The following is an 85,336-nucleotide window of genomic DNA, read 5'->3' as shown; positions in this document are numbered from 1 at the left end:
GTTACAATCCCAATTTGAATGCAGACTTTCTAAAGCAATTTGTATTGCGGCTTTATGGGAAAATAAAGTCAATGTAAATAGGATGTGAATGTAGTTGAACAATCCCCCAACTTTTCAACCTGATCCCCCATAAAGTGCAGTAAAACCAGGTATGCCTAAAAAGCAAAAATCCTGCAAATCATTGATTTTGCAGGACTTCTATCTTTAAGTTTATCTCAGTTAACTGAGCCGAGCGGAGAGAGAGGGATTCGAACCCCCGGACCTGTTACAGTCAACAGTTTTCAAGACTGCCGCAATCGACCGCTCTGCCATCTCTCCGGGGCAAATGTAGGTGTAGGTTTTAAACTGACAAAAAAATCAGAAAAATTTAGTTAGACTTTTTTTTCAGCGTAACGATTACTATTTCAATATTTTGTAGTAATATCCGCGCCCCTTTTTCACCTATTCCTACCCTATTTTGTAGTACTGCAGCTGTTCAATGCCCAGCTGCACAACCAAAACTGATAATTCCATTACCTTCAAGCCCATGCAACACTTTTACCTCATCTCCGGCGGACCCGGTTCCGGCAAAACGGCCCTCCTCAATGCCCTGGCAAAACAGGGTATCCATGGTATGCCCGAAGCCGGCCGCGCCATCATCCAGGACCAGGTGGCCATCGGCGGCACCGCCCTGCCCTGGCTCGATAAATCCGCATTTGCCGAACTGATGCTGAGCTGGGAAATGCGATCCTACCGCGAAGCACAGCAGGCACAGGGCCCTGTGTTGTTCGACAGAGGCATCCCCGATGTAATGGGCTACCTGCAGCTTAGTCAATTACCAGTGCCTGCACACGTTGAAAAAGCAGCGCTGGACTTCCGGTATAACCAACAGGTTTTCCTGGCACCACCATGGCCCGGGATCTATACAAATGATAAGGAACGTAAGCAATCCGAAGCAGAGGCAATAGCTACTTATGACATGATGGTGAATGTATATTCGAAATTGGGGTATGAGATCAACCTGCTCCCCCTTACAACGGTAGATGAACGGGTAAAATTTGTACGCAGGCGCATTTTGTGACAGCCATATGGAAAAACAAAGCCTCCGCATCTTTATCAGAATTGCCAAATATGAAAACCCTTTCCCTGCGACTGATAATCCCGCTCACCATCATCTCATTCGTCTTCATTACCAAATGGTGGTACGCCTTACCCGAAGATGCACCCGCAACCATGTACAAAGGCTTTCCACTAATATATTCCGGGCCCGCCTGGCACACATCCCTCGCCTATCAATTCTTTGTGGTTGAATTTATAATTGATCTGCTCACTTATTTTCTATGCTGGTTTATTTTAATCTATTCCATCAATCGCTTTTGGTTCACTATAAAGCCGGTCCGGTGGACAACCATCTCATTATGGTCTTTAACTTTATTGATCATTGCTTACTACGCCATAATAGCCGGCCTGTTCAATCATGCCTACGACTTTAAAAGACCTTATCCCATCAAAATTATAGCAACCGGTTATGAGTTTTTCTGGCAACATACACAACGCTCCCAATAAAAAGGCCGGGTGATCAGCCCGGCCTTATATTTTAACGTACATCGATTAAGGTTATACTATGCTTCTATAGTAACTTCCTGACCCAAAAAACGGTGTGCCAGGTCCTTCATCATGCTTACATAACTTACCTTTGCTTCTTCATTCCTGTTTTCACGAATGAGATCCAGGCAATTGCTGATGCCATTATGATAGATGTCGTACCAAATGGCTTCCTGGTCTGCCCGGGTCTGAATTTCAGCTACCAATGGCCGTGACAGGTAATAATACATTTCATACAATGCCTGTCCATTCTCCTGTGCTACCAGCCAGTTGTCGCGGAAAGCTCTTAGCTCATTCAACTTATCTTCAGCATCTTTAACAAATCTTTCTGCTGCAATAGAAGCTATACAATCGCTGCCAGTAGTGGTAACGCCAGGGCCGTTTGGATCAATATCGCAGGGCGGGCTGCACTGGCCATATTCCAAAAACATATTCAAGCTTTTATTATCTCCATCCACCACTTCCAGTACACATTGGAATTGGCGGCAGGCAGCACGCATTTCAGGATTGTAACCAAAATGGAAAACGAGTCCTCCGCATTGGTCTACTTCCAATAACTTTTTAAGCTTATTGATACCCCAGAAATAACCTCTGGGCAACTTCGTTAACGGGATCTCTTCTTTTACTTTTTTAAAATCGCTCACATGATTTCCCAACAGTTGCATAAACTGATCGAACCTTATTCTTTCTCCATTTTCGCATATGTATCCCTTTGAAGGAATGACAGGTATGCCGCCTGATTCGCCATTCGTTAAATTGCGTGCAGGCACCAGAATGATCCTGCGGGTTGATGGATCATTGGCATCATTTAATCCATAAGCAAAGAGGATCCCTGACAGGTCAGATACTCCTTCTATGGTGTTTAACAAATGCTCACGGCTTAAAAATACAGAAGGGGTTTGATTGGGATACCGTTGAGCGAAATTTGTAGTGAGCTGTTGATATTCCTGAGCAGAAATAGGCGCTCCGATTTGTGAAGCGGACTTTTGTTTGGGATGAGACATGTTATAAGGTTTTCAGAAATGAAGAAAATAAAATGCTGGACTACTGCAGTAGGTACTTAACTGAAGTTAACTGTTTAAACGAAATAACCAAGCTAAATTTGATAAACGTGTCGATTCAGCCAATATCCGCGTTGTTTTGGGAAATAAGTGTGTAAACTTAGCTTACTAATTACCGGTATTGGGTATATTAGTAGGCCAAAACCTCACATATGAAAAAATTATTACTGATTGCAACCTGCGCTCTTTGGGTGTCATCACTGGAAGCCCAACAAAAAACGATTGCTGAACGATTGGGCTATCCGAAAAACACCAAACTACTGATCCTTCACGCCGATGATGTTGGCGTATCACACTCCGTAAACCTGGCCACTACTACGGCTATGGAAAAAGGTTGTATCAATTCTGCCAGCATTATGGTTCCCTGTCCCTGGTTTACAGAGATAGCTTCATACGTACGGGAACACCCCGGTATGGATTTTGGCTTACACATTACGCTTACAAGCGAATGGAGTAATTATAAATGGGGACCGGTAACGCCATCAACCAAGGCGCCTACCCTCATCAACAAAGAAGGGTTTCTATATTCATCAGTCGACAGTGTAAAACAATTCGCAGCCTCCACCCAGGTAGAAGAAGAAATACGCAACCAGGTTAGAAGAGCCATACAATTCGGCATTGACCCCACTCATTTGGATGCCCATATGTTTGCCGTTGTAAGAAAGCCCGATTTTATAAAAGCTTATATCAAGGTGGGACGGGAATATAAAATACCTGTGTTCCTTGCGCGCGAAATGGAAAGAGAACTGAATGTCAAACTCGAAAGCCTGATCTCAAAAAATGAGGTCATAGCAGATTCTATAGTCACCATTTTACCCGACATGATGGCTTCAAACCCGGCCGCTTATTATGCTCAAACCTTACGCAGTTTGCCGGTTGGCCTTACGTATTTTATCATTCACACCGCCTACGACAACGAAGAAATGAAATCCGTTACAAAAGGATTCACCGATTGGGGTTCGGCCTGGCGGCAAACAGAATTCGATTTTTTCTCAAGTGGGGAATGCGCCAGATTGCTGAAGGAAAACAATATCCAGATAATAACCTGGCGGGAGATCAGGGATAAGCTTTACCGGTAAAGATGAGTGATGAGCTTTCCACGAAATAAATTTTGAGCTTCCTACGAAAGGAAATTAGAAATTTTATGCGCAGCTTTGTGTTGTCAATCGCAGCAGAGCATTATGAAAAAAGCGCAGTCGACCACAACCAGTATTCCCGGCGTTCTTTATACTCACTTTGGATCAAAAAAAGTGGTAGGCGAACAGTTTATCAGTGAACATGGATTGTGTCAGATCATTTCAGGTAAATTACACGTGGCAGACGGCGGACAAACAAAAGTGTTTGTCCCCGGCGATCTGCTGTTTTATCGAAAGAACTTTTTAGCCAAGTTCATAAAACTAAACGACGGGCTTTTTCCATTCAGGTCCATCACAGTTGTGTTCGACAGGGCTACCCTTGCCCAATTCAGCCGGCAATACAACCAGGGATTTGAAGAACCATTTCCCGACAAGGATGCGGTATTAAAGCTGAACAGCAGCCTGCTGCTGGAGAATTATTTTCAAACGCTGCTGCCTTATTTCGAAACACCATTGCCCGAACACCTGGTTAACCTGAAACGTCAGGAAGCATTGATGCTGTTGCTGCAAATAAACCCGGCTTTCAAAAACATCCTGTTCGATCTTGACCAGCCGGGGAAAATAGACCTGGAAGCATTTATGCAACAAAACTTTAGTTTCAATATAGAAATGAAAAGATTTGCGTATCTCTCAGGTAGAAGCCTTGCTACTTTTAAACGCGATTTTGAAAAGATCTTTCATACCACCCCCAATCGCTGGTTACAGGAGCGGCGGTTGCAGGAAGCGCATTATCTCATTAAGGAAAAGAAAAAAAGACCTACAGAGGTGTACCATGAAGTGGGCTTTGAAACCCTCGCCCACTTTTCCTTTGCATTCAAACAATTCTATGGAGTAAATCCATCGAAAGTATCGGCCGCTAAAAAATAACACGTAAACATATGAACAAAACAATGCTCATTACCGGAGCCTCCTCCGGTATAGGGAAAGCTACGTCCCTGTATTTCGCCCAACAAGGCTGGAATGTAATTGCCACCATGCGTAATCCGGAAAAGGAAAAGGACCTCGTTAAAGAGCCTAACATTTTTGTTACGCGGCTTGAGGTTACCGAACCGGCTTCTATTCAAACCGCTGTTCAACAAGGCATCGAAAAATTCGGGCAAATAGACGTGCTGATCAATAATGCGGGTTATGGACAGCAAGGGCTCTTTGAAGCCGTGTCGCCTGAGAAGATCCAGGAACAATTTGAGGTGAATGTATTTGGGCTAATGCATGTAACCCGGGCCATATTGCCCCATTTCAGAAGTAACAAAGGCGGTGTAGTATTGAATGTATCCTCCGGCGCCGGTCTGTTAACCACGCCCCTGCTTTCTATTTATTCTGCCTCCAAGTATGCCGTGGAAGGCTTTACCGAATCGCTGGCCTATGAACTGGAATCGCAGAACATTAAAGTAAAACTGGTAGAGCCCGGTTACATTGCTACACCTTTCAATGAAAAAACGATTACGTCATTTGCGTATGATCCGTCATTGAGCGACTACCAGGCTTTTAGTGAAGAACTGGCCGCCTTTTTCAAAAATTTTGAAGGTTCCAATACATTCACGGCCAATGACGTGGCCCGGCTGATCTATAACGCAGTAACGGATAATACCCATCGTTTGCGCTATCTGGCGGGTCCTGATATTGAACAATTGGTGAATGCACGCATCGGTAAAACCGACCAGGAGTACCAGCATTTCCTGCGAGGCATCTTCAGACCGAATTCGTTTAAAAATTAACGGCAAACAACCTGTTTGTACCATTTCAGCATCCTGACGAATCGGGATGCTTTTTGTGTTAGTATACAAACCCTTATCAATATCTATAGTGCCAGTCCCTTGGAGTAGTTGCAGGAATAGCACTGTAGGCCTTTTTCAAACCACCCAGATCAATACGGATCTCATCCAGCACAACACCCGGGTCTATTGCATATATTTTCAGCGTGTGCCTGCCTTTGTTCAGGCGTGGGAAGGAAATGGTGCGTTCGGCGCGGTTACGTAAAACATTCTCTTTCCATTCTTCACTTCTTCCCACTGTTTTAAAATCAACTATGTTAACCGGCCCCTCATCGACAGAAACACCATACCGCATACTGAAATTATTATTGACTGGCTGGGTAGGTATTGTATAAACCGTAATTTTGGGCGCTGCGGAAGTATAGGTATCAAACCTATAGGAAACCCAGGTAGCATTCTTTTTTATGGAGTCCTTATTTAATGAGTAATTTGACGCCTGCTTATCTGGTAAACGAACAAATTCTATTGCCCCACCGGTATAACCAAAATCAGTCATCATACGCGTCCCATAAGTAGCCCATTCAGCGCCTTGTTGATTTATGGGATGAATACAAACAAAACCATTATTCTCAACATACTCGCCATATGATACATCTTCCCTGTCAAACGGCCTGTGGCAACGCACTTTCACTTCCATTTGTTTACCGCCGCCTGTAAACAGGACCTTACCGGTCAATTCTTTTCTTTTACCCACTTTATCCCAGTCAACGTCTACCCAAATACGCAGCTGGTTCTTCCCCCATTCCCTGTTCAGCGACCCCAATTTCCTGGAAAGCCTGATCCAGTTATCAGAAGCAGTAGCCTTCCATTCAACGGGTTTGTCGTCATTCAAAAAAACATCTATAAAATACCGCTGTTTGTTTATGTTATCAAAAGCGGGCAACGAGGTCCCATTTCCCGGTATCAACGAAGAGTCTTTTGTAACAAATCCCTCCGGCGCTATACTCCAGCCGGCCGATCTGTCAATAGTGAACGCGGGCATTTCCTGTTCCTGGTAAACAGGCAGGTCACGCGGTTTCATCGACATCATGTTTTTCCATTTACCACCCGACAAAACATTATTATAGTATTCCGTTTCTTTCACTATGCTATCATAGGCAGCCTTTGACTGTGCAGCATAATCAAAAGTACTTAACCGGTTTTGTCTGGCATACCAGATGGCTTTATCGCGGTACAGGAATTTCTTATTCATCCAGGCGGCGCATACTACCGGGTAATATACCAATTGATAAAACGCTGCCTTTTCGCTTGAATCTACTTTCAACCAAAGTCCTCTTGCCTTTTTTACCAATGAATCGTACTTATCGATCCGTTGTTGCGCTTCATCGCCATAATAGAAATGATTGTACTGGGTGGAGGTAGTTTGTGTAGTAGGCTCTGTACGGCTCCAGCCCATGAACTCGGGTCTTCTTTCAAACGCCAGTTGATAATATTGACGCATTACAAAGTCAGCGTTAAATGAATTCCTTACCCGCCCGTATCTATACCAGGTTCCTGGCACTATAGGATTCTCAGACGGCGGATCATTAGCCAATTTTAAAAAGAGTTCTATATTATATTCGAGTGGCTTAATATCACCCACATTCAATACCCATAACCGGGTGGCGCCTTCCTTCCTGGCCTTATCCAGTTCTTCATACATCAATCCGGGATGTGTTGAAGGCAGCCAGAGATAGTCATGCGGCCGGCCCCAATAAGAAGCGTGGTAATAAACGCCGGAACCGCCGGAACGCTTTTGTTCTTCCGCATTACTCAGCCGCTGGATATACCCATAATTATCATCAGGCCAAACGAGGGTTATATCCTCAGGAATTTTCAATCCATTGTCATAAATATCCAGCACTTCTTTATAGGCTGTAAATGCCTGCGGAATGGAATCAGCTGGTTTGCCACGGTATTTCTCCAGCAATCCCCGCTGATCTTTTATGATCTGCTCCAGTAAAGGCACCGCTTCTTTGGCGCTCTTTACACCTTCCATACCACTATCGTGCACGCCACGCATTCCCATGGTATAAATGGCATCGATGGCTGTCGATTCCTTTACCCGGCGTTCCCAATATTGATACACTTTTTCTTTATTGGTGAGATAATTAAAGGGGCCCATTGTTTTTTCATCCCATTCGCCTACATTGTTTCGCAACATAGGTTCAGCATGGGAAGAACCAATCACAATACCATAATCCTCCCCTGCCTTTTTATTTCCCGGATAGCTAAAAAAGGCTTTAGTACCGGGGTGCATGGCTGGCCAGATAAGATTCGCTTTTAAACGCAGCAGCAATTCAAATACCTTGGCATAAGTCTTCGGACCTATATCCCCGGTTTCAGGTTCAAATGTTTTGGCAGCCCAGGGCCGCAATCCCCAATCTTCATCATTGATAAATATGCCTCGGTATTTTACGTTAGGTGGCCGGGAAATTTTAGGAGATAATTCAATCGTCAATTCCCCTCTACATTTTACGGGAACATCGGCCCACCAGTACCAGGGAGATACCCCCAATAATTCTGAAATGGAAAATACGCCAAAAGCAGTACCACGTGCATCACTACCGGCAATCACCAATGCTTTTAAAACGTTGCTTTGGGGATTATCAATTACCATTGTTCCATAACACTCCCACCGTCCCTGCAGACTATCCAATTCAGTACGATGGCCAACAAACTGCCGTATGAGAGGGGAAGCAATATTCCCAATTACAATTACATTACCTGTTGCATTCGCAATATCCGTGATAACGGGCGGCTGGTTGCCGGTCGCCATTTTTATATCATTCGCCAGTAAATGAGCTGCAATAGAATCCAGCTTTGGACCGGCCGCACTGTACAAGATTTGTAACCCCTTATTCTTATCGGTAAACGGGAATGACTGCGCCCGGGAAATGCGGGGTAATAGCAGCAGCAAATACAGGAATATTTTGAGGGTACCGTTCATATGCCAATTATTGCAATGAAATTACTCCTCTTCAATAACAAACCAGCCTGTACAATCCCGTTTTTTATCTGTTTTATCTATCGGCGGCATCCTATACCTGATTTGGCTCGTAATTGCTGGCAATGCAAAACCTGACAATCAAACTGCCAGCAGCCATTCAACAACCCGGTTTCCGCGCGTTGGACGGGCTCAGGGCCGTATCGATAGGGATCGTAATAATGGCACACGTGCTCACGCCTTTTCTTGGCAATAGCTACCTGGGACTTATTGGGGTATACATCTTTTTCGTGATCAGCGGCTTTTTAATAACCACTTTGTTGCTAAAAGAGCGGGTAAAATATGGCAGTATCAGTTTGAAGGGATTTTATATTCGAAGATGTTTGCGCATACTGCCTGTGGCTTACGGCTTCCTACTTGTTTTGCTTTGCTTGAACGCCCTGTTCAAACTGGAAATTCCCGGCAGCTCATTTTTAAACTGCCTGTTGTTTATAAAAAACTTACCTATCCTGCCCAATCGCGACTGGTACACCGGTCACTACTGGAGCCTGGGCGTTGAGGAACAATTTTATTTACTGTTTCCCTTCTTATTGGTATCACTATCGCTGCGCAATTACAAAAGATTAATTGTGTGTTTGATTATCCTTATTCCTTTGTTGTCCATTATAAATTCCCGAAAACTGGATACCGGTTATTTACAGGTACCCGGTTTCATTCATTGGGCAATAACCTGGGTGGTTAATTTATTTGGGGGTGGAACCGTACTGATCCTTACCGGCTCTCTTTTCTCCATTTTGTTATTAACCGAAAACAGGTTCATCACCCATATTTGCAACAAGGCGCCTGCATTCAGCTCGCTGTTATTATTTACCATTGGAAGTATGTTGTTATATCCAACACTTCCCACGCAAATACGCATATTCTCTGTTCCCGTCTTTGGGTTTATAATTGCCTTTGTGATAGTTCTCAATCTGAAAGAACGGGCTATGTTCGGTCGCTTGCTTGAGTTTGAGTGGATGAAAAAACTGGGCATCCTTTCTTACAGCCTGTACATCTGGCAACAGCTGTTCACCTATAAACAACCCTGGCACAATGCCGGCACCAATGTTTGGCTGCTGCTGTTAAACCTTACCGCATTGTTGATAGTTTCCTTTTTGTCGTATTCCTTATATGAGAAGAAATTCCTGAACTTCAAGAAGCGTTTTAAAAGGGTGTAGGCATTACAATGTTCGAATGTATGCCACCATTTTAGCTCGTGTCCGCTCATCGGGTAAAGATCCCTCCCCTGCTTTCATGTTCTCGGCCATGTGTTTGGCATTGGAAGAGGCAGGGATCACACAGGTTACAGCCGGATGACCGACAACATACTTCAACAGGTATGCGCCCCAGCTATGAACATCCAGCTCTGCGGCAGCCCAGGCCGGCAATGGATTGCCTTTAAAACGATCAATTAAACGTCCTTGTCCCAGAGGCCGGTTGATGAGCGTCGCTACGCCCAGTTCAGCTGCTACGGATAGCAACCGTTCTTCCGCAACCCGTTCGATGATGGAATAATTGAACTGTACAAAATCAACAACCCCGGTACGCATCACGGTCTCCAGTTCAGCATAATGCTGTTGCGTATAATGCGTAATGCCTATATACCTGATCTTGCCTGCGGCTTTCCATTCCTGCAGCACCGGCAGGTGTGTTCTCCAGGCAAGCAGGTTATGCACCTGCATCAGATCGATGACCTTCCGGTGCATCAGATCAAACGATTCGTCCATTTGCCTGATGCCTGGCTTCAATCCGCTTGTCCAAACCTTGGTAGCATAAAACAACTCATTCGCATAAGGCGCTTTGCTGGTAAGCGAGCCCACTATCCTTTCTGCATTTCCATACATGGGTGAACTGTCGAGCAGACGCCCACCACCTTTGTAAAAGGTGTTCAATACAGGCGTTAATTGCTCAGTTGCTGCCTGTTCATTTGTATCGAAGGTATTATAGGTACCCATACCAATTACCGGAAGCGACTCACCGGAGGATGGGATAGTTCTTTTAATCATAGCCGACTATTTACACGGCTCAATTTAGTGCATTTATTCCTCCTTCAGCCAGGCCACTTTTTGAACGCTTGCATGTTGCGCTGCTATGATGTCTCCATACAATTCCGGACGCCTGGCGTTCTTATATCTGGTGCCACCGGCTTGCGTTAATTTTTGCGGGGTCAGGGTTGCAATAGCAATGTCATTGCCCAACTGGCGGCACTCTGCCACCACATCTCCAAACGGATCGATGATCATGGAACAGCCATTCTTCAACTGGTCATCATCCATACCTATAGGGTTCGAAAACACTGCGTATACACCATTGTCGTAAGCGCGTGCCGGCAACCATTTCATTAACCAGCTGCGGCCTTTCAGGCCATCAAATTCTGCCCGCAGCGTGGTTGGGTCTTCTTCCCGTTTCTTCCATAATTCCGGATCAACAAAACCCGCACCTGGCCGGGGTGATGGCGTGCACATGGTAACATGCGGCATAAAAATAATATCCGCCCCCAGCAAAGTGGTGGCCCGTACGTTTTCAATGATGTTATTATCGTAACAGATCAGGATGCCGCATTTCCAACCCAACAGATCAAACACCACATATTCATTACCGGGCACCAGGTGTGGATTGATAAACGGATGCAATTTCCGGTACTTCGCCACCAGTCCGTTTTGATCAACACAGACATATGCTTTGTGCAAGGTCCCTTCCGCTGTTTTTTCAAACAACCCGGCCAGGATAATAATGTCCAGCTCCCGGGCTATGGCTATTAAGGCCTGCACACTTGCCCCATCGGGAATCAGTTCTGCAATGGCGGTAAGTTGTTCTTTATCCAGATGGCGGGCAAACGAATAACCGGTAATGGAACATTCATGAAAAGCGATCACGTCGGCGCCCTGCGTTTTTGCCCGGGCAGCCAGTTGGCGAATAACACTTAGGTTATACGTTTTATCATTGTTACGGTTCTCAAATTGTGCGGTAGCAATCTTTATTGGTTTCATGTATTGCAAGTTAACAAAAAGCATTTCCCCACTTATTGAGATTATTTAATAAATTTAACTGAGCTGCTACCAGGTATGATATAAGTATAATTCAACATACTTTCAAACCAACCAATATGATACCTGCTTATTTACAACCTGCCAGCATTACTACCGCACGTCTTTTCTATGGACTGGGCACAGTGGGCCTCGGCATTCAGCATTTCATCTATTCCGCCTTTCGCCCGGTAATTCTTCCTGCCTGGCCCCAATGGATGCAAACACCTGTATTCGCTTACCTGACAGGCGCAGCCATGATCGCAGCCGGTGTGTTGATCTTACTGGACCGAAACACAAAAACCATTTCCTTGTTGCTGGGCGGCTTTTTATTGTTTTGCTTCCTTTTTATCCAATTACCCTTTACGCTGTTTATTCAACCTAACTCCCCCGCTCACCTGGGTTTGTGGACCGACCCACTCAAAGAACTGGCCCTCTCCGGCGGCGCCTTTGTGATGGCTGGAATAGCGGGCGGGACCACCGGGCTTGCGACGCTTGCAAAGCTGATCCCACTGGGCAAATACTTCTTTGCTACAACCTTACTGTTATTTGGCATCGACCATTTCTTATATACTGAATTTGTCGCTTCGCTGGTACCAGCCTGGGTGCCCGATCATACTTTTTGGGCCAATCTGGCCGGTGTTGCGTTAATAGGTACAGGCACCGCCATTTTTCTAAAGATCAAAAGAAGAAAGATAGTTCTGCTGGCAAGCGCCATGCTTTTTCTTTGGCTTATATTATTGCACATTCCCCGTGCCATCGCAGACCCCAATGGCGCCAAAGGCAATGAAATAACCAGTGTATTTGAAGCGCTCGCATTCAGCGGCATTGCGCTAGGCATTGCGGTTATGAAAAAGCAGGTAATGAACAATTCCATGATTACCATAACAAGCTCCAAAGCGGTAGTTATTAATTAAGCCCGGCAATCTGATCTACCCATCTCTTGCTTATCTGTTCTAATTTTCACATTGCCCGGAATCATACCTTTGCTCCATGAGCAATGGAAACTCTTTTATTATAAAAAAAGCAACTACCTCCACTGATTTCGAAAACGGAAAACAATTATTTCGTCAATACATCAAATCCCTTTCTTTTGAATTGAACTTTCAGGATGTTGACCGGGAACTGGAAGAAATTCATGTGGAATACAACCTGCCCACCGGTGTATTGCTACTGGCCTATGATGGCGAAAAAGCGATTGCCTGTGCCGGTGTTAGAAAGATAGACAGCGAGATCTCCGAATTGAAAAGAATGTTTGTTGACCCCACTTATCGCGGCCACCAGCTGGGTCAAAAGATATTACAACAATCACTCGATGAAGCGAAGCATTTAGGCTATCGTGCTATCCGCCTCGATACGATTCCTGAAATGCAGTCGGCTATCAAACTATATACCGCTGCAGGGTTCTACCCTATTGAACCTTACCGGTTCAACCCCATGCCCGGCGCTATCTTTATGGAAAAAGTATTGTAAAAAAAGGCCCCGGCGATATTCACCGGGGCCTTTTATATTAGTTCATTAAACTATTTACCTAAGAAACCATTATACTCAGCATCCGTTGCACAATCCCACCAAACCGGCATGCTCCAGATATTTGGATCTGTTGCGTGTGGATTTACGGCCAGTGCATTGTTTAAGTTATAATTCAATTCAAGCGTTGTAGGTAAAGCCCAGCGGCGTGACCAATACCTGGGATTTGATGGGTCGCCTCCCGTATATTGAGCGGCGCCAGCATATAACGGCCCACGCTTGTACCCGGGATATACTACACCATAGGGCCCTACGTTACCGGCACTATAATTAAACCGGCGCATATCGTTATAGTTTTCAATACTGCAACCCATGGCAACATATTTTTGCAGCATGATGTCCGACATGGTCAAATCACCTGCACCTGCCACCGCTGTACTATTCATATACGCAGTAATGTCACTTGCATCCATAGGCGCCATATCCGGATTGGTAGTCGCAAACCCCGCTGCTTTCCATGAGGTGAGTTTCGCCTGCATCATATCCAGATGCGCCTGTATAGCCGCTTTATAAGCCGTATAAGCATTGGCAACATCTCCTTTTCTCATTAACACTTCCGCCTTAATAAAAAGCATTTCATGATAGGTCAGGATCTCCTGGTCGCTAACCGGACGAACCTGGTAAGAGCCGGTAGACGCGACCACGCCGGCAGTAAATGCAGCTTGGTTAGGATACCAGCTAACATTGGTTTCACCCTGAGTAGGTATACCTGAGGTAGCCAATGCGCTGCTGCGCATATTCACATAAACAGTATCGCCGGCATATAGATAGTTAGTACTATTTATATACAGAGACCCCGCCTTATAGGTAACTGTTACAGTATCTGCAACGACCGAATAAGTACGCCCCGCCGTAACCTGCGCAGCAACAAAATTCGCTTTGTCTGTAGCATTGGAAATAGTATATTTTACGTTTGTGTTCGTAGCGGCATAAGCGGCCGGCAAAATTGAAGCAGGACCGCCTTTTACTAATCGGGTCGCCGATTCATAAGAATCAACACCTATCGAACGAAGCCAGGTATAATTGATTGCTTTGCCACTGCCATCTAATTGTGCACCAGCCATGGTAGCAGGTACAATTTTTGTCATGCGGGGATCGGCTATACCGGCGCCACGCATATTCGTCAGCAGGTCACAATAATATTTGGTAAGGCGGTTAGCACTGCCAAAAGCCGCATAATCAAAGTTGCCGTTTGTTACAACGGGGTCTGTTATTAAATAATCGAGTACCGTACTGTTGTTTAAACCAGTGAGCACTACGTTGTCGGCAATGCTTTGCGGCCCTTTCGACAAACAATATAATATGGAGTCAGCATTATACAGATCTGATTTTTTTGACAGCTTCAGCATATAGCGGGCTTTCAATCCCCAGCATAATTTTATCCATTTGTTTACATCCCCGCCATTCCACATGTCCCCGCTACTCAGTTTGGGCGCTGTGGCATCCTGCGTTCTGCTGAACAGATCGATGGCTTCATTCAATTTTTCCATACAGCCATAGTAAATGGTTTTGCCATCATCAAATGTAGGACTTGGTGTTTCGGTCAATGCCTGGGTATAGGGCATTTCACCATAGAGATCCAGCATTTGCATAAAGCCCAGTGCATGAAATACATCAGCCGCAGCCATATAATGCCAGGCATTCTTTTTCTGGGCTGAATTATACAGGTCGTTCAGATTGGCAGCCACTTCTATAAACCAGGTTTGATACGGCGTGATGTTAACGGAAGTACCAGGGGCCGTCCACGTGGTGCTGAATGAATTGACGTTACCCGTAGCAGTAGAGGTAGTGCTATAATAAACGCCGGTTATGCAGGACGTACGAAAATTGGTAACACCTGCCGAGTAACAATAAAATTTCTGAATCCACGGTAACCTGTTTTGCTCTGCGGCGGTTGCGTTGCTTGGATTACTAGGGTCCGTATTTACATCCAGCCATTTTTTACAGGAGGTTACACCCAATACAAGCAGGCTACCTAATATGATATATTTAAGACTTCTCATAGTTTGCTTTTTAGTCATTTTGGTTAAAACGTCATATTAACTCCGAAAGTGAAACTGGCTACTGCGGGCACGCCCAGGTAATCGATACCTGTTGAACCCGAACCGCCTGTTCCACCTGCTGCGCTTACTTCAGGATCCATTCCTTTGTAGTTGGTCCAGGTATGTAAGTTGTAACCTATGGCCGTTGCCGAAATTTCTTTGAAGATCTTTTTATTCTTTAACAAGCTGGTGAAGTCGTAGCTCAATGACAAGGAACGGAGTTTCACCCAGTTTACCGAAGTGATAAAATTCGTGGAATTTTGCGCATAGCTACCCACTCCAGGGTCTGTACTTGTCCAGTACCGTTGTATCATAGCCTTGCCGGAATAGGTAGTGCCACCAATGACATATGTTTTATCTGCTTCGTAGGTTTGCTCATAATCAGCTCCTGTTACACTGTTGACGCCGCTTACAGTTACCGATTGACGATCATTCAACAGGGTCCTTTTACTTAACCCGTTCAACACCATTGCATATTCTGTTCCATTAAATATATCGCCACCCTTGCGGATGTCGAACAGCACGGACAGGCTAAGATGTTTGTACCGGAGCGTATTATTAAAGCCTGCAAGAAAACTCGGTTCCCGGTTACCTACAATTGGGTTATTGGTGTTCAATTTATATAATCCGGTAGTAGGGTCTACCAGGTAGCGACCATTGGGGATCTCCTTTTTGTCTGCATCCGTCTCACGTAAAAGAGTAGTACCGGTCATTCCCAGGAAATACCCGCCGTTTGGAATAGACGCCGCTTTTACTGTTCCGAATTGAGCGTCTGTAGGATAGAAATAGGATACACCTTGCAGGAAGGTTCCCAGTCTGCCTTTGTTATAAGAGAAATTCAGCATTACATCCCAACCGAAATCCTTTTGGGCAATGGCTTTACCTGTAAGCGATATTTCCATTCCCTTGTTAATTACAGAACCGGAGTTGATAGACTTCAAGATATACCCGCTGGCATTGGATAACCGGGGCTGGGCAATCTGGTTCGATGTCTGGCTGTGATAATAGGTATAATCCAAACCAATACGATTATTCAGGAATCGCAGCTCACCGCCAATTTCCCAGGAATCCTGAATTTCAGGTAATAAAAAAGGATTGCCACTGGTGTATTGATTACCCACTCCGATAAATGAACCGTAAGTGATCGGATTGTTCAAATAAGTAAGTGTAGAATAGGGATTGGCGTCTTTACCAACCCGCGCCCAGCTGGCCCGCACCTTACCAAAAGAAAGATAAGGAATGTTAGGTACTACCTGGGTAAACACAAAAGAACCGCTGATAGAAGGATAGAAATAAGACCTGTTTTCTACAGGCAGTGTCGATGACCAGTCGTTACGTCCGGTGGCTGTCAGAAAAACAATGTCTTTATAAGAAACACCTATTTCGCCATAAGCGCCTACCAACCGTCTTTTGATCACTGCATCTTTAAAGAATTGATTGATGGGTGCTATATTGGTAAAGCTGATGTTGCCGGCAGAAACAAAGTTGTATCCCCAATGGTTCTGGCTTGAAATATCTGTATTTTCTGAAGTGGTCCCCAACATCAGGTGCGTATCGAAACCTTTAAATGTTTTATGCCAGTTACTCATTAAAGTAGTGGTGGTATAGGCATACCCAAGCAGATTTTTGCTCAGCCGGCCATTCTGATACAAGGGCATCACGGCAGAACCCGGAGCGGTATAAGTATAATCATTCGTATTGTACTGGTCGTACCCCAAACGTGCTATCACATCCCACCAGTTGGCAATTTTATAACTGGCGTTGATGCCTCCCGTAATACGTTTTGTTTGTGAGGTCAGTTTATCTTTGTTGACGATCCAGTACGGGTTGTCTACATCGTCTTTCAGCTCTATCGGTCCGGCAAATTTGCGGTATTGCGTTCCATCGATGTTTTGATATCTTGTCATATCAAACACCTGGGGCCAGGCATAGATAGCACCCATGGTGCCATTACCACCGCCACTGTACAAGCCGGCAGTAGTTAAGGTTCTGTCGGTATTGGCAACGGAATACGCAACATTGGCGCTCAGCGTAAGTCTCCCATATTTCTGATCGCCATTGAAACGAAAGGTAGTTTTATCGTACCCGGTGTTAGGAAGGATACCGGTTTGATTAAAGTTGGAACCCGATAAATAAAAAGAACCGTTCTTGGAACCGCCTGATACGTTTACGTTGTTATCGTAAGTGATCCCGTGTTGAAAGAAATTACCGATATTATCATAGAGCGTATCTGTTGGTGCAACGGGCAGTCCCCAGTTGCTATAGGTAATATTGTTAAGCACCCCGTTATTGGCATACGCACCGTTTGCAAATTGCGTTTGTGCTTCAGGCAATTTATTCGCCCAACTGGTGATCACTTTACTGGCCACATTCACTTTCACCGTGCCTTCCGCTCCTTTCTTGGTAGTAATGATGATAACACCATCAGCAGCCCGTGACCCATACAGGGCTGCCGCTGCAGCGCCTTTCAGCACCGACAGGCTTTCGATATCTTCGGGATTTATATCCATTACCCGGTTCGAATAAGTAGTATTACTGCGGGTGGCGCCATCCGTACCTGAATTACCGGTAACCGCGGTAGAGTTATCATATATTACGCCATCGACCACAAACAACGGCTGGTTTTGCCTGCCATCTGAAGTAGAGTTACCACCGCGAATGGTGATAGAGGCGCCGGCGCCGGCTGCGCCGCTGAACTGGGTAATGTTTACACCTGGTACCTTACCTACCAGCGAGTTCACCACGTTGGTATTTTTATTTTTCATCAACTCCCCGGCATTCAGTTCGGTAACCGAATACCCTAATGCCTTTCGCTCTTTTTTAATACCCATTGCGGTAACCACCACATCCTGCATCTGGCCATTATCGCCCAGTGTGAGGCGAACCTGCATATTGGCAGCCGCTTTCATTCTTTGTTTGGAAAAGCTCACATGGCTGAATTCCAGCAGAGCGCCTTCTTTTGCAGCAATGGTGAATTTGCCCTGGATATCTGTAACAGTGGCGCGGTCGGTACCAACCAGCGTAACCGTTACTCCGGCCAGCGGGGCACCATCTTCTGAAAGCACCGTTCCGCTAAGGGGTCCGCCCTGGGCCATCAGGGTGTTTGTGATCATGTTAAGCACGGCAAACATGGTCACACTAAAAAGCTTCCATTTTCTCATACTATTACATTTTGGTTTTTTTACTGCCCATAGCAGCCTGGTGAATTTTCTCATACAGTTTTTTTGGGTCAATGAATCTGTGCGTGAAATAGGGATAGGCTTTTTTTAGTTCAATCGTTACATTGAAGTTGTTCAGTTACCATTGTTTTCATAAGTCCTGATAGGTAAGCGCCCTGTGATGCCGGGCAGGCGCTTATAATACCTGAATACCCAGGTCGATATACGGCCTCAATCTGGGATCGTCGGGTGGAAGCTCTGTGATAAGCACATCGATCTGCTGCACGTCACAGATATGGATAGGTTGTAGTGTATTGATCTTTTCCGATATGGTTAAACAAACGGTTTTCCGGGCCGACTGGATCATGGCCTTTTTTAATTGCACCACTTCCCAATCATTGTCGGTAGTGCCATGTTTCAGATCGATGGCATTGATGCCTAAAAAGCACAGGTCGGCATTGATCTGTTTTATCTTGGAAATGGCTTCGGCGCCAATGGTGATCTTGGAGTTTTTTGAAATGCGGTCACCGATCATTATTACATCGATGTTGGGATGTTGCATGTATTCCAGTATGGCCGGAATGCTGCCCGACATAAATGTTGCCTTTAACTGGCGCGGCAGCGCACGGGCCAGTTCAATAATAGTAGTGCCACCACTGGTGAGCACAAACATGTCGTTCTGTATAAGGGCCGCCGCTTTGTGGGCAATGATCTTTTTATGGTCTTGTGAATAAACGTTGTCGGCCGGGTAATGTACTTCGTTGAATGAGTGGCTGAGGGCGCCGCCATGAACTTTAATGATCTTTCCTTCCTCCGCCAGTTCCTGCAGGTCTCTGCGGATGGTGTCTTCCGAAACCCTGATCTCCTGGCTCAACAAAGACGATAACACCTTATTATGCAGGTGCACCTGGTGCAATATATATGCCTGACGCTCTTTTTTAAGCATAGACTGTTAGTAGTGGTTGTATTGCAATATAACCTTATTTAACGCAAAAAGGAGCATAATAACAAGCCAATAACGCATTTTATGCGGTTTTTAATCTGCAATGACACCCGCCTTGCAGGTTTCTGCAGCATCATATCCTTACAAGCAGTCAATTCATCCACCTCTATGCAGAAAGGTGAAAAGATTTTTAGTCCAACCTGTCCAATTGGGTTTGAACCGGTCATTATTACTGTATAGAAACAATTAATAATAACGATAAAATCACCTCAAATGAAACAGGTAGTTAACATTTACGAAAATGGACAACGCGGACTGAAAGCTTTAAACACCCTGGGTGCTTATTGCCACAAATCATCGGTAGAACTGTCGCTGCAGAATTTAATTTACTATCGGGTATCGCAGCTCAATGGCTGTGCCTTTTGCCTCGATATGCACTCCAAAGACCTGCTGGCACAGGGCGAAAACGTGCAAAGATTGCTGGTGCTGGATGCCTGGAGAGAAACTACTTTTTACACTGAACGCGAACGCGCTGCATTAGCCTGGGCCGAAGCACTCACCAAACTCAATGGCCATATAGACGAGGCAGTACACAATGAAACGTTACAACATTTTACTGAAGAAGAAATGATCGACCTCACCCTGGCTATCATCGCTATTAATGGTTACAACCGGGTAAACGTCGCTTTCATGCAACCAGCTGTTGTTGGAACCTACACACCGGGACAGTTTGCATCTCTATAATATAAAATCTTAACTTTCCCCACCAGCGGGACTAAAAACAAACAGTATGAAAGAATTCATGTTAATTTTCCGTCAGCCCAGTTATGACTTCAGCAATGTAACACCTACCGAAATGCAGGCCCTCGCCAAAAAATGGCAGGACTGGGTAGGCGGTATCGCCGCACAGGGTAAATTAGGTACTACCGGTATTCGCCTCGAAACAGATGGTAAGGTATTGAGAAAAGGCGGTGTGGTAACCGATGGTCCTTTTGTAGAGATCAGGGAACGCCTGGGTAGCTTTTGCATCATAAAAACAGAAAACATCGATGAGGCAGTTACACTGGCCCATGGTTGTCCGGCTTTGGATTACGACGGCAGTGTGGAAGTAAGAGCGGTATTTCAATAGAAAATAGCCAGTTGAAGGTTTAAAGTTGAAAGTTCAGGGCAAACCCGCGGCGTTCTTTCAACTTTAAACTTTGAACTTTCAACTTTAAACTTTACCTATGAAAGAACACGAATCATTAAAACAACTCTTCCAGCAGGAGTTCGCCAAAATGGTGGCGGTTATCAGTAAGCAGTTTGGACTGGAGCATATTGAAATGGCCGAAGACATCGTGAGTGAAACCTTTCTGGCGGCATCGGAAAGCTGGGGTATTAAAGGGCTGCCACCCAATCCTGCAGCCTGGCTGTATGCCGTAGCCAAACAAAAAACGCTGTATCATTTCAGGCGGCACAAGATCTATGAACAAAAAGTGATCCCTGAAATAAAAGCCCAACAACCCCTGAACGAAGAACCTGATGCCATCAACTTCTCCCAACAAAATATAAAAGACAGCCAGCTGCAAATGCTGTTTGCCATTTGTAATCCTGCTATTGCGAGTGAAGCACAGATAGGTCTGGCACTGCGCATCCTTTGCGGTTTTGGCATCGATGAAATTTCCGAAGCCTTTTTAACCAATAAAGAAACCATCAACAAACGGTTGTTCCGTGCCAAAGAAAAACTGCGGAACGAAAATATTCAGCTGATCGCCATCGACAATACCCTGCCCGAGACGGAACTCGAAAACCGGCTCGACAATGTGTTGTTAATTATTTATCTGTTGTTCAGCGAAGGCTATTATTCTCAAACAGAGAACACCATCCTGCGCAAGGATTTTTGTATTGAAGCCATGCGTTTGGGAGTTATGCTAACGGAATACGAACGCACCAACAGCCCCAAAACAAATGCCCTGCTGGCCCTGATGTGTTTTCATGCTTCCCGCTTCAACGCCCGGGTAGACCACAATGACGCACAGGTATTGTACGAACAACAAGACACAGCTTTGTGGGACACCGCACTCATCAACCAGGGCATTCATTTTTTGAACAATGCCGCTACCGGTAATAATGTATGCTCCTACCACCTGGAAGCAGGCATCGCTTACTGGCATTGTATCAAAGAAGACACTACCGAAAAATGGGAGAACATCCTGCAGTTGTACGATCAATTGTTGCTGATCAATTATTCACCCGTAGTGGCCCTGAACAGGATCTTTGCGTTGTACAAGGCCAAAGGAAGAACAATTGCTTTAGCAGAAGCAGCCAAACTGCCCAGCAATAACAGTCATTTTTATTTTCTGCTGATGGGTGAATTGTACAATGGTTTCGATAACCAACAGGCTTTATTGAATTATGAACAGGCACAGGTGCTGGCCAAAACACAACGCGAAAAACAAGGTATTCAGGAAACGATCGATAACCTGAAGGGAAAAAAATAACTGTGTAATTTCCCCTGGCTGTTTGTAATTTTACGCTGATGAAATTACACGTTCTGGTTCTGTGCCCTGTTATTGTAGCTGTATTATCCGGTTCTATGATCTCACCTAAACAGGTGGCCACTACACAGGCTGCTTTGTATAAAGATTCCATTCAACACACTTCGTTGTTTTCCCTCGATGACGTGGAAAGAATAAAAGAATTCTTTCTTACCAATACCGCCCTGCCTGAACAACCTAAAGATTCCGGCTGGCGCCCGGGCTTCCGGCATAAATGCATAAATACTGTACGGGCGGGCCTGGATTACCTGATCTTTGGCGAGTCTTCCATTCCTGATAGTTTGTATAGCCGCCATGGGGTTTTAAATGGTCACGACAACGACATTACTGATCTCGCCAAACGGCTACACGATGGTCATTACATCCGCAGTTACGATACGGTTCGCTTTTTATCATTACGTAAAGATGAATGGGTACCTATTACCAAGGCCGATCCTGTTTCGCGGGGCCTCCCCCCCATGGCATTAGAGAAAAGTTTATGGAATACTTTATTACGGCGGATTGGCAAAGAACGGGGCTTCAGTGTATTCCTGCTATCGGTATGCGATGGCTATCATGCTGCCTTGTTGACCCTCGATCACCGCAACCCGGCTGCAATAAAAGTCTACTGGGCCGATCAAACCCACCGCCATCCTTTGCGTTATTTTGTAAACAATAAACTGGAAGAAGTGCCTGGCAAATATGGTTGGGAAGTAATGCAGGCAAACGGTCCGGCAAAACATTCGGCCGGTTTGGCCCGGGGACTGGATGAATACATGCTGTTAGCCAACCAGCAGTTCTGGTGCGATTGTGGACGCCCCAATCAAAAACCAGGAGATTGTTGTTCTGGCAATTGTTTTCCTTCCATCCAGATCTGGAGAATACAAAAAGTACAAAGTTTATAGTTGAAAGTTCAAAGTTGAAAGTTGGAAGTCCTCTTTTCAAGCCATCGAACCATGTACACCCTAAAACTTTAAACTTTGAACTTTAAACTTTCAACTTATAACTTTAAACTTAGAACTTCTTAACCTAAAAGATCAGCAAGGATATGAGCATGATTCTGTTCTTCGTCCTTAGCAGCATATAATAAGGTTACCTGCTTGTGTTCTTTCACTAATGCTTTCAGGTCTTTCAGCGCGGGATTCTCTTTCAATTCAGCGAGGTATTTCTTTTTAAATTCAACAAAGGTCCCTTCACCGGCATGGAACCATTTTCGCAATTCGGTAGAAGGCGCCACTTCTTTGAGCCAGGTATCTATATCAGCCTTTTCTTTTTTAATACCCCGCGGCCATAGCCGGTCAACCAGAATGCGATAACCATCTTTCGATGCTATCGGCTCGTATATTCTTTTAACAACGATACTCATGGTGTACAACTTTTATACAACGTGAATGTAGCGATTTCCAGGGAAGCTGCAAGTGAGTGGTCAGTTGTCAGTAGTGAGTAGTGAGTAGTGAGTGGTGAGTGGGCTCGCAATTATTCAGCAATCAAAATAATAGCGAGCTCATCTCTGCCTTCTGCCCTCTGCCTTCTGCCCTTCTCACCCCCTCATTTTCCCCGGCGGCACGCCAAACTTTTTACGAAACGCACTATTGAAGTGTTGTACTGAAGAATAACCCAGTCTGTCGGCCACGTCTTTGATGGGTACATTGGCCACCAGCAGGTCGCGTGCCTGGGTTAGTTTATAATCGGTGAGGTAACCAAATACGGTATTATCAAAAAGGGCTTTGAATCCCTGTTTCAATTTAAACTCATTGATCCCTGCTATGCGGGCCAGCTCGCTTAATGAAGGCGGTTGGGCGGCATGTTGTAACAGGTAATCTTTTGCAAAGTGAATGCTATCGGTATCATGTCCGGGTTTCAGGATCAATGAAGGTGTTTGGGGAGCGCGCGCGGCATCTTCATACATCTGGGCCTGTAAGGTGAGTAATTCAATACATTTCGATTGCAGGAATAACAATTTCAATCCACCGCTCACTTTTACATTCATGATGTCCTGCAGGCACTGGTGCATAGCAAATGAAATGGGCATGTTTTCGCGGCTCAGTTCCTGTTCTTTTCCATTGGCTACTTTTTCAGCAAACTCCATTAAGGAAGGGCTACTGTCTTTTGCCAGCTCTAAGAAAAAGCGGGTGGTAAAATGCACTTCCAGGAATTTATATTTATCGAGCTTGCCGCCGTACTGACCGGTGCCGGAAAATACGGGCGTATAATGCATATTGTGCTCGTTGGCTTTGAAATGATGTTCTTTTCCTGATAGCAGGTTCTTCATGCTGCCATCACCCGCTAATGTAAAATGCATTTCAACCAGGTCCATTTCACCGGTTATCTCCCAGTTCAGGCGTTTGGTTTCATACAGCATCATATCACCATACACTATATAGATACCCGAGAAAGCCATTTGCACCATTTCTGCATCACCAAAAGGAAAGCTGTAGATCTCTCTTCGCTCTGTAACCAGGGGCTGTTCTACTATTTTATTCGAAAACACATCGCCCACTTTATACTGGCGACCATTTTCGTCATATACATTGACACCCATAAAATCCGTTTGATGTAAATATTTATCCGTATTGTATAAAAACGTGCAGTTAACCCCTTTTTAATTTTGTAAAGGTAAATTATCTGTTTCGTAAACAAAACATATACAATGTTTCACCTATCTAATTACCACGGCAGTGAACAGGCCGACGAAGCCATGAACGTCGAACTGCCTGCAGCCAGTGAACAGGATTTGTCGCACGTGATAACGGCAAACCGGGTATACAATTATCAAACAACCCATCATTTCTTTGTGGGTGATGAATCAACTGTTGAATTATTCAATGCATTCAAAGGGATCGCTTTGCAAAACGATCATGAATATTTTGGTATACTGGAATTGCATCCCGAATATGAAGCAGTACTAAGTATGTTAAAGCTGTTGATCGACAGTGTGCCTGAATTACCCGAATCGCCCGGTTACAATGCCATTCAATGGATGGAAGATATGCATCCCAATTGCTGGATGGCCTGGAAGAATGCCACCTTTTATTTATCCGGTGGAGCAACATTGATTTCGCGGTTCCAACAATACCTGGTACAGAAGCAGGTAAGCCTGGAACAGATCATCGTCATCAATTAATAACAGAAAACGCAATTAACCTATGATCGATGCGGTAATTACCATACAACATTAATCACATAGCTAATCTCATTCTAATATTTCTCTAATCACACAGAAGGAAATGTCAACTGTACGTTAAAATCGCGTATGTATACTATTGTCACCTATCAGGATAAGCACTAACTTCATCGCGCACAATAATACTATTATCCTTGTACCTTCTATGAGCACCTTGACACTAACCGACGACCGTTCGAACAAACGCGTTCAACGCATTACCGTGTACCCAAACCTGGTTACACAAAAGAAATTCTGGCTACAATTGTACAATGTAGAACAATGTGTTTTTACCGTACAGCTGTACTCGCTTGCAGGACAACAGGTATTTAAACACTTTTTGTACCATGCCGATTTTTATTCAAACCACACTATTTTGTTGCCGAATCACCTGCCCCGCGGCATATACAAAGTAGCAGTGCGTTATGGTGATAATCACCACGTACAGCCGATAGTTATAGATTAGCCCCTTCTTCTTTTTGCTCTACCTCGTTCGCCATAGCCCTGGCGTAGGCGAAGCCCCCTACTTTAAGCACAAACACCTATTAGACTGCCAATACAAGCATTAGTTTTGCACATCCAGACCGTAGGATAGCAATACCTGGTATTGCCATGCGTTTACGTAAAGTAAATCCTATAACCATGGCCTCGTATCCGAACCTGAAGATCTTTATTGTAGATGATGATCTGTTTTGCCTGAACCTGTATCAGCAATTCCTGCTTAACCTCGGTTATATCAATATCACGGCCTTTACTGCCGGCGATGATTGCCTGCAACAGATAAAGGAACAACCCGCCCTTGTGTTTATGGATTATAACATGGAAGGCATGAACGGTATAGAGTTATTGAAAAAGATCAAAGGATTCGACTCACACATCATGGTATACATTATTTCCGGACAGGAGATCGGCCTGGTAGCCAAAGAATCCCTGCAGTATGGTGCGCTTGACTACGTATTAAAATCGTCGCTGAGCCCCGAAAAAATGAATGCGATCATGAAAAGGGTTGAACAGTATTATACACCCCACCGCTCAAAAGAAGGAAAGAGATCGTTCTTCGAAAAAGTGAAGTCAGGTCTGGGCATGTAAACAGCTCGCTTACTAACCAACACTATATGCATTTTTAAAATAGGGCGCTCCATAAGGATCGCCCTATTCGTTTTTTGAATTGTACGAAGTAAGAAATAGGAAACCCGCGAACTTCACACCTCTTACATGTTGAAATTTATCGCGAGGCTTACGGCTGAATTGGGTTTTCATCTCTGCCCTCTGCCTTCTGCCCTCTGCCCTCTGCCTTCTGCCCTCTGCCCTCTGCCCTTCCCACCTACTTCCGTGAAATAACCACCTTACTACCTACGATCTCATACCTGATACCACCTGAAGAAGCAAGCCAACTCAAAAAGTGGCTGATGGGTTTATTGCGATCAAGGGCGCCGGTGAAGCGGAGACCGGCCAGGGTGGGATCTTTTATTTGTATTTCTATTTCGAGCCATCTTTTGGCGATAACAGCTAAGTGTTCCAGTTTTTCATTGGTGAAAAAGTAAACGCCCTGCATCCAGCCCAGCATTAGTGACTCGTCATACTTTTCTTTACGTAATGGACTGTTGCGGTCCTCCACAACTACACCCTCACCAGGTAACAAAACAATACGTTCGCCTAAACCATTTTGAACCGATACAGAGCCGGTCACCAGCGATATGTACGTAGATTCTTTATTATAAGATTTGATATTGAATTCTGTCCCCAATGCCGTTACGGTAAGGCCGTTCACCTGTACGGTAAAGGGTTGGCTGGCGTGCGCTACTTTAAAATAAGCTTCCCCGGCTATTGTTACGTTGCGTTGAGGCTGGGTAAATAGTAAAGGAAATTGCAAAGAAGAGATGGAATTCATCCACACCTTAGTACCATCAGATAGGTGAAAAGTATATTGTTTACCGGCGGGTACCATTACGGTATTGAGGGCGCTGGGGTCGATATTAGCCTTGCGTACATCCTGCATCCAGCTGGCTAAAGAATCTTGAACAGAGGTATGCATCACCTCTCCATTTGCCAGTTTTACCAGTATTCCGGGAGCCGGTGCTATTTTATTACGATTGTGATTTATCAACAAAAACAGCGAAACAATAACAATGCCTGCTACCGCAGCGGCAATACCATACCACCACCAATGTGTATGCCTGTTGAAATCATCCTCCTCACCAATTTGGCCCGTCAGTTTATCTATTATGAGTTGCTCGACGTCATTCATATCAATATAATTGTTCATAGCAAGTATGCTAATAAAACATCAGGGGGTGTCAAATATATTAAGACAATAAAATATACAAAACAGGTAACAAACGGTAAAATAATAATAGTCGCGCAGACTTTCCCGAAGTTTTGCAAATGCCCTGCGCAGCTGCGTTTTAACGGTATTTTCGGTTACACCGGCAATAAAGGCTGCCCCTGGTACTTTTTACCCTCCATGCAAACCAGCTCAAAGATACGTTTGCATTGTTCAGGTAATTGCGCAATAACGCTTTGCACCATTTGAGCGGTTTCCTGAATTTCATGTGGGTATTTTCAAAGTTGTAAGTTAAAAGTTTAAAGGAAGTTAGTTTATCCTTAAACATAAAACTTTAAACTTTAGACCTTGAACAAAAAACAGCAATAAAATATATAAAGAGGGGGATTGAAAATAGATTGGACGTAATTAATTGCGCGCGTAATATCCGGATGGCGCTTATCCGGCGTTGAGCTACCACTACCGCTGAAAGCCCTGATTCCTCCATTGCTTCCTGGATGGACAGGCGATCATAAAAAAGCAACCGGAAAACAATCTGTTCCTGAGCCGGCAGCACCAGCAACTGTTCGTGCATTTGGAGCAACACGGCTTCCCGGGCTACCGGTTCATCGAAACGGGCGGTGGCTATCAATGCCTGATTGAACCAGGCAGCATCTCCACCGGGATCTTTTTCTTTATCGGCCCTGATATAGGACAAACAGATGTTCCGTACCGTTATATACAGGAAGGCTTTTATGTCGGGGAGGGTGCTGAACCGGTCGCGCATGCCGAACAAACGGATAAAAGTTTCCTGCACAATATGATGCGCTTCTTCTTTATTTATTATTAACTGACTGGCAAAATCGAGTAACGGTGCATAATGTTCCTCGTACAATTCTTTTACCATGATGTAGTGACCTCGCTGAAATTCAGTGATAACATCTCGGTTCCGTGCTGACAGGGTCATGGGCATAATTTTCTGGAATGGGAAAATATCTGAACTGGAAATTTCGGGATGGCTGGGATTGATGGGATAAGGAAAATCTGAACTGGAAAATTTCGGGATGTTTGGGATTATTGGGATAAGTAAATATAGTTAATTGGGCAATTCCCCAGGGCAATCTTTTATAAATTTCGTAAATTTCTTTATTAACATTGCCCTCTGCCCTTCCATCACCTGGCTCAATAGTTGATTTATTGACCACAAACATTAAATACTTATGTACACCGGTTTAATTAAAGCTCCAGAAGAAGGAATTGTTCACCTGTTTTATTACTGTTGTATGAAGGATGGGAAATTTGATGAACCTGAACTAAACAACATTTCCGACAAACTCGTTTCCATTGATCTGCAGAAAAAACTCAATTTCAAGGATGAAATGCGCAAGTTCAAATCGTACCAAAACAGCATTACCGATGAAGACGTATATCTCCAATACCTGATCAGCATCATTAAATCGAATAACAATTTGGCGCTGCTTTCCTGGTGTATAGAATTGTGTGCTGCCGATGGGGAGATCAACGAAGAAGAGAAACTGCTGCTTGTACGCATTGGCAACATGCTGAACATTGGCGATACTGAACAGGATTTAATTCAAAGACTGATGGCCCAACGAAGAAATGTATTATTAGAGAAAGAATTTTAAACGTCCGGGTGGTAAGCCCCTTGTAGGGGGAGGAGATAAAAAAACAAAGCCGGATGCCTACCCAGGCACCCGGCGTGCTACCACATCTCTATTCTTCCATGCGTTATTTTTGAATTGAATTCAGTCAGCATTTTGTTTTTATTCAACATCTGCAACATCTCAATTTCCCGGCAATTTGTTAATAGCATTAACAAAATTATGCCAGTGCATTATAGCTTCATATTGCGTGTGTAACAGTATGATATGTAGTTAATTTTCCACGATTTCACTACCACCCTACCCCATAATCTTCACCATGATTGCTTGAACCGCCCCACATACTTCCATGCCTGCTATCGAAGTAAATGGCATTCACTGGTCCGCTTGTACGATCTTCATACATCAGCTTATAACCCATCTTCATCAGCTCGCGGCGGATCCAGTCGGGCGTGTTACTGTTCACCAGTAATGAACCGGGTTTAGGTTTACGGTCCTCCCCTCCTAATGACAGGTACAATTGATTGGTGTTGACATTGGGCGCTTCTACTGCTTCCTGCACGGTCATACCAAACTCGGTTACATTTAAAAAGAACTGCAGCAGATTCTGGTCCTGTGTATCGCCGCCCTGCACCGCAAAAGATAAAAATGGTTTTCCATCTTTCATGGCCAGTGTGGGGGTAAGCGTTACCCGGGGGTGTTTTCCCGGTTCCACCACATTAAAAGGATCCAGTACCGAATCGAGCACAAAACTTTGCATCCGCTGGCTCATGCCCACTCCGGTTTTGCCGGCAATACAGGCAGGCAGCCAGCCCCCGCTGGGGGTAACCGAAACTACCCACCCTGCTGAGTCAGCCGCTTCTACCGAAGTAGTACCCAACCATAATTTCTCCATATACTTTTCGTCGGGCGGTGTATACACCAGAGGTTTATTACTGCTCCATTGTTGTAAGAAATTTGCGAAAGGATTTGTTTGTCCTTCAAACGGATAAGGATCACCGGGCAGGGCTGGTGACAAATTTTTAGTGGGGTTGATCAATTTAGCGCGCTCCTTTGCGTACTCTTTCGACAACAACCCTTTCATGGGTTCTTCCGGCGCAAAGTAAGGATCGCCATAATAAAAATCGCGATCGGCAAAAGCCAGCTGCATGGCCTGCGTTACGGTATGAATATAGCGGGCAGAGTTATACCCCATGCTTTTCAAATCGAAATTCTCCAGGATGTTCAGCATCTGCAACATCGCCGGACCTTGCGTCCACTGTTGTAATTTATATACATCCACACCTTTATAATTAACACTCATGGGTTCTTCAATTCGCACTTTCCATTTGGCCAGGTCGGCCTCGGTAATCAGGCCACCCTGTTCCTGACAACCCCGTACAAATTCTTTGGCAATATCACCGGTGTAGAACCGGGCGTAGGCCGCATAGATCGCGTCTTTTCGGTTCTTTCCTTTTTTCAAAGCCTGCTGTTCAGCTTCCACCATTTTGCGGAGTGTCTCCAACAGATCGTTTTGTTTGAAGATCTCACCGGCTTCAGGCGCTTCCCGTTCCTGGCCAGCATGTGGTAAGAAAACAGCTTTTGAGTAAGGCCATTGTTTTATCCGTTCCTTTCCGCGTTCCATACTATTGGCGGTTTGCGCTTCAATGGGGTAACCGGCGGCCATTTGCATGGCAGGGGTCAATACGTCTTTCAGACTCATGGTGCCGTATTCAGCCAGCATGGTGCAAATACCACCGGGCGTACCAGGCGTTACCGCTGCCAGCGGACCATACTCAGGCACATACTTCATACCTTTGCCTTTGAAGAACTCCGGCGTAGCACCGGTAGGCGCCACACCCAGCGCATTGATGCCGATGACTTTACCCGTATGCGGGTTATAGATCAGGGCCTGGGTTTCGCCGCCCCAGCTCAACACATCCCACATGGTGCAGGTAGCCGCGATCATGGCGCAGGCTGCATCCACGGCATTGCCACCTTTTTGAAAAATAGCAGCACCAGCCGTTGCCGCCAGCGGTTTGCCGGTAATTGCCAGCCAGTTTTTTGCGTGTAAGGGTGGTTTTTGGGTTTGCTGTGCCTGCAAAGACAGCAATTGAAAAAGGGAAAAGGAGAGAATCAGGAATTTTCTCATGTGTTGTTAGTTTTGATTTACTAAAGATAAGACGTTGTTGTTGAATGATTCCGGTTGCCGTACCTCCCGGAATGTGACCACTTATAATTACACTTTCGTCTACTTCCCTCCCTGTCAGCACCCTGTTTTTGCCCTTCCGGAACCAGTTCAGATTCATGTCATTATAATAGATATTCCATAGATATTCCACTGATATCCCGAAGATGACTCACAGATATCCCGCCTCTATATAGAGGCGGGATATCTGCAGTATATCGCTGCGTTATTATTAGTGCAAACCTTTGATGAAAGTATAGTTAACCTATAGTTTGCCTGTGTTGAGCCCGAATAAGTAGTGACAATGAACCGAACAGTGTAGAAGCATTTCTACACCCTTATATAACCATGCCCCTGCGGTCAATTGATAATTATCAATTTAGAAAAGAAGTGCCCAATTTCCCGATGGTATAAGATTTCATTTATCATGAGGTATGAAGTACATCCTCTATTTATTTCTTGTTACCCTATTGTTTGCCAGTTGTGGAAACGGTGCTGAAAACAAAAATGGAGAAAGCGAAAGTGAAACCGGCCCCAATGCCCTGAAGAACATTTCCAGGCGGGACCTGAGCATTACAAAAGCCAACTCTTATTCAGATCTGTTTCTGGACAGTGCCGCCCTGGATGATTTCATCGCCCGGCACCATCTGACCGATACCCTGGCCAACCGGATGATCAGCTTTTACAATGCCCGCAATTATCAATACGCCTGGTTCACCAGCGAAGGGTTTACTGAAGAAGCACAAGGCTTCTGGAACCTGTTCGATCACTACCTCACCTACTCAGGCGATACCACATTGGCCAACAAAAGCCTTGAAAAACAAATGAATCGGTTGCTGGCTGATAGTTTTACTGTAAGCGCCGACAACAAAGGCCTGCGACAAACCGAATTACAACTTACCCATAGCCTACTCAAATATGCTTCCAAAAATTTTGAGAAAGGATATGTAAAGCGGAAAGAGCTGGAACGGCTCGTGCCCTTTAAAAAAGCCGATCCCCTGCAACTGGCCGATTCCCTGCTTTCTAAAAAACATAAAAACAATAAGTATTTCGAAGACATCAATACCAATTACAAATCACTAAAAATGCAGCTGCAGAAATATGTGGAGCTGAATAAAAGAGGCACCCTGCCCACCATTCCTGCAGAAGCGAAGGCTTTGAAGAAAGGCAAATCCTCGCTGCACGTTCCCCTGATAAAACAATACCTGCAAATGACCGGCGACCTGGCTGGCAATGATACGTCCAACGTATTTAACGACACCCTGGCCGAAGGCATAACGCACATCCAGGAGCGATTCGGGATGAAGGGCACCGGCACGCTGAACAAGGACCTGATCACCGAAATGAACGTGCCCCTGCGCAACCGCATCGAGCAGATCCTGATCAACATGGGCCGCATGCGCTGGATGCCATCCCAACCCAATGGCACCCTCCTTATCATCAACATCCCTGAGTTCATTTTACACTTATTTGAAAATGGTAAAAAGGAATTCGATATGAATGTAGTGGTAGGCAAGGATGGACACAGTACCACCCAGTTTACCGGCACGCTTAACCAGGTGGTATTTGCGCCCTACTGGAATATTCCTCCCCGGATTGTAACCAATGAGATCTTACCTGAGATAGAAAAAAATAAAAATTACCTGGAAGAGAACGAAATGGAAGACCAGGGCGATAAGGACGGCGATGGCATTCCTGATATTCGTCAGCTGCCTGGAGATAAAAACGCATTGGGTAAGGTGAAGTTCCTGTTTCCCAACAGCTTTGATATTTATCTGCACGATACACCGGCCAAGAGTTTATTCAACCAGTCGAAACGCGCATTCAGTCATGGCTGCATTCGCCTGGCCGATGCCCAAAAGATGGCCGGGTACCTGTTACGCAATGATCCTGACTGGGATGCCACCAAAATAGCAGATGCCATGAATGCCAAAGAACAGAAAGTGGTGAAGCTGAAAGACAAAGCCGAAGTGTTCATCACCTACTACACAGCCTGGGTAGATGATGCCGGCCGTTTGAACTTCAGGGAAGATGTGTACGGGCATGACAAGAAAGTGAAAAGTATGCTATTTCAGTAAGCGGATTTGGGAGTGGTAATGCTGTAAGCTCTAAGCGGTAAGCGGTAAGCGGTAAGCTGTAAGCGGTAAGCCAAATACAAAAAGCCGAAAGAGGTAGCCGCTACACTATAAGCGGTGGAATGTTCAGCTTTAGTTGTTCTAATTTTCGGCAGTAAGTACTTTACTTATGCACTGACAAATAATACAACTTACTAACTGGTGCCCTAAACCGTTTTATTACAATTGAGTATTAAAGTATACAGAAAAAAGAATGACATGTTGACAATTAAAAAATAATAGGACAGCGTAAAATGCAGACGGGCAGCGGCGTGTAGCCGATAAAAAATAAATTAATTAGTGTTTTTTTATAATTGTAGCATGAGAATTGCTCATAACTTTGTGTTTCACTTGTTACATACTTTGGACTATGCGAATTGAAGTAAAGAAAAATATCCACTTCACCAAGTTGGTGAAAGTGAATGGACGGTTGAAGGAATTTAACTTCAGGAAATTGGGCGGATCCAATGAAGGATTATTTACTGTGGATGTAAGCGATGACAGAGGTAACCGTATCCTGTTTCGCATGCAAAAGGAACAAGACAGTTGGAAGATACTGCCACAGACTCTGCCAAATTGGGTGATGGATAAGGAGACTACCTTTCATGATCTGATAGAGGAAGAGTTGCGGAGTATATAACCCGCACCTGGTTTTCTGCTTCCCCCCAAAGCCTGGTCCCGCATAAGCCGGGAGCATCAGGCAAGTTATGTTAGCTAATTTTTTAGTTGATCGTTTTTAGTTGTTATAAACTTTGTTGGTTTATAACCGGGAATTTATTGTCGTAACCTGCCTGATATTCGTAACAGGCAGGTTATTAAGTTTATAGGTTATTAGGTGTAGGTTATTGGGTTATTGGGTTATTGGGTTATTGGGTTATTGGGTTGATGTTTAAAGTTTTGAGTTCATGTTCTTAGTTCTTAGTTCTCAGTTTTTAGTTTTTGATTGAGACTCTGCCCTCTGCCCTCTGCCTTCTGCCCTCTGCCTTCTGCCTTCTGCCCTCTGCCCTCTGCCCTCTGCCCTCTGCCCTTTGCTTCTGCCTTTTCCCATTTACCTAATGTGTGTCCACTTTTCCACACTTCTTTTTACTAAATCATTGATGATCAATAGCACGTGGTCGAGGCATCACTTTTAAATGGATATAGGAAACATTTAACTATGAAACCGGCAAATACCCAAAGCAGCAGTAGTAGTGGTAATGAAATTTACAGCAATTCGGAACACATTGCGCTGATCACCTTTGTGATCTTTTTGATCACCGCTTTTGTGGCTTCCTGTATCTATGTTGGTATCGATGGTTTCTTAAGCAAATAAATGATTACAGTTTTACCCAATTTTCGCAGTGCACGTAGTACAGAAAGCCCCGACGGTACCGCCGGGGCTTCTTCATGTTGGTAAGCCGAAGGGTAGTATCAATACATTAACAACAATGTTTATTGTAAACAATACAATTAAACATTTGGGCGTAGCAAACCGGGTGGCCGACTCTCTACCGGCTACTACGCCCGAGGTAAGGAGTATGGATTAAACAAAAGACTTTATGCGATATTCATTCATATCGACATGGCTAAACAACAACTGCTTTTCTTTCTAAAGGGGAATATTCAAACAAGGCGTGACTACAGAAGATGCTATTCCGGGGATAGCTCTTCCTTAAAGAAGATTGTTCTTCAGATACAATAGATCTGCTACAGAATAATAATAAAGAACGGATGAATAATGGTACATAAGGTATAACATCCGCTACAATCAGAAAGGTTGCCTCACCAATCTTCTTCATAGGTAACAATTAGTCGACCACTGTATAACAAAAATGCTGCCACTTGTTATTTAGTAGCCAAACAACTATGCGGGATGATGAAGTTTTTGGTTGAACTAGTAGAATTACGATTAACTTTAAACTTTAAACTATCAACTTTCAACTTTAAACCATCAATTTAACCACGTCTACTGCAGATTGTAAAGCGGCCTCTACTGTGCCTCCATTAATACCGTCGTATAAACCTTCGCCTGCGAAGTACAAAGTATCCTGAACTGGTTTATTCAATAAGGCACGCGCATCGTTTGTAAACAACTTATTATAACTATAAGCGCCTACACTGGCCGGATTGTTTTGCCATTTGGCTATATGCGAAGCGGTTACCAATGATCGTATTTCATCAACTGGCATGCGGAAGATATTCGCCAGTGATTGCAGTGCATCCTGCAGTACCCTGTCGTTGTCTGCGGCTGTATAACGGGTGGCTTTGGGTCCGCCCAGCCAGCCGGTGAGGATGGCATCGGTGTCGGGTAAGTGTGTCCACCAGGTGGGGATGGCTTCTTCGCTTAAGATAAAACCGATATCCTGACTATACCGTAACCAGAAGCGTTCTGAAAACTGAATGATCACTTTTACCACCGACCCGAATCCTACTTGCTGCCAGGCTTCTTTTTGCGCGTTGATCGCCGGTTCAAATGAAAGTGCGTTGCTGTGTTGCGGCGCGGCCTGCAATACGCCCAATGGCAACGTGATGAGTGCCTTTTGTGCGGTGAACACGCGCCCGTCGGCAGTGATGGCTTCTACCTGGTGCGATTGCCAGCGAATGGTTTTTACCGGGCTTGAAAGCTGCACGTTACAGCCATCTGCTATACTTGCCTGTCGCAGGTATTCCATCACCTGGGTATATCCGCCGGGGATCCGGTATTGCTCTTCCTCTTCATGGCTCCATTCTTCCTGCAATCCCATTACACTTACCTCACTGGGTTCGGCCACATCGAACCCTTCGGCAAATCGTTGCGCCGATTGCCGCAACAATTCATATTTATCATCGCCGAAGTATTGTTGCAGAAAATCGGTCAGGGTCATGTCGGTTTTCAGGCTGGCCATACGGTCCATCAATTCATCCCAACCGGCAATAAACTCCTCCTGGATTGACCATTCGCCATTTTTTACCCGTATCATATCTCCGCCTACGGGCTGGTGGGGAATTCTTGCTTCTTTCAACAGCTCCATAGTCAGCGGTAGTTTGCCATGCATAAACTCCGCCCCTTCTTCAATGGGTTTTAAAAAACCGGGCGGCTGAATGGTATGGATCCGTCCGCCGATGCGATCATTTGCTTCCAGCACCGTTACCGCAAAACCGGCTGCCGATAATTTACGGGCAGCCATGAGGCCGGTAGCGCCGGCGCCAATTATTATAATAGACTCTTGCATAAAATTAGGTTTTTGTGATTTTAAGCCGCCTTCACCCCTGCTTCGCTTACAAAAGTAAATATGTTAAAGCTACTATGTATTAAACTATTTTAAAATCAACAGGGGTGCGGCTTTTCACATAACAGATCAGGATGGTTTTGCAATATTCTACAACTAACTTCCTACACTATCCGTACGCTCCCAGATCAACACAACGATTGCCAGCAACCCAACCAGTTGGAAATGTTCGTCCCGATGCTTTCTAACTAAAACTCAGCCATATGAAGTTCGCATTTACCTATCCTGCGAGCAAGGGATTACTACACCCTTTTCGCTACAACCTTTCCACAACAACCAACAGTTGTTTACTTTTCATTTTCTTATTGTTGTTCCTTGTTCCGGTGCGGTCAACAGCACAAAAACAAATGGAACGTTTGAACCGCGGTGTGGTAGCCGTTCGCACCAGTACCAGCCAGGTATATATTGGCTGGCGATTATTCGGCAATGATCCTTCCGGTATCGGGTTCAATGTATACCGCAACACTACCCTGTTGAACACCACCCCCATCACCAATTCTACGAATTACGTAGATAACATTTCTTCCAACAGTGCCTACACGGTACGTCCCGTGATCAATGGGGTTGAACAGACTGCCTCAGAAGCCGCCAGTGTATGGTCCCAAAATTATTTGAACATTCCGCTTCAGATCCCGGCCGGTGGTACCACTCCCGACGGTGTGGCGTACACGTACAGCGCCAATGACTGCAGCGTTGGTGATCTCGACGGGGATGGCGATTACGAATTTATTGTAAAATGGGACCCTTCCAATTCGAAGGACAATTCCCAATCGGGCTACACCGGCAATGTGTACATCGACGCCTATCAAACAAATGGTACCCGCCTATGGCGTATTAATCTGGGTAGAAATATTCGTGCCGGTGCGCACTATACCCAATTTCTGGTGTACGATTTTGATGGCGATGGCAAAGCGGAAATGGCCTGTAAAACTGCCGACGCCACCGTGGATGGTGTGGGCACTACCATCGGCAGCGCCAGCGCCGACTACCGCAACTCCAGCGGTTATGTATTGGACGGACCAGAATACCTGACCGTTTTCAATGGACAAACCGGCGCCGCCATGGCCACCACCAATTATTTGCCGGCACGTGGTACGGTATCGAGCTGGGGCGATTCGTATGGCAACCGTGTTGACCGTTTTATTGCTGCCGTTGCCTACCTCGACGGTGCAAGACCCAGCATGGTATTCGGCCGCGGATATTATACCCGGCTTACCCGGGTAGCATGGGACTGGCGCAACGGCCAGCTTACCCAGCGCTGGAACTTCGATAGCAACAACTCCGGCAACAGTGCGTATGCGGGTCAGGGTAACCACCAGATGACAGTTGGCGATGCCGATGGCGACGGGAAAGATGAAGTATTCAATGGTTCCAGTGCTGTTAACGACAATGGCACCGGCTTTTGGGCCAATGCCATGGGTCATGGTGATGCCCTGCACATGAGTGATATGAACCCCGACCGCGCAGGTCTGGAAATATGGCAGTGTTATGAAACCCCGGCCAGTAATGGCCAGGTAGGCGCCGCCCTTGTTGATGCCCGTACCGGCGCCCGCATCTTCACTGTGGCAGAAGCTTCTGCCGATGTAGGCCGGGCCATGGCTGCAGACATCGATCCCCGTTATAAAGGTTATGAAATGTGGGCCGCCCGTGGCAACCTGTACAGCTGCACCGGCACCAGCATTACCACCAGCAAACCGTCTATCAACTTTGCTGTTTGGTGGGATGCCGATCTGCAACGTGAACTGCTCGATAACATCACGATCAGCAAATGGAATTACAGTACCAGCAGTACCAGCACCCTGTTAACCGCCAGTGGTTGCGCCAGCAACAACGGCACCAAGGCCACGCCCTGTTTATCGGGCGATATCCTGGGCGACTGGCGCGAAGAAGTGATCTTAAGAACTTCCGACAACAGCGCCTTACGCATCTTCACTACTACCACTACTGCGTCAAACCGTATTTACACCCTGATGCACGATCCGCAATACCGGGTTGCCATTGCCTGGCAGAATTCGGCGTACAATCAACCACCACATCCGGGTTTTTATTTGGGTGGTGACATGAGCGCACCGCCTGTGCCCAATATCTATTTCCCCGGTAGCAGCAGCGGCGGTTCAACCGTAACCATTCAGGAAAGCACGACTGGTTTTTGCAGTGTGGATGGCACCATCGATAACAACAATGCCGGGTTTACCGGCGCTGGTTTCTGCAATACCAATAACGCAACCGGCAGCGGTGTCAACTGGCGGATTTCCGTACCAACCGCCGGCACCTATACTATTTCGTGGCGGTACTCCAATGGTGGCGGCAGCGACCGGCCCGCCAGCTTGCTCGTTAATGGCAGTACTGCAGCTTCGGCCATCAGCTTCCCTGCTACTGCCGACTTTACCACCTGGACAACCTCGCAGGCCAATGTTAGTCTGAATGCCGGCACCAGCGATCTCCGATTGCAGGCCACCGGCAGCGGCGGACTGGCCAACATCGACAATATCAATATACAGGGTCCTTCTTCGGTAACAGGCGTAAGCTGCGCCGCAGCTGTTACTACCCTGTTCACCCCCAATACCGACCGGTTGAATACCATCAGTATTTCGCCCAACCCCAGCAATCATGTATTTAATATAACCGCCCCCGGCGATTTTAAATATTTCATTTTTGATCAACTGGGACGGCTGGTTGAAAAAGGAACCGGGCTTAATAAAACAACCATTGGACAAAGACTGATACAGGGAACGTATACGGTGCAGATTGATCAGGGAGGCGGGAGGAAAGTGATTAAAGTTGTGAAAAGGCAATAAGTTTAAAGTTGAAAGTTTAAAGTTCAAGGTTGAAAGTTGGAGAATCCTGCATTTGGATTCTAAGTTTAAGTTATTGGGTTTTTAGGTTATTGAGTTCAGAGTTCCGGGTTCAAGGTTAGCCGGAACTAAAAAAGCAACAGGCGATGCTAATTGATATTAGCATCGCCTGTTGCTTTTTAGCTGTAAACCATAAGCAGTAAACTGCAAGCCAATACACCCCTGTGCTGCAACGCCCGGAACCAAGGTCCCGGAACTCAATAATTAACTAATCCAATAACTTTTACTTAGAACCTAAACGCAACGACTTTAAACTTAAAACCTTCAACTTTAAACTTTCAACTTTAAACATTTAACCCAATAACCCAATAACCCAATAACTTAATAACTGCCTATTAATTTATATATTAGCACCACTAACAAACCATGGTAACATTTACCACCACATTATTACAATTTGCCGAGCAGGGTGAAAAAACGGGCTGGACTTATATTGAAATTCCGGCCGATATCGGGGAGCAATTAAAGCCCGGTAACAAGAAAGCGTTTCGCGTTAAAGGTAAATTAGACAGTTTTTCCATAAAAGGGATAGCCATTATGCCCATGGGCGGCGGCCGGTTTATATTGGCTGTAAATGCCGAGATGCGAAAAGGTATTGGAAAACGTAAAGGTGCGATGGTAAAAGTACAGTTACAGGAAGATAAAACAGAAAAACCAACCGATGCCGATCTGCTGGCCTGTTTACAGGACGATCCGGATGCAAAAACCGGATGGGATAAATTAACCAAAGGCCATCAACGCTACTTCAGCACCTGGATCGAAAGCGCCAAAACCGAAGCTACCAAAACAAAACGGCTAACCATGTCCATGAAAGCGCTGGCGAAAGGCTGGGGCTATTCAGAAATGATCAGGGCGGCCAAGGCGGAAAAGGACGGGCTGTAAACCCCGCGCAGTAATATCTTCCATGGTTATTCCCTCAAAACGAAGGTACTAAGCGTTTAAGCAAGCCAAATTATTGTAACATATTTCAAAAAGGATATACTGCCGTTTAAAATTCTGCGTTATATCTTTATGCCGGAATAAGTACTATTTCGGCGGCTTTTGTATGTAAACTATTATTAATAAACCGATCTTTTTATAATAAAAAAAATCTTTTACCGGTATTTAAATTAGTTAATTTACTAATTTGCCGCTGCATACTAATACCCTATGATGAATATAATTCTACTTACTTTCATTTGTACAATAACCATATCCTATGTACCGGGTGGACTGTTACATGGTATAGTTAGACAATGGAAGCCGGAAAACCACACAGCCAGCCTGTTACGTACTCCGAGTAGCATTCATCTCCATGCAGTATTTAATTATTCTCTCTTTACAGCAAATAAGTCGGTATTATATAAGCAGTGTGCGTAACGTACAGTGAGTGAGCAAACCTGATTACCGGTTTAACCATTTAATAATAACAGACAAACAACCAAAGTTCTTTTACAATACACTTTTAAATAACAGATTCGTCTGTTATATTAGCGAATTAGTAGATACAATATATAGTCATAAAACAAAAGTTGTAACAACTGTTCAAAGTGAAAAATGGTCCATGATTTGCCCTGTCCCGCATAAACCGGGACGCCCCTAAACCAAGGTATTGTCAACATTAAAAAATAAGTGAGTTCAATTATTTTTATCAATCAATTTTAAAAACCGTTCTATGATAAGTAAGTGTTCCCTAACCACACTTCTGCTCATCATCTCCGCAGTCAGCTTTGGTCAAAACAAAGTCGATGTTGAAGGAGTATGGAAAACCCAGGACCAAAAGGACAGCCTGTTAGTAAGCGTAAGCGGACAAAGTAATCCCGCGGTATTTGTTTATTTTCCAAACAAATCGAAGTTCCTGCCATTCACCGTTAATGGAAGTGAATTGGTACACTTTGAGCCCGATGCATCAAAAATGACATTGAGCTATGATGGTAAAACCATCACCGATGGTGCTAAAAAGTATTCAAGAGTAACTTCAGCTTCGCCTGTAAACAGCAAAACTGTAGCAGCAAACGCTGATGATTTCTTCGACTTCAGCACCAGCAATTATTATGCAGGTATCAATTTCTATTTGTCATCACACCCAGGCCTGCCATTCACGCCTAACCCTGCTTTCATTGCCAAAAAGAAAGTGAAAGAAATCAAAATTGAAAAATATTTCCTGCGGGCCAGCGGAAGCGGTGAGCCTTCAGGTCAAAAAGAATACGACCTGGTATATAATTTCAATGCTACCGGTCAAATCACCACTGTACAGGTAATTCCTGCAGGTGTTGGTCAGGAAACCGATACCTGGACTTACTCATACAATGGCGACAAACTGCAAAAGATCAGCTCTCCCGGCCGTGTTTTGCAATTCGATAACGACAACTGGGAAGTAGATAACCGTCAACAGAAGAAGATTCCGTTTATTTTCCCAATGTGGCAATACAACGGTGGCTCAAGACCAGTTACTGCTACCCTGCCTTACATGACTGGCGCACCTTTGAATGAATATTCTTACAATGGTGCCAATCAGCTGGAAAAGATCTGTTCGAAAGATGTTAGTGAACCGAACATCCTGCAACACTGCACCAAGATTGATTATGACAAAAACGGTTCGCCGATAAAAATAACAGAGATCAAGATCAGTAAATAAGTGCCAAACCACTTACTATCATATAGAAAATGTCCCGATTCATCGGGACATTTTTCTTTTAGTACATACCGCTCCCACTGCATTTCCAACACACAATACATTACACAAAAAGTCTGCGTAATTACAGGTAATTATTTAACGAAAACACCACAACATTTTAGATTTTCCACATGTTGTGTATAAGTAACTTTACGAAAATGCTACTCTAAATAATTATATTTGGAATAGTTGAAATAAGAAGGATATCAGGACACTATCCTGTATTTGTGAAACCTAAATTGATGCAGCTTGACAGAAACAATCATTAGCCTTGAAACTGTAAACCCTATTGAGTTTTTTGGTGTAAACAACCAAAAACTGGATATTCTCAAGAAAAAATTCCCGCTTCTTAAAATTCTTTCAAGAGGAACCCAAATCAAATTAAGTGGCTCACCTGAGCAAGTGGAAAGCGCAAAGGAAAAAATTGACCTCATTGTTCAATACCTGGAGCGTAACGGCCACATGAGCGAGAACTATTTTGAGCAGATCCTGGGCGGCGACGATGCCGAAACCGTTGACAATTTTATTGACCGCAATCCCAACGACATACTTGTTTTTGGCCCCAATGGAAAAACCGTACGGGCCCGCACCATAAACCAGAAAAGACTCGTACAGGTGGCTGAAAAAAATGACATTGTATTTGCCATCGGTCCTGCCGGTACCGGTAAAACCTATACCGCTGTAGCCCTGGCCGTTCGGGCATTGAAAAACAAAATGGTTAAAAAGATCATTCTTACCCGCCCTGCGGTAGAAGCCGGTGAAAGCCTTGGTTTCTTACCGGGCGATCTGAAAGAAAAGATCGATCCGTATCTGCGTCCCCTGTATGACGCGCTCGACGATATGATACCCGCCGATAAACTGGGATATTATATGAGCACCCGCGTTATTGAAATTGCGCCCCTGGCCTATATGCGGGGCCGTACGCTCGATAATGCCTTTATCATTCTGGATGAGGCACAAAACTCAACCGATCTGCAGCTGAAGATGTTCCTGACACGTATTGGCGCCAATGCCAAAGCCATTATTACCGGCGATTTAACGCAGATTGACCTGCCGAAAAATCAACGCAGTGGTTTGGAGAAAGCCGCCCGCATTCTGCGGAACATCGATGGCATTGCACACATTGAGCTGGATGAAGAAGACGTAGTGCGTCATCGCCTCGTAAAAGCCATTATCAGGGCCTACGACAAGGACCACAAGGAAACCGACGTTCACCCCGATCAGCGCCCACGCGAGCACTGGCGCGACCGGAAGGAGCGTTCCTCCGACAGATCAGAAGAAAGTAAGTAAGTTGTTCTGAACTTAACAAGTAAGTTGTTCTGAAATAAGAAAAGGAAGTATGGAGTCAGGCTGATCTGATTTTGTACTTCCTTTTTTATGGGCAGAAGGCAGAAATTGAAAACCAAAGGCAATGGGAGCTCGGGGTCGCGTAGGCCGCGAAGCAGTGTATTTCTTTCTGCCTTCTGCCCTCTGCCTTCTGCCTTCTGCCTTCTGCCCTCTGCCCATTGCTCCTTGCTTGCCCCTTAGACTCCGAAAAGTCCCACTTTAAACACATTACACTAAAAAAGCATAGCATAATTCCCCCGTAGTGCCTATTTTTGTTGATTATGAAGAAATTAATTGGCAGTTTTTGCCTGTTGGCCACTTTATCCTGTAATTCAGGGAGCGAAGGTTTTAAAAAAGCGGAAAATGCCCAGGATGCAGGTACCGAATTCATCAGGGCCTCACTGGACGGGGATTATGACAAAGCAGCCTTTTATTTATTGAAAGATTCTACCAATACCCTGCTGTTCGAAAAGCAACAGACTAATTACAAACAGTTGAGCAGCAAAGAAAAAGACAAATATAAATCAGCTACCATCAGACCGGTTGCCATTACCAGCGACAACGATTCAACCGTTGAATATAAATACTACCATACTTCTAACCCGGCCGATACCACCACTTTACGCATCATTCGCCAGCAGGATACCTGGCTGGTTGACCTGAAGTCGGTAATTAAAATGTAACAGCCAGACCATGACAGTAAATGTTGCCGGTTGTTTTTTTATGTAGTTACTTTGCGCCCCTAACGAATCGCTCAATTATTACTATCCTGATATCCGGCCCGATTTTTTTAATTGGGTTCACACATGATTGTTACCAGCCATATGAAGCAGAACTTATTATAGATTTGCTTAAATTTTAAATTACAATATGACAACTGTTTCCCATCCCTGGCATGGCGTGACTCCTGGTGAGCAGGCTCCACGAATTGTAAATGCACTTATTGAGATTCCGCAGGGGTCCAGGGCTAAGTATGAAATTGACAAGGAAAGCGGCTTGTTGAAGCTGGACCGTATCATTTATTCTTCGTTCTATTATCCATGTAACTATGGATTTATTCCTCAAACTTACGGCGACGATAAAGATCCACTCGATATATTAGTAATCACCTCTCAGCCCGTACAGGCAATGTGTTTGATGGAAGCCAAGGTAATTGGTGTTATGCAAATGATCGATAACGGCGATGGCGACGACAAGATCATTGCTGTTGCTGCCAACGACCCCAGCGTAAGACACTATAACAACATTGAAGAAATACCACCACACTTCTTTGATGAATTACGCCACTTCTTCGAAGAGTATAAAACACTTGAAAATAAAAAAGTAGAAGTAAATGAATTCGGCGATAAAGCCAAAGCACTGGCCATTATCGAAGATGCCATGAAAACCTACAACGACACTTTCAAGAAGAAATAATGCGATGTAAGAAATAGGAAGTAAGGAGTGCGAAACTCAAAAATTCATACCTCTTACTTCTTACTTCATACTTACCTCCTACCTCATCCCTCCTACCTGAATAAAAGATAACAGCGACGTATTAAATAAATACGCTATCCATCGCCCGGAATAATTTGGTTATATTAGTAGGCCAAACTTTATTCATATGAACCTTCGGTTGCTGTTGCTCATTGTTCTTTTACCTGGTTTTGCCAGCGCTCAATTCCTTCCTGCCAATACTCCCCTGCAACAGGCTTTTATACAGGCCACACAGGAAGACAAACTCATTTTCATATTAATAGAATCGGCCGGATGCCAGCAATGCAATGATGTCGCCGATAAAGGGCTTCAATCCGAATCTGTACAACTTCAGCTCAAAGCTAATTTTGTTGCCCTGCGCGTTTCTCCCTTCCACCCCGATCTCAACTATATAAAAGAGAAATACAACTATACCACCGACGGCAACATTGTGCTGTTCCTCGACAAATGGGGCACCCTGGTGCATCGCATGAACATGAGCACCACCGACTCTAAAAGATATGTACAGGAGATCACGACTGCCCGCTATCGATACCTGGAAGCAGACAAAATAAGAGAAAGTGAACAGGCAGCCCTTGCCGGCAAAATGGATCCTGACAAGTTGTATAACCTGATGCTGACACGCAAGCTGATCTCCCTGCCTACCGACGACCTGTTGGACCAATATGTAAGTCAGTTACCCGCCGACTCGTTGCAATCGATAACCACCCTGCAACGGATTTATAGAATGAGTCCGATCTTAAACTCCAGGGCCGACCAGGTACTTCACCAAAATTCTTCCTTGTACCCTTTGGCGTGGTTGGGCATACCCAAAACCGAACAAACAACCATCAGGCAACAGATCATTTTTAAAAGCCGGCAACACGCCATACAGGAAAAGCAAATTGGCAAAGCCATACAGGTAGCCGATTTCGCCCGCTCAGAAAGTACCAGCAGATCGGCTGGTGACCGGATCTATCATTATAACCTGATGGAATATTTCAAAGGCGTACATGATACGGCGGCCTATTTGAATGCGGCCGTTGATTATTACGATCAGTTCAACATGCGGGTAAATACCGCTGCTATAAAAAGGTATGACTCCGTTCAGTTTGCCAAAGCCATGAAACCAGATGCTCCTAAAGACACCCTCAGAGATTCACAGGGAAGAATGATACTGAGAACCAGGACCAGTTATACAGCCATTGCTCCACGTTATCAGCAGGACCTAAGTTATGGCGCCCGCGCTTTTTACAGCATGACCAACGATATCACCTACCTTAGAAAAGCATTGCAATGGGCAGCCCATGCCAACGACTTTTACGAAAGCCCTTACGCATTGGATACCTATGCCCGTTTGTAGTATAGAGTAGACAGAAATGTTGATCAGGCAATACAACTGGAAGAAAAAGCCATCGGTCTTATGATCAAACAGGGTTATTCAACAGCCACCTTCGACACCATACTCGATAAAATGAAAAAGGGCCAGTCCAACATAGAGTAACTTAAAATAAAATCAATTTTTCCTGCCACCTGCTGACATAGGGTTGTCACCAACCCCTGGTTACTTTGTATCAACAAAAACACCACACTATGTCAATTATCCCAATGCTTTTAAAAGAGATGGAGCAGGAAGCGCAAACTACGCGCAAAATGCTGTCAAGGATCCCGGATGACAAATTCAGCTGGAAGCCGCAGGAAAAAAGCATGACCATCAGACAACTGGCTACCCATATTGCAGAATTGCCAGGCTGGGTGAGTTTTACCCTCACCACCAGCGAACTTGATTTTGCCGCCAATCCATATGAACCTACCATAATCGACACTACTGCCGGTATACTGGAGGCGTTCGAAAAAGCTTATGCTGAAGGGAAAGCGCACCTGGAGAAAGCTACGGAAGATGACTTGCTGCCCAACTGGACCTTACGCAATGGAGAAGAAATTTATAGTGTGAGTACAAAAGCTGAAGTGATCAGAATGACGTTTTGTCAAATCGTACACCACCGGGCGCAACTGGGCGTATTTCTGCGGTTACTGGATATTCCTATTCCCGGTAGTTATGGGCCGAGTGCGGATGAGATGCCTAATTAGAATGGCAGAGGGCAGAAGGCAGAGGCAGCGGTTTTCATTTCTGCCTTCTGCCCTCTGCCCTCTGCCTTTTCCTTAAAAAACTAAAAGTATCTTTTTATAATCCGCAATTGATGTGTACGAACGCCTGTATCTACGTTCACGATCCCCGCGCTATCGATCTTATCGATGCGTACATTGCCGGAGGAGTGAATGATCTCATGATCGTTCAACAGAATGCCCACATGCGTAATACGGCCATCGGCGTTGTCAAAAAAGGCCAGGTCGCCACAATGTACTTCCTGTAAAAAGCCAACTATTTCGCCCTGGGTAGCCTGTAAATAGGCATCGCGCAAGAGCGGAATATTGAAAAAACGGAAGACCAGTTGCGTGAACCCGCTGCAATCGATACCAAAAACCGAGCGTCCGCCCCAGAGGTAGGGTGTATTCAACATTTGTTCAGCCCGTTCCCTGATGGCATCTTCTTCCGGTTTTACATTGGCCGTATCCCACGTAGCCACCTTACCATAATTAATTCTTAGTATATCGGATACATGTCTGGCATTTTCTACATCCAGCACGGGTAAGCCCATGGGCACATGCGCCGGCGCTTCATTTATGGTAATGGGATTGATCCAGTCGGAAGTGAGCAATGTCGGCTGACTGCTGTTATTCCAGGCATCAGTTATTACCAGCTGACTGCGCTGACACCAGCCTTCATATCCATCGTACAGGCACTGCAGTTTTATAAAATCTTTTGCTTCTTCCAAAATGAGCGCCGCTTCTGCCAACAAAAGCTGACTGATCATTTCACTTTTATGCGCCGGCTCGGCCCGTAAGGGAGCGACCGGAACTTTGCATATAGCATATGCCATATATTTTTTGGTGTGTTTGAAAGCAAAATAACGAAAAAAGGCAATGGGTAATGGGAAGTAGTTTTTGAGTTGAAAGTTGAAAGTTTAAAGTTTAAAGTCGAAAGTTTAAAGTTGGAAGGCAGAAGCTTTGTGCTCCTAAGATGCAGTTATTGGGTTCGTAGGTTAGTAGGTTATTAGTTCTATGTTGCTAGTTCCGCGACGCGGCGGCGAATGCCGCGTACCGGTTCTTACGGCTGTTCCCTCTCTGCTCTCTGCCTTCTGCCCTCTGCCTTCTGCCCACTGCCTTTTGCCCTCTGCCCCCTTATCACATAATAAACAAGAATTATTTCCGTTAAGGGAGGGCGTTAAAAAAATGTATGGAATTTTAAACGTCCTGCATCCTAGTAGTAAGAAAAACGCATTTTCGCATAGTGAAACAAGACCCTAATTCACATATCAGCGATCAGCAATTGCTAAACTCCTTTTATTCCAGTCGCGATAACCACTGGCTGGGGATATTATTGCAACGTTATACCCTGTTGTTACTGGGGGTTTGCATGAAATACCTTAAAAATGAGGAAGAGGCTAAGGACTGTGTTCAGCAGGTATTTTTAAAAGCCATCACCGAACTGCACAAATACAAGGTGGAGTATTTTAAAAGCTGGCTGTATATGGTGGCCAAGAACCATTGCCTCATGAAGCTGCGCGATAAACAAGCCCGCACACCGGCCGAGATCAAGGATGAAATGGCCATTACGCCCGAAAATGATCCCGGTATGGCCCCACACCTGGAAAAAGACCGTCAGCTGGAAATGATGGAGGAAAGCCTGCAGGAACTGAACAAAGAACAAAAACAGTGCGTAACTTTGTTTTACCTGGAAAAACGATCGTACAATGAAATTGCTGACCAAACCGGTTTTACCCTGATGCAGGTAAAAAGCCATATCCAGAACGGCAAACGCAATTTGAAGATCTTGTTGGAACGGAAACTAAACCAATCATAAAAACCCGGGTCTAATGATCGTACATTGACGAAAGAAACAATGAACAACGATTTACTGAACATATTAGCCAATAGCAACAAAGACATCGACAACCAAAAGTTGATGGATTACTTAAGCGGTAAGCTGAGTGACCAGGAAAAACATGAGGTGGAGATGTGGATGGTTGACAATGACTTTGAGAACGAAGCCCTGGAAGGGCTGCAACAAATGACCGGTAATAAAAAGCTGGAAGGATATGTTGATCAGCTGAACAAAGAATTAACCCACTACATCAAAGAAAAGAAGAACCGCCGCGAAAAAAGACAGATCAACAACGGCTTCTGGGTATATGTTGCCATTGCATTTATTCTTATCATCATCGTGATTGCCTACGTGGTCATCACCCGGATCCCCCATCATCAATAAGTGACCTTATCGGATTTATCATTCCACTCATCAAATACAACTACCGCTTTTTCCCGGCCCAGGTTTACGCATTCGATAATACGATCGTGAAAGGGCGCCGTTAATTCCTGATAAATAAGTGAATCATCAAAACCCGCAGCCGCCGCATCGTGACGGGTGGCGCCAAAATACACTTTCTTTGGCCGCGCCCAGTAAATAGCACCCATACACATAGGGCAGGGTTCGCAGGACGTATATATTTCGCAATCGGTCAACTGAAAAGTTTGCAGGTTTTTACAGGCATCGCGTATGGCCACCACCTCAGCATGCGCCGTTGGATCATTTGAACTGGCTACACTGTTACAACCCCTTCCTACAATAGTATCTCCCTTTACAATAACACAGCCAAATGGCCCTCCTACTCCCTTGTTCATCCCGTTCCTGGCCAGGTCTACTGCGGCCTGCATAAAACGCAATTCGCGATCCGTCATAGTACACACATTTGTTACCAAATTTAAGGAAAAGGCACATTTTCCTGTAAATTGTAGCCTGATCCCTACAACACGATACGATTATGACTAAAAGACTGTTCCTGATCCTTGCCGTACTTTGGTTTTCGCATACCTACGCCCAAAAGATCAATTATGCCCTTTCCTTTCCCAATATCAATCACCACGAAGCCAGCATCAGCGTAACCGCTTCAGGCATTCCGGCCGGCAAAGCCACTTTTCGCATGAGCCGTTCTTCACCGGGCCGCTATGCTACCCATGAATTTGGAAAAAACGTATACGATGTGAAAGCGTTTGATCAGAACGGCGCTCCCCTCCCCATCAACCGCATCGACGGGGATGTTTATGAAGTACCCAAACAAAACGGCACCGTGCGGATTGACTATACCCTCTATGCCGCCTGGGCCGATGGTACTTACTCCATGATCGATCCGTCGAGCATTCACCTCAACATGCCTTCGACAATGATGTGGATCAAAGGCTTCGACAAAACCCCTATCACCGTTACCTTCACTATTCCCAATGATAAAAAATGGACCATCGCCACGCAGTTGAAACCAACAGACGATCCCCTTACTTTTACTGCACCCGGTTTACAATACCTGATGGATTGCCCCACCAAGATCGGCAACCTGCACTGGAAAGAATGGAACATCAAAAACCCCGATGGTAAAGACTACCGGTTCAGACTGGCACTGGAAGCAGAAGCGACCGATGCGCAGGCAGGCTCCTTTGCCAATAAATTAAAACGCCTTACCGAAGAAGAACTGGCTGTTTTTGGCGAAGTGCCCGCTTACGATTTTGGCACCTATACCTTTATTGCCAGCATTAATCCTTTTGTAGACGGCGATGGAATGGAACACCGCAACTCTACCATGATCTCTCTTCCCATAGATTTTACCGGCGACAACAGCCAGCTGGACGTTTTTGCGCATGAGTTCTTCCATTGCTGGAATGTGGAACGCATTCGTCCGAAAACACTGGAGCCCTTCAATTTTGAAAAAAGCAATATGAGCAATGAGCTCTGGTGTGCGGAAGGGTTTACGCAATATTATGGGGAACTGTTGCTTTGCCGATCCGGCATAAAACCCCTTGAAGGATTGATGGCTTCTTTCTTTGGTTTGATCTATGCCAAGGAAATAGCAGCCGGTGCCAAACGTTTTTCACCTGTTGAAATGAGCCAGGATGCTGTATTTGTAGATGCAGGTGTAGCGGTTGACCGAACCAATTACCCCAACATGTACAGTTCTTATTATCCATACGGAGGTTCCATTGCCCTTGCGCTCGACCTCACCCTGCGTACCAAATACAAACTCACGCTGGATGATTTTATGACCGCCTTATGGAAACGCTTTGGCAAAACAGAGATCGCGTATACCGTTCCGGGGTTAGAAGAAGTACTGGCTGATGTTACCCACGACAAAGCCTTTGCTGCCGATTTCTTTACCCGTTATGTAAACGGACATGAATCGTTCGATTATGGCCCCCTGTTGGAGAAAGCCGGCCTGCGATTTCAAAAATCAATTCCCGGTAAAGCCTGGCTGGGTACCGTGCAATACGAAGAAAACACCACAAAGATCAGCAACAACACCATTATAGGTACTCCCTTGTACAATGCCGGTCTTGATTTTGGCGACGTGATCATGCAGATAGATGGTAAACTGGTTGCCCGTGCGGCCGACATTAATGAGATCATCGCCACGCATAAACCAGGCGACGTGATCAACGTTCATTACAAACATCGCAATGAAAACAAAACGGTTCCAATAACGCTGGCGGTAAATCCAATGATATCACTGATCACGTATGAACAGGCTGGAATGAGCGTTAGCAGTGATATGCTGCAATTTCGTAACAGCTGGTTGGGAACGAAGATTAAATAAGGGCAGAAGGCAGAGGGCAGAGGGCAGAGAAAAAGGCAATGGGCAATGGGCAATGGGGGAGTTTAAAGTTTAAAGTTTTAGGTTCCAAGTTTTAAGTTATTAGGTTCTGGGGGCTGAGTTCTTTGACGCGCTAATCGCGACGGCGAATGCCGCGTACCGGTGCTTACGGCTGTTCCCCCTCTGCCTTCTGCCCGCTGCCTTCTGCCCTTCTCCCCAGTACTTCCATGATCTTTTTTAACTCTTCCTCATTGGCTATATACCAATTGGTAGCATCAAGAATGGCGGGATTGCGGAAGGTAACGGGGTCTGGGGATACCATTCTGGCGGAGGTATGAAATTCTGTAGCGCCTGTTTCATTGATCAGGGTTTCAATATTGCCGGAACGGATGCCGGCACCGGGCATAATGATAATGCGGCCATCGGCCTGTTGTATCAGGCTGGAGAGCAGGTCGATTCCTTCGGGAGCTGAAGATCGTTGTCCGCTGGTTAAAATGCGTTCACACCCGCAGGTTATAATATCCTCCAGCGCCCGTAAAGGATCAGGAGTGGCATCAAATACCCGGTGACAGGTTACGCCCATAGGATAGGCCCATTCCACCATTCGTTTCAACCGGTCGGTATCTATTTCCCCGTTTAGCTTTGACACACCGGTTGATATTCCATCGCAACCCAGTTGTTTGCACAGCAGGATATCCTGTTTTATGATCTCGAATTCCTCTTTATCATAAAAATAGTTCCCCCCTCTCGGCCGAACGATCGGGTACAATGAAATGCCGATCTTTTCACGTGTTTGTTTTATGGTTCCATAAGAAGGCGTGGTGCCGCCATCGGCCGGGTTCTCACATAACTCTACCCGCTTTGCCCCCACCTTTTCTGCTATGATGGAGGATGGTAAGTTAAACGCACAAACTTCTAGTAACATATCGTAATGCGCTGGTTTTAAGTTGTTGTTTTATAGACTAAAGAACCCGTTGCCAGTTTCCGGTTTCCGGGTCCCGGCATTCGATCAGTTTGCAAATAGTCGGGACCTCCCAATTGTATACCCCGGTGACCGGTACCCGGTACCCGGTAACTGCCACATTTATCTAGTAAATACTTTTAGCCGGAATCAGCTTCTCTTCTTTCCCCGATTTCACTGCATAGGTAAACCCTTTCTGCAACGCATATCCGCCGTATTCGCCCTTTTTGTTGATGGCTATAAAACCTACCTGCAAGGTCTTTGCTTTGGCCGGACTGCGGCTTATAATGCGTTCTACGGCTTTTTTACAAGCGGCTTCCGGCGCCAGGCCCTGCCGCATCAACTCTACCACCAGGTGCGATCCCACGATCCTGATCACTTCTTCCCCCACACCAGTAGAAGTAGCTGCGCCAATTTCATTATCTACATACAATCCCGCGCCAATTATGGGCGAATCGCCTACCCGGCCATGCATTTTAAAAGCCATGCCACTGGTAGTACAGGCGCCACTGAAATTGCCACTGGCATCCATGGCAATCATACCGATGGTATCGTGGTTATTGGGGCCACCGGGCATATTTCCTTCGCCTGCGGGTTTATGCAACTTGTTTTCGATATTTATAACAGGCTCATACTTCGATGTTTTTAACCATTCCTTCCAAACCTTTTCACTTTCCGGCGTTAACAGGTTTTCTTTTTGAAACCCGTTTGCCAGCGCAAATTGCAAAGCGCCATCCCCAACCAGTACCACATGAGGTGTTTTCTCCATAACCAGCCGGGCAACCGAAATGGGGTGCATGATATATTCCAGGCACATCACCGAACCACAGTTATACTGCTCATCCATAATACACGCATCGAGGGTAACGCGGCCATCACGATCGGGTAATCCACCATAACCTACCGATTGGTTATTGGGGTCGGCTTCGGGGATCTTTACCCCGGCTTCTACCGCATCCAACGCACGTCCGCCTTTGCCTAAAACCGTCCAGGCTTCGGCATTTGCCGCCTTGCCAAAGTCCCAGGTAGAGATCACGATGGGTTCATTCTTTGTGGGGGCATACAAGGTATCTACGGGGTGGGCCATGCTCTTTTTGCCGGCAAATAATCCCAGCGATCCTAATAAGGATGAGTGAAGGAATTTTCTACGTGTTGATGACATGACTGTTAAAGTTAATAAGTTAATAAGCTGACCAGTTGATAGGGGATCATTAATCCCGTTGACCTTTCAACAGGTCAACTTGTCAACTTTTCAACTTACATTTAAATTTCTAAATTAAGAGCTAAACATGAGAAAAACGCTTCTTTTAATTACCGCCCTATTCTTTATCCTTTCCGCACAAGCCCAAAATGAACAGGATTCTGCCTGGCTTCGCGACAACTACATTAAAAAGGAAATTATGATCCCCATGCGGGATGGCGTTAAATTATTTACCGCCTTATACATTCCTAAAGATGCCACAGAAAAGCATCCCTTTTTGATGAGCAGAACGCCTTATTCCTGCAGCCCCTATGGAGAAGATAAGTTCAACCGGGGACTCTGGCTGCGTCAGTTCCGGTATTATGCAAGAGAAAACTACATCGTCGTTTTTCAGGATGTGCGCGGCCGCTGGGCCAGCGAAGGCACCTTCGTTGATGTACGTCCTTTCAACCCCAATAAAAAAACACCGCAGGACATAGACGAAGCCAGCGATACCTACGATACCATCGACTGGCTGATAAAAAACATCAACAACAACAATGGCAATGTTGGCGTGATGGGTATTTCCTATCCCGGCTTTTATTCAACCATGGCAGCGCTTAGCGGCCACCCGGCATTAAAAGCAGTAAGTCCGCAGGCACCGGTTACCGACTGGTTTATGGGCGACGACTTCCATCACAATGGCGCGTTCTTCGTTATGGATGGCTGGTCATTTTATAGCAGTGGTTTTGGCTATCCACGTCCTACACCTACGAAAGTAGGTCCACGCCAGGCCATTCGTATTCCCGAGAATGACAACTATGAATCTTACCTGCGTGTTGGCGCTTTAAAGAATTTTATGAAGCTCACCGGTGATAGCCTGCTGTTTTGGAAAGACCTGTACACTCATCCCAATTATGACGACTGGTGGAAAGCCCGCAATGTGCGGAACTTCACCAACAATGTACCTACCGGTACTGCTACCATGGTGGTGGGTGGTTTGTTTGATGCAGAAGATTGCTTTGGTGCGTGGAGAACGTATGAAGCCATCGAGAAAAAAGCAAAGAATACCAATCGCATTGTAATGGGTCCCTGGTATCATGGCCAATGGGCATCACCCGATGGTACACATATGGGCAATGTTCGTTTTGAGTCAAACACCAGCATCTGGTACCAGAACAATATTGAAATTCCCTTCTTCAATTATTACCTGAAAGGCAAAGGTGATATTTCGAAGCTGGCAGAGGCTACTATCTTCTTCAGCGGTGCCAACGAATGGAAACAGTTCGAGACCTGGCCGCCTGCCGATAAAAAAGACGAACGCATTTACCTGCAAGCCGATGGCAAACTGGGTTGGGATAAACCGGCAGCCAAAACAAGTTTCACTGAATACATAAGTGATCCGGCGCATCCAGTTCCTTATACTGAAGACATTCATTTTACGCGCACCCGCGACTACATGACTGACGACCAGCGATTCGCCAGCCGCCGTACCGATGTACTGACCTTTCAAACAGAGGTATTGAATAACGACCTTACACTGGGTGGTACAGTGGTGGCCGATCTGCTCACCAGCATCTCCACTACCGATGCCGACTTTGTAGTAAAAGTGATCGATGTATTCCCCGACGATTTTAAATATACCGGTAATGATGCCAATCAAAGCCGTGATGCCGGCGGTCCGCACCCAATGGGTGGTTACCAGATGCTGGTACGCGGCGAGATCATGCGCGGTCGTTTTCGCAAAAGCTTTTCCATACCTGAAGCTTTTAAACCCAATAAGATTGAACCCGTAAAATTTGAATTGCCCGATGTAGCGCATACTTTCAAAAAAGGACACCGGCTGATGATCCAGATCCAAAGCAGCTGGTTCCCGCTGGCAGACCGCAATCCACAAAAGTTTGTAAACATTTACGAATGCAATGACAGTGATTTTCAGAAAGCGACGATCAGGATCTATCATGATGGAACAAACAGCAGCAATATAGTATTGCCTGTGTTGAAATAGCTTATAGTTGATCAGTTAACCAGTTGATGAGTTAACCAGGGAAAGCCCTACTCGTCAACTGGTCAACCTTTTAACTTTTCTACCTTTTAACTTTTCAACCTCGTTAGCCCCTTCACAATCAACCATCTCACTTCAACAACAATTTGCATAACTACTGATTCCCTCGTATATTGCAGCCTCTCAGGTTCAATAGAAATCGCATTGCACAAACTCAACACTTAAAGCCAGGCTGCCCCTACAGCTAGGTGTACTTCATTTTTCATTACAAAATATCCGGTTTTGACACTTTTTAGTGACAAATCGTATTAACATTTTTTACTCATTATGAAAAAAGTTTGGTTTTTTGCCACTATGATCCTGTCTATGCACCTACGTGCCCAGGTCAACATCATTCCCCAGCCAGCAGAACTGAAGATGCCTGAAACAGCAGGCACCTTTGCCATCACGGCCAAAACGCCTATTATCCTGGAAGGTTCCGGTCTGGAGAATTCTGCTAATTTTTTAAATGATTACCTGAAACAGGTGTATGGTTTTACCTTACCCATCACCAAAAAAGCTGGTAAAGTGCCGGGGATTATCCTGAACTATGACAAGATGGAATATCCCATTGCCGGCGCTTATAATATGGAAGTAAACGCCAAAGGCGTATACATTGGCGGCGATAATGAAACAGGTACTTTTTATGGTGTACAAACCCTGTTGCAATTATTACCTGCAGAAAAAGCCTCGTCTTTAGCAATATCATACCTTAGCATAAAAGACTATCCACGCTTTCAATACCGTGGTTTGCACCTCGATGTAAGCCGTCACTTCTTTCCTGTTCCGTTTGTAAAACGATATATAGATTATATCGCTTTGCATAAAATGAATTACTTCCACTGGCATTTAACAGATGACCAGGGCTGGCGCATAGAGATAAAAAAATATCCCAATCTTACTAAAACAGGCGCCTGGCGCAATGGTACCATTATCGGCCACCACCCCGGCACTGGTAACGACAGCATACACTATGGCGGATTTTATACCCAGAAGGAAGTAAAGGAAATAGTGGAGTATGCTGCCAAACGCTATATTACCGTATTGCCTGAAATTGAAATGCCCGGCCATGCTTCTGCCGCATTAACTGCTTACCCTTACCTGGGTTGCACAGGCGGCCCTTATCAGGTTCAGCAGACATGGGGTGTTTTTAACGACGTTTACTGCGCGGGTAACGACAGCGTATTTACCTTTTTACAAAATGTGCTGGATGAAGTAATGCCTTTATTCCCTGCTAAATATGTACACATTGGTGGCGACGAATGCCCCAAGGAAAGCTGGAAGACATGCCCCAAATGCCAGAAAAGAATAGCGGAGCTGCATTTGAAAGATGAGCATGAATTGCAAAGCTATTTTATTCAACGGATGGAAAAATACATCAACAGCAAAGGAAAAACCATTATTGGCTGGGATGAAATACTGGAAGGTGGTTTGGCGCCCAATGCGGTGGTAATGAGCTGGCGTGGTGAGAAAGGTGGTATTGAAGCAGCCAAACAAAACCACGATGTGATAATGACACCCACAGGGTATATGTACCTTGATTATTCCCAGTCAAAGAAAGAAGATTCTTTAACCATTGGTGGTTATGTGCCTGTAAACAAGATCTATAGTTACGAACCCGTGTCGAAGGAATTGAACGAAGCGGAAGGCAAACACATACTGGGTGCACAGGCTAATTTATGGACGGAATATGTAACCAATCCCAAAAAGGTGGAGTATATGATCTTCCCCCGCGTAAGCGCCCTGAGCGAAGTGTTGTGGAGCCCGGCCGCCAAACGCAACTGGAGCGACTTTGAAACCCGGTTACAAACCCAATGCAAACGGTATACTTTATGGGGTACTAATTATAACAAAACGTTTGAGTAATACACACAAACGTTTGCCCTGTTTTTCTACCCGACAAAACCCGCATTTCCTGATGAATACTGGAAATAGCTTTAATTTAGCGCAACTATAAAAACCGATTATTTATGAGCATGGTTGATTCGTTTGAGAAGATACCTGTACGTATTTATCCCGATCTAAAAGAAGGTTCAAAATTCGCGGCCCGGGAAATTGCCGAACTCATCCGCAGCAAACAGGCGGCTGGCCAACCCTGTGTATTAGGCCTGGCAACCGGTTCAACACCTCGGTCTACGTATGCAGAACTGGTGCGAATGCATAAAGAAGAAGGCCTGAGCTTCAGGAATGTGATCACTTTTAATTTGGATGAATATTATCCAATTGACAACGACGCGCTGCAAAGCTATAACCGCTTTATGCATGTGCATTTGTTCGATCATATTGACATAGACCCTAAAAACATTCATATCCCCAGTGGTGAGATCCCCAAAGAAGAAGTGAAGAAGTATTGCCTGGAATATGAACGCATGATAGAAGATGCAGGCGGAATAGACATGCAGGTGCTGGGTATTGGCAACAATGGACACATCGGTTTTAACGAACCTGGTTCCAGCATACTTTCCCGCACCCGGCTTATTACATTAGACAACTCAACCCGTATTGCCAATTCGCATGAATTTGCCAATATCTCCGAAATGCCCCGACTGGCCATTACCATGGGCATAAGCACCATTTTAAAGGCCAAGCGCATTTTACTGATGGCCTGGGGCCCGGCAAAAACCGCAGTGGTTCAAAAAGCGGTTGAGGATAATGTTACGGAACAAATACCCGCTTCTTTATTACAACAGCACAACGACAGCCTGTTCATACTGGATGAAATTGCCGCTGCAGACCTCACCCGCTTTAAATCGCCCTGGCTTACCGGTGATATCGACTGGACGCCCAAGATGATCCGCAAGGCAGTGGTGAACATGTCGCTGAAAGTGAACAAACCGTTGTTGAGTTTAACCAATAACGATTACCGTGATAATGGCCTGGGTGATCTGCTGGTTGAACAAGGCGATGCCTACGAGATCAACCTGCAGGTGTATTACATGTTGCGTGACAGCATCACCGGCTGGCCCGGCGGCAAACCTGATCTGCATTTACCCAACCATCCAGAACGCACCAAACCCTTCCCCAAGCGTTGTGTGATCTTCAGCCCCCACCCCGATGATGACATCATCTCTATGGGCGGCACCTTCCAACGCCTGCACGACCAGGGGCATGAGGTGCATGTTGGCTACCAGACATCGGGCAATATTGCCGTTACCGATGAGTTTGTAACCCGTTTTATGGATTTTGCCGTAGGGTTCGAAGACATGTTCGGAGTTGACAGTAAAAAATCGAAGGAGATCCAGGAAACAGCCCGTCAATACCTTCGATTCAAGAAATCGAACCAGATAGATACGCCGGAGATCAGGTCGGTAAAAGGCTTAATACGCCGTTGTGAGGCCAGGGCCACCTGCCGCTACGTGGGAATCAAAGACGAGAATATCCACTTCCAGAACCTGCCCTTCTACGAAACAGGCACCATTGAAAAGAAACCAATGGGCGAAGAGGATATCAGATTGACCATGGAACTGCTGCGTAAAATAAAACCTCACCAGGTGTACGCAGCCGGCGACCTGGCCGACCCGCATGGTACCCATAAGGTTTGTCTGGATATCGTATTCGAGTCGTTACGCCGCATTAAAGAGGCTGGTGATGAATGGATAAAGGATTGCTGGGTTTGGCTGTATAAAGGCGCCTGGCAGGAATGGGACCTCAGCGAAATTGAAATGGCCATCCCCATGAGCCCCGACCAGGTGTTGAAAAAACGCTTTGGTATCTTTATTCACCAGTCGCAAAAAGACAGTGTACCCTTCCAGGGAAGCGACAGCCGCGAGTTCTGGCAACGTGCGGAGGACAGAAACGCCAATACCGCCAACCTGTACGCCCAATTGGGTTTGACCAAGTACGCGGCTATGGAAGCTTTTGTACGCTGGCATTATTGATAACTCAAAAGAGTGAGCCCATACAAAAAAGAGGCACCCCGATAGATCGGGGTGCCTCTTTTCTTTAACTCATCAACTCAATTAAAGTTTGTTTTTCGGGTAGTTCTGAAAAGACATACACCGGGATCTCATCGATGCCGATATTAAAACGCATGTCTTTCAGGTGAGACACATACCCTTTAACCGGATTATTAACATATACGATAATGAGGTCCGGCAACCTGTTGTCAAGTACCTCTAATAATTGTTGAAAATTCTCTACACAATCCGTTTCTACAGGAACCGGTAGATGTTGCAACAACTGCTTCATAGAGAGTACGTTTTCGCTGTGGTCGTAAAACAATATAATATACCTGGTTTTCTCCTGCATACTTTACTGTTTTTATAAACACTAATCTAAAAAATGTATTCCATCATTGGGATTTAGATTGTATTTTCGGTATTCGTATTTTGTCGTAAATTATTGCTTTTAATAAAAAATAGCGTGCTGTAAATGTAAAAGTGATCCCATTAAAACCGGGATGGCAGGAAAAAAAAAGTATATATATGAACGTGTATAATCAGTATCCAACAAATGTGCTAATAGCAGAGGATGACGACGAGGATTACCTGATATTTTCACTGGCGGTCGAAGAACTTTCGTTCAAAGTGATCCTGTCAAGGGCCGAAAACGGCGATATTCTTTTTAAACTGTTAGATGAAAATAATCCGGATATAGTTTTCCTGGACCTGCTGATGCCCTGCAAGGACGGGCGTCAATGCCTTCGTGAGATCAGGGCAAACAGGAAATACGATTCCATTCCCATTATCGTATATTCCTCACTGACCGATTTGCAGAATATCGAGTTTTGTTACCGCGAAGGATCGAACATGTATGCCATAAAGCCGCATACGCTGACAGAATTAAAAGTCATTCTCGAAAAGATCTTCACCATCGACTGGAAAAAAGTACTGTACTTTCCACCCCGTTCCATGTTTGTGTTGAACCCACAATAATTAAAAATAACAAGGCCCCCCTCCAACCTCCTCCCATTGGGGGGAGGTTGGAGGGGGGCCTTCAATTTCTTCCCTTATTTCTTTCCCAATAACAAAAATACGTCGGCATCTGTATTGGTATTGCTTTCGCCGGGCGTTTCAACCATAGCCTGCTGAACAGGCAATGAGATAATAAAAGTAGAACCCTGGTTCACCTTACTTTGCACCGAGATGTACCCATTGTGTTTTTCAACGATCTTTTTGCAAAGGGTAAGACCAATGCCCGTGCCCTCGAATTCGCTGTGCACATGCAGCCGCCTGAACATGTCGAAGATCTGCTCGGCATACTGCTGATCGAAGCCGATGCCGTTGTCCTGGATATAAATGCGGCAGTACTTCACCGGTTCTTTATTGGAGGTAGTGGCGGCAATAATTTCCGAATGGATCTTTATCACCGGCGCTTCGTCTTTTTTACTATACTTCAGCGCATTGCTCAGCAGGTTCTCGAACAGGGGCCGCATTAACCCGGGATTTACATCGATGGTAGGCAACGGCTCAATTTCAATGATTGCCTTTTTATCCTGGATGGTGGCATCCAGCTCATCCATGGCCTCCTGTAAAATGATATTGAGGTTATAATTTACAAACGTGTCTTTCTCATTGTTGATACGGCTGAATGCCAGGATATCGCTGATGAGTGTTTGCATCCGTACCGCTGCGCTCTGAATACGGTTGATGTAATTGATGGCCGGCCCATCGAGCACGGGCTGGTACTTTACAAACAACAGGTCGCTGAACGTGCGGATCTTGCGCAGGGGCTCCTGTAAATCGTGGGAGGCCATGAATGCAAACCGGTCCAGGTCGCGGTTGGCCGATTCCAGCAGGGCAATGTTCTCGAGCAACTGCCGGTTCAGCTCTTTGATCCGTTCTTCCGAGGCCTTCCGTTCCGTGACCTCCATTTCCAGGTTCCGGTTAATGATCGTAAGCCGCTTTTCCTGCTCAATAAGGCGATGGTTTTTCCGGTACAGGTCAACCAGCACCCCTACTTTAGCCCGCAGCAATTCGGAGTTAATGGGTTTATAGATGTAGTCTACTGCCCCCATGCGATAGCCTTTGTAAACATTTTCCTCACCATAATTATTAGCCGTAATAAAAATGATGGGGATGTGTTTCAGTTTTTCACGCTCGTAGATAAGGGCGGCTGTTTCAAACCCGTTCAGGTTTGGCATTTTTACATCCATCAAAATAAGCGCAAAGTCAATTTCATTCAACAGGATCTTCAACGCCTGGCTGCCCGATGCAGCTTTTACAAATGCATAGCCATCGGGAGCCAGAATGGCTTCCATGGACATCAAATTGTCTTCACGGTCATCTACTAATAGAATTTTTGGACGCATTGTTACGGTTTCTTAGTTATCTCAATGGTCAATGATTAATGGCAATAGGGCTTTTTAATTTACTATTTATAGAACCAAACCCGCATCAATGATAACAGTTGATCGATCTTCAATGGTTTGGTGATATAATCCGATGCACCTGCCTCAATACATTTCTGCCTGTCGCCCTTCATCGCTTTTGCCGTTACCGCAATAATAGGCAGTGTACTGTTCTTATGTTCGCGCCGGATCTTCTGCGTGGTTTCATAACCATCCATTTCAGGCATCATGATATCCATCAGCACCATATCTATTTTCGGGTTATCATCCCTGATAATATTGATGGCTTCCTTACCACTTTCCGCCGTGATCACATTTATGTTATAACGTTCAAATACCGTAGTTAGTGCGAACAGATTCCGTACATCGTCATCCACCACCAGAATGTTTTTACCGGTGAGGATATCCTCTTTTTTCCTGATGTTCTCAATCACCTTCCGTTTTTCGGCCTGCAGGTCTTTATGATTGATGTGCAGCGCCAGTACCGATTCTTCCAACAGGTGTTCCAGTGAGTTCACGCCCTTCAATAATATTTTCCCGCTTACATTGTTCAGTTGCTGCAACTCTTTTTTATTAAACTCCTTCGCTGAGTACATGATCACCGGGGTGAGCCTTGGCTTTCTTTCTGCCACCTGGTTCACCAGTTCATGTCCGGGGAGATCGGGCAATGAATAGTCGAGGATAATGCAATCGAAATCCTTGCTGTTGATGTCGTGCATGGCTTTTTCACCGGTTCCGGCCAGCGTTACCTGCATATTGTCGGTGCTCAGCAGTTTCACAATTTGCGAAGCATCCAGTTCATTGTCTTCTACCACCAGGATCTGTTTCACCTCCTTCTTGTTAAAGGCCACTATATCGTCGAACAGGTCATTGAGCGATTCATTGTCCAATGGTTTCAGGCGGAAGCTGCGGGCACCGCGTTTTAATGCCAGCGCACGGTTTTCTTCACCCGAAATCAAATGGATCGGAATATGCCGGTAGCTGAGGTCGTTGCGCAACAGCTCCATCACCTTCCAGCCGCTGGTATCGGGCAACTTCACATCCAGCGTAATGGCAATGGGTGTAAAGCGGTTGATGAAGTCAAACACCTCGATGTAGTTGGTGGCCACAATGGCTTTCAACCCATACTGGTGTGCTTTTTCTATAACGATCTTGCCGAACCGGATATCGTCTTCCACGATCAGGATGGCTTTTTCGCTTGGCGCCACATTGTTGCGGTCGTCGCCAGTATCGTTGATCATTTCGTTTACGATGTGCATACCGCCGGCATCTGCCCCCTCACCGGTAACCCTGATCGAATTCAGCAGGGTATCAATTTCACCGCTGTCGTTGCCCAGCTGGTACTGGTATTCCGTAAGGCTCGATGGCGCTTCGCGGGTTACCACACCCGATACGTTGTCTATAGGCAGGAACAGGGTAAAGGTACTTCCCTGCCCCGGTGTGCTATCCAGCTCGATGGTACCGCCTAACAGTTCGGTTAAACCACGGCTGATGGACAAGCCCAAACCGGTACCGCCATATTTACGGCTGGTACTTCCTTCTGCCTGCTGGAAGGCTTCAAAGATGATGCTTTGTTTTTCCAGCGGAATACCGATACCGGTATCATGAATGGCAAAGGCCACCACACGTTGTGCATTATCGAGGATGGAGTTTCCCGGTTTCCAGTTCTTCTTGGCGTCGTAGATCTTCAGTTTCACTTCGCCCTTTTCTGTAAACTTAAAGGAGTTCGACAACAGGTTTTTCAGGATCTGGTTCAACCGTTGTATATCGGTCTCCATATTTTCCGGCAAATTGGTATCCGTTTCAATGGTAAAGCGCAAATGACGGGCTTCCGCAATTGGCTTGAAGGTGGTTTCCACAAAAGAAGTGATCTCGAAGAAACGTACCGGTGCAAAATTGGCGGTAATGAACCCTGACTCGATCTTCGACAGATCGAGGATGTCGTTGATCAGTTGTATCAGGTCATCCCCACACGAGTGGATGGTCTTTGCATACCGGATCTGTTTTTCCGTTAAGTTGCCTTCCGCATTCTCATACAATTGTTGCGCAAGGATCAACAGGCTGTTCAGCGGTGTACGCAACTCGTGCGACATATTCGCCAGGAACTCCGATTTATACTTCGAGGTCAGGGTTAACTGTTCGGCTTTTTCTTCCAGTGAACGGCGTGCTTCTTCCACCTCCTTGTTCTTGGCTTCCACTTCGTTCTTTTGTTTTACCAGCAACAGGGCTTTATCCTGCAGCTCATCGTTGGTTCTGCGCAACTCTTCCTGTTGTACTTTCAGCTCACTGGCCAGCGATTGTGACTGGGTCAGCAGTTCTTCCGTACGGGAGTTTGCTTCGATGGTGTTCAATACGATACCGATACTTTCCGTTAACTGGCTTAAGAAGTCGAGGTGGGTTTGGTTAAAGGTATCGAGTGAAGCCAGTTCAATTACCGCTTTCACGTCGTTCTCGAACAACACCGGTAAGATGATCACATTGGCTGGTTTGGCTTTGCCCAAAGCCGAGCTGATGCGAATGTAATTACTGGGCACATTGCTCAGGATGATCCGTTCTTTTTCAAACGCCACCTGGCCCACCAGGCCTTCGCCTATTCCAAATTCGGTTTGAATATTTTTATCTGATTTGTAGCCGTAAGCTGCAAACAGTTTCAGTTTTACTTCGTTGTTGGTATCCTCGTCCTGACGTAATATGTAGAAGGCCCCAAAGTGAGCGCTTACTACCCGGGCCAGCTCAGACAGGATCTTTTGCGTTACCGTTTTCAGGTCACGTTGTCCCTGCAACATCTGGCCAAACTTCGCGAGGTTCGATTTCAACCAGTCCTGCTCCTGGTTACGCAAGGTTGTTTCGCGCAGGTTGGTGATCATCTGGTTGATGGTATCTTTCAACGCTTCCACCTCTCCTTTCGCTTCTACGCGGATGGTTCGGGTAAGGTCACCCTTTGTTACCGCCGATGCCACCTCTGAGATGGAACGCACCTGTGTGGTGAGGTTCTGCGCCAGCTGGTTTACGTTTTCGGTCAGGTTCTTCCAGATACCGCTTGCACCGGGTACACTCGCCTGTCCACCCAGCCGGCCTTCCACCCCTACCTCACGGGCAACGGTTGTAACCTGGTCAGCAAAGGTGGCCAGCGTATCGATCATTTCATTGATGGTATCGATCAGTTGCGCTACCTCACCGCGCGATACAATGGTCAATTTTTGTTTCAGGTTACCGGTTGCCACCGCGGTCACCACTTTGGCAATACCCCGCACCTGGTTGGTGAGGTTACTGGCCATCATGTTCACCGAGTCGGTAAGGTCTTTCCAGGTACCGGCCACACCACGCACTTCTGCCTGTCCGCCCAGTTTACCTTCGGTACCTACCTCACGCGCCACACGGGTAACTTCAGATGCGAAACCCTGTAGCTGGTCCACCATCGTATTGATCGTGTTCTTCAGGTCAAGGATCTCTCCTTTTACGTCGATGGCCACTGTTTTTGACAGGTCACCACTCGCCACCGCTTTGGTTACCTCGGCAATGTTACGCACCTGGTCGGTCAGGTTACCGGTCATTTGGTTTACTGAATCCGTCAAGTCTTTCCAGGTACCGGCCACACCTGGTACAAATGCCTGTCCGCCCAGTTTACCATCGGTACCCACCTCACGGGCCACCCGGGTTACTTCCGATGCGAAGGCGCGGAGCTGATCCACCATCGTGTTCAGCGTTTCTTTCAACTGCAGGATCTCACCGCGTACGTCAACCGTAATTTTCTTCGACATGTCGCCGTTCGCCACCGCTACGGCCACCTCGGCAATGTTACGCACCTGGGCGGTCAGGTTACCGGCCATCTGGTTTACCGAGTCGGTAAGGTCCTTCCAGGTACCGGCCACACCAGGCACGTTTGCCTGTCCGCCGAGTTTACCTTCCGTACCTACCTCACGGGCCACACGTGTTACTTCCGATGCAAAACCGCGGAGCTGGTCCACCATCGTGTTGATCGTGTTCTTCAACTCCAGAATCTCGCCTTTTACGTTTACGTCGATCTTACGGCTCAGGTCACCATTTGCCACCGCTGTGGTTACCTCGGCAATGTTACGTACCTGCGAGGTAAGGTTACTGGCCATTTTATTTACAGAGTCTGTCAAGTCTTTCCAGGTACCGGCTACACCAGGCACGTCGGCCTGTCCGCCCAGTTTACCTTCAGAACCTACTTCACGCGCCACGCGCGTTACTTCCGAAGCGAACCCATTCAGCTGGTCCACCATGGTATTGATGGTATTCTTCAACTCCAGGATCTCTCCGCGCACGTCTACCGTGATCTTACGGCTAAGGTCACCCTTCGCCACCGCGGTGGTTACCTCGGCAATGTTACGTACCTGGCCGGTCAGGTTACTGGCCATCATGTTCACCGAGTCGGTCAAATCCTTCCAGGTACCGGCTACACCGCGTACTTCGGCTTGTCCACCCAGTTTACCTTCACTACCTACCTCACGTGCCACCCGGGTAACTTCCGATGCAAAACCGCGGAGCTGGTCCACCATGGTGTTGATGGTGTTCTTCAACTCGAGGATCTCCCCTTTCACGTCCACATCGATCTTACGGCTCAGGTCACCATTTGCCACCGCCGTAGTTACCTCGGCAATGTTACGTACCTGACCAGTAAGGTTACTCGCCATTTTATTTACAGAGTCTGTCAAGTCTTTCCAGGTACCACCTACGCCGGGTACATCTGCCTGTCCGCCCAGTTTACCTTCAGAACCTACTTCACGCGCCACACGCGTTACTTCCGAACCAAAGGAGTTCAGCTGGTCCACCATGGTGTTGATGGTATTCTTCAATTCCAGGATCTCCCCACGCACGTCTACCGTAATCTTACGGCTAAGGTCACCCTTTGCTACCGCAGTGGTTACCTCGGCAATGTTACGCACCTGGCCGGTCAGGTTACTGGCCATCCCGTTTACGGAGTCGGTCAAATCCTTCCAGGTTCCGGCTACTCCTTTTACCTGTGCCTGACCGCCCAGTTTACCTTCGGTACCTACCTCCAGCGCCACCCGTGTTACCTCAGAGGAGAAGGAGTTCAACTGGTCCACCATCGTATTGATGGTGTTCTTCAACTCGAGGATCTCACCCCGTACATCCACCGTGATCTTACGGCTAAGGTCACCCTTTGCCACGGCGGTGGTTACCTCGGCAATGTTGCGTACCTGGCCGGTAAGGTTACTGGCCATCTGGTTTACGGAGTCGGTCAGGTCTTTCCATACCCCACCTACCCCTTTCACTTTTGCCTGGCCGCCCAGTTTCCCTTCACTACCTACCTCACGCGCCACACGCGTTACCTCGGCAGAGAAAGAGTTCAACTGGTCAACCATCGTATTGATCGTATTTTTTAATTCGAGGATCTCTCCTTTTACGTCTACCGTGATCTTACGGCTCAGGTCACCTTTCGCCACCGCGGTGGTTACCTCGGCAATGTTACGTACCTGACCCGTAAGGTTACTCGCCATGTTGTTTACGGAGTCGGTCAAATCCTTCCAGGTACCGGCCACACCTTTTACCTGTGCCTGACCACCGAGTTTACCTTCGGTACCTACCTCCAGCGCCACCCGCGTTACCTCAGAGGAGAAGGAGTTCAACTGGTCCACCATGGTATTGATGGTGTTCTTCAGTTCGAGGATCTCCCCTTTTACGTCTACCGTAATTTTTTTCGACAGGTCGCCTTTTGCCACGGCGGTGGTTACCTCGGCAATGTTACGAACCTGGCCGGTAAGGTTACTGGCCATCTGGTTTACGGAGTCGGTCAGGTCTTTCCAAACACCGCCTACGCCTTTTACTTTTGCCTGTCCGCCCAGTTTCCCTTCACTACCTACCTCACGCGCCACACGGGTAACCTCCATGGAGAACAGGTTCAGCTGTTTCACCATGTCGTTCACTTCTTTGGCAATGGTGGCAAATTCCCCCTGCAGTACGTGCCCGCCAATTTCGAGCGGCATTTCTTTGGAGAGGTTTCCTTTTGCTACCGAGCTGATCACATCGGCTATTTCAATGGTGGGATGCACCAGGTCAGAGATCAGGATATTCAGCGACTCAACGCCGGTACGCCAGGCCCCGCGGGCATTGGGCAACTCGATTCGCTGGTTCAGCTTACCCTGTTTACCAATGGTATTACCGCCACGGGTAAACTCCATCGTCATTTTTTCATTGAGGGAAATAATTTCATTGAGGGTGTCACAGATCTTTCCGCTCAGGCCTACCTGATCAATGGGCATACGCACACTAAAGTTCCCGTTCTTTACCTGGGTAAGTACATGCAACAACTCGCGGTGATCGAGTAAATCGCTTACTTCACGCGGAGCCGGGTCAGGTTCTGATTCAACTATTTTGGGTTTCTTTTTGGCTGGGAGGTGTTTGCCGTTTTTGGGCACAACCGTAGCTACATCCTGCCGCTTTGAGCGAGTAGTATTGGGTTTTGAGCGCGCCATAATCAGGTATTTTAGAATTTACTTTTAAAATTAGGTGTTCGATCAACATAACAATTGCATGGCAACTGATCGGCTAACATTCGTTGGGGTTGGTTAGCAGCCCGGGGCAATACAATAATGCCGTTCTTAATGACAAACGGCGTTCCGATTTTTTGCGGGTAATTCATACAGTTTTGGGTCTTGTTTTATCATAAACAGTTGAAGAAAATACAATGTATAATCCCCATTTAGGTCATGCCTCCCCAAATTGAGCAAAGCATTACCCAAACAATTTATTTTCAATGATTTTAGCGTCTTATAATCCCTCTACTTTAAATAACAAGCCATGGGCCATTGAGAATGACAAATTTAAATAATATGTAGTATTGCCGTAAACACTTAGGAGCGGGTATACAGGTATACATTTGCCGGTTGTTCGCCATCGATGTTTACCTGGTCTGAAGTTTTATATAGCAGCCCGCCCGTTTTAGCGGCTAGCTTATTCCGTTCCTTATCGTTTTCGGGTATAACCCAAAATACCCGGTGCACTTCCGCACAGGAGAAGAAATAATGCAGACAGGTTTGCAGCATGTGGATGGTTATATCGGGGAGTGCTGCTATTACGGGCATTACAGGAACATATATTCTATAATCGCCTTCCCGGGCATCAACGGCGTCTTTTAATTCATCCTGCAATACCTGGTACACTTCCAACTGGCCTATAGGCGTATCGTAATTCAGTAATACCATAAAGGCCTGTGCGTAGGTGCTTTCGCCCAGCAGAATGAAAAATACGCGTAACTGGTCAACCGGCAGGCCCGCCTTGTGGGAATAGCCTGACGACAGCCATTCGTGAATAGCGTAAATGTCGTTATCGGCGTATACGGATACGGGGCGCAGACTGATGTGATAACCCGGCATCAATTCTTTTTGCAATACAATAGCTTGTTGTTTCCTTACGTCAAGGGACTGGCAAAGTAAATTAGGGGATGAGGTTGTCATATATAAGATAAGATAGGGTGACTTTTTTCAAAAAAAACCGGGGTATTGGATAAAGGTGATGTTTTTGCACGCTCAAAATCACCTTGCAGTGGGGGATCAACGTTTGTTGGTAAAGTAAACTATTTTTTTGCGGTGAAACCAAATTCAGCGGTTGTTTTTTGTTGCGGTTCGATTAAAACTATCGCGGATGGTCAGTTGTGGAAGGGCAGAAGGCAGAGGGCAGAAAGCAATACCGTTCCAGGGGAAATTAAATCTGATTTCGTAATTGATTGGAATAAAATTCCCTTACCTTTAGCTGGTGCGGTGCTTTCTCTACTGTGCATATAAGCATACCTACAACAATCCCTCATATTGGGCCTGATGAATGTACTGCACATCGGAACAATTTCTAACGTTTGACAATAGGTGTTTCACCTGATTGGTAACCCTTTACTAAAGGCTATTCTCTTATACATAACCCTTCATTTGTTTGGGGTGTATCCTATTGTCAATCCGGCGGGACGTTGTGAATCTTTTAGTGCTAATGGCCCATAAAACTTTGGTAGGTATGCAAATAAAATTGATTGCCGATAATTATAAAGAGCTGGCTTTTACTGATCAGCTTCCTGATACAGTAGCCCATTACCTTATCCCGGGCGCTTCTTCAGTTACGGCATCGGGTGATTTTGGTTATGTGCTTTTTCAACAACTGCAGGGGGATGGTATTTTTATCAGGTTACAACATTTTTTGATGAACCGGGCCTGTACGTTCATCATGCAGGAATTTGAACCTTTACTGAAATTACGTTTCCATCTCATTAACCATATACAGTATCATATTGAAGGATTGGGCAACCTGGTGTTTTATGAACAGGGGTTTAACTTATTGTATTTTCCATTTCAAAATCACCGGATCCATCTTCAAAGTGCAGGTGTGTATTTCTCCATCGACATTCACTATCCCGTATATGTTTTGTCTCAAAAGTTACCACCTTTAGTTCTGATGAATGATTTTCAGAAAAAAGTTATTCACCAGCAACCTGCTATGTTAACCCCGGTGAACCAGGTGGCCAGCCGTCCGTTGCTGTCGCATGTACATCAATTGATGCAGGCCGGCAAACGCTCTGCAGCGTCCCTGCATGCCCGATCGCTGGATGTATTGATCAGCAGCCTCGAAAACATTTCCGAACAGCCTGTATGGGACCCCATCACACTTTCCATGCCCGAAGCACAAGCCATTCACCACGCCAAAACGAAGATGGCAGAAGACCTTAAACAAGACTGGACCCTTAAAGAACTTACGCAGCTTACAGGCCTGAACGATTATAAACTAAAAACCGGTTTTCAACAATTGTATCAAAGCAGTCCGGCCGATTATTTACGGGATGTGCGAATGGAAAAAGCCTGGCAATTATTATCAGGTAAAAAGTTCTCGGTATCGCAGGTGGCGGAAGAAGTGGGCTATACCAATCTGAGTGCGTTTTCAAAGGCGTTTAAAAAGTATTTTAACATTACGGCAAGGGAACGGAGTAAAGTTATTATTGAATAAGTTCAAAGTTGAAAGTTTAAAGTTCAAAGTTGAAAGTGCAAAGTTGAAAGTTCAGGGATAACAGTTATATATTGGTTCAAAAAAAATATCACGATTTCAGCTTTTTGGCAAAATGTTTCTACGGGTGAAATTTGGAAAACGTATAACTGAAATTGTACCTTTATACAGGCGCCGTATCAGGTGATGATAAATGTTATAGGCCCGCAATTCCAATCCGTCGCTATCCATCACTCCATTTAATCAACAAGTCATCGTCTACATTTCATAAGATAAGGTTTATCATGGTGTTGTATGATTAGTGTTCTACTCTGCGCTGGTAGTGACCGCATATTGACAATTACCGGAAACTGGTTAAGCCAATGCATACTGATTGTGAGGGTTTGCATGGCCTATTCATTATTCGCTCCTTTCGAACATCATCATCCGGTTAATACAGTATGCACATTACCGGTGCAGATGTTTTTTTGAAGGCGAGGCAGAAGGCAGAGGGCAGAAGGCAGAGATAAATACACCTCTGCGCGGCTGCGTTCAATGGGCGATGCAATAATTAAGGGAGCACGCTGATTACATTTTTTTCCATCTTGAAGTGTACGCCGTTATATTCCAGTGTTCGGATAACGGTGGAAAAATTGGCAGCGCGGGAAATGGAACCGGAGAATTTATAAGCCGGTACTTTACCCGGGTATTTTACTTCTATATTGTACCAGCGGGAAAGTGTTCGCATAATGTATTTGATATCGGAGTTGTTTAAGGAGATCAACCCATTCTTCCAGGCGAGTGCATCATCCAGATCGTCTACCCTCACTATATTAATATAATCGCCGCCTGTCGGTATTTGGGCCTGCTGTCCGGCCGCTAAAAATTTGAAATTGTCATTATCGCCGGGTGTTGGCACAGACACTTTTACTTTTCCATTCACCAGGGTTGTGGTTATGTTGCTTTCATCATTATAGGCCATAATGTTAAACCGGGTCCCCAGCACTTCTACTTTTGCCCCTGCCCCCTTACCGGTTGGCGGCAGCACATCTACAATAAAAGGCTCCCGCTTTCCTGTTGCACCGGGACGCGTTGCCACCTCAAAATAAGCTTCACCAGTAATGGCTACCCGTCTTTCTTTTGCTGAAAATTGTGCCGGGAATTTTATTGAAGAAGCGGCATTTAACCAAACCCTACTGCCGTCGGGCAATACCAGACTGTATTGTCCACCCCGGGGCGTAGTCAGGGTATTCAAAACGGTTTCGGTTGTTGAAGCGCCGCCCGACTGTTCGTACTTCAGTTCGCCATCATTTAACTTGGTGACGGCGGCATTTCCTTCCTGTGCCAGCCTGCCATTGGCTGCATTTTCCAGCTCTATAACCGATCCCTTCGACAGGGTGAGCGTAGCTTTGTTGCCACCAGGCACAATGCCTGTTTCGGCTGCTCCTTTATTTTCTACTATGGGTTGGGCTGATTTCTTCGGCGTCAGGAAAGGCCAGGTAATAGCACCGGCAATCAATAACACCATGGCGGCCGCGGCATATGTGTACCAGCGGCGATACGATGGCACCGGCTTTTTTACTACACCAGTTTGTGCAGTGATCTGCTGCCACCGGGCTTCCATATCAACCTGTTTCATGGCCAGCAGATCGGTCAGCAATTGTTCACTGTTATTTACCTGTTCACTAACAAGGGCGTGTGAAGGATGACTGGCTTTCCAGTTTTCCAGATACTGCAGTTCGGTTTCGGTTAGTTCATGCCGTAACTGTTTCAGCAGTAGTCCTGCTAAATATTCTATTTCCTCCATGCCAGATGTATTCAATTCGGTGTCCATAATGCAATAGGCTGATATACATATTGAAACACTATTTCCATGTTGTTCCTTTATACAACGTGGAAAAATAGTCCGTTTGTAATAAAAGAAACAAGCTTGCCTGTAACATGTTGCAGGCCCCCTCCCGGCCTTCCGCCAACTGGCGGAGAGGAGGACGTTTCGATTATGATTCCCGATTAATTATGAGAAAGGCTAACAGTGCGGAAAGCATTCCTTTTTTTAATAGGTTGGTGCGGATCAGTTGAATGGCCTTGGCCCGTTGCACCCATACGGTATTGATCGAGATCCCTAATAGCGCTGCTATTTCATCGGCTGACCGGCGCTCGTAATAGATCAGCTTAAATATTTCTCTACAGCGATTTGGCAGTTGTTCAATTTCAAATTCCACTTCGCGCAGCACTTCTGCATGCACCATGTGACTTAGTGCATGTTCGTCGGTTTTTTCCTGTAGTCTGTTCAGTTCTCTTTTCGAGGAGTGCGTTCTTTGTGTATAGCGCAGATAATTTAAACAGGCATTACGGGTAGTGATGTACAAAAATGCTTTGATGTTTGGCAGCGTATCGAAGCTATCGTGCCGGTGCAGCAATTTTACAAAGCTGTCGGCAGCAATATCCTCTCCTTCCCCATCATTGTCAACCAATCGTTTTGCAAAGAAACAAAGGCTTGGAAAAAACATATCATACACGACCCGGAACGCATGTGTATTACCTCTCTTAAACTCCAGTAAAAGAGACTTGTCCTGAAAATTATGTTTCATTCCTCAATACTTATCACCCCTGTTGCGCCATGGCAGAGGGCTTACATTTATTTGCAGTTATTAAAATCCCCGTATAGTAGTAACAGAACGAATATCGAATATTAAAGCATACAGCCAAAATAAGTTTGGTAAAATTTGGCGGCAAATCGGGTAACCGGTACATATATGTTATTTCCCAGCAAAATTCCCGGCCGCCTTTTATTGGTAACACCAAATAGCTATTTCTCCTTTATTGCACATTGACGGGTATCTTGTATATTGTGTCGCTATCCTATACCAATACCATTACCATTATTCTTTTTATTACATTTAATGAAATGATTCCCGTACGTGCACATGCAGGAACCAAACCAATTATACCGGATATTTCAGGAGATATTTTACAAGTACTACGAACCGCTTTGCAAGTATGCTTTTACTATCGTAAAAGAACCACATAGTTGCGAGGATATTGTTCAGGAAACTTTTTTACGGGTTTGGGAGAAAAAACAAAACCTCATTGGCTCCGAAGAGCTTACCTGGTATTTGTATACGGCCATCCGCAACAATTGCCTGAGTTTTCTGGAAAAAAGACAGAAAACCGTGTTGGGCGATTTCAATGGCCAGGAAGTTATAGACATGCCCGGCGAACGCCCGGCGCCCACCGCTAAAGAAACCGATTATGATACCCTGTTAAAGAATGCCCTCGAAAATTTACCCCCCAAATGCCGGGAAGTTTTTGTGTTAAGCCGGGTAAGTAATCTCACTTACAAACAGATCAGTGATTCCCTGGGAATATCTATAAAAACGGTTGAAAATCAAATGGGTAAGGCATTAAAGATCTTACGGTCGTACATCCGCCAAAAACAGGGATTATCTATTATCTTCTGCACAATTTTTTTGTTTTTGTCGTCATAATGTAGGGGTAAACAATAATTTAATGTTTTTACAACAGTACATTGAACGGAATGAGCCAAAAAGAACATATAGTAAATCTTATAGCCAAGCAACTTCAGGGTTCGGCTACACCACAGGAAACCGAGGAGCTTCAACAATGGCTGAAATCGGATACTGCCCTTCAGCAGGAATATAATGACATGGCTGTCATTTGGCAAAAAAGCGGTCCTTTACTGGCTGAACCTCAATTTAATGCAGAGGTAGCCTGGGTAAAACTGGATGATAAGATCGCACACCTGACCGCCAGGGACAAAAAGCCTTTCCATTCCATTATCTCTGTTCTTTTTTCTTCTTCGGCCAAAGCTGCCGCCGCCATTTTAGTACTGGCTGCCGGGGGTTACTGGTGGTACCATCATGCACAATGGCAAACCTATACTGCCATGACCCAAAACGAAACCCTTACCCTGCCCGATCAATCGGTAGTAGTGGTTCGTAAGGGGAGTACTTTAAAATACCAGCCACATTTTGAAAAAGATGAACGCCGTGTAGAGCTGACCGGCGAAGCCTTTTTTACTGTACAACCTAATGAACATCAACCTTTTTTAGTAATAACCGACAACTCAGAAGTAAAGGTACTTGGCACCTCCTTCCTGGTTCATTCAACCAATGTAACCGATGAGGTAGTGGTTATGACCGGTAAAGTGAATGTTACTGATAAAAAAGAAAAAGCGAATAAGGTTATTCTCATTAAAGGCCAACGGGCGGTGTTACAACAGGACCACCATTTCTATCAGAACCAGGTGGCTGATTCCAACTTTATTGCCTGGAAAACAGGCCAACTTAATTTCACCAACACGGCACTTCCCCAGGTGCTACAGGATATTTCCCACTACTACGGCGAACCTATAGAGCTGGCTCCCGGCCTGCAGGCTACTGCCAATGCTATTCCGGTAACCGTTCACTTCAACAACCAACCGCTGGAACAGGTGTTGGAAGAACTCAAGCTGATCACTGGTTTACAGGTAAAAAAAGAGAACGATAAAACACTATTTTATCGAAATTAAGTTAGTTCTTTGTAGATACCGGACACATTAAAACCAGGTGAATCGCAGGCTATAGCTTGAGTTATAGCATGAAAAGACTGTATTGCATATTTTTGGTTCTTTTGAGTTTTGCACAGTTAACCCAGGCTCAGAGGGTTAGCTTATTTTCGCGTCCCTATACGCCAGGCTTTTACAAAGGCTCCATTCGCAGTTTTCTGGATGATATCAACCTGCACAGTCCCACTATCATTGAATACTCAGCCCGTTATTTAGATACCGGACGGGTTATTATTCTTTCCGGTTCGCCCGAAACTATTGGCGCCGTATTACACCAGGTGCTGGATGGCCAGAAAATAAACCTGATAGAAAAAAACAACAAGCTTATTATTACTCCGGCCGCTGCTCCATTACCGGAGGATTTCTTTGTTTCGTGGTATTCAGTTTACGGTATAATAAAAGAAAATGTCAGCGGCGAACCCCTGGCCGATGCTACCATTTGGCAACCGGCCCGGCAACGCGGCAGCTATTCCAACAACCACGGGTACTTTACCCTGTTACTTCCTGAAGGCAGGAATGAATTGTACCTCTCCTATGCCGGTTATGAAACCCACCGCATAACAGTAAACCTGAAAGGGAATACCCGGATGGATGTGTTCCTGACACCCAAAAGCAACATCGAAGAAGTAACGGTCACCAACTCGCCGCCGGCTGCCGAAGTGGAAGAAAATAAAGCCTCCAAAGATGCGGTAGGTTACGATATAATTCTGGGTGAATCAGATGTGCTGCGGTCTTTTTACCTGGACCCTGGCGTAAAGAATATCCCCGAGATCACGTATGGCATGCTGGTGCGCGGCGGTAGTCCTGATCAAAATATTTTTCTGTTGGATGGCAATCCCATCTTCAACCCAACGCATTTATTGGGCACGCTGTCGATAGTGAACAAAACATCGTTAAAGTCGATGTACCTGTACAAAAAGAATTTCCCGGCCCGGTACGGCGGCGGTTTATCATCGGTGATAGATGTAATGACGAAGGATGGCAATATGCAGAAATGGCAGGGGGAAGCCAACGCCGGCTTACTGGCCGGTTCCTTTACGGTGGAAGGCCCCATAAAAAAAGACCGCTCCTCCATCATGGTCTCATTCCGCCAAAGCTGGATCAACCCGATCCTGCGGGCGCTTAAATCGGGCATCGATGTTAACTTTTACGACCTGCATGTGAAGTTCACGCAATGGATAGGCAAAAAAGACAAGATCATGGTGAATGCCTATGCCGGGCACGATGGCCTGCAGTTGCATCAGAACTATACCAACAACCAGCAAAAATGGGGTAATAAAGCTGCTACCTTAAACTGGAACAGGCTGATCAGTTCACGTGCATTCATCAACTCCTCTATTAACATCAGCAATTACGATAACCTGGCGGGCTTCCGGTATAATTTGTACGACAGCTCCGGCCGGCTGGTGCAGAACCGTGTTTACAACACTTATTCCAGCATTAATCAATATACGGCACGTTCTGTATTGGAAATATCCCCTAACAACGATATAAAGATCAATGTAGGCGCCAAGGCTTCTTATACCAGGATCCGTCCGTTCGACACCAACGTGTCGCCTGATTTTACCGACCGGCCTGGTGATTTCAATGCCTTCCCGCCACTCTCCTTCCGTGAGCTGGCCTTGTTTTATGAAAACGAGTTCCATATAAATAAGAAGCTCTTCCTGAGACCGGGTGTGCGTCTTTCATTTTACGAGCACAGTGATTTTAAATACACGGCCTGGCAACCGCGATTGTATGCCGTGTATAAATTGGACGCCCATAACCAGCTCGATGCATCCTATAATCACATGACCCAATTCCTGCACATGGTCACCAACCCATATATGGGTATCAACAGCGATGCCTGGGTGCCCAGTACAGGAGAATTACAACCGGAAGAAAGCGATATGTACAACCTGGGCTTCAGCCATCGCAACAATAAAAAGGTTTCGGTTTATGTGGATGCTTATTATAAGCAAATGAAAAACGTGACGAACTACGCAGAAGGGCAAAACCTGTTTTTAAATACAGCTGACTGGGGACAAAGCGTAAAACTGGGCAAGGGCTGGAGTTATGGACTGGAAACAAAAGCGGAACACATCACCGACAAATGGTATTTACACCTTAGTTATACATTATCATGGAACTGGCGGAAATTTGCAGCCCTGAACAATGGTGCGAAATTTCCGTTTAAATACGATCGCCGGCATGAGATCAATGCGGCCGCTACGTTCAAATGCGACAAGCACTGGAGCTTCTCCACTTTCTGGATGTTTGCTACCGGTGACGTATATAACCTGCCTAACCAGGTGTACCCTGATTTCGACGATGCGCAACAGATCAGCGATCCATTGGCGCCCCGGGAGTACAGGTTGATCTATCATTCCTCCAACGCCAAAATGTATCGCACGCTGCCTTATCACCGGCTCGATGTATCGGCCAGCAATTACCATTCATTAGGTGGCGGGCCATTGCAATCACGATTAACAGTTGGCGTATATAATATTTATGGTTCGCCCAGCCAGTATGTGTATGACCTGGAAGGCACCCTGGGAAAACGGTCACTGGTTGTAACTACCAAGTACCAGTTCTTTAAGGTAACGCCTTATATTTCGTACACCGTTACATTTTAACAACATGGTAAAACACAGCGCAACATATAATTCTTTGATCTGGCTTTTTATGCTGACGCTTTTATTCAGTGCCTGTAAAAAGAATTTCTCAAGCGATCAGTTTGAAGATGGCAAACTGGTGGTACTGGCCGAGATCACTGCGCTGGATTCCGTAAAAATCCCGATTGGTAAAACCATTAAAGTTGAAAACGGCAGCCTCATCCGATTCGAAAAGGTCAATGATGCCACCGTTACCATTACCGAAGAAAACAACACCAGCTGGGTTTTACAGCCCAATTACTCCCAACAATACATCAACAACCCCACGTCGGTATTTACCAATAAAAAGCGTTTTAAGGCCACTACGAACTACCGGATAGACATCAACCACCCTACCCTGGGTTTTGTGAGCGCCTCCACGTATATACCCGCTTTACCCCGTTTAATCTCAGCAGACTCTTTCTCTACCCAATTCAATGACAAAGATGTATTGGGTGTAAACATCACCTGGAAAGATTCGGCTGACTATGATGAATTTTACATTATTGAAGCAGTAAAAGAAATGGTGCGCAACAATCACTATTTTATTTACCAGGGGAAACGCTACAGCTACGACAACCAGGCGGGCAAAGAGCTTTTTGAAACAATAAAGAACAACCCGGGTATTAAGATCCAGACCGACACCGTTGGCCTGAACAAGTTTACCCGGTTGAATGTATTTACCCAGGACAACCAGTCGGAAAATGTAAAACTGGACAAACTCACCAATCCGTTCAGACGCATTTTCTATCCTGACGCTTCATTCAATGGTAATTATTATTCCACCACACTCTATATAGACAAACAGTTTTTTGTTGACCCGCAGCAAAAGGGCCGTGTTCGCCTGCAATTAAAATCTGTAAGCAAGGAATTGTACGATTACCTGAAATTGTATGAGAAGTATAAAACAGATTTCGGCTCCGTGCCTACCAACCAGCTGGTATCCCCAACCGGTAATATTGAAAACGGGTTAGGTATATTTGGCGGATCGGCTAAACGGGAGAAACTCTACTACTTTGATACCTTGTTGTAGCTTGTTCAGCGTTCAAAGTTCAAAGTTTAAAGTTTTAAGTTTTAAGTTTACCCCGGCGTTTAAATATGATGATATTTTTCGTTTCTAAGGATGGTGCATGCACGGTACAATTGTTCGGCCAGGATCAAACGAACCAACTGATGGGGAAATACGAGTTTGGAAAGCGACCAGGTAGTATTTGCCCTTTTAAACACGGCATCATCAACCCCATAAGCGCCACCGATGAGAAAAACGAGGGTTTTAACGCTGTCATTGGCCCGGGCTTGCAGGAAATCAGCCAGCTGAGGAGAACTAAACGACTGCCCCCGTTCATCGAGTAGGATCAGGTAATCGTCTTTCTTAAGCCATTCCAGGATGGTTTCGCCTTCTTTTTTCTTCAGGTCCATTTCGCTGAGCATACCTGCGTTCTTTGGGGTAGGAATCAGGTTCCACTCTACAGGAAAGTATTTCGATAACCGGCGGGTAAAGTCTTCAATCCCCTCTTTTACGTAGGATTCATGATTTTTACCGATTGACCAGCACTGAATTTTCATAACAGGGAGCTTTTAGGTGATAACGCATTTGATCTGCCAGGGCAAGTTAAGTAATGTAATGGCCTAAAGCCTGTGATTCAGTACAAAAGGAAAATTTTATTTACAATTTTGTATGATTTATTTGGGTGGAATAACAATTAGGTATATTTTTGCCGCCCATTCACGAAAAACACGGCCCCGTAGCTCAATTGAATAGAGCATTTGACTACGGATCAAAAGGTTTCTGGTTTGAATCCAGACGGGGTCACCAGACAGGACAAGACGGATTTTCTCCTCTTGTCCTGTTTCTTTTTTGGCCTGGAACCCGCACCCAGACTGTATATCAGCGAAACGGCTTCATTGAGTCGAGCGGTTCGAACTCCAAATCCGTCAATCGTCAAATTTTCGGGGTATATCGAACCAATTATTTCCCGCTTTTTTACAATGTCTCCGTTTTTGTATAGTCGTTCCAAGTTCATCAGGTTCTGCAATCCTGTATTTAAAAGGCCGTCAAAGTCTACTGGTGTTTGCGTTGAATTGGCCAGTTTTCCCAATAGCTTTTCGATTTTATCGGTGTATTCTGCTTTCATTTTCCGGTAGTCATCCGGCTCAATTTTTTGCGTTGAAAGCAGGTCGCGTAAATAGGTTAACCTACCCTCCAATTCAGTGATCTGGTTGGAAATTTGTCTTTTGTCGTCCTGCGAATGATTTGACTGGTCATACCAGGCTTCTTGCAGGGTTAGTTGGTATAGTTCCAAATACTCCGGGCGGGGGACAAACTTCTTCAGTTCATTCACAAATATGTCGTTCACAAATTCTGCCCTGAACCGGCATTTGCAGCCACTAGTGCAGTGGTAATAAAAGTAGTCCTGTGTTCTTCCTTTTGATTTACTACCGGTAAGTTTCTTGGTGCATTTAGGACAGATCAAAAAGCCTCTCAGCGGCAATGTTGTATTTGCCACATACATTGGTCGATAATGTCTTTTACGGCCGTCTAACACGTCCTGCACCTGGTAGAATACAGATTCAGAAACCAGCGGCTCATGCTGTGCTTTTACGGTATGCGCTTCCTCATCCTTATATTTTGGAATTACAATTTTGCCACAATACAACGGGTTTCTAATATTCATCCAAAAATTGCTTTTGGTCGACTTCAGGCCCTTTTCCTTCGCCATTTTGTAGATCTGTTCGGCATTAAAACAACCCTCTGCAAGTGTCTCAAAAGCCCATTTCATGATGCTGGCCTGTGGTTCGTGCGGTTCAATGTATTTCTTTCCGGATTCAGAGGTTCGGTTTATATAACCGGTTGGCGCAATGCCCAGGTATCTACCCTCTTTTTTGGCCCGGCGCATTCCGTGAAAAGTATTCAATGCCCGGCGATCGTTTTCAACTTCAGGAGCGGCCAGATAAAAAGCCAGCATCATTTTATTTTCCGGAACAGAAAGGTCTAACGGCTGCTCAACGGCCTGCGGTTCAATTCCCAGTTTTCGAAGGGTGCTGATCATTTGGTAAGCATCACCGGCATTCCGGCTAAACCGGTCCCATTTGATAAATAGCACCAGGTCGGCGGTGTTCTTATTTTTCCGCAGGAAAATAAGGTACTTGTTCCATTCTGGCCGATTAAAGGTTTTTGCCGAATGATCTTCATAAATCACCTTGCGGACCTCGATGTTTTGAATTTGGCAATACCTGCGTAAACGCTCTTCCTGGTCACGTTGTGAGTAGCCTTTGTCTGCCTGTTCATCGGTACTCACCCTAATGTACAAATCTGCAATCTTCATACGCTTACTTTTGTAGATAGTTTGAAATAGCTATGTTAGCTAATTTCCGAATAAAATTTAAAATAGCGGTAGCTTGTTCAAGGGTAACTATAGTTCCCCGTTGGCGTAGCATTTCCTGTACCTTTTTCGGTGTTAGTTTTTCCATCTTACCTCCCTCATTTTTTTCGTTCTCACTGCCCTGTAAGACAACCCCAATACTAATATACGATTGTTTTGACAGTTTTCCGTATTACCAAAACTATTTTGTGTTAAATTGCATTGATTTGACCCCAAAAAGTTTTGACACCGACCGGAAATCTTATAAACATGCTTACATTCGTTAAGCAGCGTTAAGTGAAGTAAACAATGGAAAAGGAATACCAGGTAACATATAAGACGTATTACAACGACCGCCTTAAACAGACCAACTTTCATGGTAAGTTGATGTATCCCTTATACGTGCAAGTGACTTTTGACCGAAAAAGCATCTTTTTTAAGAGCTTCTTTTTTGATCTGTTTTCAAAACCTAAATATGCTGCCGGGATTGGAGGCCAGGTTTTCGGTCCTGATGTAAAGGACATTATAAAAAAGGAAGAATCCCTGATTGAGTTCATTATTGATAAGAACCGGGATAATTTTTCTTTAGACCTATTCAAAACGGAATATGCCTACTATGGCCGGGATCTGCTGGACATGATGGAAGCGGCGTTTCTGGAATACCTGTACACCTTTTTACATGATGAGGGCCTTCCCTATTTGGCCGAAACCGTAAACTTAGGTTCGCTTACGTGTAAATTATATGACCTGGTGCTGGACTTTAAAAGATGCATGACCCCCCAATTCTATCAAAAGCTGTGGGACAACTCGTTTTATTACAGTCCGCCTTATTTGGTGCTATGTGCATTTAATGAGAAGCCGCAGCAGACTTTGCTAAAGGCGTTTACGGTGATGGATTGGGAGGGGCCAGGGGCAAAGGAAATTTTTGCTGATTTTTTAAAAAAGAGTTATCCGAATAATAACGTGGCTGAAACTTTAAAGGCAATCGAAAAATATGTGCTTAAAGAAGTTAATTAATATCAATTTATTCAAGGATGGAAATTGATTTTAAGTCAATTTGTCAATACTCTATCTGCAAGGCCAGCTGCACCCTTTCTAACACTTCAATCTTAGGGCAACTGAGGAGCCCAATGCTACTTTCGCATTAAGGCTTTCAAATATTTGTATTGCTTTTGCTATTAAGAAGCTAAGTCTACAATGCTACCATCCACACATTTCGCCTTTAATGAACCATCAACAATTAAAATCTCTTGAAAATAATCTGGCAATAAATATGTCTGCACTACTTGCCAACTAGTAATGGACATTTCCAAAACTTCTAGTTCTGTCAAAACGAATAATCGACCATTCACAAATTGGATATCATATAAACTAAACGACAAATCAATTTTCAATAATATTATATTCTTTTCAAAGTCGACTACTGCTACATCCTGATCTATACCCACTATATAAACATTAGAAAGTATTTCAAGAATAACTGGTTTTAGTAAATCACTTCTCCAACCAATTGCATATTCGCTTTTACCTGCTTTTATTTTTAGAAATCGTCTGTCAGTATTTGTGTCATTAAAAAGTTGAACTGACTTTTTAAATTCCTCTTCCGTAATTGTTTCAAGTAAGACACTCATTTATTTAGTTGCTTTTGCAATTTTTGGTATTAACGTTGAAACTTTGGGGAGTGCATTCATGTTTCCATTTTCATAAAAAAAAGTAACATCAATCGCTCCTTTATCTCCTATCTGTACAGTTTTTATTATTGATGTTCCAAATTTGTTTGATTTTACTACGCCTCCTTCTAAAGAAATTGCTTCATCAAATACTTTCATTAGCTGTCCTTCAGTTTTAATGCCTAAAGTAGTCAAATCTTTAAGGTTTTGAGCTGAACGCACTATATTATGTTCGGATCCTTCCACGACTCTACCAAAGAAATACTCGAATTTTTTTGGATCTATAGTAAATTTTGGAATTTTATACAAATTCACATACATGCCACCCCCGCCATTTGCCATGTTCTCCTCTCTTGCATTCTGCATCCCTTTAGCTAAATAAAACTTGGAACGCTCATGACCAGAACTTCCATTTTTTCCTTTAACCATATCTTCATAACTATCATAGCTAACGGTTTGATCATAAGTTACAAATTGTACTTTATCAAATTTTTCAACGGTACCTTCTGTTGGCTCATGAGTAACATATTTTTTATCTAGGTTCTTGACCAGTTCCCATAACGTAAACCCAAGCTTAGTTCCACCCCAGTGAGGTTTCCAAGTCCAAACATAAACATCAGTCGTGTTAATAGGCTTTAGAACCGCTTTTCCATTCTCTTTTGTCTTCAGGTAATTTACTCTTTCCAATCCATCTAAATCGTTGAAAAGAATCGGACTGTTCTCGGCATAAGCATAAGAACTATTCCATGGATACTCTCTATAAAGGGGATCCACCGATATAAACTTCGCCACCCTCGGGTCATACACTCGCATCCCATAATCTTGCTGATTACCCTCGCCTTTCACCTCATTATCATTTTCCTTTCCGTTAAATCCATACCTGTACTCATCTCCGTTGGGAGAAAGATAAGAACGGCCTGGCTGTAACATTCCAAACGGATAATAATCCTGCGCACTTACAATGTCTGGCTCATAATGATCGATCAAAGAACTATCTGAAGGGGAAGATACGCCAATTTTCTTGTCGGTTACAGTGACCAGCACATTTCCTAAGTGATTGGTTAACTCATATTCTTTCTGCCCCCTTTTTTCAATCAACTCATACGCTATACCCAATAAGGGCATATAAGCAATCTCAGAAATTTCATTTTTATAGGTTTCATATACCGCCTGCTCTATGCTCTTTACCTCGGGCGAGTTTAATTGATTAATCTTTGCCTCATTAGCATTTAGTTGGTTGTAGAGTTCTTTAACTTCTTTTTCATTTTGAACACTGACCTGATTGTATAGCCCGGCACTTTGTCGCCTTATTGCAGATAAGGTCCCCTGAAATTGTAGCTCTAACCAACCCCGGTATAACAGAAATACATCTGTCTTTTCTTTCTGTAAAAGATCATATTTTTCCGGTTGTATGGCTACACTGTCTATTATTTCAGAAAACCTGTTCTGGATGTAGAGCTGTCCTGCAGACTTTTTAAACAGACTAATTTTGGCAATAGCACTGGTGGGGTCAATATTATAATATACGGTGCTGTCCTTTGTTTGTATCATGGCGCCTGCCTGCTCTTTACTGATCTTATAAAGCGGGTCATCGTGCAGCCCCAATGGACTTACACAGTTCAGATAAGCTAGTTGGGTAAGAATCTTCTTCCTGATATTTTCTATTGCTATTAATTTTTGGAGCGGGGTTTTAGCCGCTTGCACCCTTTCCATTGCAAACAGTGCACGATAGTTGCCATTCAGTTTATCGAACAGCTGTACATCGCCATACACCCGGTAAATATCTTTAGCAGCGGCAATATCAGCCAGATATTTATCACAAATGTTTTGATATAATACAAAAGGGTCCGATAGTTTTGAAGTTACCAGTTCAAATTCCTGGTTGGTTAGTTTAGTAGAATCAAATAACCGACCGTGGCAGGTAAACCAGCATAAAGTATGGGATGATTGATTTAATACGGCTATGTTAATAAACGCGGAGGCAGTAGTTCTGCCAAAAATGTAATAACTGCTTTGGGAGGCAAGGGCGCCTTTTAAAATCTGATTTACCCTGGGATCCTGTTGTACATTAGTTTGAGAGAAGGAAAAAAGACACAGTATAGAAAAAGTAACAAGCAGTAATAGCCTTTTCATAGTGAGGGGTTATTGTAAAGACAAAATAACAACAATTACCCGGCTTAACTCAAATTGCCGACATTTAGTAATTCACGGGAAAAACTCTGGTTGAAAAGTTGTGAAATAGTAAAGTTTTTTACTTGAACTTTCTTTGCTATGGATTTCCGGAGAGTATAAAATACTTTGTGTAAATAGGCGCAAGTAACTGCTTAGAGCCGGCATCTGTTTTCAAAGATAGTTAAGAACTGATGAAGAATAAGCCCCCAGTT

The 85,336-nt window shown here is 45.1% G+C and carries 68 protein-coding genes and 2 tRNA genes; 42 read left to right on the top strand and 28 right to left on the bottom strand.

Going from position 1 to position 85,336, the window contains the following annotated elements; genetic code table 11:
* Positions 1-233: 233 nt before the first annotated feature.
* Positions 234-318: transfer RNA gene (locus BMX95_RS33055), tRNA-Ser, on the bottom strand.
* A 208-nt stretch (positions 319-526) separates the two neighbouring features.
* Between BMX95_RS33055 and BMX95_RS33050 the strand changes: the two genes are divergently transcribed.
* Together BMX95_RS33050 and BMX95_RS33045 are read left to right on the top strand one after the other, a co-directional pair.
* Positions 527-1,060, top strand: coding sequence for an AAA family ATPase (locus BMX95_RS33050; protein ID WP_081200705.1), 534 nt, complete (start codon positions 527-529; stop codon positions 1,058-1,060).
* A 50-nt stretch (positions 1,061-1,110) separates the two neighbouring features.
* A complete protein-coding gene (locus BMX95_RS33045; protein ID WP_081200708.1) occupies positions 1,111-1,545 on the top strand; it encodes a hypothetical protein in 435 nt (144 codons plus the stop codon).
* A 56-nt stretch (positions 1,546-1,601) separates the two neighbouring features.
* On the opposite strand, the gene BMX95_RS33040 is transcribed toward BMX95_RS33045, so the two are convergent.
* Positions 1,602-2,588: a hypothetical protein gene (locus tag BMX95_RS33040; RefSeq protein ID WP_081200704.1), complete on the bottom strand. Its 987-nt coding sequence runs from the start codon at positions 2,586-2,588 to the stop codon at positions 1,602-1,604.
* A gap of 209 nt (positions 2,589-2,797) precedes the next feature.
* Here BMX95_RS33040 and BMX95_RS33035 point away from each other — a divergent pair, with 209 nt between their 5' ends.
* The 3 genes from BMX95_RS33035 to BMX95_RS33025 all read left to right on the top strand — a co-directional run bounded on the left by BMX95_RS33035 (position 2,798) and on the right by BMX95_RS33025 (position 5,496).
* Positions 2,798-3,724: a polysaccharide deacetylase family protein gene (locus BMX95_RS33035; RefSeq protein ID WP_081200703.1), complete on the top strand. Its 927-nt coding sequence runs from the start codon at positions 2,798-2,800 to the stop codon at positions 3,722-3,724.
* Between the two features lie 102 nt (positions 3,725-3,826).
* Positions 3,827-4,648 carry an AraC family transcriptional regulator gene (locus BMX95_RS33030; RefSeq protein ID WP_081200702.1) on the top strand — a complete coding sequence of 274 codons (822 nt, stop codon included), beginning with the start codon at positions 3,827-3,829 and terminating at the stop codon, positions 4,646-4,648.
* 11 nt (positions 4,649-4,659) lie between these two features.
* Positions 4,660-5,496, top strand: coding sequence for an SDR family oxidoreductase (locus BMX95_RS33025; protein ID WP_081200701.1), 837 nt, complete (start codon positions 4,660-4,662; stop codon positions 5,494-5,496).
* A gap of 76 nt (positions 5,497-5,572) precedes the next feature.
* Here the strand turns inward: BMX95_RS33025 and BMX95_RS33020 are convergent, their stop codons facing one another.
* Positions 5,573-8,482, bottom strand: a complete 2,910-nt coding sequence (locus BMX95_RS33020; protein WP_081200700.1) for a glycosyl hydrolase 115 family protein — start codon at positions 8,480-8,482, stop codon at positions 5,573-5,575.
* Between the two features lie 122 nt (positions 8,483-8,604).
* Between BMX95_RS33020 and BMX95_RS33015 the strand changes: the two genes are divergently transcribed.
* Complete coding sequence (locus tag BMX95_RS33015; protein ID WP_081200699.1) at positions 8,605-9,696, top strand: acyltransferase family protein; 1,092 nt, start codon at positions 8,605-8,607, stop codon at positions 9,694-9,696.
* Between the two features lie 3 nt (positions 9,697-9,699).
* On the opposite strand, the gene BMX95_RS33010 is transcribed toward BMX95_RS33015, so the two are convergent.
* Complete coding sequence (locus BMX95_RS33010) at positions 9,700-10,524, bottom strand: aldo/keto reductase (RefSeq protein ID WP_081200698.1); 825 nt, start codon at positions 10,522-10,524, stop codon at positions 9,700-9,702.
* Positions 10,525-10,557: 33 nt separating this feature from the next.
* Positions 10,558-11,508 (bottom strand): nitrilase family protein, encoded by a 951-nt coding sequence (locus BMX95_RS33005; RefSeq protein WP_081200697.1) that lies wholly within the window; start codon positions 11,506-11,508, stop codon positions 10,558-10,560.
* A gap of 116 nt (positions 11,509-11,624) precedes the next feature.
* On the opposite strand from BMX95_RS33005, the gene BMX95_RS33000 reads away from it, so the two are divergent.
* Together BMX95_RS33000 and BMX95_RS32995 are read left to right on the top strand one after the other, a co-directional pair.
* Positions 11,625-12,461: a DoxX family protein gene (locus tag BMX95_RS33000; RefSeq protein ID WP_081200696.1), complete on the top strand. Its 837-nt coding sequence runs from the start codon at positions 11,625-11,627 to the stop codon at positions 12,459-12,461.
* A 76-nt stretch (positions 12,462-12,537) separates the two neighbouring features.
* Positions 12,538-13,017, top strand: a complete 480-nt coding sequence (locus tag BMX95_RS32995) for a GNAT family N-acetyltransferase (protein WP_081200695.1) — start codon at positions 12,538-12,540, stop codon at positions 13,015-13,017.
* Positions 13,018-13,067: 50 nt separating this feature from the next.
* On the opposite strand, the gene BMX95_RS32990 is transcribed toward BMX95_RS32995, so the two are convergent.
* From BMX95_RS32990 to BMX95_RS32980, 3 genes are all read right to left on the bottom strand, one after another.
* Complete coding sequence (locus BMX95_RS32990; protein ID WP_081200707.1) at positions 13,068-15,077, bottom strand: SusD/RagB family nutrient-binding outer membrane lipoprotein; 2,010 nt, start codon at positions 15,075-15,077, stop codon at positions 13,068-13,070.
* A 23-nt stretch (positions 15,078-15,100) separates the two neighbouring features.
* Positions 15,101-18,277: a SusC/RagA family TonB-linked outer membrane protein gene (locus BMX95_RS32985; RefSeq protein ID WP_242673132.1), complete on the bottom strand. Its 3,177-nt coding sequence runs from the start codon at positions 18,275-18,277 to the stop codon at positions 15,101-15,103.
* Between the two features lie 193 nt (positions 18,278-18,470).
* Positions 18,471-19,220, bottom strand: coding sequence for a DeoR/GlpR family DNA-binding transcription regulator (locus BMX95_RS32980; protein WP_081200693.1), 750 nt, complete (start codon positions 19,218-19,220; stop codon positions 18,471-18,473).
* A gap of 270 nt (positions 19,221-19,490) precedes the next feature.
* On the opposite strand from BMX95_RS32980, the gene BMX95_RS32975 reads away from it, so the two are divergent.
* The 4 genes from BMX95_RS32975 to BMX95_RS32960 all read left to right on the top strand — a co-directional run bounded on the left by BMX95_RS32975 (position 19,491) and on the right by BMX95_RS32960 (position 22,638).
* A complete protein-coding gene (locus BMX95_RS32975; RefSeq protein WP_081200692.1) occupies positions 19,491-19,961 on the top strand; it encodes a carboxymuconolactone decarboxylase family protein in 471 nt (156 codons plus the stop codon).
* Positions 19,962-20,007: 46 nt separating this feature from the next.
* Positions 20,008-20,346 carry a YciI family protein gene (locus tag BMX95_RS32970; protein WP_081200691.1) on the top strand — a complete coding sequence of 113 codons (339 nt, stop codon included), beginning with the start codon at positions 20,008-20,010 and terminating at the stop codon, positions 20,344-20,346.
* Positions 20,347-20,443: 97 nt separating this feature from the next.
* Complete coding sequence (locus tag BMX95_RS32965; protein WP_081200690.1) at positions 20,444-21,697, top strand: RNA polymerase sigma factor; 1,254 nt, start codon at positions 20,444-20,446, stop codon at positions 21,695-21,697.
* A 38-nt stretch (positions 21,698-21,735) separates the two neighbouring features.
* A complete protein-coding gene (locus tag BMX95_RS32960; RefSeq protein WP_081200689.1) occupies positions 21,736-22,638 on the top strand; it encodes a hypothetical protein in 903 nt (300 codons plus the stop codon).
* Between the two features lie 119 nt (positions 22,639-22,757).
* Here BMX95_RS32960 and BMX95_RS32955 read toward each other — a convergent pair whose 3' ends face one another.
* Both BMX95_RS32955 and BMX95_RS32950 read right to left on the bottom strand, forming a co-directional pair.
* Entirely contained in the window at positions 22,758-23,099 is a 342-nt protein-coding gene (locus tag BMX95_RS32955) for a DUF488 domain-containing protein (protein WP_081200688.1), read from the bottom strand.
* A gap of 174 nt (positions 23,100-23,273) precedes the next feature.
* On the bottom strand, positions 23,274-24,275 hold the full coding sequence (locus BMX95_RS32950) for a helix-turn-helix transcriptional regulator (RefSeq protein ID WP_081200687.1): 1,002 nt from the start codon (positions 24,273-24,275) through the stop codon (positions 23,274-23,276).
* A gap of 108 nt (positions 24,276-24,383) precedes the next feature.
* On the opposite strand from BMX95_RS32950, the gene BMX95_RS32945 reads away from it, so the two are divergent.
* The 3 genes from BMX95_RS32945 (at position 24,384) to BMX95_RS32935 (ending at position 25,985) form a co-directional block, all read left to right on the top strand.
* Positions 24,384-24,857, top strand: coding sequence for a hypothetical protein (locus BMX95_RS32945; protein ID WP_081200686.1), 474 nt, complete (start codon positions 24,384-24,386; stop codon positions 24,855-24,857).
* Positions 24,858-25,062: 205 nt separating this feature from the next.
* Positions 25,063-25,362 carry a T9SS type A sorting domain-containing protein gene (locus tag BMX95_RS32940; RefSeq protein ID WP_081200685.1) on the top strand — a complete coding sequence of 100 codons (300 nt, stop codon included), beginning with the start codon at positions 25,063-25,065 and terminating at the stop codon, positions 25,360-25,362.
* Positions 25,363-25,508: 146 nt separating this feature from the next.
* Complete coding sequence (locus BMX95_RS32935) at positions 25,509-25,985, top strand: response regulator (protein WP_242673131.1); 477 nt, start codon at positions 25,509-25,511, stop codon at positions 25,983-25,985.
* A gap of 235 nt (positions 25,986-26,220) precedes the next feature.
* On the opposite strand, the gene BMX95_RS32930 is transcribed toward BMX95_RS32935, so the two are convergent.
* Positions 26,221-27,144, bottom strand: a complete 924-nt coding sequence (locus BMX95_RS32930) for a FecR family protein (RefSeq protein WP_165758938.1) — start codon at positions 27,142-27,144, stop codon at positions 26,221-26,223.
* Between the two features lie 370 nt (positions 27,145-27,514).
* Positions 27,515-28,126, bottom strand: coding sequence for an RNA polymerase sigma factor (locus BMX95_RS32920; RefSeq protein ID WP_165758937.1), 612 nt, complete (start codon positions 28,124-28,126; stop codon positions 27,515-27,517).
* A gap of 316 nt (positions 28,127-28,442) precedes the next feature.
* On the opposite strand from BMX95_RS32920, the gene BMX95_RS32915 reads away from it, so the two are divergent.
* Positions 28,443-28,805: a TerB family tellurite resistance protein gene (locus BMX95_RS32915; RefSeq protein WP_177193740.1), complete on the top strand. Its 363-nt coding sequence runs from the start codon at positions 28,443-28,445 to the stop codon at positions 28,803-28,805.
* Positions 28,806-29,073: 268 nt separating this feature from the next.
* Here BMX95_RS32915 and BMX95_RS32910 read toward each other — a convergent pair whose 3' ends face one another.
* On the bottom strand, positions 29,074-30,912 hold the full coding sequence (locus tag BMX95_RS32910) for a gamma-glutamyltransferase family protein (protein ID WP_081200680.1): 1,839 nt from the start codon (positions 30,910-30,912) through the stop codon (positions 29,074-29,076).
* 470 nt (positions 30,913-31,382) lie between these two features.
* Here BMX95_RS32910 and BMX95_RS32905 point away from each other — a divergent pair, with 470 nt between their 5' ends.
* The 3 genes from BMX95_RS32905 (at position 31,383) to BMX95_RS35190 (ending at position 34,374) form a co-directional block, all read left to right on the top strand.
* A complete protein-coding gene (locus BMX95_RS32905) occupies positions 31,383-33,026 on the top strand; it encodes a L,D-transpeptidase family protein (RefSeq protein ID WP_081200679.1) in 1,644 nt (547 codons plus the stop codon).
* Positions 33,027-33,432: 406 nt separating this feature from the next.
* Positions 33,433-33,702: a hypothetical protein gene (locus BMX95_RS32900; RefSeq protein ID WP_081200678.1), complete on the top strand. Its 270-nt coding sequence runs from the start codon at positions 33,433-33,435 to the stop codon at positions 33,700-33,702.
* Positions 33,703-34,218: 516 nt separating this feature from the next.
* Positions 34,219-34,374, top strand: a complete 156-nt coding sequence (locus tag BMX95_RS35190) for a hypothetical protein (protein ID WP_165758936.1) — start codon at positions 34,219-34,221, stop codon at positions 34,372-34,374.
* A gap of 610 nt (positions 34,375-34,984) precedes the next feature.
* On the opposite strand, the gene BMX95_RS32895 is transcribed toward BMX95_RS35190, so the two are convergent.
* Complete coding sequence (locus tag BMX95_RS32895) at positions 34,985-36,253, bottom strand: flavin monoamine oxidase family protein (RefSeq protein WP_081200677.1); 1,269 nt, start codon at positions 36,251-36,253, stop codon at positions 34,985-34,987.
* Positions 36,254-36,513: 260 nt separating this feature from the next.
* On the opposite strand from BMX95_RS32895, the gene BMX95_RS32890 reads away from it, so the two are divergent.
* The 8 genes from BMX95_RS32890 (at position 36,514) to BMX95_RS32855 (ending at position 46,693) form a co-directional block, all read left to right on the top strand.
* Positions 36,514-39,108 carry a rhamnogalacturonan lyase family protein gene (locus BMX95_RS32890; RefSeq protein WP_081200676.1) on the top strand — a complete coding sequence of 865 codons (2,595 nt, stop codon included), beginning with the start codon at positions 36,514-36,516 and terminating at the stop codon, positions 39,106-39,108.
* A gap of 423 nt (positions 39,109-39,531) precedes the next feature.
* The gene (locus BMX95_RS32885; RefSeq protein ID WP_081200675.1) at positions 39,532-40,047 is read left to right on the top strand and encodes a YdeI/OmpD-associated family protein; all 516 of its coding nucleotides are present in this window, start codon (positions 39,532-39,534) and stop codon (positions 40,045-40,047) included.
* 772 nt (positions 40,048-40,819) lie between these two features.
* Entirely contained in the window at positions 40,820-41,782 is a 963-nt protein-coding gene (locus BMX95_RS32880) for a hypothetical protein (protein ID WP_081200674.1), read from the top strand.
* A 288-nt stretch (positions 41,783-42,070) separates the two neighbouring features.
* Positions 42,071-43,111, top strand: coding sequence for a PhoH family protein (locus tag BMX95_RS32875; protein ID WP_081200673.1), 1,041 nt, complete (start codon positions 42,071-42,073; stop codon positions 43,109-43,111).
* A gap of 317 nt (positions 43,112-43,428) precedes the next feature.
* Positions 43,429-43,830 carry a DUF4878 domain-containing protein gene (locus tag BMX95_RS32870; protein WP_081200672.1) on the top strand — a complete coding sequence of 134 codons (402 nt, stop codon included), beginning with the start codon at positions 43,429-43,431 and terminating at the stop codon, positions 43,828-43,830.
* A 187-nt stretch (positions 43,831-44,017) separates the two neighbouring features.
* Entirely contained in the window at positions 44,018-44,563 is a 546-nt protein-coding gene (locus tag BMX95_RS32865) for an inorganic diphosphatase (RefSeq protein WP_081200671.1), read from the top strand.
* Between the two features lie 187 nt (positions 44,564-44,750).
* Complete coding sequence (locus tag BMX95_RS32860) at positions 44,751-45,965, top strand: thioredoxin domain-containing protein (protein WP_081200670.1); 1,215 nt, start codon at positions 44,751-44,753, stop codon at positions 45,963-45,965.
* A gap of 230 nt (positions 45,966-46,195) precedes the next feature.
* On the top strand, positions 46,196-46,693 hold the full coding sequence (locus BMX95_RS32855; protein WP_081200669.1) for a DinB family protein: 498 nt from the start codon (positions 46,196-46,198) through the stop codon (positions 46,691-46,693).
* A gap of 80 nt (positions 46,694-46,773) precedes the next feature.
* Here the strand turns inward: BMX95_RS32855 and BMX95_RS32850 are convergent, their stop codons facing one another.
* Positions 46,774-47,544, bottom strand: a complete 771-nt coding sequence (locus BMX95_RS32850; protein WP_081200668.1) for a C40 family peptidase — start codon at positions 47,542-47,544, stop codon at positions 46,774-46,776.
* 410 nt (positions 47,545-47,954) lie between these two features.
* Here BMX95_RS32850 and BMX95_RS32845 point away from each other — a divergent pair, with 410 nt between their 5' ends.
* Positions 47,955-48,527, top strand: coding sequence for an RNA polymerase sigma factor (locus BMX95_RS32845; RefSeq protein WP_081200667.1), 573 nt, complete (start codon positions 47,955-47,957; stop codon positions 48,525-48,527).
* Between the two features lie 39 nt (positions 48,528-48,566).
* On the top strand, positions 48,567-48,932 hold the full coding sequence (locus tag BMX95_RS32840; RefSeq protein ID WP_081200666.1) for a hypothetical protein: 366 nt from the start codon (positions 48,567-48,569) through the stop codon (positions 48,930-48,932).
* On the opposite strand, the gene BMX95_RS32835 is transcribed toward BMX95_RS32840, so the two are convergent.
* Positions 48,926-49,402 (bottom strand): nucleoside deaminase, encoded by a 477-nt coding sequence (locus BMX95_RS32835; RefSeq protein ID WP_081200665.1) that lies wholly within the window; start codon positions 49,400-49,402, stop codon positions 48,926-48,928. The two genes, BMX95_RS32840 and BMX95_RS32835, sit on opposite strands and share 7 nt — an antisense overlap.
* A gap of 83 nt (positions 49,403-49,485) precedes the next feature.
* On the opposite strand from BMX95_RS32835, the gene BMX95_RS32830 reads away from it, so the two are divergent.
* Entirely contained in the window at positions 49,486-51,303 is a 1,818-nt protein-coding gene (locus tag BMX95_RS32830; RefSeq protein ID WP_081200664.1) for a M61 family metallopeptidase, read from the top strand.
* A 163-nt stretch (positions 51,304-51,466) separates the two neighbouring features.
* On the opposite strand, the gene BMX95_RS32825 is transcribed toward BMX95_RS32830, so the two are convergent.
* Positions 51,467-52,225: a copper homeostasis protein CutC gene (locus BMX95_RS32825; RefSeq protein ID WP_081200663.1), complete on the bottom strand. Its 759-nt coding sequence runs from the start codon at positions 52,223-52,225 to the stop codon at positions 51,467-51,469.
* A gap of 163 nt (positions 52,226-52,388) precedes the next feature.
* Positions 52,389-53,423 carry a glycosylasparaginase gene (locus tag BMX95_RS32820; protein WP_081200662.1) on the bottom strand — a complete coding sequence of 345 codons (1,035 nt, stop codon included), beginning with the start codon at positions 53,421-53,423 and terminating at the stop codon, positions 52,389-52,391.
* 127 nt (positions 53,424-53,550) lie between these two features.
* Here BMX95_RS32820 and BMX95_RS32815 point away from each other — a divergent pair, with 127 nt between their 5' ends.
* From BMX95_RS32815 to nagB, 3 genes are all read left to right on the top strand, one after another.
* Positions 53,551-55,449, top strand: a complete 1,899-nt coding sequence (locus BMX95_RS32815; RefSeq protein ID WP_081200661.1) for a CocE/NonD family hydrolase — start codon at positions 53,551-53,553, stop codon at positions 55,447-55,449.
* A 324-nt stretch (positions 55,450-55,773) separates the two neighbouring features.
* Positions 55,774-57,351 (top strand): beta-N-acetylhexosaminidase, encoded by a 1,578-nt coding sequence (locus tag BMX95_RS32810; protein ID WP_081200660.1) that lies wholly within the window; start codon positions 55,774-55,776, stop codon positions 57,349-57,351.
* A 104-nt stretch (positions 57,352-57,455) separates the two neighbouring features.
* Complete coding sequence (nagB, locus tag BMX95_RS32805; protein ID WP_081200659.1) at positions 57,456-59,363, top strand: glucosamine-6-phosphate deaminase; 1,908 nt, start codon at positions 57,456-57,458, stop codon at positions 59,361-59,363.
* Positions 59,364-59,427: 64 nt separating this feature from the next.
* Here the strand turns inward: nagB and BMX95_RS32800 are convergent, their stop codons facing one another.
* On the bottom strand, positions 59,428-59,733 hold the full coding sequence (locus BMX95_RS32800) for a response regulator (protein WP_081200658.1): 306 nt from the start codon (positions 59,731-59,733) through the stop codon (positions 59,428-59,430).
* 176 nt (positions 59,734-59,909) lie between these two features.
* On the opposite strand from BMX95_RS32800, the gene BMX95_RS32795 reads away from it, so the two are divergent.
* Positions 59,910-60,359: a response regulator gene (locus BMX95_RS32795; protein ID WP_133053919.1), complete on the top strand. Its 450-nt coding sequence runs from the start codon at positions 59,910-59,912 to the stop codon at positions 60,357-60,359.
* Between the two features lie 74 nt (positions 60,360-60,433).
* Here BMX95_RS32795 and BMX95_RS32790 read toward each other — a convergent pair whose 3' ends face one another.
* From BMX95_RS32790 to BMX95_RS32780, 3 genes are all read right to left on the bottom strand, one after another.
* Entirely contained in the window at positions 60,434-61,735 is a 1,302-nt protein-coding gene (locus BMX95_RS32790; RefSeq protein ID WP_081200656.1) for an ATP-binding protein, read from the bottom strand.
* Between the two features lie 62 nt (positions 61,736-61,797).
* Complete coding sequence (locus BMX95_RS32785; RefSeq protein ID WP_218149837.1) at positions 61,798-68,235, bottom strand: HAMP domain-containing protein; 6,438 nt, start codon at positions 68,233-68,235, stop codon at positions 61,798-61,800.
* Between the two features lie 378 nt (positions 68,236-68,613).
* Positions 68,614-69,216, bottom strand: coding sequence for a GNAT family N-acetyltransferase (locus BMX95_RS32780; protein ID WP_107686024.1), 603 nt, complete (start codon positions 69,214-69,216; stop codon positions 68,614-68,616).
* 45 nt (positions 69,217-69,261) lie between these two features.
* On the opposite strand from BMX95_RS32780, the gene BMX95_RS34750 reads away from it, so the two are divergent.
* Complete coding sequence (locus BMX95_RS34750; protein WP_133053918.1) at positions 69,262-69,543, top strand: hypothetical protein; 282 nt, start codon at positions 69,262-69,264, stop codon at positions 69,541-69,543.
* Positions 69,544-69,763: 220 nt separating this feature from the next.
* Positions 69,764-70,744, top strand: a complete 981-nt coding sequence (locus tag BMX95_RS32775; RefSeq protein ID WP_165758934.1) for a helix-turn-helix transcriptional regulator — start codon at positions 69,764-69,766, stop codon at positions 70,742-70,744.
* Between the two features lie 547 nt (positions 70,745-71,291).
* Here BMX95_RS32775 and BMX95_RS32770 read toward each other — a convergent pair.
* Both BMX95_RS32770 and BMX95_RS32765 read right to left on the bottom strand, forming a co-directional pair.
* Complete coding sequence (locus BMX95_RS32770; RefSeq protein ID WP_081200652.1) at positions 71,292-72,554, bottom strand: FecR family protein; 1,263 nt, start codon at positions 72,552-72,554, stop codon at positions 71,292-71,294.
* A 163-nt stretch (positions 72,555-72,717) separates the two neighbouring features.
* On the bottom strand, positions 72,718-73,311 hold the full coding sequence (locus BMX95_RS32765) for an RNA polymerase sigma-70 factor (RefSeq protein WP_081200651.1): 594 nt from the start codon (positions 73,309-73,311) through the stop codon (positions 72,718-72,720).
* A gap of 336 nt (positions 73,312-73,647) precedes the next feature.
* On the opposite strand from BMX95_RS32765, the gene BMX95_RS32760 reads away from it, so the two are divergent.
* The 4 genes from BMX95_RS32760 to BMX95_RS32745 all read left to right on the top strand — a co-directional run bounded on the left by BMX95_RS32760 (position 73,648) and on the right by BMX95_RS32745 (position 78,953).
* The gene (locus BMX95_RS32760; RefSeq protein WP_081200650.1) at positions 73,648-74,208 is read left to right on the top strand and encodes an RNA polymerase sigma-70 factor; all 561 of its coding nucleotides are present in this window, start codon (positions 73,648-73,650) and stop codon (positions 74,206-74,208) included.
* Positions 74,209-74,258: 50 nt separating this feature from the next.
* A complete protein-coding gene (locus BMX95_RS32755) occupies positions 74,259-75,251 on the top strand; it encodes a FecR family protein (protein WP_081200649.1) in 993 nt (330 codons plus the stop codon).
* A 101-nt stretch (positions 75,252-75,352) separates the two neighbouring features.
* Positions 75,353-77,902, top strand: a complete 2,550-nt coding sequence (locus BMX95_RS32750; protein ID WP_165758933.1) for a TonB-dependent receptor — start codon at positions 75,353-75,355, stop codon at positions 77,900-77,902.
* Between the two features lie 4 nt (positions 77,903-77,906).
* A complete protein-coding gene (locus BMX95_RS32745; RefSeq protein ID WP_081200647.1) occupies positions 77,907-78,953 on the top strand; it encodes a DUF4249 domain-containing protein in 1,047 nt (348 codons plus the stop codon).
* A 59-nt stretch (positions 78,954-79,012) separates the two neighbouring features.
* On the opposite strand, the gene BMX95_RS32740 is transcribed toward BMX95_RS32745, so the two are convergent.
* A complete protein-coding gene (locus BMX95_RS32740) occupies positions 79,013-79,486 on the bottom strand; it encodes a 23S rRNA (pseudouridine(1915)-N(3))-methyltransferase RlmH (RefSeq protein ID WP_081200646.1) in 474 nt (157 codons plus the stop codon).
* 173 nt (positions 79,487-79,659) lie between these two features.
* On the opposite strand from BMX95_RS32740, the gene BMX95_RS32735 reads away from it, so the two are divergent.
* Positions 79,660-79,736, top strand: a tRNA-Arg gene (locus BMX95_RS32735).
* Here BMX95_RS32735 and BMX95_RS32730 read toward each other — a convergent pair.
* A complete protein-coding gene (locus BMX95_RS32730) occupies positions 79,699-81,246 on the bottom strand; it encodes a recombinase family protein (protein ID WP_090519724.1) in 1,548 nt (515 codons plus the stop codon). The two genes, BMX95_RS32735 and BMX95_RS32730, sit on opposite strands and share 38 nt — an antisense overlap.
* A 345-nt stretch (positions 81,247-81,591) precedes the next feature.
* Between BMX95_RS32730 and BMX95_RS32725 the strand changes: the two genes are divergently transcribed.
* Entirely contained in the window at positions 81,592-82,299 is a 708-nt protein-coding gene (locus BMX95_RS32725) for a hypothetical protein (RefSeq protein ID WP_081203111.1), read from the top strand.
* A 161-nt stretch (positions 82,300-82,460) separates the two neighbouring features.
* On the opposite strand, the gene BMX95_RS32720 is transcribed toward BMX95_RS32725, so the two are convergent.
* On the bottom strand, positions 82,461-82,913 hold the full coding sequence (locus tag BMX95_RS32720; RefSeq protein WP_081203112.1) for a hypothetical protein: 453 nt from the start codon (positions 82,911-82,913) through the stop codon (positions 82,461-82,463).
* Positions 82,914-85,085, bottom strand: a complete 2,172-nt coding sequence (locus BMX95_RS32715; protein ID WP_081203113.1) for an RHS repeat-associated core domain-containing protein — start codon at positions 85,083-85,085, stop codon at positions 82,914-82,916.
* Positions 85,086-85,336: the final 251 nt, after the last annotated feature.

The organism is Niastella yeongjuensis, from assembly GCF_900110245.1.
Classification (GTDB): Bacteria; Bacteroidota; Bacteroidia; order Chitinophagales; family Chitinophagaceae; genus Niastella; species Niastella yeongjuensis.
The sequence above is the reverse complement of the archived record's forward strand: the minus strand, read 5'-3'. Positions and strand labels throughout refer to the sequence as shown.

Coding starts and splice junctions, on each gene's coding strand:
- BMX95_RS33050 (WP_081200705.1), top strand. CDS start 527: ATGCAACACTTTTACCTCATCTCCGGCGGACCCGGTTCCGGCAAAACG.
- BMX95_RS33045 (WP_081200708.1), top strand. CDS start 1,111: ATGAAAACCCTTTCCCTGCGACTGATAATCCCGCTCACCATCATCTCA.
- BMX95_RS33040 (WP_081200704.1), bottom strand. CDS start 2,588: ATGTCTCATCCCAAACAAAAGTCCGCTTCACAAATCGGAGCGCCTATT.
- BMX95_RS33035 (WP_081200703.1), top strand. CDS start 2,798: ATGAAAAAATTATTACTGATTGCAACCTGCGCTCTTTGGGTGTCATCA.
- BMX95_RS33030 (WP_081200702.1), top strand. CDS start 3,827: ATGAAAAAAGCGCAGTCGACCACAACCAGTATTCCCGGCGTTCTTTAT.
- BMX95_RS33025 (WP_081200701.1), top strand. CDS start 4,660: ATGAACAAAACAATGCTCATTACCGGAGCCTCCTCCGGTATAGGGAAA.
- BMX95_RS33020 (WP_081200700.1), bottom strand. CDS start 8,482: ATGAACGGTACCCTCAAAATATTCCTGTATTTGCTGCTGCTATTACCC.
- BMX95_RS33015 (WP_081200699.1), top strand. CDS start 8,605: ATGCAAAACCTGACAATCAAACTGCCAGCAGCCATTCAACAACCCGGT.
- BMX95_RS33010 (WP_081200698.1), bottom strand. CDS start 10,524: ATGATTAAAAGAACTATCCCATCCTCCGGTGAGTCGCTTCCGGTAATT.
- BMX95_RS33005 (WP_081200697.1), bottom strand. CDS start 11,508: ATGAAACCAATAAAGATTGCTACCGCACAATTTGAGAACCGTAACAAT.
- BMX95_RS33000 (WP_081200696.1), top strand. CDS start 11,625: ATGATACCTGCTTATTTACAACCTGCCAGCATTACTACCGCACGTCTT.
- BMX95_RS32995 (WP_081200695.1), top strand. CDS start 12,538: ATGAGCAATGGAAACTCTTTTATTATAAAAAAAGCAACTACCTCCACT.
- BMX95_RS32990 (WP_081200707.1), bottom strand. CDS start 15,077: ATGAGAAGTCTTAAATATATCATATTAGGTAGCCTGCTTGTATTGGGT.
- BMX95_RS32985 (WP_242673132.1), bottom strand. CDS start 18,277: ATGAGAAAATGGAAGCTTTTTAGTGTGACCATGTTTGCCGTGCTTAAC.
- BMX95_RS32980 (WP_081200693.1), bottom strand. CDS start 19,220: ATGCTTAAAAAAGAGCGTCAGGCATATATATTGCACCAGGTGCACCTG.
- BMX95_RS32975 (WP_081200692.1), top strand. CDS start 19,491: ATGAAACAGGTAGTTAACATTTACGAAAATGGACAACGCGGACTGAAA.
- BMX95_RS32970 (WP_081200691.1), top strand. CDS start 20,008: ATGAAAGAATTCATGTTAATTTTCCGTCAGCCCAGTTATGACTTCAGC.
- BMX95_RS32965 (WP_081200690.1), top strand. CDS start 20,444: ATGAAAGAACACGAATCATTAAAACAACTCTTCCAGCAGGAGTTCGCC.
- BMX95_RS32960 (WP_081200689.1), top strand. CDS start 21,736: ATGAAATTACACGTTCTGGTTCTGTGCCCTGTTATTGTAGCTGTATTA.
- BMX95_RS32955 (WP_081200688.1), bottom strand. CDS start 23,099: ATGAGTATCGTTGTTAAAAGAATATACGAGCCGATAGCATCGAAAGAT.
- BMX95_RS32950 (WP_081200687.1), bottom strand. CDS start 24,275: ATGGGTGTCAATGTATATGACGAAAATGGTCGCCAGTATAAAGTGGGC.
- BMX95_RS32945 (WP_081200686.1), top strand. CDS start 24,384: ATGTTTCACCTATCTAATTACCACGGCAGTGAACAGGCCGACGAAGCC.
- BMX95_RS32940 (WP_081200685.1), top strand. CDS start 25,063: ATGAGCACCTTGACACTAACCGACGACCGTTCGAACAAACGCGTTCAA.
- BMX95_RS32935 (WP_242673131.1), top strand. CDS start 25,509: ATGCGTTTACGTAAAGTAAATCCTATAACCATGGCCTCGTATCCGAAC.
- BMX95_RS32930 (WP_165758938.1), bottom strand. CDS start 27,144: ATGAATGACGTCGAGCAACTCATAATAGATAAACTGACGGGCCAAATT.
- BMX95_RS32920 (WP_165758937.1), bottom strand. CDS start 28,126: ATGACCCTGTCAGCACGGAACCGAGATGTTATCACTGAATTTCAGCGA.
- BMX95_RS32915 (WP_177193740.1), top strand. CDS start 28,443: ATGAAGGATGGGAAATTTGATGAACCTGAACTAAACAACATTTCCGAC.
- BMX95_RS32910 (WP_081200680.1), bottom strand. CDS start 30,912: ATGAGAAAATTCCTGATTCTCTCCTTTTCCCTTTTTCAATTGCTGTCT.
- BMX95_RS32905 (WP_081200679.1), top strand. CDS start 31,383: ATGAAGTACATCCTCTATTTATTTCTTGTTACCCTATTGTTTGCCAGT.
- BMX95_RS32900 (WP_081200678.1), top strand. CDS start 33,433: ATGCGAATTGAAGTAAAGAAAAATATCCACTTCACCAAGTTGGTGAAA.
- BMX95_RS35190 (WP_165758936.1), top strand. CDS start 34,219: ATGAAACCGGCAAATACCCAAAGCAGCAGTAGTAGTGGTAATGAAATT.
- BMX95_RS32895 (WP_081200677.1), bottom strand. CDS start 36,253: ATGCAAGAGTCTATTATAATAATTGGCGCCGGCGCTACCGGCCTCATG.
- BMX95_RS32890 (WP_081200676.1), top strand. CDS start 36,514: ATGAAGTTCGCATTTACCTATCCTGCGAGCAAGGGATTACTACACCCT.
- BMX95_RS32885 (WP_081200675.1), top strand. CDS start 39,532: ATGGTAACATTTACCACCACATTATTACAATTTGCCGAGCAGGGTGAA.
- BMX95_RS32880 (WP_081200674.1), top strand. CDS start 40,820: ATGATAAGTAAGTGTTCCCTAACCACACTTCTGCTCATCATCTCCGCA.
- BMX95_RS32870 (WP_081200672.1), top strand. CDS start 43,429: ATGAAGAAATTAATTGGCAGTTTTTGCCTGTTGGCCACTTTATCCTGT.
- BMX95_RS32865 (WP_081200671.1), top strand. CDS start 44,018: ATGACAACTGTTTCCCATCCCTGGCATGGCGTGACTCCTGGTGAGCAG.
- BMX95_RS32860 (WP_081200670.1), top strand. CDS start 44,751: ATGAACCTTCGGTTGCTGTTGCTCATTGTTCTTTTACCTGGTTTTGCC.
- BMX95_RS32855 (WP_081200669.1), top strand. CDS start 46,196: ATGTCAATTATCCCAATGCTTTTAAAAGAGATGGAGCAGGAAGCGCAA.
- BMX95_RS32850 (WP_081200668.1), bottom strand. CDS start 47,544: ATGGCATATGCTATATGCAAAGTTCCGGTCGCTCCCTTACGGGCCGAG.
- BMX95_RS32840 (WP_081200666.1), top strand. CDS start 48,567: ATGAACAACGATTTACTGAACATATTAGCCAATAGCAACAAAGACATC.
- BMX95_RS32835 (WP_081200665.1), bottom strand. CDS start 49,402: ATGACGGATCGCGAATTGCGTTTTATGCAGGCCGCAGTAGACCTGGCC.
- BMX95_RS32830 (WP_081200664.1), top strand. CDS start 49,486: ATGACTAAAAGACTGTTCCTGATCCTTGCCGTACTTTGGTTTTCGCAT.
- BMX95_RS32825 (WP_081200663.1), bottom strand. CDS start 52,225: ATGTTACTAGAAGTTTGTGCGTTTAACTTACCATCCTCCATCATAGCA.
- BMX95_RS32820 (WP_081200662.1), bottom strand. CDS start 53,423: ATGTCATCAACACGTAGAAAATTCCTTCACTCATCCTTATTAGGATCG.
- BMX95_RS32815 (WP_081200661.1), top strand. CDS start 53,551: ATGAGAAAAACGCTTCTTTTAATTACCGCCCTATTCTTTATCCTTTCC.
- BMX95_RS32810 (WP_081200660.1), top strand. CDS start 55,774: ATGAAAAAAGTTTGGTTTTTTGCCACTATGATCCTGTCTATGCACCTA.
- nagB (WP_081200659.1), top strand. CDS start 57,456: ATGAGCATGGTTGATTCGTTTGAGAAGATACCTGTACGTATTTATCCC.
- BMX95_RS32800 (WP_081200658.1), bottom strand. CDS start 59,733: ATGCAGGAGAAAACCAGGTATATTATATTGTTTTACGACCACAGCGAA.
- BMX95_RS32795 (WP_133053919.1), top strand. CDS start 59,910: ATGAACGTGTATAATCAGTATCCAACAAATGTGCTAATAGCAGAGGAT.
- BMX95_RS32790 (WP_081200656.1), bottom strand. CDS start 61,735: ATGCGTCCAAAAATTCTATTAGTAGATGACCGTGAAGACAATTTGATG.
- BMX95_RS32785 (WP_218149837.1), bottom strand. CDS start 68,235: ATGGCGCGCTCAAAACCCAATACTACTCGCTCAAAGCGGCAGGATGTA.
- BMX95_RS32780 (WP_107686024.1), bottom strand. CDS start 69,216: ATGACAACCTCATCCCCTAATTTACTTTGCCAGTCCCTTGACGTAAGG.
- BMX95_RS32775 (WP_165758934.1), top strand. CDS start 69,764: ATGCAAATAAAATTGATTGCCGATAATTATAAAGAGCTGGCTTTTACT.
- BMX95_RS32770 (WP_081200652.1), bottom strand. CDS start 72,554: ATGGACACCGAATTGAATACATCTGGCATGGAGGAAATAGAATATTTA.
- BMX95_RS32765 (WP_081200651.1), bottom strand. CDS start 73,311: ATGAAACATAATTTTCAGGACAAGTCTCTTTTACTGGAGTTTAAGAGA.
- BMX95_RS32760 (WP_081200650.1), top strand. CDS start 73,648: ATGCAGGAACCAAACCAATTATACCGGATATTTCAGGAGATATTTTAC.
- BMX95_RS32755 (WP_081200649.1), top strand. CDS start 74,259: ATGAGCCAAAAAGAACATATAGTAAATCTTATAGCCAAGCAACTTCAG.
- BMX95_RS32745 (WP_081200647.1), top strand. CDS start 77,907: ATGGTAAAACACAGCGCAACATATAATTCTTTGATCTGGCTTTTTATG.
- BMX95_RS32740 (WP_081200646.1), bottom strand. CDS start 79,486: ATGAAAATTCAGTGCTGGTCAATCGGTAAAAATCATGAATCCTACGTA.
- BMX95_RS32730 (WP_090519724.1), bottom strand. CDS start 81,246: ATGAAGATTGCAGATTTGTACATTAGGGTGAGTACCGATGAACAGGCA.
- BMX95_RS32725 (WP_081203111.1), top strand. CDS start 81,592: ATGGAAAAGGAATACCAGGTAACATATAAGACGTATTACAACGACCGC.
- BMX95_RS32720 (WP_081203112.1), bottom strand. CDS start 82,913: ATGAGTGTCTTACTTGAAACAATTACGGAAGAGGAATTTAAAAAGTCA.
- BMX95_RS32715 (WP_081203113.1), bottom strand. CDS start 85,085: ATGAAAAGGCTATTACTGCTTGTTACTTTTTCTATACTGTGTCTTTTT.